Raw genomic sequence first — 115,343 nt, 5'->3', positions numbered from 1 at the left:
AATAAATTTTTCCAAGTCAAGAATACCTTCAAAATTAAAGACTCCTTCTTTTGTTTCGTGGGCATTCCAAGGTACATAAGTTTCAACAGTATTAAAACCCAATGCTTTCAAATTAAAAAGTGAATGTTCCCAATCACTAGGATGAACCCGAAAATAATGTATGGCACCTGATAATATTTTGAAAGGTTTACCGTCTAATAAAAAATCTTCTTTAATTTCAAATGTCATCTTTAATTCTCTCCTTTTAAGAAAACGCTAACAATTATTTTATATATTAAATAAATTAACATGTGAAAGCTACTATGTCAACGGTTTCATTTAATTAGTATATAAGTTAATATATAAAATATAAGTAATGAAGATTTACCTTTTAACATCATTTTTTAAATTTTAAGAAAGTAGGTTTTACACTATGCAAATGAAGTCCAATTCGATCGAAGTCAATTTTAATACGAACGGGTCAATAGAATCTTTAATATCCACTATCAATCCTAAAATTAACTGGGTTTTAGCAAACAACAGCACTTTTGGTCTCCCCTTTGTTAATGGCAGCCAATCAACAGAAACTTATCTTACTGGAAATACTATCTATACAGAGTCTGAAAAAAGTTTTAATTCTGAATCAAAGGAATGCTTTGTTAAATTTCATTTAAATGAAGATTTGCTTTCATTTACTAGCCAACTACCTTTACATGCCGGACCAAGATCAGGAATTGATTTTAGCTTTAATCTTTTAGATTCCCCAGATGACAAATGGACCAATCAATGTATGCCTCATGTTATCTATACTGCTGAAGACCAGAGCTTTTGCTATATTATTTTCTTTAACCCTGACGGGGGCTATTTAACTTGGGTAGTTGACGAGCCGTTTGCGGCATGGCGTATTAAATATAGTCCAAACGGACATAAAATGGTTGGCTTCCAGTTATTAAATGAAGCAGATGATATTGTTGGAAAGAATTTACCGTTAACAGAAAATCTTTCTGGGCATATTTTCTTTTCTGAAGACTTATCAACTGCTTATGACCGCCTTTGTGACATCTTAGAAACAACAATTATTAGTTTTGATCAGTCAGGCGCTCTAGTTGGCAACAAACTTCCTTTAATCATTCATGGTGCTTCTTATGCTGATGGTTTTCAAATAATTGACCCACAAAATAATAGACAGACAGTCTCATCATTAAAACAGTTGTCTTTATCAACAAAGGGCACCTATACTCTATTACCTATTACAAAGGGTCGATGCCATCAAACTAAAATTTTAGCACATGATTATTGGCAAGATTTGTTACATCGTTCGAGCGATTTTTATCGGAAAAATTTTCAAGATAAAACTGGTGCTTTTTATCGTGTTATTTGGCGAGATAGTCTTTCACCAGCTGGGGGCATAACCTACGAAGGGATTGATTTTGGTAATCCTCAAAAAATGATTTCTTGTAAAACAGGAGAGTTTGGGGGTTTCGCAGGTTGGTTAATGATTAAAGCTGCACTTTCCGACCCTAGTGATGAAGCTGCCCGATTAGCAGCCGAAAAATATATTGAGTCTTGGGCTTTAAATTTAGATCATCCAGATAAGCCGCTGCCAGGCACAATTGCTGCTTTTCCTCAAGAATTTGGCGGTCGGAAATTTGGTGCTTATCATGTTTATCATGATTTTAATTATCCGCAATATGAAATTTTTTTAATCGAACAGTTAGTTGATTATTATCATCTAACAAAAAAAGACACGATTCGTGACTATGCTATAAAAATCGGACGACATTTTGTAAAGGAACACATAAACGATCAAAGTGCTGTATGGTGTCAAAATAAGAGCACTAGCATTCCTAGAGATTATTCGACGGTTCACACTCCTGTAACTGGTTTACACAAATTAGCCACAATAGCTTTTGACACAGATCAAACATATTTTTTAAAAACAGCTGAAAAGTTGGCTGATCATATCTGCCAAAGAGGACTGACCTTTCCTACTGAAGGAGAACAATCTACAGAAGATGGATCAATGGCTTGCAGTGCTTTGTCTTTGTTATATGCTTATAAGCATATTCAACCAAAAAAAGAATATTTAAATACAGCCAAACTAATCTTGGATAAACACCGTGTTTTAGAACTTAACGGTGCAGATAGTCGTCTTTTTTATTCCAGTTTACGATTTTGGGAAACCATGTATGAAACAAGATCTTGGGGACCATCAATTAATGGCGGTCATGCTTGGAGTTTGTGGACAGCTGAAGCAAAATTACTTTACTCAGAAATTACTGATGATTACCAAGTCTTTAAGGAAGCTTACTGTGGATTTATGGCGACTTTAAGTAATATGGATGAAAATGGCGGGATTTTTTGTTGCTACACTCCAGACATGCTTCCTGGTAAACCACATTCTTATGATCTTTATTTAGAGAATCAAATTGAAAAAGGAAACTTTATTGATCTTTATGAAACAAGTACAAAATTTGCTCAAAGTCAACCGACTCACAGCTATTCTACTAGCGGAACATATACTTTAATAAAAGCAACTGAATACTGGAATCGCATGGCAGGTATAGATTTTACTGATTATACAGCTATCAATGGTCTGCTAGAAAACACTACTTTTACTCTTGCCATTGAAAATGAAGGAACTTTATTGATCAATGGTTTACCAGAAGAAGAATTATTCATTATCTTACCACCTGAAAATACTACATTAAAAATTAAAATGACGCCTGATCAGTTTCAAAAACTCACATTTTTAAATTGTGAAATAATAAAAATTGATGGTGGCTATTCAATTAATAAAATCCAAAAATCATTTTCAATCAAACCAAAGAAATAAAAAAAACACTTGGGACAGCACAGCAAGCGTCCCAAGTGTTTTTTTTATTCTATAACTTCAATTTTTTGATACCAGGAAGTAGCAGTTTCAGACAACACTTTATTTAAACTTTCAATATTATTACGTCCTTCTGTTTGCAACCACTCGCGGGCATTAGCTTCTCCTGATACAACAAAAGGTTTGACACCATCTTTCCAAGTTGCACGCCCACACAAAACACCATTAAAAGTTGAACCTGCTTCATGGGCAAAAAGAAGTGTTTTTTGGAACATATCAGTAGAAACACCGGCACTCAAAAAAATAAAGGGTAATCTTGTTGCCTCACTTTGATCACGGAAAAATGCAGCTGCTTCTGAAGCAGAATAAGCTATCCCTTCTTCAGCAAGACCTTCAACATAATGCATGTTTACTGGTACCTCTACTTTTAGTACATCTACTTTGTAACGTGGTTTATCAAACTCTTTCATCATCTCAATGACTTTGTGTGGTTTTACTTTAGCATATGCCAAAGAATTCGCGTCATTATCTATTGCATCATAAGACACTAACTCTAGATAAAATGGCAAATCTTCTGCCGCACATTCACTGCCCAGACGTTCAATAAACACATGCTTTTGATGATTAATTTCCTCATCTTCATCCACATCATAATAAAGCAGAAATTTAATTGCATTGGCCCCTTGCTCTTTCAAACGCAACACCGACCAATCAGCTAATAAGTCGGGCAAACGTCCCGGTGTACTTGCATCATAGCCAGTTTTCTCATAAGCCAATAATAATCCAGCTTCAGAATCTCGAGCATTCGCGGCCGGTAAACCATATTCTGGGTCAAGTAAGATTGACGAAGCATAAGGAGTCAATTCTTCTGACACTAATTTTTTAAACTCTTCAATTTGCTGATCTGTTGGTTCTTTCCCTAGGGCTTTTATCATTTTTTTCAAGGCACCTCGTTGATCAATTGCAAGAGCACTAATCACACCATCTTTGTTAGATAAGTGATCCATGGCTGCCTTTTTATTTTTCGTCAATTTTAGCATGAATTTTTCCTCCATTTTTCTACTGATAAGGGTGAATGGTGACACCTTTTACTACTCTGTTAACTGTGCCAGTCGGTGAAGGTGTATCTGGTGTATTTCCAACTTTAACTGAAGTTAATAAGGCAACTGTTTGAGCCACCATCACGAAAGCCAAAGCCGCGTAGCCATCTGGAAGCAATGCTAATTCTTCTGAAAAAGCAAATTGATCACCAGAGAAATTTCTTTTTCCTGGTTGTGCTATAGCGATGACCCCAGCCGCAATCCCATCTGCTCGAACTTCTTCTAACACATCCAGATCATAATCCCGCGTGTATGTTTGGTTGTTAACAAAACCGAACATAACTGTCTTATCGTTAATAAAAGATTTAGGACCATGACGAAAACCCATCGAAGAATCAAAGACTGTCGCCACCTTACCAGCGGTTAATTCTAAAATTTTCAACTGAGCTTCGCGACTCAAACCAGCTAAACTACCTGATCCTACATACACAATTCGATCAAAGTCAAGATCAACAATTTTTTGAATGTCTTTTTCGCGAGCAATCACTTCTTCACCTAATTTGCTAAGCGTTTCAACATAATGCTGTTTTGTTTCTAAGTCGGATTGATCAAAAACTAACAAGGTACTTAATGTCATACATGAAAAGCTACCTGTCATAGCAAAGCCATCATCATTTGATCGACTTGGCATTAATAAAAGAAAACTTTTCGCATCTGCTTGGCTAATTTTTGCTAACTGCCCATCAGCAGCACACGTGATCGACAAATGATGAATTGTATTCACTACCTGATTAGCAATCTCAACAGCCGCGATACTTTCTGGACTATTTCCGCTTCGGGCAAATGAAACAAGTAATGTCGGTTCATCACTAATCAAATACTCTTGAGGAGAAGCAACAATATCTGTTGTCCCAATTGCTTCAAAAATAAAATCTTGATGATTTCCGTGCTGACGTAAATATGGTGTGATGGTATCACCCACGTATTGTGAAGTACCAGCGCCTGTAAAAATCACTCTCGTTTTTTGACCTTTTGCTGCTTCTTTGACTTTTCCAATAAATTCTTGTAGTTCTTCTTGCGCATTTTTGTAAATATTTATTGTTTCTTCCCATAATTCTGGTTGTTGGCGAATTTCACGAGTTGTAATTTCTGCACCAAGATCTATTAATTTTGATTTTTCTAATTCATACATTTTTTATTTCTCCTAACTATTTCGAATATGTCGAATCTTGTAATGAAATTGATCCGCACGAGCAACACTCAATGTGTACTCAATTATTTCATTTTTTACATTGTAAGTTGAACGAGCCAGATGAAGTACAGGGGCACCTTCTGGAATCATTAGTAATTTTGCGTCTTCCAAAGAAGCAATACTTGCATAAAGTTCTTCATCTGCTAATCGAATGATTTGATCGAAATTTTCAGAAAAAACATCATAAAGTGGTTTGCTCCGAAGAAGTGATTCTTCCAATGATAGAAATTTTTTAGCAGGTAAATAAGTCTCTTCAACCATTAATGGTTCGTTATCAGCTAATCTCAACCTACTTAAGTGATAAACCTCTTCCAATAAAGAGAGGTTTAAGCGCTGAGAAACGAAATAATCTGCTGTGATTTTTTCAAACAATAAGATGCGGGTTTCTGGTTTTTTCCCCATCTGCTTCATTTGTTCAGTAAAACTATATGCTGTTGCCAAATCAGTATCATCGTTTTTGATATCAGAAACAAAGGTTCCTTTACCGTGACGTCGATAAATATAGCCACTACGCTCTAATTCTTCTAAAGCCAGACGGACAGTTGTTCGGCTAACATCATATTCATGAGTTAATTTTCGTTCAGATGGTAACTTGTCATGTGGAATCATGCCAGTGTTCATTCGTTCTTTTAATAAATCGGCCAATTGGTGATACAAAGCTTTGTTTTTTAAAGAAGTTGTCATAGAATTCTCCTACCTCGATAACTGGTTATAACCTTATACCAATAGTACGGTGGTTTTTTTTATTCTGTCAAGATAAAATGTTTTTCCTTTTTTTTAGAGATTAAAAAACCGATTGTTTCAGCAATATAGGAAAAATATTAATTTGGATCAATAAAAGACCTAGTATGATAATTTAAAACAAAGTATGAAAATCTAATACCAGTTAAGAAAATAAAATTAAAAAAAGAAAACTTTCAAATAGAAAGTTTTCTTTTCGTGCCTATTTAATGCCCTTTTTTCTTTTGTTGTTTTTTTAGTTGCTTTTGCTGAAATTTTGCTTCTGCCACATCAGCTTTATCTTGCTTTTGTCGCTTTTGCTTAGCTTTTTTTTTCAGCTGATGAACTTCTTGCAGTGCAAGTTGTGACTTGGTGGAAACAACTGGTTGACGTTTGGCACGATTAATCATTCGTTGTCGCCGTTTAGGATTAATTTTTCTCTCAACCAGGCCATTGTTTTCAGCTTTAACCGTTTGGCTACTGGCTAGAATTTTAGGCAACTGCTGATGAATAAAAATCATAATGTCCTGATCTTTTGGCTCTGGACCAAAAGTATGCTTGTAAACCAGCGATTCCTTTTGATCTTGAGCTTCCACTAAACCACACCAAAATGTGCCATCAAAATAAACAGTTAGTTTCATGATAGCCCCTCCTTTGTAAAAATTACAATGGACGACCTGGAGGGAAGGTTACTGACATTATTTTCATAATGCTCACGGACTACCAACCGTGACGTGTTTTTATGCTCTTTTAGCATAGAAGGATTTAGTTAATCTGTCAATTAATCTTTTAGCTCACAAAGCACCGTCGGATAATCTTTTACGTAATAGCGAAAATTTTTGCGACCTTTGCGAATAATTTCATGACCTTCTGCTTCTAACAATTTGATTTGCGCTGCAACACCACCAGGATATTTAGGATGAAGTTCCCCCTGTGCTTTTAATGTCCGCCAATAAGGTGTTTTATTTTCATTTCTTTGATGGCTTGCCCAAGCAACAATACTGATAAATATTCCCGCCGTAATTGGATCAGTAAAATCGGCCTCATTTTTTTTAGCCAAATAAGCGCGAATTTCACCAGTAGTAATGACTTTTCCTTCTGGAATTTTTTTCATGATTTCATCATAAGTTAACGGTGGTGCAAAATACATTTTTTCTCCGCCATATCTCTTGATTGACTTTTCGTCTGTCAAAATCTGAATTTTTGGCATCCCTTTTGACTCATGGAGCATCTTATTAAAATCTTTTTTATCTTCATTAGCCATTTCTCTCAGCTCCTTTTCTTTCATCATAGCCAAGATAAAGTAGTCAGGCAATGAGACACTTTATTTATTTTTTACATTTGCAAAGATTTGATAAGTATAAATCAAAATGAAGCTCAACAGTAAACTACCAACAATATCACTTAACCAATGAACACCTGAAAGTAAGTGACCAATCACTAAAATAATCATTACTAAACTAAAGATCAACGTCACTATTTTTCTTTTGAAATAAATAATCCCACAGGCTAAAACAGTCACACCAAATAAAATATGGCTTGACGGATAAGATGGTTCCATTAAACCCTCGAGTAAAATCGGTCGGTAATTAACCACTACTTTTTCAAAAAATAGATAACAGCATGACATTATGAAATAGATTATCCCTAAAACTAAAATATTTTGATCCACTAGCAACAATCGTTTGCGTTTTAGCCATTGAAATGCTCCCTTTATAACGAAATAAAGCGCCACTAAAATTGCAAATAGAAAAAAAGCATCTGACAATTTGTCCCACAATGGATGCACACCAAAGAAATGGTGCCCCCACTGATTAATAGCAGCAAATCCGACGAAACTATTTTGGGGGCCAATTTTTCGAACATCGATTACTTTTACGGCTATCGTGAAAATAACAAATAATAATAAAGGGATAACCAATTTAATTGATTTTTGTTTCATATTTTCTACCCACTTCCATCTTTTTTCGATACTCTTGAAAGATAGCAAGTCGATAAAAAAATCATAAGAATCTAGTGCTCACATCCAGGTGACGTATCGTGTCATCTGGGATAAATCAATAAAAAAACCTTAATAGCTAATAACATCAATAAAAAAGAAGCCGCATATGGTTGTCTCATAGCAATCATTAAAGTAGTAAAAATCAACAAGCAGCTAATTGAAAAAATAATTAAATATTTCTCGTTAAACTTTGAATTTCGACCCATTAAATAAAATGCAAAAAGATTGTATAGAAATATAAAAATTACGCTTACCACAATAATCCCTCTTTGGATAACAGGAGTTTCGGTTAAATTTAAAAGTGAAACATGAGCGACACGTGTTCCTAAATCATTACCGAAAAGAGGTAAGAAAAAGAAACCAACTACTAGTAAATCTAACAAGAAAAACAGTTGCTTTCGTGATTTACGCTTTTTTTCTTTCAAATCTTTTTGTGCAAGATTCAATAATTCCTTGTTTGATAACAAATCATCCAAAGAAATATTAAACAAAACAGATAATTCTTTTAAAGAATCAATACTGGGATACCCCCGTCCTGACTCCCATTTTGAAACAGCTGTTCTAGACACAAATATTTGCTGTGCCAGTTCTTCTTGGGTCCAGTCAGCTTCTAATCTAAGTTGCTTTATTTTTTGATTAAGCTCCATTTTATTCTCCTAAAAAAATATTCTTAAATCTATTTTTCCCAGTTTAATCATTCTGCTACATTGTACTTTTGACTGATAAGATCAAGCGAAATCTTTGTCTGATTATTTTTATTAATGGTAAACTTAACTAATCAATCAATTTTTAAACAATAGATAATCGTTTCTAACTAGAAATTTTTCAATATAAAAGAGGAGGAGATTGAATGAATTTTGATGTATTGTTTTTAGGAAGTGGACAAGGTGCTTGGAATGGCGCAATTCCCATGGCTAAGGCAGGATTGAAAGTTGGTGTAATCGAAGAAGGGTTATTTGGTGGCGTCTGTACAAATCGCGGTTGTAATGCAAAAATTACTTTGGATCGACCTGTTGAATTATTAAGACAAGTCGAGCAATTGCAAGGACGTGGTTTTAATGGCGTGCCACAATTAAATTGGTCTGATTTAATGGCTCATAAGCATGAAGTAATCGACTCGTTGGCACAAAGTAATCAAGACAAATTAGAAAATGCAGGCGTAAAAACAATTATTGGTCGAGGAACTTTCGTTGACAGTCATACTATTGAAGTAGCTGGTGAAAATTATACTGCCGATAAAATCGTGATTGTCACTGGTCAACTGCCTCACCGTTTGGCTATCCCTGGAAATGAATTATTTCACGACAGCACAGACTTTTTAGTTTTAGAAAATATGCCAAAAAAAGTAACGATTATTGGCGGTGGTTATATCGGTATGGAATTTGCAACTATGGCTAATGCTTTTGGCGCTGATGTGACAGTTATTTTACGGGGCGACAAAGTTTTACGAGAGTTCCACCAAGATTATGTCGACATTCTGGTGAAAGATTTAAAAAATCGTGGCGTGAAATTCCATACCAATGAAAACCTGAAAAAAGCTGAAAAAATCGATGAAAAAGTAGTATTAACAGGCGAAAATGGTTATACACATGAGTCTGACTATGTGATTGATGCAACTGGTCGCCGTCCGCAACAAAAAAATATGAATTTTGAAGGCATCGGCTTAGAATTTGACGAAATAAAAGGAATTTTTGTCAATGAATTTTTAGAAACAAATCTAACTGGTGTTTATGCAACCGGCGATGTGATTGCTAAAAGCCAGCCAAAAATTACGCCAGTAGCAGCTTATGAATCTCAGTATTTGGCTCATTTATTTACTGGTGATACAAATGAAGGAATTGTTTATCCGCCAATTGCGAAAACAGTTTTCACTTCACCAAGATTAGCCGAAGCAGGAATTTCCATCGCCGAAGCCCAAACCAAGCCAGATGAATACAAGATTACTGTCGTGGATTATGCTGCAAAGGATTGGTTCCATCAAGTAGGAAATGACGATATAAATTTAATTAGTTTTGTTCATAACAAAGCCGGTTATTTAGTTGGTGTGACGAATCTAGGAAATGATGCAGTCGAAACAGTTAATGGTTTATTAGATGTCATGAATGCCAAAATCAAAGCACCTCAGCAGGAAGAATTAATCTATCTTTTCCCAAGTATTGCCCACTCTTACATGAAATATATTTAATAAAGAAATGACGCTAAGCGAGATGATCTAGCTTAGCGTCATTTTTTGTCGATTTAATTATTTTTGATATTTTAATAATTGTTTGCGGGCCCTTTCGATTGCTTTGTAGCGCTTTGGCTGTTTCTTATAAAATTGTTGATGATAGTTTTCAGCTGGCCAAAATGTAGCTACTTCGCGAATTTCTGTCACAATTGGTTTGCGGTATTTCTTTGCAGCAATCAATTTGTCTTTAGAAGCATCCGCAAGCTTTCTTTGTTCCTGATTCGTTGGAAAAATCGCAGTGCGATATTGATTCCCACGGTCTTGAAACTGTCCTTGGTCATCTGTCGGATCAATGATTTGCCAATATATTTCCAATAATTCTTGGTAATTAATTAGGCGAGTATCGAAAATGATTTCTACCGCTTCTAAATAACCACTAGCACCAGTATGAACAAAATCATAACTAGGATTTTCTAGGGTCCCACCAATATAACCTGATAAAACAGAGATAATTCCTTGGCGTTCTTCAAAGGGTTCCACCATACACCAAAAACACCCACCAGCAAAAATCGCCCGCTCTTGATGTTCGACATCTGAAATTTGATGCTGTTCAAAATCAAACTGAACAACCTCACCATCAGTGATTCTTTGATAAAAATCAGCCACTTCCGGTGTCAAATTATTCCGACTTGCCAGTGGACGTAAACCAATTTCTAATTTTGCTAAGGCTGTCTGATCATTGCCTTCAGCAGCCACAGTATCTTTAAAAGCAGTTAGCAGTGATCGTTCAAAATCTCTTGTATGTGGATTCAAAATCAAATTATAGACGTCACTTAAAATTGTTGTTGTATCAAGTTTCATAGTCTTCCCTCCCATTAGAGAAAAATCATCTGAAATTTAACACATTTTCTGAGTTTAAGCGAACTTTTGAATTGGGGTCAAAATATATTTTTGTAGTGCTTGACTCACACCATTTTGATTATTATTTGCTGTAATTTGATTGGCTGATTTTTTCACAGTTTCCGGCGCATTATCCATAGCAACTCCCATTCCCGCTTGAGTCAACATAGGAATATCATTGAAATTATCACCAATCGCCATCGTATTTAGTAGATTTACCTGATAATAATTTGCTAACTCCAACAATGCCTTTTGTTTTGAAACCTTATGATTAGTTACTTCTAAATAATTATCTTTTGATAGGTAAAAGTCGCTTTCAGGAAAGTTTAAATTACTTAGGTATTCAAAGACTTCGTTGATTATTTCAGGTTTTTCAATTAATAAAAGCTTATGGATCGGAATATTTTTTTTCAGTAATAATAATTGAATATTACCTTCAATTGGTTGGTCACCTGAAATTTCAGCTTCAATTTCCACCCAAGAATCAATTTTATCTACATACCATGACTCACCAGAATATAAATTAATTGAAACTTGCGGAAAAATATTTTTTAAGATATCAACTAGAATACTAACTTCTGGCTGAACTAACTCATGACTAAATAAGGTTTCATTCTCTTTCATAATCAATGCTCCGTTATAACAAGCTATCGGTTGATCTTGAATTTCTAAAGCTTGAGCTAACGGCCACATTCCCTTTGGCGAACGAGCCGAAGCTAAAACAAAAGGAATATCTCTTTCTTTTAAAAGCTTTATTTTGCCTATTAATTGGTCGTCCAATTGATGCTGATCATCTAAAATTGTGCCATCAATATCACTTATAATAAATTTAATCGCCATCCCTATCATCCTCTCTTAAACAATTATTTTTATCTGTGAAGAAAACGGATTAGTTACAGAATGGTCTGTAACTAAATAATCAAATTCTGAAATATCTGCTGCAAAATAAGTCGCTGATTGTTGGAATTTTTTTGATTCCGCTACAAGAATTTTGGTCTTAGTTTGTTTTAAAATTAGTTTTTTTAAAATAGCATCTGATTCGTCTTGAAATGTCACTTTGCCATCTTCTAAGCCTGCAGCACCAATAAAAGCAACATCAAAAGTTATGTTCTTCAAAATTTCAGCTTCATTTAAAGCATAATAAAAGCGATTTTTTCGATAAAATTTCCCACCAATTAAATAAAAATCAATTTTTTCATTACTACTTAGCATGATGCTGTTGTCTAGTGAATGAGAATAAATCCGACAAGGTTGGTCAATTAATTGTGCCATCTTTAATACAATCGTTGAAACATCAAAAAAGTTAGTCTGCCCATCTTCAATAAATTCCAATGCTTTTTTGGCAATTTGACTTTTTTCTTTAGAGAATTTCTCCAAGCGCTGATTATAAGAAGCAATTTCTTGCTCCTCTTTGTTAGAGATAATACCTCCGTGGGTTCTTTGGACCAAACCACGATCAGCTAATAAACTAATATCACGCCGGGCGGTATCGCGAGAAATATCGAAAATTGACATAACCTCTTTGGTACTCAATTGTTCTTTTTCTTGTAATAATTTTTGAATTTCAACCAATCTTTGTTCTTGATACATGCCATCACCTCAGTAATACTATATCATCTTTTTAAGCAATTGTAAGTATTTTTATTTTTTTGTAAGCATTTAATGCGAAAAACTCATTACCTTAAGATAATGAGTTTTGCTTAAATTTTTCAATTCCTTGATAAAAACGATCTAATCCATCCGCTAAACGAATTTGGGGACAAGCATAATTCCAACGTAAAAATTGTCTGCCATTTCCACCAAAAATATCTCCTGCTGATAATATCAACCCGGTTTCTTTTCGCAAAAAATCAGCCAACATTTTACTGTCATTCGTGATTCTCGAACAGTCCAACCAAGCCAAATAAGTTGCTTCTGAGGAAATTATTTTTATCTCTGGTAACTTATCATGGATAAACTGGTTTAAACTTCGACGATTTCCTGTTAAATAGCGTTTTAGTTCTTCTAACCAGTCTCCTCCTTCATCAAATGCCGCCATCGCAGCTTGAATGGCGAAAGTATTCGGTTCTGCCACTTCATCGGTATTAATACCGCGATGCACTAATTGAAATAATTCTGGATTTTGCACATAAATCACTGACGTTTGTAAGCCAGCCAAATTAAAAGCTTTGGTAGGTGCCCAGCAAGTAATAGTTTGTTGAGCGATTTCTTTGGAAATGGCAGCCATTGGTGTATAAGAAAATTCTGGATGCGTCAGGTCACAATGAATTTCATCACTTAATATCAAAACATCATTTAAAAGACACAACTCACCAATCTTTGCCAACGTACTTTTGTCCCAAACTTTGCCAATTGGATTATGGGGATTACAAAAAATCAACATGGTTGTTTTCGGATCAACCAATTTTTTCTCTAAATCTAAATAATCAATCCCATAACGGCCATCTTGATAAGTCATTTCTGAAGCCAAAACCTGACGTTGATTGTTGAGAATCGAATTGAAAAAAATATTGTAAACTGGTGTGATAAGAACTATCTGGTCATCCACTTTTGTCATCTTACGAACGATTGAAGAAATTGCCGGCACAACACCTGTACAAAACATCATTGCATCCGTTGCTGGTTTAAATTGATGCTTTTTCCACCACCAATTTTGAATACTCTCAAAAAATTCTGGTGGAACAGTATTATACCCGAATGCCCCTTGTGAAATTCTTTTTTCCAAAGCTTTCGTCACAGCAGGTGCGGTTTCAAAATCCATATCTGCTACCCACATCGGCAACTCATTTTCAGCAATATCCCATTTATAAGAATTATTTTGGCGACGATCAATTAATTGATCAAAATCAACTGGCATGGGCGTGATCTTCTCTTGTGGTAATGTTGGTTGCTTCTGGAATAATTTTCGGATCATCGAAAATCAACTCCTCCACAGCCAAAGTAGAAATCTTTCCACTAATCGGATTTTTGATACTATCAACCGTGGTCGCAATCTCAGCATCGACGGTTGAATATTCAAAGGCCAAATCGGTATTAATCACACGACAGTTAATTAACTTAACATTTTCCATGTAACACATGCCTTGTTCACTCTCAATCACACAATTCACAAAAGTCACATTTTTAGAATTCCAACCTAAATATTCACCAATGATTGTCGAATCAGAAACCACAACATTTTCACAATTCCAAAAAGCATCTTTTGAAATAATTTTACTATGACGAATTTCAATATTTTTCCCGCCATCAAAAAGATAATTTCCTGTAATCGTTAATTGATTAGCGATAATTTTTTGACTATTTATACCAAAATAATCCCCGGCTGCAGATACTTTTTGTAAATAAATATCTTGGCAATTCCATAAAGTTTCTTGGGCATTTGGCAGATCGACATTGGTTAAGTGAATATCACTACTACGACGAAATGTTTTAGGCGCTTGAATCAAACTATCGGAAATCATCAAATGATGACTATACCAGATACCTGAACGAGCTGTGTCCAGTAAGGTGATATTTTCTGCTTGAATACCACGTGCGTACCATAGTGGATATTTCCATTTAAAAATATCATTTTCTAAAACTAATTGATTGCTTTCTTTTAGTGGTGATTCTCCATCAGCAAAAACGGAATCACTAATTTTTAAATTTTCAGCTTTAAATAAAGCTCGCTCACCGGTCAATAATGCTTGTTTGATTTCATTCATATTGTTACTCCTTTTCAGTCAACCAAAGAATTTCGGCTGAATCATTTGCTCTTAATAGTTTCCTTAGTGCTGTCGGATTGTCGATTTTCCCAATCCGGGTATAAGAATAATTGGTCGAAAAATTTTCGTAAAATACCACTAATGTTTGACTGCCATAAAGCATCACATCGCCAGCTTGAATTTGCTCTACTTGTTGTGCATTTGTAGTTAAAACATCTGGTAGATCAGCAAATTTTTCATTATCATTGTGATCGGTCATGGTTAATTTCAAGGGCAATAAGTTTTGGAACGCCGTTGCGGTGGGATTTTTTTCATACTGAATAGAAAATGATTGATCATTCACTTGTAAATAGTGTTGAGTTTGATAGCTACTCATTTCAGTCTCACTTTCTGCTATATGCTCGTTTTTGTTAAAAGAGTCTTCTATGTTGGTTGAAGGTCTAACTGTTTGATTGCTACAAGCGGATAACAAAAAGATAGTCAAAAATAAAAATACGATTTTTTGTTTCATAAAATCTCTCCCAGAGGTTGGTTAAAGTGTTTATCCTTGCGGGGTAAAATTTGCTGCACCATGTAAATGTCAGTTTAATCACTTTTTAGCTTATCTAGAAATTTCGGAATGCTTACTATAATTCATCGACCTCTTCTTAATAGTTTGAACTTTACAACTTCAAGTCAAGGTGAAGTCAATAGCTTTTTTTAAATAATTTAAATTTCTTTGATAATTTTTGCTGGTGTTCCTGCCACAATCACATTATCAGGCACATCTTTTGTAACCGTCGCATCAGCTGCCACAATTGCATTTTCTCCAATTGTCACGCCAGGTAAGACTGTCGCATTAGTGCCAATCCAAGCGTTTTTCTTAAGCTTAACTGCCTGCGGTAAAATACCCCTTCTTTTTTGGGGATCAATAATATGGTTCACTGAAATAATTCTTGCCATTGGTCCAATTAAGACGTCATCTTCAATTTCAATCCCGCCCAAATCGACAAATTGCACATTTTGATTAATAAAAACATTTTTCCCAAAAATAATATGTTTACCAAAATCTGTATAAAACGGCAGAGAAACGACCACAGAATCATCAATTTTTTGATCTGTGATATTTTCTAAATAAGTCAAAACTTCATTTGGTGTCCGATATTCTTGGTTTAATTCTGCAACTAAACGTTCGTTATTATCTTTTACCAGATGAATTTCTCGAAAAAGTGTCGAGCCTTTTAATATTTCTTTACCATTAATTTTTTGTTGTAAATTGTATGTATTCATCGCCATCACCTTTATCTATTTGATGGCTTAAGCATACTCGGATATAATTGACTTGACTAATACTTATATAGAATGAACTGATATGCTTTTTTATTATAGGAGGAATTAGATGGATTTAAGAGTTCTAAACTACTTTTTAACGGTTGCTCGTGAGAAAACTATCAGCCGTGCAGCAGAAGTTTTACATCTTTCACAACCAACATTATCGAAACAATTAAAAGATTTGGAAATTGAGTTAGGCGTGGAATTATTTAAACGGGGCAATCGCGAAATAACTTTGACTGAAGATGGTGTTTATTTGCAAAATCGCGGACAAGAGATTTTATCTCTGGTGGATGTCACTACTGCAAATTTACAAAAAAATAAAGTGATTGGCGGAGAAATAACAATTGGGGGTGGCGAAACACAAAGTTTTCAATTTATATCCGTTATTTTAAATGACCTATTAAAAAACTATCCAGATTTATCAATTCGTTTATATAGTGGTAATGCAGATGATGTAATGGAAAAGATCGACAAAGGCTTACTAGATTTCGGGCTAGTCATCGATCCTGTCAAAAAACAAAAATATGAGTATTTACGGTTACCAATGAAAGATCGCTGGGGTATTATTGTTAATCGGAATCATCCATTGGCAACATCTAATCAAATCACGCCAGAAGATTTACTCAATCAATCCTTGCTCATTTCAAATCAATCTTTGGTAGACAATCAACTAGCGGAATGGTTAGGCGGAAACCTCAGCAATTATCATATTGCCGGGACGTATAATCTATTATTTAACGCATCATTATTAGCAAAAGAAGGGAATTTAGTTATTTTATCAATTGATGGTATTATCAATACGCAACAATCCGATTTAATTTTCATACCATTTTCTCCCCCATTAACAGTGAGTATCAATCTGATTTGGAAGAAAAACCAAGTATTTTCTAACGCATCAACCCTATTTTTAAAAAATTTATTGCAAGAAAATAATTAAGCCATAACAAATTGCCAACAAATTTCTGCCTCTTCCTTTGCTCGTAAGCTTTGGATTTGGCAGAGATTTTTCGTTAACCGTCCCATTTTTATTCGCGGGACGCCCATTGTAGTACATTCATCTTCTAAACAAATCCCAATTTCTTTAGTCCAAGGAAAATAACTAATGTCACCAGCACAAGAATAATACTGCTCTGTGCAATTTGTCGTCAATTCTACTTTCGAAGAAAAGTAATAGGTTGCTAAATCATTCTTTTGGAAAAACAAGGGCTGTTGAAAATTACACTGCAATAACACATCAAAGAAGCAAGCACAAATATCTACTTCCGTCAAAGTATCCCCCATCTGCAAAAAAACCTGCATCTTTTGTAAATTCTTCCGTTGATTCACAATTACTCCTCCATCTTTACCATAATGCCAAATCAGTTTTTTTAGTTGGCGCCTGAAAAACTGAATCTATTAAAATTAATTCTTCAGCAGTTAATTTTTTAGTTGCAGCTGCAACATTTTCTCGTATGTGTTGTGGGCTTGCGGCTTTAGGAATAGCAATGGTGCTTCCATCTCTGATTGCCCACGCTAACATTATTTGCCCAACACTGATTTCTTGATCATCAGAAATTTTCAAAAGCACGACACGTTGCTCTTCAGTCAACTGTTGCCATTGACCTTTAATCATTGGTGAGTAGGCCATTGTAGTTATCTGGTTTTCCTGCAGATAAGGCAACAAATCAAACTCAACACCACGCTCAATAATATTATACTTAATCTGATTAGTGGCACAGTTTTTGCCTTGTGGTAATGCCAATAGTTCTTCCATGTCTACAGTATCAAAATTAGAAACACCCCAAGCACGAATTTTCCCAACCTTTTTTACCTCTTCCAAAGCAGCTACTGTTTCAGCTAAAGGTATATCACTTTTCCAGTGTAAAAGGTACAAATCTAGTTCATTTATTTTTAATCGTTGTAAACTTTTATCTAAACTTTCCAGTAGTTTTTTTCTGTTAGCATTTTTAGGTAAGACTTTTGATACAACAAACAAATCTTCCCGTTTCTTATTTTTGATGGCCTCACCAACTAGCTCTTCTGCTTTTCCATCGCCGTACATTTCAGCTGTATCAATCAACTGGATGCCTTGGGATAATCCTTGCTGAATACCTCAATTTCATTCTCCCGATTCATTGCATGGTCACCTATTTGCCAAGTTCCGATGCCGATAGGAAAAATTTCTTTACTTGCTAGGTTCACTTTCCCCATTTTTTTCACCTTCTATACTTTGATTATTTACACTTTACTCCTTGGAGTTCGGTTTAAGTCAAGAAAAAAAACTAGAACATTAAATTTCTAGTCTCTTTATTTAATCTTATTCATAATCACCTAATAAAGGTAATTCTGCTATTAAATAATTTGCATAGTTTCTTGCGGCGACTGCTAGTTCCGATTCAGAAATGCTTGAAGCTCCGGCCAATACAAATGGTTTAACAAATTTTGTACCAATTAAATTACTTGTTGCTTAAAATGGACGTAGTAAATCATGAACCTCATATTTAAAATTAACCTGACGAACATAATTTTTAGCTGGTGCACCAGGTGAAACAGCAATTAATAATTCTTTCCCTTTTAATGCATTTCCGCTACTACCATAAGCCCAACCGTATTCTAGAACTTCATCTTGCCATTGTTTCAACAAAGCTGGTGAAGAATACCAGTACATCGGGAATTGTAAAACAATCCGGTCCGCTTTCTCTAATCCAGCTTGCTCAACTGCCACATCGATTTTAAATTCTGGATAAAGCTGATACATATTTTTAACAGTCACTTCTGATAACTGTTCTGCCGCCTCTGCTAAACGACGATTGACTGTCGATGCATTTAAATCTGGATGAAATACTAGTACGAGTGTTTTCATTTTTATCAACCTTTCAATAGTTATTTTAATTTTTAATTCCCAGTTAACCAATCTGACACATTATCCTCCATACTATCCATATCATTTTCTGATAAACCAAGACCAGTGTGTACATTTGCTCTGCTAGCTAACAATTCAACTTCTTCAACTGCACTATCAATCCCACTGCTACCACTAGTGTAAAAAGGATAAACTTCTTTACCTGACAAATCATTATCTGTTAAAAATTTTTGAATTGGCAAAGAAATTGATCCATACCAAATTGGTGAGCCTAAATAAATAGTATTGTAATCTGCTAAAGATGTCTCTATATTAGCTAAGTCAGGTAACGCATCATTTTCTATTTGTTCAGAAACAATATCGGTTACATCAGAATATTCATCAGGATAAGGTTCAGCAGTCGCAATTTCAATCAAGGTGCCACCTGTTTTTTGCTGGATTTCATTGGCAACTTCTGCAGTTGTACCCGTCAATGAGTAATAAATAATTGCAACAGAATTGTCATTGGAAACTGTTGTAGATTCTCTTGTATCAACCGCATCTTCTCCCGTACCGCAAGCGCTAAGTAAAAATAAACCAAGTAATGCGAAAATGATTTTTTTCATGGTCCTTCCTCCTAAATATTTTAAGTTAGCTTTACATTAAAAGAAAAGATCTTCCATTACCAATACTTATTTAGAATCCCAGATATGCCAAAAAAGCATATCAACCGTACGACAAAAAAAGCCAGAGGATAAATTCCTCTGACTCAAAAGTTAAAAATTCTTATTTCACACCGTAAAATGCGATGCCTTCATCTTTCCAACCTTTATTTACAATACCATCTTTTTCAGAAACAGATGTTGTAAACAAGTGAGAACCTGCACCTTGGGCATTAGGGTTAAATGCACGGTACACTGCAACACCTTCAGCTTTATCAGCAGAATAGAATGCTACGCCTTCTTTATTCCAACCAGCATTTGCAACTGAATTGTATTCAGCTTCACTGGATGTGTAGAAGTGTTCACCTGAATTTTTGTTGTATAAACGATAGACAGGTGTACCAACTGCTTCATTGGCAGTTTTCCATGCAGTACCTTCATCAGTCCAACCAGCTTTTATGACTCCATCAAACTCAGATTTACTTACAGTGTATAAGTGTTCACCTGAATTTGGATTGTAAGCACGATATAATTTAACACCATTGTAAACGGCCTTTTCAATATTTACAGTAGTTGTTTTAGTTGCGATGACTGAACTTGTATCAGCTTTACCATCCGCACCTGCTGCATATACCTTAGTAGTAGCAGTATATTTACCAGGGTTTGCTTGTAAGGCTTTCACTAAAGCTTCGCCAGTTTTGCCAGCTGCAGCGCCATCTAAATCAACTTCGTAGAAATACTTATCAGCTTGTAAGTTAGCTGCTGGAGCGATTGCAGCATTTTGATCAACGCCGTTATCAGACCATTTTTCGTCAGTAGAGTTGATTAGTAATCTTGTTAACATGCCGTCGCCACCGTAAGCTTCAAACGGAATAACTTCATTAACACCAGCTGAGAATGGTCCAGTAAAGTTAGCAGCACCAACTTTTTCTCCAGAAACAGTTACTGTATCTTTGATATTTTTAGAAACGGAATTTTGAATACTTTCATCAACAGTTAAAGCAACTGTCTTAGTCGCTACTGGTGTAGATGTATTATCAGATGCATAAACATTAACAGTTGCAGTGTATTTACCTGGGTTTGCTTGTAAGGCTTGTACCAAGTCATCGCCAGTTTTACCAGCAAGTACGCCACTTAATGAAACATTATAAGTGAATTGGCCAGCAGTAAAGTTTGAAGCAGCAAGTAAGGCTGCATTTGTTCCAGCAGAACCATTATCTGACCATGCAGCATCATCAGAAGCTTTTAATAATCTTCTTGAAATCATGCCATCTCCACCAAAAGCTGAAAAGTCAAGATCTGAATTAATTCCAGCTGTATAAGGGCTGTCAGTTCCTTTACCATTTGTTACATCACTAACTGATAAAGTAGCTTCACTTTTAACTGTATTGTCTAAAGCTGATTGAATATCTGGTATACCAATTTTAAATTGAACTTTTTTAGTAGCAACTTGTGCATTGTTTTGATAAACAGTCACTGTTGCATTTAATTCAGTTGCAGTTGTTTCTTGTAATGCTGTTAATAATTCTTGATTTGTTGTTTTGTCTGCGAATTCAGGATCTGTTAGTTTTACTTGATAAGTATAACCATCTGCTTCCGTTAAGCCTTCCACAGGTAATAATGGAGAATTGCTGCCAGAACCATTATTAGACCAAGCTGCTCCATCTGAAGAGTTTAACAACAAACGAGTAAGCATGCCATCTCCGCCAAATGCAGCAAAGTTGATATCTGAAGATACACCCGCTAAGAAAGGACCGTCAGCTTCAGCTGCTGTAATATCACTTTTAGAAACATAAGCAGTTGTTTTAATATTGTCTTGAACTGCTTTTACAACATCGCTTGAAGTAACTGCTTTGCTAGCTGCAGTAGTAGAAGTCGTTGCGGCTTGAACTTTTGTTTGTCCAGCAACTGCTAATAATCCGCTAGTTCCTAAAACTGCTAATGAAACCAATGAAGCTGCGATTCTTTTTTGTTTGCTTTTTGATAAAGCTCTTGTTTGTTTTTTTAACAAACTTTGATTTTTGTTACTCATGGTAACTCCTCCATTTTTTTACGACCGACCACTCACATAAAATCAGTAATGTCAAAATTAAATCTAACAAATATTACATAAATACATTTATGCTTCGTAAATAAGTCATATTTTTATTTTCTATGAAGTTTACATCGCTTAGGGAAAAATTTTATTTGTCCAAATAATTTGATTTCCTATGTTTTTCATCGCTTCATGAAAAGGATACTACTATTTGTTATTCTTTTTGTAAAATTATATGTTTGCTTAAATTAAGTATTATTTACAGACTATTCTGAGTAAGTATTTATATAATTATCGATCAATAAGAATAAACTCAAAAAAAATATTATTTTTATTTCAAATGCCTGAATTTATCGAAATGAATCTTATATTGAAATTTTTTATGTCAAGCTATCTGAAATTTCAATAGTAAAAAAATTAAATTCCCCTCAATAGCTTGATACTTACGAAAAAAAAAACCAAGCTAAAAAATTAGCTTGGCTTAAAATATCACGCTTTAATTTGATTAATATCTTCAGTAATTATCCAATCGTCCATATTATTTTGACGGTCATACTTAAATGGTTCGATAGCTTCTAAATGATCAATTTCATATAGGGCTAAAAATTTCTTTCCTGCCCAGCGTTTATACTGCGCTTTTGAAAGATTCAATTCCTTTTCATGTTTATCAACAAATGCAGCCGATTCTTCAGGAGTCATCTTTTCAGTTTCTATGACATTTTTAATTACACCACGATGCGTCACCATTTGATTGCCGCCAGTTTCAACAAAATAGACAAGGTCATCGATTTTTGCTCGTCCACCCAATGGACTTTTTCGACCTGCGGCGCCACGAATAATCATGGTTTTTTCCTTATTCAACAATTTTTCTAATTCTTTTCCTTGCTTGTTTAGATAGACTAGGTGTTCAGCCCGTCCTTCTTTGTTCTGATACCATTCACTTACAGCCATTTTTTACCTCCAATTGAATCATTTTAATTTAATTTTATTTCATGCTAAGATAACGCCAAACTAAGAAAGTAGGGATTATCTTGAAAAAAATACGAATTATGTTTTGTGTACAAAACGTGGAAACCATCAGCCAATTTTGGCAAGAAAAACTAGGTGCTGAATTGATAGAAAATCAGCCATTGCCAAAGGGATTGTCTAATGCTATTTTAAAAATTTCTGGTGAAATTGAATTTGTGATTTTCCCCCGAGATTTCATTGCTGAGGTTTCGCCGGAGGTTTTAGATAGCACGCCTTCTTTGATGTTGTATCGAGAAGACTTTGAAGAATTGCATGAACGCTTGAACCCATCAGCAGAATTAATGACAGTTGATCAGACTGCTACCTTTAATTTTACCGACCCTGAAGGAAATTATTTCGTGATTGCTAAGGCTTAGTTTATTATAGCAAAAAAATAGACCTGACGGTGGGGTCCGTCAGGTCAGGAGTTAAAAATGAAAAAGTGTTAGGGTTGTTGTTGGTACTTATAATATAAGTCATAAATGTGAAGAAAGTTTGAATTTTTATGGTTAATTTAAAAAAAACTTTATTTGTAAGTTTCTTTCAACAAATTAAAAGCCGTCCATGCTTTAGGCCAACCTGCGTAAAAAGCTAAATGGGTAAACATTTCTACCAACTCTTCTTGAGTGACACCATTTTCTTTAGCAATTTTCAAATGAGCTTCTAGTTGTGGCAAACCTTGTGACATTAAACTAGCGACCGTGATCATACTTCTGTCATGAGCAGAAAGCTGACTTTCCCGCGCCCAGACTTCACCGAATAATACATCATCATTTAATGCCGCGAATTGTGGTGCTAGATCACCTAAGTTATCTCTACCTGCTGTTTGTTTTTTCATGATTATTCCTCCTAAAGTTGATCGTAATGAGTATCTTCAACTGGTTCTAGCCAAACTGCTTTTCCGGCAGTTATTGCCAAATGTTCAAACCAACTATCTTTTTTAGCACCATGCCAATGTTTTACGCCATCATGAGTTACAATAACATCTCCAGGTTTTAAACTTTGAGGCGCTTGACCATCTTCTTGATACCAACCTTCTCCACCAGTTACTAATAAAATTTGAAATCCACCTTCGTGAATATGCCAATTATTTCGACAACCTGGTTCAAAAGTTACATTACCGACACCCACATTCACATCGGGATCGGCAACCAAGGTATTTAAATAACTTTGTCCAATAAAATATTGTGCATAAGCGTCATTTTTTTCTCCAACTGGAAAAATGACGCCATTCTTTACTTCTTCGTTTTTCATATTATAAGCTTCCTTTCTTTAACTGTTTCTTATGACACGTATCACACTGATATTGCATCAGCCAATTATCGATGGCAGTTTGACTTTTTTCAACTTTCGACCCACGAACAGCTAATCCTGTTTTGATTATTGCAGTGGGACAAAGATTCTTTAAATCAACTAAAGAACTTCCTAATGCACTACCTTCATGGGTACAAAAAGGATAAATATTTTTTCCTGAAAAATCTTGCGAGGCTAAAAAGTGCTGCAAAATTTCTGGCATCGTGCCGCACCAGTTAGGATAACCGATAAAGAACTCATCATCATCAACATTTATTGATAAATCGATAAAATCCGTTGTTAATTCTTTTTTATGACAAACCTGTTCAACTAAGGCATCATAATTTTCAGGATAAGGTTGACTCGGTTTCAAAGAATATATTTCAGCATCAATTTTTGCGGCAATGTTTTCAGCTAAAATTGCAGTATTGCCTTTTTCTCGAACTACTTTTTGCCCATTAATAATCGTCTCGCCGCCATGGGAGAAATAAATAATGATTGCCATATTTACTGCCACCTCCTTACTACTTCTTCATCTTAAACCCATATTTGTTATTGGTCTAATACCTTCTTTTTTAGTTATCATAGCTAGAAGGCATGAAAAAACTTCCCGGCAAACTTTGCCAGGAAGTTTTTTACTTTAATTATCTGCTTTTCGTAAACGTTCAATAATCGGTTGTTTTGCGACAAAATAATAACTGATTAGAGGAATGAATATCCCTAAAATCACAAAAATTGGAAATACGATCAGGACTGGAACAATCGTAAATTGGTAACTAAAGAACCACAATACCTTTTCAATCGTCTGACTTAATAATGGTGCTGAAATCAAACATAATCCAAGTGAAACTAAAGCTGCACCGATAGTATAGTACAATCCTTCCCAAACCAACATTAGCTTTAATTGTTTTCCGGTCATTCCGACAGATTGTAAAACTGCAAATTCTCGCCTTCTTGCTAGAATCCCACTCAAAATAGCATTAATAAAATTAAGGATGCCTACTATTCCAATAATTAGACACAATACACCGCCTAATAAAGCAAACATATTCTTCATTGATTCAAATTCTTTAAGAAAAGTTTCTTTGCTTTCAAAATCTAACTGTGATTGTTCATTCTCAGTGAAATTTTGCAAATAATTGCTGATTTGTTGATTATCTCTTTTAGATGTATCAAAAGCAAAACTCATAATCCCATCAGAGTTTGAATCTGCTATGAAATTTTTGTCATCCAAAATAAATTGATTTCGACCATAAAATCGATAATCTAATGTATTAGGAATTGTCACCAGCGCTGCAACTTGATATTCAACATCACGATACTCTTTTGACCGTCTTTCCCACTTTCGTTCCTCAGGCTGATTGTCAAAAATTTCTCCAGTGTCAGGATCAAAGTATTCCCACTTATCGGTATAACGAATGGTAACTGTGCCTCCAACTTTAGCCCAATGACTGGCTTTTATAGGACTATCGTAATCATTTTTTTGATACACTGCTGCGATATATTTTTTTGTAGGATCTTTTATTTTTTGAAGATTACCCTTTACAGTAGTAAGTTGTCGCAAAATAAAATCTTCCATACCGTACATATACACATCATCAGCTAATAAGTCTCCTGATCTTTCACTACGATCGATGACAGTATCTAAGTCATGCTGATCGTAAAATAGTTGGTTATTTTTACGGAAGATATCTTCGCTAACAAATTGATGTATATCAGAAAGCACACCATCTTCAGAAGACTGACCGTAAATACGACCGCTATCTGTGATGCCTTTTTGTTGTTTAATTTCTTCGATAGCTTCTTCAGGAACAGTCATATCACTGGTCCAATAAGGTGTATTGACTTGAAAGTAACCAGCATCAGCTACGATATAATCGGTTGTCATTTTCCTCAAATATTTATCCATATCAAAGCCATTCACCAGAGTTGTTGTTAAATTTAGTAATACAACAGCCAAGGATAAAGAAATAACAGTGATAAGTGTCTTTAACCGATTTCTACCAAGATTGGCCCAGGCCATTTTTGCGATTGAAGCACCTTTAGTTGTTTTCCGAATTTTTTTATTTTTTCCGACGCCATCTGTGTAACGTATTGCTTCAACAGGGGAAACTTTAGCAGCTAACTTGCCCGGTCGCCGACAAGAAATAATGACCGTTCCAAAAGAAAAAATTGCCGAGAAAATAAAAATAAGAGGGCTAACAGAAATACTATCTATCGTTACATCATTTAAAATATTTAAAACTGCCGGGGTTAATTTAATTCCGATTAAATAACCAAGTATTAAACCAACTGGAATCCCAATACATGATAAAATAATCCCTTGTAATCGAATCAATCGTTTAATCTGACGTCCTGTCGTTCCAATTGTTTTTAGTAAGCCATAAAAACGAATATCATTAGTCACGGAAATCTGAAATACATTGTAAATAATCAAGTAGCTAGTGATCATAATCAATATTAACAATACGGCTATCGTAATAACAGCCATCGGATCCTGTTCAGAGATTGCTTTGGCGCCAGAATATCCCCAGTTTGTACCAGTAGCAATATAATTTGCTTTATTCTCATTTGTATTTTGAAAGTCTTGATCTTTTAAGACAGCTTTTATTTTATCACCAATACCTATACTATTCCGAAACATTACATCCATCGTCCACAGCGTAGTCAAACCATCATCGCCAATAGTTTGTAATTGATCAAAGATTTGACTAGCACGACTTTCAGGAATTAGGACATGGCTTGCGCTGCTTGCTTCGTCATATTTCCACCAACCAGACAAACTAAATGTTTGCGTTGTTTCCTTACCATCAACTAAAAATTTTAGTGTGAAACGCTCACCAATTTTTGGTTCTATTCCTAGTAATGATAATACTCTCGTATCTGTCGCAGCTTCATTCGTTCCTTCTTTAAGAAGTCGACCTTTTTCAGGAATACTAAAGGTCCATTTAGCATAATTTTGATCGCTATAACCGACCTCAACATGGGCTTTGTTAAAAGGGGCTTCTGTCGGTGAACCAACGAATTGACGCAGACCAAATTTTTTTATTTTTGAATCTTGTTGTAGCTGACCAATTTCATCTTTTGTAACATATTTGAAGCCTGCATGAGCATAACCACCAACTTGCCTGAAATTACTTTGTTGAAAAGCGTGATTGATGGAAGAGCCGATAGTGAACATCGTTGTAAACAAGATAGAAGTTAAAATAATCGCCAAGACAACGATCACATTGCGGCCTTTTTGACGGGTTAAACTGCGTAAACTAATTTTTCGAATAATTTTACGATTAGCAACTTTCATACTGGTCACCCCCCTATTGTTCCACTAACTGACCATCTTCGATCCGAAGAATCCGGTCAGCTAATTGGGCAATCTCTTCATTGTGGGTAATCATTACAATCGTTTGATTATACTTTTGATTGCTAACTTTCAACAAACCTAAAACATCTTGGCTAGTTTTTGAATCTAAATTTCCAGTAGGCTCATCAGCTAATAAAATGGCTGGTTGAGTAGACAAGGCCCTGGCAATTGCTACTCGTTGCTGTTGACCGCCTGATAAATGATTGGGTAAATTTTGTAATTTTGAAGTCAGACCTAACGTCTCAATAATACTATCAATATATTCAGCTTTAGGTGCATAGCCATCTAGTTGGCTTGGTAAAACAATATTTTCGTAAACGTTTAAAACCGGCACCAAATTATAATCTTGAAAAACAAAGCCAATCTTTCTCCGTCTAAAAATGATTAATGCTTCTTTTTTTAATTTAAAAATATCAACACCATCCACTTTGACACTCCCACTAGTTGGTTGATCCAATCCACCTAACATATGTAACAAAGTGGACTTCCCACTACCAGATGTACCAACGATTGCTACAAATTCTCCTTTAGTGATTGTCAGATTGACATCCTCCAACGCATGAACCATTGTATCGCCAGTCCCGTAAGTTTTTGTAAGTCCTCTTGTCCCTAAAATATTCATCTCTAAAACCCCCATAAAAAAAGTCTGTAAGTGCTTCTCTACACTTCAGACTTTAACAAATAAAACTTACCAGAATCTTTCTCCACTACAATAAAATCTAACAAGTTTGTAAGAATTACTTATTTCACTAAAAAAACTGAAAAAGTACTGCCTTCTTCAAGTTTTGAGTCAACTTTCAGATAAGCATTCTCGGCAGCTAAGATCTGCCTTGTTAGGTATAAACCAATCCCTACGCCTTCATTATCTGCCACCGAACTTGAACGATAAAAACGAGTAAATATTTGAGCCAATTCTTTTTCAGAAATTCCAATCCCAGTGTCTGTAATATCAATTCGGCAGAAAAATTCGTAGGCTGTCGTTTTTATCGTAATCTTCCCATCATCAGCTGTGTATTTGATGGCATTTTCAACAATATTCGCTAGCGCTTCAGTCGTCCACTTCTGATCGAAAATTGCTTCTTCCTGGGTATTTTCAAGAATGATTTGAATATTTTTTTGTTGCGCATTTTCGTTGAACTGTAATTGCACTTCTTTTAGCATTGGTAAAATTGCCGTCTTTTGCGGATGTAAAGCTAAAATTCCTGTTTCCAAACGAGACAATTTAATCAAAGTAGTAATTAAAAAGTTCAGTTTTTCAGTTTGCTGACTTATTTGTGTAAGATATTTTTGATTCTCGGTAGATAGGTCTGCTTGCTCTGCCAATAACTGCGAATACAATAATAAATTTGTCACAGGTGTCTTGGTCTGATGGGAAATATCAGAAATTAATCGCTTAATTTCCTCTTTTTCATGCGCCATTTGTTCCGTGGAACTGACCGAAGTAGCTAAATACTCTTTCATTTGACTTTCAATCGAAGACAATATGCTTTCATCATAATTAGCTTCATTAAATGTACCTTCTTTAGCTTTCACTAGCATTTGAGACAAGCGATTTAACATTTTTCTAAACCGCCATCGTTGCCAAAATAAAATTATGAGTAAGCAGATAATAATTACCATGCACCAAAACAATAGATTTAAAATCATTTATCCCACCGCCAACTATATCCAAGCCCATAAATTGTTTTTATTTCCTCCACCGCATCCAACTTGTCTCTGAGTCGCTTAATAGTCACCGACAAGGTATTGCCGTCAATAAATTCTTGCTCGTTGCCCCAAACTTGATCCAATAACTTTTCCCGCATAACGGTAATTCCACGATTTTCGATTAAAATCCGTAATAGTTTTTGCTCTGTTTTGCTTAGTTCAACAGACTGTTTATTTTTAGAAAAAATCATTTTATTAAAGTCAAAAACGAACTCATCCATCACAAATAATTCTTGTTTTTTCTCTTGCTTACGTCGCAATTGGGTGTTAACTCGCGCTCGCAAAACTGCCAGACTAAAAGGTTTGGTAATGTAGTCGTTGGCGCCATATTCTAAGCCTAAAACAATGTCCATTTCAGTATCATTAGCCGTCAACAATATCACGGGTATATTGAAACTATGTTTGATTTTTTTTAGAAATTCTAAGCCGTTACCATCAGGTAGATGAATATCTAGTAAAACTAAATCTATTCCTTGATTTATAAGAACAGTTTCAGCATCAGCTAAGTTGTTAGATTGAATTATTTGAATTTCCAAATTTTTTAAAGCAATTGATACACCTTCACTAAGCGCCCGATCATCTTCTACAATCAATATTTTGTCCATGTGATCTCAACTTTCATTTGATTCAATTATTATATCATGGAAATAATTTGATTATTTGACTGCTTTATATTTACCCAAAAAAGCCAAGAACCTATTTAAAGATCCTTGGTAATTAAAACTTAATTTGCTCTTTTCTTCCGATACCAAACAAATCCACCTAAAACAATCAACATTAATTTGGTTTTAATACCAGTTGCTTGGCTGGGTCACTGATGATGTTGACGTTCCAATTGTTGTCTATCTGTCCTTAGAATAGAACCACCTCGCACTGTTGCATTATATACAAAAAATTACTTCTTATGACTCTTCTGTATGTCTGCCTACATAATAAGGTTGCGTTCGACTATCTCTATTAACAATGCTTCTATTGAAAGTGTAACCAGCTAAAACTTTGCTTCGTACTGAGAACAATTCCCCAATTTCATCAGTGTAAGATTCTGTTTTAGCGAGTTCCATAACGGATCCATCTTGATATTTGACGATAAAAAAATTTTTTCACATTAGATTCTGGATTGATAATTTTCTCTGATTAAATCAATCGTATGATTTGAAGATTAGCTTTAAAAGTAAAAGGGACTGGCTTCTCAAAAACTTTGGTGTCATTTTCTGTCAGCGCATGAAAATAAACATAACCTTTAGTATTCTTTGTAGTAATAGTGTTATTTAAATTTACTTTACTATTAATGGTGCGAATCTACCAATGATCGACTTTAAGATAATGCAACCAGCAACAATAAAAAGTGCAGTTTTTGAATCATAGATAATGGGAATATTCCATTTGAACATTTGTACGACTGTAATTACCAACGGGATTACACCAAAAATGTAGCCCACAATTGTGAGAGGATGCATTGGAGCGTTACTTATAAACTTACCGATGGTCGGCATTATCATACACATTGCAAATCCGATTATGCCCAAAGTAATCACTGCTGTTCTTGGTCCGTTGATGAATAATATTTGTTTATTCGATAATCCCGCATAAACAATCAAACCGGTAATAATCCACTCCACTATCAATATTCCAATTCCCTTCATTATTTATCACTACTTAAATAGATTGCATTGAACTGTCTAATATGTTTTTCTAAAAAAATTAGGGCTTCATCATACTTTTCGGGCTGATTGTCGTATTTAGATAGCAATAAATAAAGAGGTGAATAAAACTGCACTGCCATAATCATTGGATCAACATCAAGATAAATTTCATCTTTTATTAAATTAGTAAATACACCTGATATATAATCTAAACCATTGTCTATTATCAATTCATGAAAAAATTTACCTGCTTCTGTTGTTCTATATTGCTCTATAGTTAGCATTCTACGTAATTGCGAACCATATTCTGTTTTGAGATAGAATTGGAACATTGTAATACTGATGCGGAATAATTCCTCTCTGAGATCATTTTCTTTTGAAAAGATATTGGTCATGCTCTCAGGAGGCATAAAAGTAGAAACTTCTTCTTGATAACGACGTTCGATATCTTTGAGAATTGAATCAAAAATGTCTTGCTTATTATTGTAATGTTTGTATATAGCGCTCTCTCGGATTCCGATTTCTTTTGATATGTCTCTAATGCCGACCCCATCATAGCCTTTTTCAGAAAATAACTTTAATGCAACTAATAGAATAACTTCCTTCGTATCCCGCGTTTTATTTTTTGGCATAATATCCTCCTCAAAAAATATAGTGATCGATCGTTCACCATTATTATAGTGAACAATCGATCACTTGTCAAAAAAAGAAATAAATTGACTTTCTCGAGTGATTTTTAAGTATTTAACCTTTTTGCTTATTAAGTCTATAATTTCTTAATTATCTGTAATAATCACATCAGAAGCTTTAATCTCTTCACCAAAAAATGGTTTTAAAGTTTCATCATATGCGGTTTCAAAAAAGCCATCTTTATCTAACTTAGTGATTTCTTTATTGGTCCATTTTAATAATGATTTATTACCTTTTTTGACTGCAGGATTAATTGTTGATACTTCCCCGATTTCTTTGATCCCTACTTCATAATCAGGATTATCTTTGACCCAAGCGTATAAATAAGTATTGTCATCTGCTAGTGCATCTGCTCGACCATCTGTTAATGCTTGGAATTGTTGACTTTTTGAGTCAAATTTTTCCAAGTTTACTTCTGGTTGTTCTTTTGTAAAATAAGTTTCGGCAGTGGTTCCTTTTGTGACGATTAAATCTTGGCCTTTTAATTGACTGGCTTTAGTAATAGCATCAGATTTTTTGGAAACAACACCAATCCCAACTTTCATGTATGGTTTAGCGAAATCAACTACTTTTTCCCGCTCTGGAGTTTTCGTGAAATTGGCCAAAACAATATCAACCTTATTTGATTTTAAAGCGTCGACTCGTTCTTCCGCGTTAACTGTGACAAATTCTACATCGTCTTCACTGCCGATTAAATCTTTTGCTAATTGTCTTGCCAGATAAACATCGTATCCTTGATGATTTCCTTCGTCATCTAAATAACCATACGGAGATAAGTCACCAAAAACGGCTACTCGTAATTTCCCACGCTTTTTAATAGCTGAAACAGAAGATTTATTCTCTGCTGCTTGGACTGGTTGATTGCTACTAATAATTAACGCTCCCAACGCAACTGTTGCTAAAACGGCACCTAAAAATTTCTTTTTCATATTTACATCCTACTTTCTTTTTTTATAATTTAGAGAAGTCGAGACTTCTTAAAAACGTAATCGCTCTTTCTGTTTGGGGATTTTCAAAAAATTCCTCAGTAGCGGCTTCTTCGACTATCTCCCCATCCGCCATAAAAATAATACGATCGCTAACTTGTTTAGCAAAAGCCATTTCATGGGTGACAATCAATAGCGTTTTGTCTGTTTCCGCAAGTTCCAAAATAACTTCTAACACTTCTCGGACATTTTCTGGATCCAACGACGCTGTTACTTCATCAAATAGCATCAAGCTAGGATTCATTACCAAACTACGGACAATTGCTACTCGTTGTTTTTGACCCCCAGAAAGTTGGCGGGGATAATCATTGGCCCGGTCTCTTAAACCTACACGATCTAGCCACTCCAAGGCTTCATTTTCAACCTCTGCTGCTTTTCTATTTTGAACTTTGACTGGGCCGACTTTGAGATTTTCTAAAACCGTTTTATTGGGGAATAAATCGTAGCTTTGAAAAACCATTCCGATTTCTGGTCGGACTTTCTGCCAATTTTTTTCTGTTAATAGTAATTGCTGATTTTTAAAAAATATTTCTCCTGAAGTAATGGTTTCTAGACCATTTAAACAGCGGAGTAAAGTACTTTTCCCACTGCCTGAGGGACCCAATATAGCCACTACTTCTCCTGGTTGGATAGTTAAATTAATTTCTGATAAAACTTCTTTATCGCCAAATTTTTTGACAATTTTATTTGCAGATAAAAGTGCTTCGGACATTAGCTGCTCCTTTCTAAATAACTGGCGAATTTACTTAAGGGATAGCATAAAATAAAATAAATACAAAAGATAATGCCATAAATCCACAGGCTTGCAGTAGGCACCTCAATCGTGTAGTTTTCAATAATTTGTTGACCTACTCGAATCATTTCCGTGACACCTATCATCATTAGTAAACTGGTGGTTTTTATCACTCGCGTGACTAAATTGATGGTGGCAGGAATAATAGTTTTTAATCCTTGCGGCAACAAAATCTCCTGATACAGTTGGATCCGATTAAAGCCAAGAGATTTCCCAATTTCAATTTGATTCTGACTGACATTTTCCAATGCACTACGAGTCAAATCACTCATTTCCGCCGATATCCATAAAACAAAAACCAAAATCGAGACGGTTTGATTTGATATTTGCCAATTAAACATTTCTGGCAATAAATAGTAGAAAAGAAATAATAAAACTAAAAGCGGTACAATTCGGAAAATTTCCAAATATAGTTTAAAGATAATTCGAATAAATGGATTGCGACTGGTTCGTATCATGCCAAAGACAATACCAATTGCTAGACCTAACACTAAAGAGATGGCCGAAATTTTTACAACTTCCCAAACACCACCTAACAATCTAGTAAAATTACTGCCTTGAAAAAGGAGTTCATACCCGGCGATTTTCATAGCCCACACTCCTCTCTAACAAATAAATAAGTAGTACAATCGGCAAAATAAGTACTGCATAACTTATGACTAGCATAAATAAAAATTCCCGAGTCATATAAAACATCCCAATTAAATCACGAGTCGTATTGGTCAAATCCATGATGGCAATCGCACTAAATACGGAAGTTTCTTTTAATAAGAAAATACAGTTAGCACCAATACTAGGTACTGCTAACGGCAATCCTTGCGGTAAAATAATTTCTTTCGTAAGTTGATACTGATTAAAGCCAATCGATTTTCCTGATTCAATTTGAATTTTCGGTACATACTCAAAACTACTACGGAAAGACTCCGCCATGTAGGCCGCACCTAAAAAAGTTAAACCGATAATGGCTGCCACATTTTTATCAATCGGTAAACCAATTTTTGGTAGTCCATAATATAGAAAGAAAATTTGAATTAGCAATGGTGTATTCCGGGATAATTCTGTATACATGATTGCTAATCGATTGATTAGGGGGACTTTAAAATAGCGAACCAAGGCAATCAAAAAACCGATAATAATAGATAGAACAATTCCCGCCAAACCCAACCCAAGCGTGATTTTCATAGCTGTCACATATTGGGGGATATTTTCTTTAATAATTGCAAAATCCATTTGTTCCTCCTTCCAATAAAAAAATCTCTTTGCCATCATTGACAAAGAGACGAATTTTCGCTAAACCACTCTTGTATAATATATACCTCGACCACTCCAAACGAAGTGCGGTCAGTTAACGGTGACTACCGTCTAAAAAGCGTCAACTATTTAGAAAACTCCGAGCTCATCTTCACTCAAAAAATCTCTATCCTCTTTCTCACCTGCCGAGGTCTCTGTTATGGGCTTTTTTAAGTTACTCTTCTCTTCAACATTTTTAATTATTTACTAATCATATTATAATCCTAAGAAAACTTTTGTCAAACTTAAAAATAACTCATCTATAAGTAAAATTAGCTTTTTTTTAGCTGTTTTATCGAATTATAAAAAACACCTATGTCTATCTATAAGATAAATCAATAGATAGAATTTCTTTTATTTCTGAAATGAATTCAATCGCTGCAGAACTTTTCTTACGTTGCGAATTAGTCACTGCAATCAATTGATGAGTTAAACTATCGCCAAAAGGTTTTAAAATAATTTCTTTTTTGATGAAACCTGCTACTATTCCTAAACCAGACGCATATGCATCAGACTCTGCTAAAAGATTCATCAACGTTCCACGATCATTTGTATATAGATTAATCTGATTCTTATTGATTTCTAGCGGATCTTCATCAAAATGACTAAATCCTTGTTCTTCTTGAATAAAACGCACTTGTGGAAACTCTTTTAAATCATTAGACTGAATGGTTTTCTTAGTACTCAATGGATGGTCCCGGCGTAAAAAAATCTGGGTTTTAAATTCACCAAGGACTTCGTAAGATAGCTTTTCTTGTTTAAAATATCTAGTTAAGGTTTGCTGGTTTTTCTGATCTAAGTAGATAATCCCTACCTCACTTTCAAAATCCCGTAAGCTTTCTAAAATTCTCTTAGTGGTCGTCTCGATTAATTGAAAACTTTGAATCTCTTGTTGAAACTTGTTGGTTACTTTCAAAAATGGTTGAGATAAAAAATCGTAATGCTGACTGGCCACAATAAAACTTTTCTGTTTCTCTCCTTGGTAATGATTTTCTAGCATTGAAACTTGCGCTAAAATACGATGGGCATAAACTAAAAAATCACTGCCTTCTTCAGTCAGCAATACCCCAGACTTAGAGCGAGTAAACAATGAAATCCCTAATTCACCTTCTAAATCTTTGACTGCACTGGATAAACTTGGTTGGGTCACAAATAAATCTTTGGCGGCTTGGCTAAAGCTACCAGCTTTAGCAATTTGAATCACGTATCGACAATGTTGTAAATTCATTTTATTTACTCCTATTCAAATACTTTTAAGGCTTCGATTAAATCAGCTATCAAATCATCACTATCTTCAATTCCTACTGATAAGCGCAATAAATCTGCAGTTAACCCGTAGGATTCTCGCAATTCTTGCGGAATGTCGGCGTGAGTTTGAGTGGTTGGATAAGTAATCAAGCTTTCTACACCGCCAAGACTTTCCGCGTAAGTAATTACTGCTAATTTTTGTAGAAATTGACTGATTTTATTCTCATCTGCCACTTTAAAACTGATCATCGCACCTTTATCAGGATAAATCAGCGCTTTTAAATGTTTGACTTTAGCTAGTGCTTGGGCAACTTTTTTTGCATTTTTTTCTTGTTCTTCAAAACGTAATTTAAAAGTTTTTAAACTGCGAATAAACAGCCAGGCATCGAAACTTGATAAAGTGGGGCCTGTCGTATTGGATAGCCAGGTCAATTTTTCTGCTAATTCACTAGATTTACTGATGATTACCCCCGCCAAAATATCATTGTGTCCAGTTAAAAATTTGGTTCCCGAGTGAAGAACGATATCAGCACCTAAATCCAATGGACGTTGCCCTAATGGTGTTAAAAATGTATTGTCCACAATCAATGGCGCATCATTTTCGTGAGCTAGAGCAGCAACTTTGGCAATCGATACTTCTTGCATTAATGGATTCGTCGGTGTTTCCAAAAAAACAGCCGTAATAGCCGGTGAAATTTGTTTTTCAAAACTTTCTAAATCATCAAAATAATGGAAAGAAGCAACTTTCCGCTCAGCCAGATCTTCAAAATAACGGTAGCTACCACCATATAGATCCCGGGAAACTAAAAATTGACTACCATTTGGAAATAAATTAAAAATTAATTGAATTGCCGCCATACCTGAGCTAGTGACAACTGCACCGGCACCGTTTTCTAATTCGGCTAGACCACTTTCTAAAATATCACGGGTAGGATTTTTCGTACGGGTATAATCAAATCCTGTACTTTCTCCAAGTTTTGGATGAGCAAAAGTAGTTGATAAATAGATGGGTGCACTAATAGCACCTGTTTGTTGATCTGATTTGTTGCCGATTTGGGCTAATTGAGTGGCTAATTTAAATTTTGTCATGATTGTCTACTCCTTTTTTTAGCTGATCTACCACGATTAATCTGTCGACAGCAATTTTGATATTTTTAGGTGAAGTAGCTAAATTAATTCGGATACAGCTTTTACAATCTTCAGAAAACCACTCTCCGTAATCAATCGCCAATTGTGCTTTATCTTGAATATAATATTTGACTTTTTCTGTAGGAATCCACTGACTTAAATCTAGCCACAAAAGATAGGTCCCTTGTAACTCACCCACAAAAATTTCAGGAATTTCAGTTTGCAAACGGTCTTTAACATAATGATAATTTTCTTCAATCACACCTAAAAATGCTTGCAGCCACTCGTCTCCAGTTTGATAAGCGGTTTTGGCTGCCAATTGTCCTAACGAACTGTTTTCCGTTTGTTTATTTCTACTGGACCACTCTGCGAAAATTTCTCGGTTATTTTTGCTGGGAATCCAGATGTGGGCATTTAATAAAGTCGCCATGTTAAAAGTTTTCGACGGTGCATTGCAAACAATTAACGATTCCAAGTTGCTAGCTGCCGTAATAGCCGAGGTAAACTGTTGATTGGATAAAATTAAATCTGAATGAATCTCATCAGCAATGACTAACACTTGATATTTCTCACAAATTGCCAAAACTTTTTCTAGTTCCTCTCTTTGCCAAACCCGTCCAACAGGATTATGAGGAGAACAGAGAATAAATAATTTTACTTTGTTGTCCCGAATTTTTGTTTCAAAATCAGCGAAATCAATTTGATAAATCCCATCATTTAAAATCAAGGGATTTGTTACCAAACTTCTTTTTTTGTCGCTAATCGCATGATAGAACGGATAATAGACTGGCGGCTGAACCAAAACAGCATCTCCCTCTTCAGTAAAGCAATCAATTAAATCGTATAGCGCTTGAACAACACCCGTTGAAAAATGTAACCACTCAGCTTGAAATTGTGTTCCCGCGTGACGTTTTTGCCAACCATCATAAGCTTTAAAATAATCTACTGGTACGGTTGAATAACCAAAAATACCATGGGCAATACGCTCACTTAAAACATTTTTTACCGTTTCCGGTACTGAAAATTCAGTGTCTGCTACCCATAAAGGTAATAAATCAGCATCTCCGTATCGTTCTTGTAAAGCATCAACCTTCAACGAATTGGTATTATTTCGTTCTGTATAATAAGTCTCAATAAATTCTGCTGTGTTCATTTTTACTGCCACCTTTCAAATTTTAAATAAAAAAAAACGCCCCTTTGTCATCATAGACAAAGGGACGAAATAATCCGTGTTACCACCCAAATTTGTATTATAAAAATACCTCAGCCGTTCCAAATGAAACGCGGTGAAATATCGGTCACAACCGTCTAACAAGCGTGAACTTGCTAAAAACTCAGAGCTCATCTTCACCGACTACTCACAATACCCTTTCTCACCAACCGGGCTCTCTTTGCTTGCCTTTCATCTGCTACTCTTCTCTTCAACGTTTATTATTTAATGAAATTATAATCTTATTCCCATCTTTGTCAAGAGAAATTATTGGAAGGATTCTTGCATTCTTTTGATAAATCCATCAACTACCGCCGAATTCACACGATGTTTTTTCCAAACAAAGACGCTATAGGTAGAGATTGGAGGATCCAATGGTATAAATTTTGTAGTTCCTGTACGATGATGTAATTCTACGCCACTAATCCCAAAAGCTGCACCAATATGATTTTCAACTAAAGAAAAAACATTAAAACTCAAATTAAAATTCCCGCGAATGTTCAGTTCATCAATCGTTGTCCCCGCCCAATCGGCTAATAATTTTTGCGGCTCCGGTCTTTGTGGCATAATTAAAGGCAGACCAATAATATCTTTAGGTTTTAAAACTTTATTTTGACTGATAAAGGCGGTCTGATCTACCCAAATACCCCAAACTTCTTTTCGCGGTAACGGCAAGCGGTGATATTTTTCTGTCGGTACTGGTTCAATTAAAATGGCGACATCTAACAAACCTGCATCTAATTTATCACTGATTTCATCACTGGTATTACTGAAAATATTAAAAGTGACTTGCGGATAATCAGATAAAAATTCCTCAAGTATCATTGCCAAAGTATCTGAATTATCGCCTTCGATACACCCAATACTAATATGTCCACTAAATAATTCTTGTCGTTGATGTAAAAATTCTTGTTCTGTTCGTTCAGTTAACTCAATGATTTCTTCTGCCCGCTGTTTCAAATAGCGACCTGCATCAGTTAATATTAAACGTTTATTTTCGCGGATAAATAAAGGCGTCGCTAATTCTTCTTCCATTTCTTTTAGCTGACGACTTAAAGTTGGTTGTGTAATATGTAAGGCTTGCGCCGCTTTGGTGATATTGCCATATTCGGCAATTGTCCAAAAATAACGATAACTTCTTAATTCCATTTTTTTCTCCCAAACAGTTTCTTTTTATTATAAAGAAAAAATCACTAGAAAGACAAGCTTTCTAGTGACTATTTGTTAAACTGTTTTTTTATTGCGACGATACAAACCATAGCCTGATGCAAAAATCAGAATAATACCAATTCCAGCATAGGCTGCGACTTCTTCGTTGGTTTTTGGCAAAATACTATATGGTTTTTGTTGATTATTTTTTGGAGTTGTATCTAATAAAAGCAGATCGTTTTTCTTCTCTTCTTCTGGTTGCAACATTTCCCGATAATTCGCTTCAGAAATCGAGATAATGCGACTGTTTGCAAACTCTTTATCGTACGCTTCTAAATCTAATTCAGGTGTTTTCAAATAATTAGCTAAAATAGTAGTTAAAGTTGGGCCAACTTCTTTTTCACCATTTAAAGTTGTAAAGTCGGAAGTCAACGAATCATTGATAGCCATTCTATATTCTTTATCGCCTTTTAATGCTTCGAATTTTTTACTATCTTGATTATACACTTCAATTGCTAACACACGATCCCCAACAATATTTTTTCCAGTTGTGTTATCTGGATTTGATGCCAATACGGTCGCCGTTTTATTTGTGTCATAATACATCCGAATCGAGTTAGAAATCTGTAGGAAATGATGATTAACACTTAGCTTTGGTTGTCCATAATCATCTAAAATAACTGATCCTGAAACATTTTTTTGCACATCTGCTGCTAGGGCTAACTCAAACATTTCTTGAACTTGTGCACCTCTTACTTTAATTTGTGAAATATTTATTTCTTCCGGTAAAACAGCTTTGATATTATTGGCAGTTACCTGACCTTTTTCAATGCTTGCTTGAATATTGTCACTACTAATCACCGCAAAATCAGAAACTCCGCCAGTAAAGCCGGTCTGCCCATAATTGAGCATCGCATCACCGATTAGATTTCCTAGATTAGTTTCTCTGGTGCTAATATTTTCTCTTATACCATTGAACAAATAAGGATTACTTTTTAAGATAATTTCATCTACCACTGGTGTCACACCAGCATCAATCACATCTTGCTTAGTAATAGCTTTAACATTCGGTGTGCGCCCATCTTCTGAATTTTGGACGGTAATTTTACCACTATTGACTAATTCAATCGCTGCATTGCGCCAATCTGAATCAAAATTATAACCAATTACTTCCCAGTTTTTTTCAATTTCGGTTTCAGGTGAAATAACTTTTTCATTTTTGATATATTCGGTTATTAATCCTCGCAAGGTTTCGGGATCAGTCGATACTAATGGGGCTTCAGTTACAATTCCCGCTGCTAGTAAGCCTTCATAGCGATAATTATTCATGGCAATCGAATAATTCGCTGCAGGATCGATCGCTTTTCCTGCTATTGTTGGATTAATAATTCGGCTACCTGTTCCTTTGGAAATATCAATTTTATAATCAATTCCTGAAAAAATGTCATAATTATAGACGCGAATATCTTTATTAAAACTGATGGTTAAGTCATCTTCTTCAGGCGTATTGTAATAAGCGGCTTGATTTTCCATGTATTTCAATAAATTTGCACCAGTAATATTCACGCTAACTAATGTATTAGGATATTTATAAATATCAAAAACATTGGAATAAGTCAAATCTCCTGCCGGCAAGGCACTATCACTTTTAAATAAAGCAGAAGCCGCCAATTGAGCGCCCGTCGCTTCTCTTTGTACATTATTAATCAAAGAAATCATGGCTGTTGGTTGTAGTTGTGCTTCAGGAATCCCCTTAACTGTTTGTGGCGGTAAGAAATCTCCTGTAGCTTTCCCAATCACAGCAGAGATATAAGCTTCTGTAGTCTCGTGATATTCTTTGGTTGCATCTTTTAATTTTTCGTCAGCAGGTTCTGTGGTTGTATCAACAATTTTTGCTTCACTATTTGAAACTTGCCAGTCATCTTGATTCTTTTCTACATTCAGATCAATTTGAATCATTTCTGTCCCAGTATCTTTCGGTCCTGCTACTGGCACTTCACCATTTGGTCCAGCAACTTTTAATGCATAAGAACTATGGTCATGGCCTAAGATATAAGCATCGATACCAGAAACATTTTTTATTACTTCATCTGCAGCCGCCGCCGGATCGGTATCTTGCCGACCAGCATGGATTGAAGCTACCACAATATCAGCACCTTGCTCTTCTAGTTCTTTAACTGATTTTTCAGCTTCGCTTTTTAAAGGTTTAAAATCTAAACTTTCAACTTTTGCGCCATCCCATTTCGGAATATGAGGCGTCACTAAACCTAAAATTCCCACTTTTAAATCTATTTGATTATCGCCATCAAAATCTATTTCTTTTATCGTTGTACCATTTACAAAGCGCGTGTTCGTCCCTTTTTGATAAATATTTCCTGCTAGAATAGGAAATTCTGCTTCTTTTTGAATTTTATTGATTAAACTTAAACCGAAATTAAACTCGTGATTTCCTAGAGTCATAGAATCATAACCGATATAATTCATGGCTTTAATCATCGGATTTGGTTCTGAAAATTTGTCTTTATTATAAATATCATCAGTCATAATCGTGCCTTGAGTCATATCACCATTATCGATTAATACCACACCATTTGTATTTTCTTTACGAATTTTATTTACTGTGCTACTTACTTGAGATAAGCCTACAGGTACTTCTTTATTGTCTTCGTAAGACCAATCCCATAATTGACCATGAACGTCTGACGTACCTAAAATCGTCAACTTTCCATTACTTACTGCCGCTTCAGCTACCTGAGCCCCTTGACCTTGGTAAATAATTCCACCTACAAATAATAATATCCCTGTTGTAAACGTCATTCCTAATTTAAAATTATTTTTCATTTTCTTCAAAAAAAATCCCCCTGACAATATTTTTTGTCTAAAATAAGAATACCAATTTCCTGCCTATTTTGAAAGGGTTTTCCAAATTATTATAACTTAAAATTTAGTTATTTTAATTTTTATATTTATGTCGACTAATCCATAATATATATACTAATTAAATAAATAAAAAGAGATTTATTCCAAAAAATATTGATCTAACTGTCTTTTTATAACTGAGTTGTGACAAGTATAAAATATCTTATTTCTACCAGAAAAAAATATTATATGTTTTTTATTGAGCGTTTGGAGACAAAAAAACACTTGAGAGCCAAGCTCTCAAGTGCACCAAAATTATTTAGCAAACTGGCTATTATATAGATCAGCATAGAAGCCGCCTTCAGCCATTAATTTTTCATGGTTCCCTTGTTCAATGATATCGCCATGATTCATAACTAAAATTTTATCCGCATTGCGAATTGTAGATAGTCGGTGAGCAATCACAAAAGAAGTTTTACCTTCCATTAATTTATCCATCGCTTTTTGAATGAGTTCTTCTGTTCGAGTATCAACTGAACTTGTTGCTTCATCCAAAATCAACATTGGTGCTTGCTTAATTAAAGCACGAGCAATTGTCATTAATTGCTTTTGTCCAACAGATAACTCAATGCTATCATCTAAAACAGTGTCGTATCCTTTTGGCAAAGTATTAATAAAATGATCAATCCCAACTGCTTTACATGCATCGATGACAGCTTCATCTGTCACGCCTTCTTGGTTGAAAATCAAATTTTCTTTTATTGTTCCTTCAAACAACCAAGTATCTTGTAAAACCATACAAAATTGGTCGTGGACTTCTTCACGTGTCATATCGCCAGTACTTTTTCCATCAATCAATATCTTTCCACGATTGACTTCATAGAACTTCATTAATAGATTTACAATTGTCGTTTTACCTGCACCTGTTGGACCAACAATCGCAATTTTTTCTCCAGCCTTAGCATCGACTGAAAAATCATGGATAATCGTTTGATCTTGATTGTAACCGAATGATACATGATCAAAATGAACATTGCCAATCGTATCTTGTAATTGAACTTTTTTATAAGATTCATCAGCCATTTCTTCTTCATCTAAGAATTCAAACACGCGACTTAAAGCTGCGCTAGCTGATTGTAAAGTAGAAAATACTTGGGCTAATTGTGCCAATGGATTGGTAAAAATTCGCACATAAATCATAAAGGCTACAACCACACCAAAAGTAATTGTACCATTTAGAGCTAAGACTGAACCAACTACACAGACCATTACATAACCAAAGTTTCCGATAAAGCTCATCATTGGTTGCATAATACCTGATAAAAACTGGGCCCGCCATACACTACTATATAAATCTTGGTTTAATTTGCCAAATTCCTCATTAACCTCATTTTTGGCATTATAAGTCGTAATGACACTGTGACCTGAATAAACTTCTTCTGCAAAACTTGAGACTGCACCAAGTTTTCGTTGTTGGCCACTGAAATGCTTTTGTGATTTTGATAAAATTAAAACCACTGCCGCAAATCCTAAAAAGACAGAAATAATTGCAGTCAAACTTAACATCCAGTCATTATGGAACATCATAATGATTGAACCGATTAATAAAGTGACTGAAGGTGCCAATGAGCCTAAACTTTGATTCAAACTTTGCCCCACTGTATCTAAGTCATTGGTTACCCGTGACAAAGTATCCCCTTGTTTATGAGAATCAAAATATTGTAAAGGTAAACGATCAATTTTTTCGGATACTTGCGTCCGTAATTTTTTAGAGAATTTTTGGGTAATCGTTGTCGTAATAAAACCTTGAACATAACTCATCACTGCGCCGATTCCATACAATGTTGCTAAGAAAATACAGATGCGAACGATTTTATCAGTATCAATATCTCCAGTTAACCCCGCAGTTATCGTGTTGGTAATTTCACTTAATTGATCAGGTCCTAAAATTGTCGTAATACTGCCGACTGTGGCAAAAATTACTGCAATAATAAAAGGAATTGTATACTGGCCGGCGTATTTTTTAATATTTGCCCAGTTTAAATGGCTATTATTTTTTTTATTCATGAGCCAATTCCTCCTTAGATAGTTGTGAATAAGCAATTTCTTGATAGACTTGATTTTTCGCTAATAAATCTTTGTGAGTACCAGAGCCAACAACGTGACCTTCTTCTAAAACAATAATCAAATCGGCATCCATAATCGTACTGATTCTTTGTGCCACAATTAATTTTGTAGTCTCGGGCAATTCTTCTTTTAAAATACTCCGAAGTTTTTGGTCAGTTTGGTAATCCAAAGCAGAAAATGAATCATCGAAAATTAAAATCTCTGGCTCACGGGCAATTACTCGGGCAATCGCCAACCGTTGTTTTTGTCCACCTGAAAAATTGGTTCCGCCTTGGGCTACATTTGCATCTAAGCCCTCAGGTTCTTCATCAACAAAAGATTTCGCTTGAGCAATTTCTAACGCACGATTGATTTTTTCATCATCTAATGGATAAGCTTTACTGGTTCCCATTTCCATATTTGACCGAATCGTTCCAGAAAACAGCACTGGTTTTTGTGGAATGTAACCGATAATATCGTTTAATTCATCCTGCGGATATTCTTTTACATCGTGATTATCGATTTTTAAACTACCTTTTGAAATTTCAAACAATCGTGGAATTAATTTCAAAATCGTACTTTTACCACTACCAGTTGAACCGATAAAAGCAACTGTTTGACCAGCTATGGCGCTAAAATTCACATCATGTAAAACTGGATTTTTGGCATCTGGGTACGCAAAAGTGACATTACGAAAATCAATCTTGCCTTTTACATCAGTTGTTTCAACTTCTTTATCAGTAAATTGAATCGATGGTTGTAAGTCTAACACTTCATTAATCCGCTGGGCAGAAACTAAAGCTCTTGGTAAAATGAAGAAAATCATCGTCATCAAAATAAAGCCCATCACTACTTGCATAGCATAAGAAGTAAAGACCACCATGTTAGAAAACACAGTCAATTTATCCATACCTACGGCATCTTGAATTAAGAAAGTCCCAATCCAATAAACACCTAAGGTCAATCCACTAGATACCAGCGTCATGACCGGACTAAACATAGACATCATCCGACCGGCAAATAAGTTCACTGCCGTCAATTCATTATTGGCACCTTCAAACTTTGCATCTTGATATTTTTCGGCATTGTAAGCCCGAACTACCCGAATACCAATTAAGTTTTCTCGGGTAATACCGTTTAAATTATCGGTAATACTTTGCACCATCGCAAATTTAGGACGAACAAAGACCATAATCAATGTCAACATTACCAATAGGAAGAAAACGGCCACTCCAGTAACTGCTGTCCATTGCCAATTTTGCCCAGCAATTTTAGTAATTGCCCAAACTGCTGTAACTGGACCTTTGATAACGACTTGCAAACCCATCGCAATCAGCATTTGAATTTGCGTTAAGTCATTCGTAGTTCTCGTGACTAAACTAGGGACAGAAAAATGTTGAATCTCGCTAGTTGAATAGTCGGTGACTTGTTGGAAAACTTCTCCCCGAATGCGCATCGTTAAACCCGCTGCAATCCGTGCCGCAAAATAACCAACAATAATTGATGCCGCGAAACTTGCTAATGACAATCCAATCATTTTAAATCCTGGTGTCAAAATATCGCCAGTCTTAGTCCCCGGCTCCTGTAGTAAGCGGGTAATATCTGACATGTAATCGGGAATTTTTAATTCTAATCCAACTTGCAGCAAAATAAATAAAAAGCTGATGATGACTAACAGCCGTTCCATTTTGCTTGTTTTATTAAATAATCTGAACATACGCAATCTCCTTAAATCTTTAGTTATTTTCTAAATTCTTTTTGATTCTTCTAGTGATTTTTAAATAAGTTTGAACTTCTTCTTCAGTCAAACCATTTTTCAATCGTCCCTCAACCGTTTGGACTAAATCATCAATTTGGTTCATATTTTTTTCAGCTTTTTTAGTTAAGACAATCTGATTTAAGCGCTTATCTTCTATGGAAGGAATTCTTTTCACAAAACCATTCTTTTCCATTCGATCAATTAAACGACTGGCAGTTGGTTTTCTAATAGATAATTCTTCTTCGATATCTTTCTGATAGATCGCACGATGATCATTTTTTTTAATAAATCCCAGTGCCCAAGCTTGCGGACCCTTTAGTTTATCTACATTCCGCGCCGCAGCTTCCTGATCAATCACTCGACTCAATAGAATCATTAACTCCCGTAATTCAAAGCCAACTTCACTATGTTTGCCTATCATATGTCACCTCCAAAAATATTAGTTACCCCGCTAACTATATTAAGGAAAATTTCATGAAAGTCAAGAAAAAGTATTCAACTTCTTTATTTTTTTAGGCATAAAGAAATCCATACTAGTTATACTTATAAGCATAAAAAAACTACCACTTTTTCCTTAGAAAAAATGATAGCTTTCAAATACCTTGAAAGAAATTTCTTGCTTAAACATTTCGCGATGGGCATTTTTAGCTGCTTCTAACGATATGCCAAAATCTTCAGTGGCAATTTGCATTTGAGTCTCTATTGATGAGAATTCCTCTAGTTGAGAGTCTGGATTGTTAAAAGGATTATATTGGATGGAATTGCTTTTTTGATAAAAATTTTTCAGCCAAATAGTTGCTTCTTGATTGGTCATAACTGTCATTCCTTTAATGATTTTCATCATAATAACATGGCTGACAAATAAGCAAAATTAGTTTGCTTAAGAGTTTTGTTCTATTAATAGAAAATAAATCTTCTGTTACAAAACCCAGACCTGTATACTATTGATAAATATCTCGGAGGTAGATTATGGAAAAATTTAAATTAGCTCGTTGGAAAAAAAATGAAGGTGAATTTTTCTTTCATCAATCAGATGATATAGTTTTATACCAAAACATGAGTAATAATTTTCCTAAAAATCTAGCCGACTGTGAAAAAATGGTGGATTTTTTTGCAGAGAGTAACGATCAAAAAGAATATGTCAGAAGTATTCACATAAATCAGTAAATTGCTGGGTGTATCGGTGCTTTTTTTGATTCTGATATTTATCTAAATAATGCTGAAATTGCTTATTGGCTTGGAAAAGATTATCGTAATCAAGGCATTATGTCTAAAGTTATTATTGATTTTATTGATGAATTATTTTTAAAAACTACTGTTCATCGCATTTACGCTCGTCCCTTTGCTTATAACCAAGCTTCTTCAAAAGTTCTAGAAAATGCGGGAAAGTATCTTCAAAGACGGAAAATATTTTGACAACTTCCTTTATTCAAAAATTCGCTAAAAAAATAGACAGGGCACTATGCCTGTCTATCTTTCAACATTTCATACTTCAATAAATTTTTGATAATCACTGTGCAACAAACAATGGTCACCATTTTTTGCAGACGTTTCTCTGAAAATTCTAAGCTGTATTTAAAATCTTTATTTCGGACTTCAACTTTCATGGCTGCACCTCTTTTTTAGATAATTATACCATATTTTAGTGGGCCATCATTTCTTGCGCAATTGTGATACCAGACATTTTTTCTGGATAATAAGTCGGCCAGTGATCCATTTCAGCTAATAATGCTTCTTGACTATCAGCGCCAAAATAAATATGAAAGTGACCAGAATCACTTGAAGTAATACTATGATCACTAAATTGTACATAACGATAAGGTGAATTTTTATCGACTGCTTCAAATAAATAACGAACGCCACGATTACCAGCTTCATAATCTAATATTTGGTAACCTTTAGTTTGATATTTACTTTCTTCAGATGTACCATCTGCTTTAGTAAATTTCATAGTATCTTTAGTGATTTCAATTTTTTCAACATCGGTTTGATAGCCGGTAGTATAGTATTCTTTATACTCTTCAGCCGTTTTATCTTGTTTTAATTTGGCTTTGTAATCAAATATTTGATCTAACGTACCATCTTCTAAGTAAGGATAAACAGACTGCCATTTTCCTGACCAATTACTCAGTGGACGATTTTCTACATCTTCATCAGCAAAATAGCCATTATAAACAGATTTTTCAACTTGCTTTTCTGGTGCTTTAGAAGTGGTTTCTTGATTAATTGTTTTTGCTAAATTGTCTAGATTTTCGGTCATGATGGAAACATAGTCTTCACCAGCTTCAGTTTGTTCCTTTGTCAAACCTTCCAACGGATTCAAGATCAATAATTCTAGCCCAGTTTCATCGGCTAAAGTACGGGCGACATTATCTGAGGCATTTTTTTCAAAATAAATATATTTCAAATCGTTATCTTCTACGTAACTTTTTAGCTCGGCTAAACGACTTGTTGTTGGTTCTTGAGTCGATGAAATACCTGAAATAGAAACTTGGTTTAACCCATAGTCTAATGCTAAATAACTAAAAGCAGTATGTTGAGTGACAAAGTTTTTTTGCGTAGCAGTGGATAATTTTTCCGTATAAGCTTGATCTAAATCGGTAAGCTTGGCTAAATATTTTTCTGCGTTTTCATTAAATTGATTGGCTTGTTCAGGATACGCCTCACTTAATTGATCTCGAATAATTGCGACTTGTTTGGCTGCATATTTTGGTGAAAGCCAAACGTGAGGATCCAATTCGTGGCTATGACCGGCTTCGCTATGATCATGATCGTGACCCTCTTCTTCACTGCCAGGTAATAAAACCATATCTTTTGTGGCTTTAATGATTTTAACATCGCCTTCTTTTAAAGTTGTTTCAACATCCGGCACCCAAGTTTCCATATTTTCATTATTGTAAACAAAGACATCGGATTCTTGTAATTGCGCCATCTTTTTAGCTGAAGGCTCGTAATCATGAGCATCCGTGCCTGCAGGTACCAATAATTCTACTTCGCCAACATCTCCCACAATATTTTTAGTGAAATCATACATCGGATAAAAAGAAGTCATAACCTGCAACTTTTCAGTTTCCGTTTGATTACTGCCACAAGCAGTTAATAATATCCCCGTCAATAAAATAATTCCTGACAAAACTAATTTTTTCATTCTTATTCCCCATTACGCTTTATTTGAACAAAATGTAATGTTTACGATTTGTTCCCGAGGAGTTTACTGAAAAAACTTTTACTTGTCAATCTATTTTCGCAAATATCTTTAAAAATATTTGCATATATGAATGAACATTCATTTTAAGTCGCTCTAGAAATAATTTTTTGTTGCTCCAATTGGATTTTTAAACGATCTAATGAAACATCTTGAAATTGATTTTCTTTCATTCGTTTTCGATAATGACTAGCGGTTTCGCCGGTACTTTTTTTAAAGGCCCGAGAAAAAACTACTAAACTATTAAATCCTACCGCTTCTGAAATTGTCTCAATCGAATCTTCTCCAAAGGATAATAAAAAAGCGGCTTGATTTATCCTGACACCTGTCAAATAATCTTTAATCGTCGTAGTTAAGTGATTACTAAAAACTCTAGATAAATGGCTGCGATTGACTGACAACGCCTCGGCAATTTCAGTCACCGTAATATCTTTTTGATAATTTTTTTGGATGTACTCCATTGCTTCTATAGTCAATGGCGAGTAAATTTTTTCCTCAGCGAAATAGATATGCCCTTGGTCCTGTAATAGTTCTGCTAAAAATTGATTGGTAATCGCATTTAACTGTAATTCACTTGATAAATCATTTTGTTGAAAACTGAGACAATTTAAAATGTATTGAACAAATTGTTGCATTTTACTGGTCTTCATCGTATAAGCATTCTTTTTTAGTAATGTTTCTTGAATAATTTTTTCCGCACTTTCCCCACTAAAAGCTATCCACGCATATAACCAAGGATTTTTACCATCGGCGCGATAAAAAGTTAATTCATTTGGACGAACCAAAAATAAATCGCCTTTTTCCAGTTGAAATTGCTGATCTTTGACTTGATAGATACCCTTTCCTTCCAAAACAACATGTAAAACGAAATTTTCGCGGATTGCTGGACCAAAAGAATGGAAAGGCATCGTTTGAGAAACACCACAAAAATCAAAGACCAAATCCCCGTTTATTTGCTTTTTATCTTTTCGTAAAAATATTGCTCGTTCCATATCGTCACCTCAATTTCAGCTTAGCAAAATTTTTGACTTTTGCAACAAAAAGTTAAATGATAGTCACACAAGTATCTACAATAGAAAACGATTTCTTGTTAGTTTATAATTAATCCGAAATGACTTTTGGGAGGAAAATAAAGCATGCAGATAAAAGAAACAGATTTTGGGCAAGATTACCATTTAATTACAATTGAAAACAAAAATGGGGTGGAATTATCCGTTTCTGATTTAGGGGCACGAATTGTTTCATTAAAAGCCTTAAATCGAGAATTGGTTTGGGGATTTGATTCGGCGCAAGAATATTTAGACAACGATTTGACTATCGGGGCGACAATTGGTCGGACAGCCGGAAGAATTGCCAATGGCCGTTTTAATATTGCCGAAAAAACTTATCAAGTCAGCCAAAACAGTGGTCCTCATAACTTGCACGGTGGAATGCCAGGATTTGAAAGTGCTAAATGGGAGTATACTGTTTTAAATGGTGAGAATGAAGCATCGGTTTTATTTCGTTTAACTAGCCCAGATGGTACTCACGGTTTTCCGGGAAATTTAGAAGTGGAAGTTCGTCATACTTTGACTAGGGACAATCTTTGGCGAGTAACAACTCGTGGTGTGACAGATGAAGCGACTCTGTTTAATCCTACCAACCACGTTTACTTTAATTTATCTGGTGATTTAAGTGAGACTATCGATCAACACAGTCTCTATTTAAATAGCAATAGTTTCGCACCGATCATTAACAGCGGGATTACTGACGGAACAAAAGCCGACGTAAGAGGGACTCCGTTTGATTTTCAACAAGAAAAGAAAATCATCGACTTCTTTAACAGCCGTCAACCACAATCGGAAATCGTTGATGGCATTGATCATCCCTTCTTTTTCAAGCAAACGGGTTTACGTTTTATGCAAGCAAAATTAACTAGTCCAGATGAAAAGTTGGCCATCGAATTATTTACCGATCGTCCAACAGTTGTTCTATTTAGCGGTAATTTTGGTAAGGACTACTATTTAATGAGAGGAAAAAAAGTTGGCCGCCATCAAGGCTTGACTTTTGAAACCCAATTTGCTCCTGGAGCTGAACGTTTTTCAAGCTTTGGAAACATTGTTCTACCGCCAGATTTTCCTAAAGAAACCATTACTGAATACAAAATAAACTTTAAGGAGTAAGCATATGAAAATCAACACAGAATTAACAACTAAATTTAATGAAATATTTGGCGCAAAAAAAACTAATCAATATTTTTCTCCGGGTCGGATTAATTTAATCGGGGAACATACTGACTACAACGGTGGACATGTCTTCCCTGCGTCCATCACGATTGGTACGACTGGAGTAGCAGCTAAAAGAACCGATGATCAAGTCAAAGTTTATTCGCTAAACTTTCCTGACGCTGGCGTCATTTCTTTTTCAATCGATAATTTGAGCTTTGATAAAATAGATAGTTGGGCAAATTATGTTAAAGGCGTCGTATTGAAATTAATAGAGGCTGGTCACAAGATTGATACTGGCTTTGAATTATTAGTTTCTGGCACGATTCCAAACGGTGCTGGACTTTCTTCAAGTGCCTCATTGGAATTATTAGCAGCGGTAGCTTTAGAGGATTTATTTCACTTAGATACTACCCGTTTGGAATTAGTAAAATTAGGACAAAAAGTTGAAAATGAATTTATCGGTGTAAACTCTGGAATCATGGATCAATTTGCGATTGGTTTTGGTGAAATTGATGAAGCGATTCTGTTAGACACCAATACTTTAGCCTATGAAATGGTGCCAGTAAAATTAGATGATTATGCAATTGTTATTATGAATACTAATAAACGGCGGGAATTAGCAGATTCAAAATATAATGAACGCCGCAGTGAATGTGAAGAAGCCCTACGCCGCTTACAAACAAAATTAGACATTCAGGCTCTAGGTGATTTTGACGAAACAACTTTTGAAGCTAACACGGATTTAATTGGTGATGAAACATTAATTAAACGAGCGCGCCACGCAGTAACAGAAAATCAAAGAACTTTAATCGCCAAAGATGAATTGGTTCAAGGTAATTTGAGTGCTTTTGGAAAATTATTGAACGCCTCACATCAATCTTTGAAAGAAGATTATGAAGTTACTGGCATTGAACTAGATACGCTAGCAGAAACAGCCCAAAAACAAGATGGTGTCTTAGGAGCTCGAATGACTGGTGCTGGTTTTGGCGGATGCGCCATCGCGCTCGTAAAAGAAAGTGAAATTTCAACTTTCGAAAAAAATGTCGGGTCAAAATATCTGGATGTTGTTGGTTATGAGGCAGATTTTTATGTTGCGCATATCGGCAATGGAACTACCAAAATCAATCAGCTAGCTTTATAAACTTTTTTGAACCAATCGCAAGGCTTGCGGTTGGTTCTTTTTGATTGCTTGTGCTAGTCTTAATTTGAAACTTGTTGGTAAATAATGGAGGGATAAAAATGAAGATTTTAATTATTTATAATCAAAGCTCCGGCAAAGACACCGGCAAACATTTAGCGGAAGATCTAAAAACAAGCTTAGAAAAAAATAACTCAGAAAACACCATCGACCTAGCAGAAACCGGGCCGAAAATTGATCCTAAAACTTTAACGAATAAAGCTGTATCTGAAAACTTCGATATAATTGTTATGACGGGCGGCGATGGAACCTTGCGACATATTGTCCAAGCCTTTGACCAATATATGGACAAATTTCAATTTGCGATTCTACCGGGAGGAACGGTAAATAATTTTGCGACTGCTTTAGATATTCCAAAAGATCCTGAAGAAGTGGCAAAAATCATTTTAGCTGGCCATCAAAAGAAAGTCGATTATGCCTTAGTCAATCAAAAAGAAGTCTTGCTTTCTAGTTTGACTGTGGGAATTTTAGCAGACACTGCAGCAAACATTTCCCAACAGGAAAAGCAAAAATATGGTAAATGGCCTTTTGTCAGAAATTTTGTCAAAATGTTAGCGAAAAAGAAAAAATATTTATTGAATTTTTCTACTGCAAAAAAAGAGTGGCAAGAAAGTTGCCAACTTCTAGCCATTACTATGTCGAATTCGGTTGGCGGATTTCCTGATTTTGACCGAGAAGCTACAGCTGATGATGGTTTGATGCATATTACAATTTTACCTCGCATGCATTTTTTGATGTATTTAATGAATCTCCATAATGTTTTGCGGGGACAGATTGGTAAAATTCCAACTGTTCAATATTTCCATGAATCAGAACTAAAAATTCATGGGAAAAGTGATATCAAAGTTCGGATAGATGGTGATGATGCCGGTACTTTACCGATTGAAATTGACGTCCAAAAACATAAATTAACCATTCTAGTTCCTTAAACTCGAGCATGTCTCGAGTTTTTTTTGTTACACTTATTTTGAAATCGCTTTATTTTTTATGAGAGTTTAATTATTCTTCCTCCTTCACACTTTATTCAATTTTTCTTCACCTCCAAAGTGTTGAGGTCACAAAGTTCTTTTATTATAATTCGATAATAATATACGATAAAAAAATCTTATTTTCTCAGAATTAAATTGTCGTTTTAGTGTAATCAACTAGTAAATTTTGGTAAAATAAAGAGTACTGAAATTTTTAGCTGATTTGAAAGGAAGTCTTTAGTGAAAAAGAAATATTTATATGAAGTGGATTTCATGCGAAATTTCTTCATTAGTGGGGTTTTGTTAAATCATATTACCGGTATTGTAAAAGGTTTATTTGATTCTGGGACGATTATGTATACAGTTTTAGGCAGCTTACATGCCTCTTTACATTTTACTCGGATGGGTTTTATGTTTATGACTGGTTTGGTTTTATTTTTAGCCTACCGCAATAAGGATCTTCAAGTTTTTTCTTTTTGGAGAAAACGTTATGTGTCTGTTGGGATTCCTTACATTTTTTGGAATATGGTTTATAGCCTATTCGCTTTACCGACTGAAACCTTACAAAAAGTAATTGGTGATTTCTGGGGTCACTTGATTCATGGCGATCAGGCCTATCTTTACTACGTGCTAGTCACCATGCAACTGTATTTAATTTTCCCTTTCCTATTATTATTTTTAAAGAGATTCAGAAAACATTCCAAATTAATCTTTGCAATCAGCTATCTTTTACAATTAGCCATGACTTTCTTCATTAAATATAAAATTCGCGATTTTGATATGAGCAACTGGCCATATCTCCTTTCCCATTGGGGTATCTTTGTCGGAACGTACCAATTGTATTTCATCGCTGGCGGTATCGCATCATTAAACTATGACCGCTTCACTGCTTTTGTTGAACGCCATAAACGAAAGATTAATTGGCTGGCTTTATTATCTATCCCAGTCATTTGCGCTTATTATTTATGGAATTATCAAGTTCTTGGCTTATCCGAGTCCAATGCAAAATCAGTCCATCAGCCATTATTTGTCATTTACGCAACAATTATCGTGCTGTTTGCCTTAAACTTAGGACGCCGTTGGGCTGCTTACCGTGAAAAATATCCAGAAAAGTTATTCAGCCGTTACATTTCATTAGCTGCTCAATTATCATTTGGTATTTATTTGACACAATATATTGGCATGACACTGATGCGGACTTTCTTAATTCCCGTCTTACGTGACCATAAAGTTTTTGCTCTACCAGCAATCCCCTTCTTATTTATTTTCGTATTTGGACTATCTTTTATTATTTCCTACTTATTATATAAATCGCCATTGTCCAGTTTAATCGGACGAAAGCATCAAAAAAAATTAACTGGAGGTCGTAGGTAATGACGATCCTAACAACCACTTTAAATAAAATTTTACATGAATCAGTGGACCAAAATTTCATCAAAGATTTAGCTGCTGATCAATGGTACACCAAAGAAGAAGTAACAGCTGAAGTCGAACGAATCGCTGAAGTCTTCAAAAAAAATGGCCTCAAACCAGATGATGCCTTGATTATTGCTGTGCCGAATTCTTATCGTTTTGTCTTATTTTATTTAGCTGCTTTAACTAGTGGCATCACCATTACTTCAGTCAATCCAGAAATTCCCGCCCGTGAATTAGAGCGCATCTTGGCAAAACGTCCTTATCGCGGCGTACTTTTAGAAGAATTTCGGGAAGACTTACTGACTGATCAAGAAATTGTCGACAGCTTCAAATTAACCCAAAATCAAGATTTGTTTGGCAATCAATTATTAATCACTGAAGAAAACTACGCCAATGGACGGACCTTATTGACTGAATCCAGTGTTGCAATCCAAATGTTCACCTCAGGAACTACTGGAGAACCTAAAACGGTCGGTATTTCCCATGAACAATTATTTGCGGCAACCAGAAATATTCGTGAGTCTCATCAATTAACAGATGAAGATATTACTTATGTTTGTCTGCCCTTATTTCATATTAACGCACAAGTGATTTCCTTATTATCAACTATTTTAAGTGACGGAAAAATTGTTATTGGTAAGAAATTCAGTGCCCGTTCATTCTGGTCAATCATTACTGATGAAAAAATTACTTGGGTTTCAGTTGCACCAGCAATTTTAACTATTTTGTTAAAACGTCAGCAGCCTGACACAAAAATATCACATAACCTACGCTTTATTCGATCAGCATCAGCACCCTTAGCTCCATCAATAGCTGAAAGTTTCGAAAAAACTTTTAATGTACCAGTTATTGAATCTTATGGTATGACAGAAGCTGCCAGCCAAATCTGTATCAACCCACTACCTCCTGAAAAACATATTTTTGGTTCAGTTGGCAAACCATATGGCTTAGAATTAAAAATTGTCGATGAAGAAGATCAATTATTAGCACCAGAAATAGTTGGTGACATTGTCATTCGGGGAGCGAACGTAATCGATTATTATGTCGACCGACCAGACAATACTGATTTTAAAGATGGCTGGTTTTATACCGGTGATGTCGGATATCTAAATGATGAAGGTTATTTATTTATTGTCGGACGTAAAAAAGAGGTTATTAATCGCGGTGGTGAAAAAATTAGTCCTTATGAAGTTGAAGATGTCTTATTACAATTATCAGAGATTGATAATGCTGCCGTGGTAGGCGTTCCCGATCCGATTATTGGACAAAAAGTAGCTGCCTTTATTGTATTAAAACCTGATATAACTGAAAGTCAGCAACTACTAAAAAAAATTCAACAGCATTGTGAAAATCAACTTTCAGCCTTTAAACGACCAGAATTTTATTACTTCGTGAAGGAATTACCAGCAGGCCCTACCGGAAAAATCCAACGAAAAAAACTAATCGAACAATTTACTTAGAGGAGATTTGAGATGAAGAACAACGTATTTAAAAAAATCGCTGCTATAATTGTCGGTGTTTTATGGATTGCAGGAGTTTGGACAGGTTATCAGCATTTATATGGAGCTGATAATAATTCTGATAATTCCTCAGGTTCGGCAGGAACCATTACGATTGGTTATCAACGGGGTGACATCTTTAACCTGGCTCAAATCGAAGGCGGTTTAAAAGAACGTTTAAATGAAGCAGGCTATAAAGTAAAATGGAAACAATTTACAGATGGTTCTGCCTTAATGGAAGCTTTAGTCGCTGGTAGTATTGATTATGGACGGACAGGCAATACCCCACCAGTCGTTTCACAAAGCACCGGCTCAGATGTTGTTTACGTGACCGCCAGCAGCTCAAAATATGAAGGTAGCGCGATCTTAACGCCTGATGGTAGCACCATTGCCGCTTTAACTGACTTAGCTGGAAAAAAAGTTGCAGTTTCGAAAGGATCGAGTGCTCACTATTTCTTGATTAAAGCTTTGGAAAGTGTTGACTTAGCCCCAGAAGACGTAAACATTCAATATTTAGATCCATCTGAAGGACGAATTGCTTTAGAAAATAATCAAGTCGATGCTTGGGTAGTTTGGGATCCTTATACTGCAGCGGCGCAAGAAGAAATGAATGCGCAGATTTTAACCACTGCTGAAGGTTTCTCTACTGACCGTGATTTTATTTTATCGTCTAAACAATTTGCCTCTGAAAATACAGATATCAATCAAATCGTGGTGGAAGAAATGGCTAATTCACTAGATTGGGTCAACAATCATAAAACCGAAATTGCCGAACAGTTAGCTGAAACATTAAAATTAGATGCTTCTGTTGCTGAGTTAATGGTGAATCGTCGAACCTATGGCATGGATGAAATTTCTGATGAGATTATGAGTGAGCAACAAGATATTGCCGATACTTTTTATCAATACGGTTTCATTGACAATCAAATTACAGTCACTGATGCCTGGTTGAAAACATCGGATTAAGGAGGATTGAGATGAAAAGAAATAGCGTAGCTTCGCAATTATTACCCTGGCTGATTCCATTAATTATTATTATTCTATGGCAAATCGCATCCAGCTTGAATTGGATTTCATCGAATGTTCTCCCCGCTCCTTTAGCAGTAGTCTCAGCCGGAGTCGAATTATTTGAGTCTGGCGAATTAATGACTAATTTAACCATCAGTTTGTATCGAGCGACCGTTGGTTTTGTGATTGGTGGCGGAATTGGTTTTATTCTAGGGTTATTGACTGGGTTATCAAAAACTTGCCGCTTACTTTTAGATTCAACGATTCAAATGATTCGAAATATCCCTCATTTGGCTTTGATTCCATTAGTTATCGCTTGGTTTGGGATTGATGAAGTCTCAAAAATCTTTTTGGTAGCAATTGGTGTAATGTTCCCTGTTTATGTAAATACTTTGCATGGTATTATCGGTGTCGATAGTGACTTGATTGAAATGGGAAAAATTTACCAACTTTCAAAATGGCAATTGTATACCAATATTATTTTTCCTTCCGCCTTACCTTCTATTTTAGTTGGGATTCGATACGCTTTAGGCGTGATGTGGACAACGTTGATTGTGGCCGAAACAATTGCATCTGATTCTGGGATTGGTTATATGGCGATGAATGCCCGCGAATTTATGCAGATGGACGTGATTGTTTTAAGTATTTTACTTTATGCAATTTTAGGAAAAATATCTGACTTGATTGCCAAATATTTTGAGGACATTACGCTTGCTTGGCGTGATCTATAAGAGGTGAAAAAATGAGCGAAGAAGTATTGAAAATCTCCCACGTCTCAAAAAAGTTTGGTGAAACTGACGTGTTAGCTGATATCAATTTTACTATTAATAAAGGAGAATTTATTTCAGTAATTGGAAAAAGCGGCTCTGGAAAAAGTACCATTTTGCGCATTGTTGCTGGCTTAGAAGAAGCCACCGAAGGAACGATGTTGTTAAACGGATCAGAACTACATGGCATCAGCCCAAAAATTCGCATGATGTTTCAAGATGGCCGCTTGCTTCCATGGAAAAATGTCAGAGATAATTTATTGTTAGGACTTGGTAAGAATCGCAAAGCAGACGCTGATGAGCTGTTAGCTCAAGTTGGTTTAGCAGATTATGGCGAACGCTACCCAAATCAACTTTCTGGTGGACAAAAACAACGGGTCGCATTGGCGCGGGCTTTGTTACATAAGCCAACATTATTGTTACTTGATGAACCCCTTGGTGCCTTGGATGCTTTTACGCGTCAAGATATGCAAGATTTGATTTCTCAAATTTGCCACTTACATCAAATCACTGCCTTATTTGTCACTCATGATATTGAAGAAGCGATTTACATGGCAGACCGCGCCATTATTTTAGGTGATGGTGTCATTACTGAGAATATGGCTGTTGATTTGGCTTATCCGCGAGATAAAACCGATGAAAAGTTGCAAGAACATGTAAAACACTTGATGCAACTATTTTACGGGAATAAAGTATCATCTTAAAACGGGATTTTTTTATCTCGTTTTTTATTTACACAAATTTCACAGCAAAAAAATATTCTCTTAACACCTTTTCGTTATGCTATAAGTGTCTTAAGGACAATCCAATTTAGAAGGTGATGGCATGATCTACGGAAAATTTGTAAATGAATGCAGTGAAATTATCGAAGGAATAATTCTTTATGATTTACCTGAAAAAGATTTGATTATTGCACAAGATAAAAAAGGTTATCTGCATATCGTAAAATCTGCATTGTTTGTTTGCTGTCCTAATCGTCAAAAAGCTGATCCTGATGAGATAGTTTCTAACAGTTATCAATAACAAACTGGTCTGTCTTGAAGACAGGCTTTTTTTGTGCTTTTTTTTGGGAAAGTGTTTATAATTTAAAAAAAGAACGGAGTGAGAAAATGGATTATCCCTTTATTCAAGGTCAAACGCCTGAAATCTCTCGAAATGGCTGGATAAAAATCATAATAGTGAATATTATTTCTGTATTTCTCCTTGCCAGTGGTATCATTCATGGTATTTTAACGAGTATTTTGAATTGGATTCCTGGTTTTAGTCATGGTGGGCAAAACATGTTGTATCAGCCTCCTTTAGCAAATGTTTTTGCTGGGATTTTAACTGGTGTAATTTTTTTGTCGATTAATATTTGGGGATTTTCTTCAACAGTGGGCCCTCGATGGAAGGAATTATTTAAGCCTCTAAAGAAAAATGATTTTTGGCAAATTTTGAAGTACTTTATTTTGAGTATGGTGGTGGGAATAGTCACTGGTCTAATCGCCAATCGTTTATTCGGACATGAAGTGAATCCGGCTAATCGCATTCAGGCAAGTCATCCTGGGGCTTGGCTAGTCTTTTTAGAAGGACGAGTGGAAAATTTATTTCAGCTTTTAGGAGAGGAATTTATTGCAATCGCCCCTTTTCTAGCCTTGTTACAATTAGGTCGTTTAAAAAAATGGTCTTCGAAATTTAGTTTTTGGTTGGCGTTAATTGTTTCTTCGATTTTATTTGCTACTTACCACTTGTCTACTTACGGCTACAATTTGGGATACGCGTTAATGGGCTTAACTTTCACCCGAATGGTCTTAACCCTACCCTACGTCAAAACTAAAAACTTATGGGTTAGTTTTGCAGTTCATTATTTATACGATTTATTTAGTTTCTTACTTAGCTTTTTAGTTGTCGTATCATAAGAAATCTTAAGATACCTTGCGTTATTTTGAAAAACTGGTAATATGAATTTACACGAAAAATATTTTTATGCGACAAACTTAACTTATTTTGATGAAGTTTAATCAAACTGGCGCAACTTTAGGGTTGCAAGGATGTATTAGAGGTTTGGGAATATATCGTTTAAATGAGAAATAGTTATTTTTTAGTAATAGTAACACCCTCAACTTTAAATTATGAATATTGATTAGTTAGATAGCCCTCTTGCATGTTGCAAGAGGGCTATCGTTCATTTTACCGTAATTCTGCAATAATTTTTATTCCAGAGCTGGTACCAATCCGTTCTGCGCCTGCTTCAATCATATTTAACGCAGTTGCTAAATCGCGAATGCCTCCGGCTGCTTTCACTTTTACCTTCTCACCAACGACTTCCTTCATTAATTTCACATCTTGATAAGTCGCACCTGCCGTGCCAAATCCAGTTGATGTTTTAACAAAATCTGGTTGAATTTCTTTTGCAATCTGACAGACTTGGATCTTTTCTTCATCAGTTAGATAGCACGTTTCCAGAATAACTTTGCTTAAAATATTGCCATCTCTAGCTACTGAAACAATGGCATTCATTTCTTTACGAATATGAGCCAAATCGCCATCTTTTAATTTTCCAATATTTATGACATAGTCAATTTCATCAGCGCCGTTTTTTATGGCATCTTCCACTTCAAAAATTTTAGTTTCAATCGTCGTCTGACCTAAGGGAAAACCAATCGCAGCACCTACGTGGACTGAACTGTCTTTTAAAAATTCGTGGCATAATGCAACTGGAGCAGAATTAATCGCCACCATTTTAAATTGGTATTCTTTTGCTTCATGACATAATTTTTTAAATTCTTCCTCTTGTGCATCGGCTCTCAATAAGGTGTGGTCAATCATATTTGCTAAGTCTTTGGCTGTGATCATTAAGATTCCTCCATTTCTTTTACTTTTTATGGTAACACAAGAAACCAACTCAAAATCGAGTTGGCTCAGTTCATTTAAAAAAACAAGCGGGAGATTCGTTCATCTCGTTTAAAGGCTTTTCTTTGAGGATTGCCTTCAGATCTCCAAATATTTAAGTGATTCATATCATAAATACATGACCATACTGTATCTTTTCCTGATTTACGATCATACTGACAAATAAAACCAAAATCGCCTGCTAATAATTTTTGAGCCTTTTCTATCGTCAGTTTTTGATAGTACTTTGTTAAATATTGAGACAAGGTTTGATAACGTTCCTCCGCGAACCAGTCATCGTCAAGTTGTACCCGATTATTTTTCATTTCAGACAAATGAAATGCATTAGTTGCCGCAAAAAAGCCCACTGTATCTTTTTTTTTGATTGCTACTTCTTCACAGGTAAATTCGACTAACGCAGCTTGTCCTTGTTGATCAGCTAAAACTAGTGTGCCATTTGAACAACGGGGAATATCATCAATCAGTTTAATGCCTTCGTCAATCGTCTGACATCTTTCTAAGATCAATCTTACTAGCATACCAAGATTGATTCCAGGTTGAATTTTTTTAGGAAAAACAGCCGTCAAGGCAACCGCTAATCCTTTTTGATTCATGCCATCCTCCATTTCAACAAATGCCGTCGTATTTCCGGTAAATGAATAATAGGATTACTCCGTAAATTGATAAATGCAATTCATATAAAGTTTTTCAATTGAAGTTAAGAAATCACTATTGCGTCCTAAAATAAAATGCTGTTCATTTTTCACCACAAAACTAGAACAATGATTCGGGTTGACCATAGCATACATCGGAAAAAGGACTTGATAGAGTTGGCTTGCTTTAATTTCTTGACCATCCGCAATTCCTTGAATTTCCGCAATAATTTCTGGACAGTATTTCTGATAAAACGGTAAACTTTCAGCAGTAAATTTTTTCATCTCCGTTGTAATCTGATAAGGGATATGATCCAATAAGTTTTTCCCATTGACTTTGACTAAACTGCCCCATTTTTTACCAATTTGATAATGATTCCCTTTAAATCGTCCATGATACATATTTTTGCTCCTCAAATTTATTCGGAGTCGACTTCCTAACTAAAGAGTAAGCCAATAAAAATTTTAATGCAATTGAATAATATGAGAATCGTTTTCAATTTTTATTGGACCTTATTTCTTACACCCATTCCTCGAATTAAAAATTTGGAGGATTCACTTGTTGAACGCCTATCAAAAAAATGATAATTCGGCTGTTGCCAACGCTCGACCGCTGCAAAATAAATCGGTAATCCAGCTGCATTAAAAAAGCTTTTACCATTTTGCAGTTGAAAATGCAGATGTGGTTCTGAAGAATTACCCGTATTTCCACACAAAGCAATTAGCTGTTTGCGTTCTACCTTTTCGCCGACTGTCACCAAGATACTCTGTGGTTTTAAATGAGCCACACACGAATATTCATTTTCCGCATGTTGGATGACAATATAATTGCCGCGAATATCTTTTATTATTGGATCAGTTTGTCCTTCTCCTAAAATTCTACTATCACGGCAATCATTTTTTACAGCCACTACCATACCATCGGCAGGCGCTAAAATTTCTTGGTCATAACAAAAATAGTTGTGTTTGTTTTTAAAATTACCAGAATGGCTGTTGCCTTTTTGATCCATCATTACAAAATCATAGGCGTATCTTTGTGAATTAACAGCCCACGAATGAGAGAATTCTTTCGTTACACCACCATTTAATACTACCCACGAATTTTTGAAAGGTAGTGAATATTTCACTTTAGGAATAAAATTATCTTTGTCAGGCATTGGTTTATTCTTATATTCACAAATAAAAATTCCTACTATTTGTCGTAAACTTTGCACCACAATCGGAAGCGCAAATATTAATTCGATTAATCCAAAAAGCCAAAATAACCATAAAAGTTTCCATAGATACCCTTCAGAAAAAAGGCTCGGTAAGCCTAGAAGACCGAGCCACTTCAATTTCCAACTCATCTGAACGATCTTTCTCATCAATGTCCTCCTGATTACTCTGCTTCGTCAGTAATAAACCAAGTGCTCAATGCAAAAACCGCAACAGCAATCGCCACTTTAAAAATATTTTTTTTCATATTATAAAGTCCTTTCACTAAAACTTATCTATCTTTCATTATACCAACTAATTTCCCGAAAAGAATTATTTCGATTTTAAACTCAAAAAAAAAACAGCAATCATTGATCGCTGTTTTCATCTACTAAATTTTTACTGGAGTCGCAGTTTTTTTCAATACTTCATTTAATTCTTCAACATTTTGTTTACCCACAGTTTGCAGCCATTCAATTGCAGCATCCGCACCATCTTTTATGAAGATTGGCACACCATCTGCCCAGGTTGCTCGTCCACAAAGAACACCATTAAAGGTTGAACCTGCTTCTTTGGCAAATACCAAAGTATCTCTAAATAATTGCGCTGAAACACCAGCACTTAAAAAGATAAATGGTAAATGAGTCGCTTCAGCTTGCTCTTTAAATAATTGACTAGCTTCAGCTTTTGAATACGCCACTTCACCTGTCGCAAAGCCTTCGACATAATTCATATTAACTGGTACTTCGACTTTTAGAACATCAACACCATATTTTTCTGCCGAAAATTCTTTCATCATTTCATTAACTTTACGTGGTTTTGCTTTTGCATATTCCAAACTAGCTGGATCTAACCCTTTTGCATCATAAGAAACCAACTCCAAAAAGAAAGGTAACTCTTCAGCACGACATTCTGAACCTAAACGTTCAATAAATGCCATTTTATGATCATTAATTTCTGGTTGCTCATCTACATCATAATAAAGTAAGAACTTGCAAGCGTCAGCACCTGCATCTTTTAAACGGCGAACGGACCAATCGTCTAAAATATCTGGTAATCGGCCAGGAACAGTTGCATCGTAACCAGTTTTTTCGTATGCTAATAACAAGCCACTTTCTGGGTCTTTTTGCTTGGCGGCAGGAATCCCATATTCCGGATCTAGTAAAATTGAAGATGTGTAGGGTGTTAACTGGCTGGACACTAGTTTTTTAAATTCTACAATGTCTTCAGTGGTGGCTTCTCTTATTTTTCCAATCATTTTCTTCATTGCGCCTCGTTGGTCGATTGCTAAGGCAGCGATGATCCCATCTTGATTCAAAGTCTTCTTCAGACGTTCTTCTTTACTCAATGACATCTCTCCTCCAATTTCATACATTACTTTTACATCTTCACCATTTTTTTCAGTCATTTTCTCAAAAGGAATTGCTAGGTCTTCCAGCTGATAAAGTCCTGTGATCAAAGCTTCCGTATTGACTTCATTTGTTGCTAAATAGCGTAAAGCTGCGTGCCATTCAAATCCAGGAAACGGTGCTGAGTAGGACATCCATGAACCTTTAATCATTAATTCTCTTCGTAAAATGATTTCGAAATCCTCTGGCTCAAAAGTAACTGGCTTGGTACAAGTACCTACATAAACAACTTTTCCTTCATTTCCAGCATATTTAATCGCTTGGACTTGCGTTAAATGATTGCCGGCTGTTTCAAAAACAACTTCTGCTAACGGATGGTCTTTAAAATATTCTGCCAAGTCCGTGGTGAGTGAATTAATCAACGTATCTGCGCCAATCTCTTTGGCTTTCTCCAATTTGTGATCATTGATATCAATCACAATGATTTCTCCTACTCCTCGTGCCCGCAAGGCTAAGACAGTCATCAAACCAATCGTTCCTGCACCCAAAACCATCACTCTGGCACCAGCATTATTTTTAACCAGTTCAATTCCGTGAATCGCAACAGTTAATGGTTCGATTGTTGCAGCAATTTTCAAGCTCAAATTATCTGGTAAAACCAAACAATTTTTTGCTGGAACTGCTACATATTCTGCCATCGCTCCGGCTTGTCTAGAGCCGATAAAACTATAAAATTTACACAATTGCGGATGTCCTGATTGACAATCTTCACATTTCCCACATGGAACTAAGGGGGCGACTGCCACACGATCACCTTTTTTTAAATTTTTAACTTCTGAACCAAGTTCTTCTATCACACCAGAAAATTCATGACCTAAAACTTGAGGAAACTGATGAACACCACCATCAAAATAACGTGGCAAATCTGAACCACAAATTCCGACATAGGCTACTTTAATTAAAACTTCCTGTGCTTTTGGTTTTGGTGTCGCCATCTCAGTTAATTCAAATTTGGCAACATCTACCACAGTTAGTGCTTTCAAATAATCACCTCTTAAAATTCTTCTACGTATAATGTGCCTCTTTTATATTTGATGTAGCTATAGGCAAAACATACCACATAGATCACTAAAATTACGAAAAATCCAATACCCATTTCTACAGTAACGCCTTTTGTTAATAAATAAGTCAAAGGTGAACCAGCCTGATCTAATGAAGAAATTTTTTCTCCTGGATTTGTTAAACCAACTGATTGACCTAATTGTTGTTGCAAAGTTGCCATTTGATTAGCTATCCAAATCGTCATAGTCATAATTGCAGTCCCTGAGAATAACGTCCGGAAAACATTTCCTTTATGAACACCCACCGCAATGGCTACGAAGAAACCGATTGTCGCTAAATCACCAAAAGGTAAAATTTGATTACCGGGTAATAAAACTGCGATTAATAATGATAATGGCACAAATAACATTGAGCTTGCTACTACAGCTGAATCACCTAGCATCAACGCACAATCCAAACCAATTCTAAAGTCAGCACCAGAAAAATGTTTTTCTAATAATTTACGAGCTGCTTCTGATATAGGAATTAAACCTTCCATAATCAATTTCACGACCATCGGCATCAAGACCATCACCCCAGCCATTTGAACGGCTAAAGTTAAGGAATCACCAATCGGATATTGTGCCAATATTCCGATAATAAAACCTAAAACAGCTCCGATAATAGTTGGTTGACCAAAAACGCCAAGTTTTTCTTCAATTTTCTCTGGTGTTAAAGTTATTTTGTTTAAACCAGGTATTTTTTCGATTAAATCATCGATTGGAACTGCCAAAACACCCATATAAGCCGAAGATCCATGAGGCATTGCGATGCCTTCTAAACCAAAATACTCATCTGTCACTGGTGTAAAGATATCTCCCAATTTAAAAGCAATCGCCGCGTGAATCACAATACCCACAATCGCCCAAACAAAACTGCCGGTTGCTACTTGCATAATTGCACCAGTAAAAGCAAAATGCCAAATGTTCCAAATATCTACGTTAACCACTTTCGTCATTTTTGTTACCAGCATAATAATATTCACTATAATTGCGACTGGAATAGCAATTAAGCCAACATCTGATGCCCAAGCCATCGGTGTTGTGCCTGGCCAGCCTAAATCAATCACATTCAAACCTAGATTATAGTTTTCCGCCATCGCTTTAGCTGCATCACCTAGATTTGTCGTCATTAAACTAATCACCAAGTTGATACCGACGAAACCAATCCCGACAGTTAATCCAGAACGTAATGACTTACCGATTCCTTCTCGTAATAGCAGACCGATGATGAAAATAATCATCGGCAGCATTACTGTAGGACCTAAATCAACAATGTACTTTATTACTCCCACAAAAAACACCCCTCTTTCTGTCTAGCTATCTTGTAAAATATCTAAAATTTGTTGCGCTGTTTTTTCTTGACCAATCCCGGAAATGAAAGCTACGCCATGAACCACTGGCACACCATAATCTTTTCGCACTTTAGCAGTTGTGACAATTAAATCGGCATTGTCTTTTTCCGAATCTAATTCGGTAATGCGTGTTTGTTTTACGTCGGCGTCAATGTTGTTTTCTGCTAGTAAATCTTTAATTTTATTTGCTGCGACTGTTGAAGTTGCGATTGCGCCGCCACATGCGACAATAACTCTTTTTTTCATAATAAATTTCTCCTTTTTTATAAATACTCTTCAACGCTTGCTTTGAATGCGTCGAGATTTTCCGCGTTTAAGATTTCTGATACCAATACACCATCTTGAATTTTTTCAATTAAGTTTTGTAATTGTTGTAAATGTGTCTCACCTTCACCTAGCACTAACATGAATACTACTTTCGGGTGAACGAAATCATCCTCATCGCCGCCCATTTCGTTAAATTCAAGTTCATTTTGGTTAACGATACAAACAATCGTATCTTTTTTTACATAAGTGCCATCCGTATGAGGAATTGCTACCGCCGGTGTTGTCGGCAAACCAGTCGCAAAGTTTTCTTCTCGCTCATTTAAAGCGGCTTCGAATTCTGGACCAACATATCCTTGATCGACTAAGTAATTACTCACCTCTTTGAATAATTCTTTGCGATCTTTAAAATTCGTTTGAAACAAAAATTCTTTTTCAAACATCTATCCTGCCTCCTTTGTTTCAACAATTTCTAAGTCTTCTTTTTTAAAATCTTGCTCCACTTTCTTATCTTTAAACTTAGTGGTAATTACAATATCTAAATCAGCTAATTCTGCTGTTTTATATAAGGCTGACTTGCCAAATTTCGTTGCATCTGCCAAGAGAATCACCGAACGGCTATGAGCAACCATCATTTTTGAAATTTCAATTTCCCCCATATGATAGTTGGTAACGCCTGATTTTAAATCAATACCAGCGCAACCGAAGAAACCAATATCTACAAAAATTTCTTTAGCATTGTTTAAACCAAAGCTTCCAAATAATGAATCCTCATTTTTACGAACGTTTCCACCTAAAATAATCAAATCAATCTCTGGTGAATGAATCAGTAAATTCACGATTGGAATACTATTAGTCACGACTGTTAAATTTTTAAAATTGACTAATTTCTCAGCTAAGGAATAAGTGCTCGTGCCATAATCTAAAAAAATGGTATCTCCTGGTTCAATATATTTCAACGCTCGTTGGGCGATTATCTCTTTTTCTTCTTCGTTTTCTGAACGTCGACGATCATAATCCGTTTCAATGTTTGCTTCATCTAAAATAGCACCACCGTATGTTTTCTTTAGCAAGCCTTCTTCTTCAAGCTCGGTCATATCTTTACGGATTGTCTCTCGGGATACCTTTAACTGTTTACTAACATCTAAAATACGAATTGACTTTTTCTCTCTCAAAAGATCTAGTATTTTTTGCTTACGATCATTCATCGTTTTCCCTCCTCTTGTAATCGTTACCATAATAATAGCATGTATTTTGCAAATTGCAAGTTAAATTTGGCAAAAGCCAATTATTTTTTTGCTATTTGCAAATTATCATTGCTTTTATGCCAAAAAAATGCAAAAATAATCTTATAAATATATTAGGAGTGAGTAAGATGATTCATATTGTTTGTCCAAACCCTGCAGTTGATCGCACACTACTATTTGAAAAAATTCAAAAAAGTCTACCTAATCGACCTAAAGAAATTCGTGAATTTCCTGGTGGAAAAGGCTTTAATGTCGCTTATGCTCTTCAATACAAGCAACCTGAGGAAATGATAATTCACACAATGTTGGGAGGAAATTATGGTCAACAAGTTGCCGACTTAGCAAAAGATTTAGGCTATCAATTGAAAATTACCAAAATAGCAACCAATACGAGAATTTGCAATATCCTAATTGATCAGAGCCAACAGGATATTTTCCCCTTATATGAAAGAGGATTTGAATTAGATGAAGAAACCTTGAATGATTTTACTTGCCAATTAGTAGAAACTGTCAATGATGGAGATTATTTAGTTTTTTCAGGCTCGCTGATGCAAGGGATGCCAGCTGATTATACTTTTAGAGTAAAAAATCTTTTACAACTTCAAGGCAAACAAGTCAACCTATGTGTTGATACTAGTGGTCCAGCTTTATTGAACACTTATCAAGAAAGTTCGCCTTACTTAGTTAAAATCAACGATGAGGAAATTTTAGATATTTTCCCAAATGAAAAATTAGAAACTACGAACGATTATCTGAAATTACTGCAAAACAAAGTTGATCCTAAAATTCCCTATTTTATTATCACGCTAGGAAAAGATGGTGTGATTGCTCGAGCAAAAGGAACATTCTACTTTGCAAGTGCAAAAAAAGTGATAGCAAATAATCCAATTGCCTCTGGTGATTTCTTTTTAGGACGCTTAATGGCTGGTTTATCCCAGCATCAAACTTTTTCTAAAACCTTACAAGATGCAGTTACTTTTTCAACCACCAATGTTTTGAATTGGTATCCTGAAGTTTTTTCAGAACAATTACTCGAAGTTGCTCAAACAATTACAATAAAAGAATTATAAAAATAACCTTCTCATCATTTGAGAAGGTTTTTATTAACTTAAATTTATTGAAATCTAACTTATAATCATTATTAATGCGTATCGTTTTTAATTATTTTGATTATTATGTACACTGGAATTACAAGTTGAATTGATTTATTCAGAAAAGAGGTGTATCAGATGATTTATCAGACTGTTACTTGGAAGGTTTTTGATGATCCTCAGCAAAGCATGATCCATGATGAAATTATCCATTTTATTGATGTTGACAGCCAACAAGCCGCTGAAATGAATATCATCACGAAAAGCTCAGATTATAATGAGGTTTTAGAACATATTTTTTCTGATGAGAAAGCCAGTGATAATATCAAATTTTTTAACTCTGAAGGTGAATATTTCGCCGCACGATTATAAGAAAATCACCTAAAAAAGAAGCTTACTCGATTGATAGAGTAAGCTTCTTTTTTACTTAAGCTAATTGTTGAATAATCTCATTTGCAATTTCTTGCGGGCATCGATGGGAAGTTTCAACTGTTATTTTAGCAAGCTTTTCATATAAGTTTTTTCTACTATAAAATAATTCCTTGATTTCGCTATCAGCTTTATTTGTCGCATTAGGGCGGATATTTTCTTCGTCGTTTCGAATGCGATCGATTAAAACATCTGGGTTGGTTTTTAAATAAATGACCTTTTTATCTGCCAAAACATCTTGATTTTCTTCCTGCAAAATGACTCCACCACCGGTAGCAATCACCGATGATTGGTTAATGGCTTCTTTTAATAAATTCGTTTCATGCTTACGAAATGCCGCTTCACCATGATTCTTAAAAAATTCACTAATTGAACCAATTCTTTCAACTAAAACATCGTCCATATCAACCCGTTGGCAGTCCAATATTTTTGCTACCTCTTGGCTAATTGTTGTTTTCCCTGCTCCCATAAAACCAATTAAAATGATTGCTTCCATTGAACTTCCCCTTTTCTCTTATAAATATGATTGGAAATCACTTAATAAAATCTTGTGAATCTCTCCTTTGCCAATTTCCGGCACAATTACAATCTGGATATTTTTTCCGCGAACTTTTTTATCATGCAGGATTGCTTGGTAAATCTTTTTTGACTGCCAAGGTGTAAAGCTAGCTGGTAACTGATATTTTTTTACCATCTGGCTTATTTCTTCAGCTAAACCAGCTTGACTCAATCCCTTTTCTTCTGCTGCTTTAGTCATTTGAACCATGCCAATCGCAACTGCTTCTCCGTGAGTAATATTTTCATAATGCTGGCTCGCTTCCAACCCATGTCCAATCGTATGACCAAAATTTAGTAGTAGTCGCTCGCTTTCATCAAATTCATCTGCTTCTACTAACTTTTTCTTCACTAATAGGGCCTTCTCAATGATACTAACGCTATTTGGTAATACCTCGTTAAGTCCACTTAATGATCGCAATTGTTGCCATAAGTTTTTATCTTGAATTAAAGCGCATTTGATTACTTCAGCCATTCCTTCAGCTAATCGATTTTGCGGTAGTGTTTTTAGTGTTGTTGGATCAATCAAGACACCATCCGGCTGTGCAAAAGTGCCAATAATATTCTTAGCCTTTTGACTATTCACACCAGTTTTTCCACCAATACTAGAATCTACTTGCGCCAGTAAAGAAGTCGGAACTTGAATAAAGTGCAATCCTCGCATATAGGTTGATGCAACAAAACCGGTTAAATCCCCAATTACGCCGCCACCTAATCCAATCAGTGCATCACTACGACTAAAATCATTTTCAGTTAAAAAGTCGTAAAGCTGATTGGCAGTTTCCAGTGACTTACTTTTTTCTCCAGCGGGAATAATGTAGTGAACCACTTCAAAGCCATGTTTTTTCAAATCAGCTAACACCGCTGCACCGTAAATCGGAAATACGTTACTGTCACTAATCAAGGCAATCTTTCTGGCAGACCATTTTTCAGCTACCCAAGCACCGAGTTTTTTTAAAGCATCTTCTTCCAGTAAAATATCATAACTCTTGCTGCCTAGTTCAATTTTTAGCAAGGCTACTTGCCTCCTCTGAAAGTCCATTCACTTTTTTCATTGCTTCTGCTAAAATATCGACTTCTTTCATCATTTGCATGTAATTTTTTTCATTTAATGACTGATCTCCATCTGACCAGGCATTGACTGGGTCAGGGTGAATCTCTACGATCATACCATCAGCACCACTAGCAACACCGGCACGAGCCATTGGTGCTACCAAATCCCAGACACCTGTTCCATGACTAGGATCAACGATCACTGGGAAATGGCTTAATTTTTTAATGATTGGCACCGCACTTAAGTCTAAAGTATTGCGGGTTGCTTTTTCATATGTCCGAATACCACGTTCAATAAATAAGATATTGAAATTATTTTGCACCGCAATGTATTCAGCCGCATTCAACCATTCCTCAATTGTTCCCGAAATACCGCGCTTTAAGCCAATCGGTTTTCCTGTTTTACCGACAGCCTCTAACAAACGGAAATTTTGCATGTTTCGGGCACCAATCTGAATAATGTCTGCGTATTTTGCTACTACATCAATGTGACCCTCATCCATTACTTCCGTGATTACTTTCAAATCATGGGCATCAGCGGCTTTTCGCATCATTTTCAAGCCATCTTCTCCCAGACCTTGGAAAGCGTAAGGTGAAGTTCTCGGCTTGTAGGCCCCACCACGTAAAATTTTAGCGCCGCCAGCTTTTGCCATGCGAGCTGCTTCCATAATCTGTTCTTCCCCTTCGACTGAACAAGGTCCTGCCATCGTGACAAAATCTCCAGCGCCGATTTTCACCCCATCAACATCTACGACAGTATCTTGTGGATGAAATTCTCGGGAAGTCAGCTTGTAACTGTTGGTAATCGGTACGACCCGCTCTACAGAATCATACCGCTGGAAAGAAACATTTTGCAAAATCTCCGGGTCACCCAATAAACCTAAGACAATTCGATCTCTTCCGTGATTGATTTGTACGTCTAAACCTTTTTCTTTAATTGTGGTAATAATTGGCTGTAACTGACTTTCAGTTACTTCTTGCTTCATAATTAAAATCATATATCCTAAACCCCTTTATTTTTGAATTTCCGCTTCTAACAATGGTCGAATCACATCTAATGGCATTTTTTCACCCGTCCATAATTCAAATGCTGCAGCTCCTTGATGTAGCAACATTCCCAAACCATTAATTGCTACCGCGCCCTTTTCCGCAGCTGCTTTTAATAATTTTGTTTCCGCTGGATGATAAATGACATCGAAAACAGGTAAATCAGCTCTTAATAAATCAACATCTCCAATTGGCATCTGATCAGGCTGCGGATCCATGCCAACATTGGTACCATTAATTAATAAATCACTCTCTGCTAAAGCATCAGCGACTACTTTCGGGTCCGCTAAATCGCCGAGTTTTATTTTACAGCCAGTTTCTTGTTCAATTTCTTTCAGCTTAGGAGCGATTGTTTGATAAAATTCATCTTTAATATTTAATACGTCAATTGCACTAGCTCCCTCAATTGCTGCTTGCGTAATAATTGCAGTTGCTGCACCACCAGCTCCTAAAACTGTAATTTTTTTATTCTTTACACTTAAATCATGCTCTGCCAAACTAGCTAAACAACCAGTCCCGTCTGTCGTGTGACCAACTAATTTGCCATCTTGATTGACAATCGTATTAATTGCTCCAATCAAACGAGCAGCTTGACTCAATTCATCGACATGTTCAATCGCTGCCATCTTATGGGGCATCGAAAGATTAATTCCTAAAAGTTCTAAATCGCGAATCGCTTGGATACTACGGCCCAACGTCTCAGGCTGAATATCAAAACTTAAGTAGACAGCGTCAATTCCTAATTCTCGAAATGCTGTCGTATGCATCGTTGGCGAAAAGCTGTGCCTTGCTGGCAGTGCATATAAACCTGCCAATCTTGTTTTTCCCGAAATTTGTTTTTCCATACGTACCTCCTTCAAATAATAAAAGCAAAAAAGACTCATTGTAGATAAAAACCTACAATGAGTCTTCCACCAGAAAAAATGGTATTGAAAAAGCCACTATAGATTTTTCATCTACGTGGCGAACGTCATCTCAAAATCCTTCAGCCATCATAGACGCAAACTTGTTTGCCGTTTGCATCCATCATGTATGAATACAAACCTACCTAAAATAGCTAAAGTAATAATTATTCAGTTGTGGGGTCATATTTTTTATCATATCGATCGCTCCAAACTGTTTTTTTAAGATTGGCTTAATTCTAGACGGGTGTTCTATAATTGTCAAGCATTTTTTTAAAATAAATTCAATTAAATTTATTTATTTGGATATTCAAGGATTATTTCAGCTGCTTTTTTTGCGCCATTAAAGGATTTTTTCAGTAATTTTTGTTTTAGTATCTCCGCTTTTTTCTGATAGGTACTGTCTGTTAAAACTAGTTCCAGAATTTTCTCTAGCTTTTCTTGTGTTATATCATGTTTACTTAATTGATAACCATTGCCGTATTTTTGCGAAATTTTCAGATTGTAGCGTTGTTCCATTTGCAATCCAAGACCAATAAACGGTTTGCCTGACAAACAGGCTGTCTGAATCGTTCCTTCACCACCATGAATGGAAGACAAATCAATCAAGGAATTGACTTTTTCAGTCGGCAACCAGTCAAAAATATAAACATTTTCAGCAAACTTTTTATTTTTATACTCTGGCAAATAATACGCCACCGGACAAATAAATGTATACGGCAATTGGGTTAAAATTTTTAACAGCTTTAAAATCAATGGTCGATTGGCAGAACTTCCCATCGCAAAATAAATCAAAGTTTGACTATTTCGTCGCAACTCTAGAATTTTTTCTGGTATTTCAGCTGACAATTTCCCATAAACAAAACCAACAAATTGATAATTAGCTGGTAGTTTTGTGACACCTGTTAGTTCGGGATAACTAGTAACCAAGTTTAAATCTGCTTCTAATAAATCAAGCGTACGATGAAAAACCTTTTGCTGATATTGTTTTTCAATTTGTCGAAAAGCTTTCGGGACATAACGAAATTTCAATATAGCTCGACTAATTAATATACCGATAAAAGACTCATTAAATATCTGCCCACTAGTAATTTGCGGTTCAGAATAAGCAAACGGCTTTACATAAATCAAAGGAACCTGACATATTCTTGCTGATAAGAACAGCGTCATCGATGTCCCGATAACGACTTTATCAATCTGATTATTTTTGATAAAATCAATCTCTGCTGCGACTCTCTTTTCAACCAATTCTTGTGAAAAAGGTATTTTTAGCGATTTCCCTTGGTCAAATTTCATCATATTTCCTGCCAATTTTTCACTTGTTAGCGGTTTTAAATAACTAACTTCAAATCCCGCCTCTTCAATTAAATAAGCAAATTTTTTACTGTACGCCACAAAAAAACAAGTCGCATTTAATTGTCGTAGCTCTTTGGCTACCTCAACCATTCGAGTAGTTTCAGCTAAATTAATTGTCTCAGGTACAAATAAAACTTTCTCCTGTAAATCCTTAATAATCTCTGACAGGTAAAATCATCCCTCTCCAAGGTTTAAAATAAACATCAACTATTATTAATAACAATCATAACTTTTTTTGAACAATCCTACATTCATTTAATAAAAAAACCATGGAATAACATTTATCCCATGGTTTAAAACTTTATTTAGGTGCCAAACTTTTAGTTTCGGTTAATATATAATCGCCGGTTCCAGTATAACCAGTCATACTGTATAAAGTATCTAAATCATTGAAATGCCACCATTCAGAGGCAAGTGGTGTTAAACCATTGTCAGTCATATATTTTTGAAGAGTGACGGTATATTGGTTCACACTCGGTGAATAGCTGGCACTTTGCCAAGCAGTTTTTGATAACACATCAACTGGTCCTGTAAAGAGGGCCGATTGATTACTTAATTCATGCATTGGTGTTTGCATTGCATATTCAGAATAACCCGTGACTTGTTTAATCTGATATTTTCCAACCGTTTTTTCAGCCGTTTCAGTTACTTGACCAATACTGACATCCATCGCGTAACCGACCTGGTGATTGGATATAGAAGTGACAATAAACCAATCAATACTCCATGGCGCTGTAGTAATTCCCGCTTTTACAGTCGGATTTTGCGCTGCTAATGCTTGAACCTTATTGGCCGCATTGACTTGTACACTCAATGGACGAAAAGCTTCATATAAAATAATTGTATTATTTTCGCTTAAAGCTTGCTGCTGAGCCGCCATGATTTTTTTCGTCATCGGATATAACACGGGCATAATGTATTGTTCTTGTTCTAAGCGGTCATTATAATCTTTACTATTGTATAAAGAAACACCGGTAATATCAGGAATATCTACATTAGATGTTCGGAAGATCGAACCGCTGACATTTGTATCGTTATAGACAATTGATGGAATCAAATCTGGTAAATTCACTAAGGCATATTGACTTTGAACCCACCCAGTTTGCGTATCGGTTTTAATTTGCAACCAGCCATTGTTTTCAGCTAAAACGGTAAATCCAGTCCCCGGCGCTAAAGTTTCTAAGGTGGTACTTTCAGCAGTCACATCACTTTTGACATTTAACGAGATTGACGCATAGCCTGAAGCACCATCTAAGGGTAATTCAAACTCTCCTTGATAGACTTCTCCTTTTATCTTTTCTTGAGAAGTACTGGTTTCAGTTTTTTTCTGGCTTGTCTCTGTTGTCTTTTTACTAGAATGACTAGTTTCACTAGAATTATTTTGATTGGATTGACAGCCGCCGACTAGAAATAATAGCGCTACTGCTAAAAATGCCAACTGTTTATGTTTCAATTTTATATACCATCCTTTTATTTTCTATTCCATAGTATAACAAATTATTCTGTTCTCGGCTGATTAAATCCTATTCAGTTAAATTCCTTTACATTGAAAACGGTTTTCTTCATAATAAAATTAAGAAATGATGAGGAGGATGAACATGAAAAAGAAGTTTAGTTTACTGCTGGTTTTCTTAAGTAGCGTAGGATTATTTGCAGCTACTACTGAAGCTTCAGCCGCTGATATGCTGAGAGTATACAATCCAAATTCAGGGGAACATTTCTACACTGCTGTGACTAATGAACGGGATCACTTAATTCGTACAGGTTGGATGAATGAAGGAATCGGTTGGAATGCACCAAGTTCTGGAGATAACGTTTACCGACTTTATAATGCCAATGCCGGAGACCACCACTATACTTTAGATGCTGGCGAACGAGATTATTTAATTAGTGTGGGTTGGGAATATGAAGGAATCGGCTGGTTCTCCGACAAAAATCAAGGTGAACCACTTTATCGATTGTATAATCCTAATGCACAATCTGGTGCCCATCATTACACTCGCTCAGGCTATGAAAGAGACAGTTTGGTTAATCAAGGTTGGGTTGCTGAGGGAATTGGTTGGTATGGCATTGACTCTAATAATAGTAGCCAATCGCAAGATATTAATAGTCGCTTCCTAACATTAATCAATGATTATCGAACATCTCAAGGGGCAAATACTCTAACTAACGACAGTTTATTAAATCAAGCAGCTGATATTCGTTCAAAAGAAATCACTAACTCCTTCAGTCATACACGACCAGATGGTCAGAGTTTTTCTTCAGTTTTAACAGATGTCAATTTTGACAATTATAGTGTTGCTGGTGAGAATTTAGTTCTATTCACAGCCGGTGGTTCTTCACAAGAAATCGCACAACGAGCTTTTGACTTATGGAAAAATAGTCCTGGGCATAATCGTAATATGTTAGATCCTGACTATACGATGATTGGCAGCTCGTTTAGAATTGTTGGCAATGAAGTCTATGGAGCCAATTTATTTGCCGGATAAATAAAATAAAACTCCAATAAATATAGTTTTTTTTTAATGAATTACTAACTTAAACAAAAAAAGAAAGCCTTTCCAATATTTTTATTTACTTATATTTCTTTTTTCTTCATAATATAATTGTAAATTGAAAAAATGAGGAACAGAAATGAAGAGAAAATTTGGTTTAGCTTTGGTTGTTTTGGGTGCATTTGGTTTATTTACTGCTAGTTCAGAAGCTTCCGCGGATACAGACATGTTGCGGGTTTACAATCCAAATTCTGGAGAACACTTTTACACAGGTGTGCCAAATGAAAGGGATGGTTTAGTTAGAGCTGGTTGGGATAATGAAGGTCTCGGCTGGCGCGCACCAAGTTCAGGAGACAGAGTATATCGTTTATACAATCGCAATGAAGGCGACCACCATTACACCCTAGATGTTGGAGAACGTGATTGGTTGATTGGTTTAGGTTGGGAAGACGAAGGCACGGGTTGGTTCTCTGATAGAAATAAAGGCGAACCATTATTACGCCTGTACAATCCAAATGCTAAAACTGGTTCACACCACTATACACATTCGACTGGCGAAAGAGATAGTTTAGTCGCAGCTGGTTGGCGTTATGAGGGAGTCGGCTGGTACGGTGTTGAACAAGATACAGCTACTTCTCAAAGCATCGAAGCACAATTTTTAACTTTATTAAATGATTATCGAGCACAACAAAATTTAGGCACACTCACTTCTTCCACTCTTTTAAAAGAAGCGGCTAGAATTCGGACAGTAGAATTGTTAGATGTTTATGGGGAAGAACGTCCCGATGGTCGTGACAGTGAATCAGCACTTGCCGAAGTTGGTTATACTGGTTATACCGCATACGGTTACAATATAATCGGCATTGATAAAACGACTCTTACGAACACTCAACAAGTCGCACAGGCAACATTTGATGAATTAATAGCAGATCCAGTGACTCGAGAAGTAATCGTTTATCCCGTCTTCAATGAAGTAGGGATTTCATTTAAAATGAATGATAATCAACCTTATACATTTATCTTTTTTGCAACAAAATAAATGATCTACCTCCAATTAATTTTGGAGGCTTTTTTGTTACTTATTAATTAATTATCTCGACCCCTTTCCAAAAAATATGTTTTTGCTCTCAATACGAATAATAATTTCGAAACTAGAAACAATATAAGAATAAAGTTGGAATTTATACCATTATTTATTTGAGATTACTGAATAAGCTTTTACTTTATGACAAAATAGTGCCGGATATAATGCCAACATACTGGGCAATTATAATCAGATTAGCAATGATTTCCAAGTAAACAGTTTAACTGTTTATGGAACAAATTTATATGCTAAAAGTTTCTATTAACATTTGTCGAAACTGTTATTAATAATAAATAGTTGTTAATTAATTTGTAGTTTTTTTTATTTTTTTGCTGAATTCTTTTATCTTCTGCGTATTTTGTTTTTGAAAGAGGAAAAAAGAAAGGAAGATTGAGATGCGAGAATACAAAACTTCAGAAGCTCAACGTCGCGCCAGTAAAAAATACCAAGAAAAAGCCAACAAAGATCCTGAAAAAAGGGTCCGCCGCACCTACTTGGCCTCTCGACGTACGGCAAAGTCTTTTATTCGAACCAAAGCCACCCGAGAAGACCTCACTGAATTAGAAAAAATGATCGCCGAACGGTATGAATTGTTAAACAAGATAGACATTGCTGCCGAAAAAATGTAGTTACTCCTGCACCACTACCATAAAAAACATTCTCTCCCAAAAACCAATTGCCTTGCTTAAAAAAACATGGTAAAATTATTTCGTTATGGGAGTGGATGGGTTCTGGTGTGCCCTCTGGTCTTCAAAACCAGTATGAGGAGTTAGGAGCTTCTTGGGTAGGTTCGATTCCTACACATTCCCGCCAAATAGAATATGATGTCCGCTAAACATTGATGTAGAGCCTTTTCTACTGATGCTTGGCGGATTTTTTGTTTTTGATACCGCTTTTGACTACGGTTTGTAAAAAGTTACTCACTATTAATGGCGGAGTACAGCTCGTGGCTTCATTCGAAATAAAGCCACTCTTGAAGGCCTCGAAGAACTCAAATCTCTAGTCATTGAACGTGAGCGTATTTTAATGGATGAAAAAAGACCACTAGATTAGTAGTGGTCTTGTATTTACTATCTAACTATTAAAAGATTACAGTGTGCATGATTAAGAACATAAGAAGTTACTGAGCCAACTAGGATTCTCTCAAAACTATTTTTTCCAGTCGCACCAATAACTATGAGATCAATATTTTTGTCTTTTGCGTATTTTGTAATGGTATGTTTAGGGTATCCTGTCATAGAAACAAAATTTGACTCCTTATATCTTTTAATTACCTTTTCAACATTACTTTTAATCAATTTTTCTTCTTCATTTAAATCTTCAAAAACCAAATCAGCTCCATATGGGTTTTGAATAGTTTGATTAACATCTCTAACATAAATAACGGTCAATTTCGCTGAATTTCTTTCAGCAATTCTTAGTCCTTCTTCTAATGCATCCTCAGATTCTTTTGATCCATCAACTGGGACTAAAATATTTTTATATTGTTTAATCATTTAATTCACCTCTTTAATAATATTTTTTATCTCGCTAAGATAACAGATAAAAAAAACTGATTGATTATTATTTAGTCACTATTTGATTACTAGTAAATCAGCTTTGGTCTTGTTTACCACATGTTTTATTAATGAATCAAAACTCCTGCGACTATACATTGCTTCATCTTGCCCTAGAATTATTAAATCTATATTATTTTCTTCAGAATATGTTACAACATCACTTTTGATAGAAGAAGTTACATACGATATTATCAGATTTGTTGAAACTACTCTTTTAAGTTCAGAAACAAAATTATCTGTTCTTTCAGCATCTTTATTCTCAATATCCTTGATTGTATTTTCTTCTCGAGCTACTTCTTCTCCTCCAATATCTCCCGCCAAAACGTAAGTCTGTTCCTCTTCTAATTCGTAAATTTCTTTTTGATTTGTATTAAAAATTAAAACGTGCAGTTCGGAGGAATCTTTTTTTGCTAAACGTTCTCCTTCTTTTAAGGCCTTTTGAGGTGATCCAGTGTTTTCCATTAAAACCAAAATCTTCTTTTTCATAAAAATTACCTCTTTTCAATGTTTAGTTTAGTGCAAAATCACAGTATTGTAAATTATTTCACTTTAATTATGTAACTGTAAGACATGAACATAAAATCGAACGAACACGAGTCGTCTGCTCAGCTAAAAGTCGGTATAGAATTCGATTTTAAAATATCACAATAAACTTCAAACATAATAGCTATACTTTTTTAAAACCTTTAGAAAAGAGAATCTATTTAACTCAACGGAGCAAATTACTTGGCTTTATTCCGAATAAAACGAATATTGAAGACCTCTAAGAACTCAAATTTTTAAATCGTTGAATATGCGCGTGTAATAATGGATGAAAAAAGACCACTTCATTAGTGGTCTTTTAATTAATATCCTGGGTAATTATTTACAAATGTTGCTAAAGCTGCTGCGATAAATAAAAAGTATAGTACTATAAAAATAATTGCAACAATAAATTGTACCAAGCCTGCTCGGCTCCATGTTTTTTGAACTGCTAAAAATGTTTCCACATCTTTATAATCACCTTTTTGCCAAGCCCACTCATTGCCTTTAAATCCACAAATAAAGATCCATACAAGGTTAAATAGTGGGATTAGGCATAATAATGGCAAATAAGTTTTGTTACCAATCCCCCACATAATATTGTACATGAATGCTCCCCAGTTCCATCCCTTTACTTCTTGTGGTACTACTTTGTTTGACAATTCGTCCATTGAAAACTCCTCTTATATTTAATTAGAACTTTCTAATCATACCAAAATGAGGAATAAATGTGAAAAAAAAGACCTTAGTATTAACTAAAGTCTTACGATTATATCCAGTCATACTTCTTCTTGGAATACTGGCACATAATTCTCAGGTTTATTTGTGCTTTCATCCTCCGTTAACAAATCATCCATCAAATCAGGAATAACCGAACCTGCATCGTTATATAACATAAATTCGTTTGACTTAACTAACTCATTAAATTCCTTTGTTGAAATTCTTTCCCCAGTGACTATATTTTTATAGTACAAAGGTTTTTTTGTTTTGTGTTTCAATAATTGTTTATCTACATATGTTGTAAAATATCCATGTGATAGTTTAGATTTTACTATATTCCCACAATTGGGACACTTAATGGGCATCTCTTCTTTTTTGTGTTGCTCAAGATTTCTGACTTCATCATAGTAAAAAAGGGTATTACATTTAGAACATTTTAATTTATCATCAAGCATAGCTTATAATCTCCTTCTTTTTAATTGATAGTCATAGACTATCAGAATTAATTCTAAAATAAAAATCATAACCCCTAATTTATTATGTACCTGTAGTACTCGACTTTAAATATACTTAATAATTTTCAAATACAATAATAGGTATGTTCCATAAAATCTATAACAGATTTTTGAGACATACCTAAATTTTTTTATTCTTTTTAAATACTCTTTGTACATTCTCTTCTATTATTGAAGCAGAGCTTTAAATGCAACTCCTTCGTCAATCCAGCCAAGTTTGAGTAATCCTCTTCTCTCAATAGTATTTAGAGTAAAATGATGGGTTCCAGTGGTTGAATTGGGATTGTACAGACGATACACCGGCAATCCATTACTTCCAGCACCACTATACTCAATTTGATCATTTTTCCAACCTTGAGATACCAAATATTCCACTTCTTCATTACTGACGGTGTAATGATGGTCGTCAGCCGCAGTATTATAAAGTCTTTTTATACTAGGAACATTTCCTGAATGCTCAACCGGGGCATAATAAGCAACCCCTTCTGATACCCATCCAAGTTTTAAAATTAAAGAACACTCTCGATCACTTGGTGTAAAAAGATGTTCCCCTGTATTCAAATTGTACATTCGATAAATTGGCTTTGTTCCCAATGTAGCCTCAGCATCACTCACATTTATTGTCACTGCAAATATAACACCTATAACAAAAATTAACCCTAATATAAACTTCTCCATATATCGCACTCCTTTATGTTTTCTCATTATAGCTTAAAAAACACCATTTGCAAGTGAATTTATATATATTTTTGACTAAATATATCAACAGAGGTTATTTATAAGTTAATATCAAGATTGATTTTTTTCAAGATGAATTCCAAATCTGTAATCTAATTTTATTAATATCCCAGAGCTTGTTTGATTTCTTCGATACCTTCTATCACTGCATCGTGGAAGTCTTTATCTGCATTCATTTCACAATTCTGCGCCGTTACAATAAAAGTCGCAGACTTTTCCAACGTTTCTATAGATTATTTGCTTGATAGATCAAGCGAAAAAACAAATTCCTCTTCATTTATATCTGGTGCGGATTTGAATGATGTTCTTGATGGTGTGATGAGCTGGAATGGAGAAAAGTTAACAGAAGCTGATAAGGAAGCAGTGAGAAAATTTTTAGCTGGCAGAAAAAGCAAATGAGGTTGTTACTATGGATGATATTGTGGAGTTATTAGAAAAAAACGTGATTGTAATGTCTTTTACAAAATAAGACTCTTTGGCTTTTATGTTCCAAAATTAAAAACAATGTTTGTAAATGACAGTATCAGTCTTATTGAGCAAAAAAGGAATTTTGCACGAAAACAAACATGCTGTTGATCACACCGCCTTTTATGAATTGTACAAAAAAACTATTTTTCGCATACGCATAAAGATGGAAAATGATGCAGATTCATTTATGATCAATTATTTAATAAATTAAAGTGGAAGACAATATAATTATTCTCTACTTGTTGAAGAATTCAATTTGGGGCTCGGCTGGGAGCATGACTTGTATAAAAAAGCCCACGCTGCAACGTGGACTAAAAAATATCCATCTCATTTTGAAATAGCTTCTAACAATATTATTAGGAAATTGGAGATTAAATAAAAGAAAGGGAAGATAATAGTGATTTCAAAAATCTTGTTTTATGGATAATCTTAGCTTTAATCACTGTTGCTTTGGGTTTTTGTTGGTAGCGAACTTGGTAGTGACAGCAGACAAAATAATGACTCCCAAAATCAGGAAGATATTATTGAGGATGAAGAAGATTATGATGACATTGACGAGGAAGATTTCTATGAAGAGGAAAGTTCAGATGATGATATTACATTTGAGAATTTTTATGAAAAATATTATAATAGTGAATCGTCGTAAACTTTCTCCTTAAGTGAATATGTAACCTTCAAAAGTAGTGAGAAAATCACAGTAAACTCTGTAGTCGAGAATGCACCTATAGGACTGAATAATGATTATTCTGAAGGCGTAATCCCTGTACGAGTAACAGCAACTGTTGAAAATACTAGTTCTTCCCCTATCAGTTTCAATGCGCAATAATTCGATTTATACGTTGGGAATAAATCCTTAGCTGAATTTGATTCAAGTAGTTACTCTAACAATATTCCCAATATTATTGCTGCAGGTATGAATGCTACTATCGTTATGAATTTTGGCGCTACTAATTCAGGTCCTTATAATGTAACCTTCCGAGATGTAACATTCATTTTACAAAATATAAACTCAGAGAGGAGGAACCTAGCATGCTACCTAATACCGGAGAAAAAATCATGAGCGCTTTGCCATGGATTGGCGGCGCAATTATAGTTATAGCCGTATTAATTTATCTATACAAAAGCAACAAAAAATAATACAAAGAGAAGGTGATCCTTTTGCTAGGATTCGATATTTTAGATATCGCATACTTCCTACCTTTTGCAGTCGGTGGGATTTTATGTGTAGTCGCCATAATTATATTTGTTAGAAACATGAGGAAAAAGAAATAAAAGGGGTTTTTAAGTCTAGTTTCTTGCAAAGAATTGTTTGGATTAGACTTTTAAATAAAAAATATTTTTTAGGGGATGTAAAAATGAAAAAGATTTTCTATTTATTATTTTCACTGTGTCTACTCTTAAGTGGCAATGTTTCAGTTTTTGCTGAAGTATATACTTCTATAGAGCAACCTACTGAAAATGTAAAGAATCAAGATGTATGGAATCGCGATGTAGGGGATGGTGTTGATACATTTGAATTTAAGGATGGTCATTGGACACCTTTGACTAGTACTTCTGAGCGAAGAGTAACTGCCAAGAAAAAATACAATACTGAAATATTCGAACCTAATAAAGCTCAACAAATTGAATATATAAAAAATGCTCAAGAAAATGAAGATTTCTATAAAGATCTAGCTGAAGATCAAGTTGATTACATTGCTGTTCCAGATAATGATGTCAATAAAAGTGTAAAAGTAAGAGTGCCAAAAATTGAAGTAGACTCAGTTAAAGCTAACTCAGCTTTCTATATCGATAATTCAGTTCCTGAAATGCTTGATGTACTAGCCGTGAATAAAGATACTGAGGACAAATCTAGTAAAAGCTCGTCAGACAGTTCATCAAATAGCGAAGAGTCAACCTCTTCAACTTCCGAAGCTCCACTTATAGAATTATCTTCTAAAGATCAAACATTTAATGTCGAACTAGGAAAAGTTCTGTCAAATGAGCAATTATTAAATTCAGTTACCTTCAATGGTAACAAAGCTGATTTAAAAATTAAAATAACTAAATCTTATTTCGTCTATGTGACTCCTGATGCTGAAGTATATCACTACGATCTTAATGCTCTTCTTGGTAAGACAACTGTGGACAGAATTTCAGTAATGACTGAAAATCAAGCAGTACTTAACGGATTAAGAGCTTCTACTGAAAATAGCGATAAAAATATTGGAGCTATTAATATTTCATTGCCAGGTAAATACCGTGTAGAGTTTAGTTATCAAGATAAAGTATTTGCATCTAGTGATGTAACCATTTTAGGAGATAAAATAGCTTCAACTGAAACTGGTAATACTGTTCCGAGTGCTACTAGTAGCTTAAGTAAGCCATCGTACACTTCAAAAACTTTACCACAAACAGGTAGTGAATCAAGCTCTTACTTTATTCTCGGTATACCAATCACAATTGGTTCAATAGCATTGTTCTATTTTATTAACAAAAAAAAGACAGCATAATTTCCAAACATTATTAAAAAACACACCCCTCGCCCCTACCAAGTTTGAGTGGATGTGATAACATAAATGTTTCAATTATTATATCTTATCTATGCTTGCCTATGCAATGATGAGGAGAATGATTATGACACAATTCCAGCAATATACAAAAAAGAACGGCGAGAAAGCTTGGTCCTTTAAAGCTTACTTAGGAATTAATGAATCAACTGGAAAAGAATGCCGCACTACTAGGCGAGGATTTGCCACTAAGAAAGACGCAATCGCAGCTTACAAGAAATTAGAAATAAATTTTAATCCTGACACAATTAAAACTAAGCACGAACTGACTTATCAAGCAGTGACTAATCTATTGCTTGTTAACTACGAGCGAACTGTTAAAGAAAGCACTTATGTAAAAACCAAACAGATTTATGAGAAAGTAATTCTTCCCTCCTTTGTAAAATTAAAAATCAACAAAATTAAACCTACTGCAGTTCAAAGATTCGGGAATACTGTCGCTGATAAATATGCTTTGTATCGACAGATCATTAGCAATGCATCTCGAATCTCTGATTATGCAATTCGTTTGGATTATGCAAAAGAAAATCCCTTTAACAAAATCATTATTCCTAAGATAAGAAAATCAGTCGATGATAGTGAACGGCTAAATTTCTTTACTAAGGCAGAACTAGAATAATTCCTATCTATTGCAGAGAAAGAATCTTTTAAAAAGTAGGTCTTTTTTCGTACCTTAGCTTTCTCCGGATTGCGTAAAGGTGAAGCTTTGGGTTTATATTGGGAAGATATTGATTTTGACAATCAGATGATTAAGGTCACCAAAACTTTGAACCTGTGGAAAAACAGACGATTATATATTGAACATCCTAAAACTAGAAATTCTTGGCGGGAAATTCTAACAGATGATAAAAAAATCTCTATCTTAAAAGAATGGAGAAAAATTCAAAGAGAAGATCTCTTGAAGATTGGTAATAATACTATGCATGCAAAACAGCTAGTATTCTTTTAAAAAGAAAATGAATTCGTACAGCATTCACAACCAAGAAAATGGCTTAATTCAATTATCGATCGATACCAATTGAAGAGGATTACCATCCATGGATTTAGACATACGAACGCGACTCTTCTTGAATCAGGCGCAACTATTAAGGATGTGCAATTAAGGTTAGGTCACGCTTCCGTCCAAATCACTATAGATTTATACATCCATGTGACCGAAGAACGAAAACGAGAAACAGTCCAAAAACTAGCAAAATACGTCGACTTTTAATAACAATACGACGTTATTTATTACACTTTTTTTTGACTACGGTTTTGACCACGGACGCGCCTATAATCATTGATAATTATTTAAATACGCTAGATGAAGAATCCTATTTCAACAGTGTTTTCCATGCTATTCCAAACTAATTAAAATAACATTTTAAACCTACACATTCCCGCCAAATAGAATATGATGTCCGCTAAGCATTGATGTAGAGCCTTTTCTACTGACGCTTAGCGGATTTTTTTTGAAGGTCTTTTGAACACCCTTTGATTATTTCAATTTATTAATTTCTTTTAACTCGTAACTTACCCAAAAAAATATCTACCCAATTGATATAAGTTTGAGATAGGAAAGGCAGCGGATGTTTTTAATACGCTATCCATTAGAACGGTCATTCTAAATTTTTATCTAAAAAATAAAAAGTTGCCGTAACGTTACGGTAATTTTTTCCATTGTTCTTGTAAGCGTTATCTGATAAATTTTTTATAACGATCTAGATACTCGAAACTTTTAATTTTGATTGATTAAGAAATTAATAATTAAAAAAAGGATTGGTGATGTTATGAAAAAAGGAATGTTTTTTTGCCTCGCTGTTTGTAGTTTATTCTTTATTAACGGCTCAAATGCCCAAGCTACCGAAGATTTCTCACTGGATAATCGCGAAGAAATCATTAATGATTTTGAAGAAGAATTGTCAGAAGCAGAAGAAAATATTATTCAAGGTACCACATTATCTGAACAAGAAGCCCCTTCTATTGTAGCAAATTTGATGTTTCGAGTTATTTTTGAATCAGATATTCCAATTATGAATTTATTTGATGATTTAAAAATTAAAGAGAATCCCGAAATAGACAGTGTTGACTGGTATGTAAAAAATTGGTATGAAAAGTTAGAAAATACTAGCGATCGAACAATCACTACAACAGAAACATATCGAAAAGAAAATGGCGAAGAAGTAAGCAATCCAATAACGCTCCGAGGTCGTTATATTGATAACGGTTCTGATAAAACTGTTATCTTACATCATGGTTATCGTGCATTAAAATATGAGTTGATAAAACAAGCCAAATTCTTTTCAGAAGAAGGATTTAATGTCCTATTAATTAGCAGTCGCGCAGTAAACGGAAGCGATGGTAAATATATTACTTTTGGATACTACGAAAAAGATGATTTAAATATGTGGATTAATGATGAAGTCAATCGAACCAATAGCGATCAAAAAATCGTATTAATGGGCGTTTCGATGGGAGCATCCACCACGGTACTGTCACAAAATGTTCCACATCCTAATGTTGTTGCATATATTGAAGATTGTGGGTATGCTGATTTGCATGAGGAAATGCTACAAGCTTTTTCTTGGTTTTCAGAATTATTACCTATAATAAAAAATGTTGATTTTAAACAATTAGTAAATCAAATCAGTCAAAGAACTGAGTCTAGATTAGGTTTTAGTATCGATCAAATTTCTCCAATAGAAAGTGCTAAAAATACAGATGTTCCAAAATTATTCATTCATGGTGGTGCGGATGATTTTATACCTATTAGCCACATGGAAGACATGTATAATGCCAGTCCTGGATACAAAGAAAAACTAGTAGTTGATGGCGCTATCCATGGCAAATCATTTGATACGAATCCAGAAATATACACTGAAGGTTTACGACATTTTTTAAACAACGTCTTTCAATGATTTAGATTGTTGATTAAAATAAGTTATCTTCCCTTATTGTTATCCGTTTATATCATGGTTTCTCTTTTAAACTTAGTTTAATTGTTTATTGTAAAAAAACACTCGATGAACCTAATTCTACAAACTGAAACGCTCAAGCAATTAGCTTGGGCGTTTTAATATATTTCTTCTGTAAGACCTGAACCTTTATCTCCCAATTAAAAAATTTAGTTTTAACTAGAATTCCACATTACAGACAAACATAATTATACTCTCAAAAAATACGCTTAGAACTGTTTTATTAAGACGTCTAAATGCTTTTTTTCGTCAAAATTATTAATATAATGTTTTTAAAAATATATTAAATAACAAAATTAAAATAACTAACATCCTATTAAATATCTATTTATATTCTTTCGAATCTATACAAAAACCATATAATAGTGATATTTACATATTAAAATAACTGATATTATTTTTAAATTTTTTTAAAACAAAACGTCTTATTACTTCAAAAAATTATTTTCATATTATAGAATAATTGACGAGGTGGAAATATGAAAAATTACGTTGGATTACTCACAAATGTCGAAATACGAGATTCTCTAGCAAGATTCACTTTAGAAACAGAATCCGGGACAATTAAGTGTGTCATCGGTAATTTTTTTGTCAGCATGAAATTTTTAATGTTGCATAATAACAAATATTTGATTTCTGTAAAAGGGTCTTTCGATCCTTCCGATGATGAAAACCATTTAATCGTCAAAGATTTTAAAATTATTAGCGAAGATGAATTTGTTAGAGAACTAGATATTCGTATGCAATAAAAAGCCCAATTGTGGGCTTTTTATTGTACTCATTTATGACTGATGATTTTTTACATTTATTCGACAGACTGACAATTCCTGTTACTAGCACCACTAATCTCAAATCGTTCATTTTACTAGCTTTTTGATGTCCAATGATTCCTTTTTTCATTTTATCGAGCATAATTAAAACCTCTAAACAGGACGCAGTGAGCGCATCCTATTTTAGAGGCTTAAAAATTCGAGGACTTCTTTTTTTAATCTCTTATTGTAAAGAACGAACCGCATACCAAGCAGTTCCTTCATCTCTCCAACCTAAGCGAACCAAATTATTTTTTTCGCCAGCATTGGTTGTGTAAACATGACTATCCTGACTACCGGTTGCATTTGGATTGTATACACGATATACAGGAACGCTTCCGCCAGAATTCCATGACACACCTTCACTCTTCCAACCAACTGTTACTAACCAATCTCGTTCTGAAGCACTTAATGTATAGAAATGACGACCATTGTTTGGATTGTACAAACGGTAAACGGTATCGCCAGTCGTTGGTGCAGCCCAGCCAACACCTTCATAGTTCCAGCCAACATTTTGTAAATTCGTTGCTTCACCTAAATCTTGTGTGTAATGATGGTTGCCTTCGTAACCATTGTATAATCTGAAAACATATCTTTCATTTGCTTGTTGCCCATCTATATTTGGACGCTCTTTCGGTGTATCTGTCAAAACTCTCTTAGCAAAATCAGGTCGATACCAAGCAATTTGTCCAACTTTCACTGTTTGACCTGGTCCCGGCGAATGAATATATTGACCATTGTCAATATAGATGGCAACATTAGTAGAATTTCCTTTGTTCCCCCAGAACAATAAATCTCCTGGTTGTAAGGCGTTCATACTAACATCTCTACTAACTCTTTCTTGGGATGTAGTCGGAGCTGGAACATTCAAGTTAACCGCATTTTTAAAAACATATTGTACAAGGCCAGACGCGTCAAATGCATTTGGTCCAACAGCTCCCCAGCCAAAAGGTTTACCCACTTGTGCTTGAGCCATATTAACTACTTTTTGTTGATCGGTCGCTGCTGCTCGAGTGGTAGCAGAAAAAAATTGAGCGGTTGAATCTGAAGCAAAATCAGGTATTGCCATGATTGCTTCGAACTGTTCCAAAGTATATCCAGCTGTTAAAGCTTCCTGTTTCTCTTGTTCATAATTGCTTTGATTTTCTGTAATTTGTGGTTGTTGCTCGCTTGTAACTTCACTTGCATATGATTGAACTGCTCCCACTTGTAATCCAACTAAACAAAGCCCGACTAATAAACCACTTTTCATTCCTAATCGCATAAAAATCTTCCTCTCTCCTATCTTATTTGATGTTTTAGTCACATCAATGAAATAATTGTAATCTAAATGTCATATTTCGTCTAGTCTTTTCTGAGATAAAAAGCTAATTCTGGAAATTTCTAATTTAAAATTATAAAAAAGTCTATTTTTATTCACAATTAAATAAAATATACATATAATTTGAATTTTTGCATTTTTCGAAGGTAAGTAATATTAGTAACAAAAGAAATAGTTCTGTCTTATAAAAACTAGACTGATAAAGTTTTGTCAATTATTTAGAAATTTAGCTTCTTCTTTAGGAGAATACAGTTACGTTTTTGTTTATTAGATCTAAAGCTATTTTTTCAATCCGATTGACCTATTCAAATGGAATCAATTGAATAATTGACTTATTGAGCTAATTTCTGTTCATCCAAAAATATATAAATTGAATACAAAAAAAAGACAGCTTCAATTAAGAAGCTGTCCGAACCTACAGTTTGTTTTTGTAACGAAACAACAGGAGGCTTATGTTATAATATGATATCTTTTAAAAAAAATCCAGTAAAACACTCAGCAAATTACAATAACGAAAAAAAATTATTAACGATCCCTTAGAATTTTTTTTTATTCTGAAATGATCTCTATTTTTTAGTAATTATTCATTGAAGAATTACTAATTATTTCCTATGTACAAAAGATAAATTCTAAAAATTATAGCGTCAGCAAAAAATGTATTTATCTGTAAGGAAACTTATCACCAACAAACAATACTTCTATTATAAAAAAACGTTTATGTTTATTTATAATCTAATTTACAGAATAGTTATTTCTTTTTCCAAAAAAACTATATTGTTTTTTATTAAAAAATCAGCCTTTTATTCAAAGGCTGATTTAGCTATATTATTCTTCAGTGCTATTATCTGTTGGATATAAATTAATAGTCGTCTGATCATTATTCTCAGAAAATATACTGGTGGATTTTGCGCCAAGCTGTTTTTCCTTGTCTTCATTTTGTTGATCTAGATTCTTGTAATTATAGGATTTAGGATCAACTGCTGTAAATCCTTCTGGTGTATAAAATCGTAACAAGTTTTCTTCATTTAACTTATCAGAAAGTTCTAGTTCTTTTTTGACATTTTGTTGCTCATTTTGGATCTCAGTTTCAATACCTGCAGCTTGTGAATCGATCAATTCGCCAGTATTGGTATCATAAGTTTTCCCACCTAGCTCAGTATATTGAGGCGTTACAAAATCCCCATTTCTAAAAGCAACAACTTGATCATGATTTTCAGAAAGCAAATCGCTCCCAAATTGAACATAATTTTTTGTATCAACACCAACTAAATGCAATAAAGTTGGCAACACATCAATTTCTCCACCATATTGGTGTTGAACACCTCCACCTGTATAGCCAGGTATATGAAACATCAAAGGCACTCTTTGCAACATTGCATTATCATAACTATCCCAGCTTGCTTTATCTTTACCCAAAGTTTCAGCTAAATCAGGGTTGTTCGTATCCGAAATGCCGTAATGATCACCATAAATCATGAAAATTGATTTTTGATAAATTCCGGAAGCTTTTAAATACGTAAAAAATTGTTCTAAACTTTGATCAAGATAATGAGCCGTTCGTACATAATTATCGACTACCTCATCGCCAGTATTTAATGATGGAAAATCAAAATTACTATTATCGGTTAAATACGGTGTATGATTAGTGACTGTTAAAAATTTCGTATAAAAAGGTTGTTGTAAATGCTCAAGATGAGACACACTTTCCCGCAACAAGTCTTTATCTAAAATACCATAACCTAATGTTTCATCATCCGAACTAAAATAAGATTTATCAAAGAAGTTTTGGTAACCTAGATTTTTATAAACATCTTCCCGATTCCAAAAACTGCCAACATTCCCATGAAAAACTGCACTAGAATAACCTTCCGTTTGATTCAGAATGGCTGGTGCCGCTTGGAAAGTATTGTCAGAACCTAACTGAGTAAATAATGAACCTTGTGGTAAGCCATAGGTACTAGTTTCCAACATGTTTTCTGCGTCACTAGTTTTCCCTTGTCCAACTTGATTGAAAAAATTATCAAAAGACAACGTTTGTTGATCATCATTATAGAGACTATTTAAAAACGGTGTAACTTCCTGTCCATCAACCTTCATATTAATCAAAAACTGTTGGAAACTTTCTAAATGCAATACGATGATATTGCGGTTTTTAGCAATCCCAAATTTACTTTCATCTGGAGCAGCATAATGACTTTTCGTATAATTCAATACATCATTGATATCACCAGAAGATGCGTTAGCTCTCACTTCATTGGCTTTTGCTGTGTTAAAACCATCAACGGCTGTAAAAGTATCTAAACCTAAATATTTCACCAGATAATTTCGATCAAAAGTTCGTTGTAAAAGCTGAGGTCGATTGGCTTCGCTAACTGATAAATTAACTGTAAAAAACAATACTGAAAAGATACTTACTGCAACTGCGGCTGTTTTTTTGACTGGTTTTGATGTGATATCTACTTTTTTAACAAATAAATAAATAATTCCTGCTAATAATAGAAAAATATCTAACCAATAGAAAATATCGTGAATGCGCATCAAAGCTAAAGAACTACCCGATATTCCCTCAGAAACTTTCGAAAACCCTAAAATTGACTTAATTGTCACAAAATCAGTAAATTCACGATAATAAATAATATTGATGTACAACACCAAGGTATTCAATAAATCTGCTAGCCACAATACAATTAAAGCTGGTTTCAATTTTTTTATATATAAAAAACTACTAAATAGTAACAACATCGTGGCGATTGGATTGATCCATAAGATTGCCGTCTGAATCCAACCTTCGACACCTAAAGAAAAGTCAATATAATAAGCCAAAATTGTTTTAGCCCAAAAATAAATGCCGGCAATTAATAAAATATTCCAACGATTCTTTAAGCCTTGTTTGATTCGATTCACGTAAAACCACTTCTTTCTGCGATAGTATTCGAATGCCAAAATAACTATACCAGAAGTCATAAAAAAATCACTAATTTGGATCAACGAACACTAATTTTTAACTAAAATTCCTTAAATCTTTGCATATAAATTTTTCCATAACTTTTACCACTACAAAATCAAGCTTTTGCCTCTATACCAATACCAATTTTTTTAGAAAAAATTCATACTTTCGTCATAGAATTTACGATGAAATTTTAAAATAACAAAAAAATCTCGGGAAAAACCCGAGATTCTTCGATTTATTTTATTAAAATAACTACTGTTTTTTACTACGACACATCTTTAACAAATTTACATTCAACTTGATCGTAACACATAACCTTCCCCACGAGCCGTTTGTAATAATGAGCTGTCGAAACCAGCATACTCCATCTTGTCCCTGATTTTTCTGATTAAAGTAGACATTTGGCATTTTGCTGAATTGTCTAAATGTTCTTTGTTCCAAATTTGATGTGCCAATTCTTCTTGTGAGAGAACTTTATTTTCAGCTCGAACTAATTCTTGTAGCAATTTTTGCTCTCGTTTAGTCAATGATAATCGTTGGAGAATTTCTTGACCACTTGGAAAATCATTTTTTTTACTTTCTCCTAAATGAAGCATCTCTCGGACCTCCTCTAATGGAGCATTTGGTGAAAGGTAAGCAGTCACAGCAGATTTTTTTTGTTCCGCTTGATGATTTTTTTCACTTAGTTGAACAATTAAACTCGCTTTGTTTTGCAATTTTTCTACCACGGCAAAATTTTCACCATTGGTAATGGATTCGCTCAGCAAAACAATCTGAAATTTTTGTAAAAAACATTCTGGCAAACGTTCTTGCAGAATAGACTTTAATAAGCTTGTGCTAGATAGCACTTCATGTCCCAACTGACGGATTTTTTCTTCTAATTCTTGTTCAGCGAAGACACACTTGGTTAATAATAAAATTCGGCACATATCGGCCACCTACTTTCGTTTTTTTTTTTAAAGGGCAGTTAAAATTACCCTCAAGTAATAAATACGCATTATTTTCCGTAAAGCGCGATTTTTTTTGATAATTACCCAAAATTAATTAATCAATTTATTGCAACTTTTCCCAATACATGATGATGACTGCCGGTATAACTGAAATTAAGATTGAAATTCGATAAATAGGATTATTTGATTAGCTGAAGCCCTCTCCTTCTTTTTATCAACCAGATTGAATGACCCACTTCAAATTTGGCTTGATTCATTGTGAAGAAACGCTCTCATGAATTTAGGTTATACCATCCGTAAATAATTTACCTTGTAAAAATACTCTCTTTCAAAATTATGACTAAAGTTTCTATTATCCACATCAACTAGCACATTCAGAGCAAGTTTAAGTGGAATATTTTCACCAGTTGTAAATTTTTATTTGATAGATGCAGTTACAAACAGATGAACTGAATTGACAAAAAAACTGAACTTGCTACACTGATTAACTGACAATTTCAATCAAAGGACAAAAAAACAAGCTATTATTCCACAATATAATTCTAGGGCAAAACTAACAAATCCTTAATAAAAGCAAACCAAAAAATGTATGCGTTATCATTTGTAATTTATTAAAACACCTGTAATTAGTAAAAAACAGGGCTTTAATAAGAATATTTTCAAAAAATAAAATAAATATTTAAAATTTCGGAATATTAAAATTTATTTCCAAAATTTAAAATGGAAATCTGACAAATAAATATTTTACCACTAAAAATATTTATTCAGAGCTAACTTTTACTTGATCATTTCTCAAAAAAAAGATTAAGGGCAAATTTCTCCCTTAACCTTTTAACAGAATGAGTGAAACAATTATTTTAATTAAAATCAGTCATATCTAATTCAAATTTTTGTAAGATTATCGTTAATCCCTCTACTTCCTCTAATTCTAGTTTTTCTGCTCGTGATTTTATACCGAGAGTTATTGTATCAATGTCTAACAGCTTTCGTAAATCAACTATGGTATGCCAATCTTGACGTTCTTTTTTCCGAATCAGTAAGACAAAAGCTGCAAATAAAGGAAAAGCAATTTCATTTATCAATGTAATTATATTTTTAGGAGAAATCGTTTCATCTTCTACCAGCTCCAATAAGTCATAAGGACTTTCCAGAAAATTTGCTATTTCTTTTGTCGCTATACCTTTTCTTATTTTTTCTTGTAATTGATTGTATTTCACAGCGGACATCGGTGGATTAACCGATAACGTATTAGTTTCGGTTGGTAGTGTGATGAATAAATTTCCTAAAGCTGTTTCATTTTGCAAGCCAGTAATGAAAGCAACGAGTTTTTCAAACACAAAGAAATAATATTCGTTATTTATCTCTTCCAAAAAAAGACGGCTATTTAACAGAAAACTACTTTTATTCCCCCACAGATAGGCTATTTCAAATGAACTTAACAAAAATGAAGATTGATTCCCGACAAATTTTTTGGCTAAAGATTGGAAAAAGACCAACTCAAACAAATTGTTGACGTCAATTTGATAGTCGTAATCCAGTTGGTGACTAGCTCTTTGAAATAGTAACAAAAGTTGCTCTTTGGGAAACTTATTTAAGAAATCAGCTTCTATGTTAAATCTTGTCAGGTAGTTTTCTACAAAATCAATTCCTTGATAGGTCTGATCATCAACTGGTTGCGCCAGCAAATAATCTAAAGATAGTCCATTGACTTGATGTGCTGTAAAATCTAGTTGGTACTGTTTAAAAAAATCAGCAAAACTCATGAGTGATTCTCTGATTGCCAAGACACCATAGTCTTCAAGATTCTCCATTATGTGCTTGTATAACTTTTCAGTGTCGGCGATTTTTCGCTGTAGTTCATTTTTACCTGATTCAAATTGTTGTTTTAAACTGTTTGACAATTCACCTTTACTTAAAACAAAATTTAAGGACATTTGAATATTTTGAATCTCCTCAATCGGTAAGACCGTCGAGCCACTTAATCGTTTCATGATTAATTCTTTTAATAAATCCTGATGTTCTTGGTCTTGGCGAACTAATTCATTTCCCATGACTCACCCTCCACTTCTAAAAAAGAATGGTCTTCAAAATAACCTTTTACACGATCCATATTTCCTTCATAAAAGGCTGCGACTTTACCAATGCCCTCAATTAATTCATCATCTGAGATAGACTGATTTTCGTTGCCTCTCAGATAATAAAAAATCTCCATTACGTCAGCTAATTTCTCTAAAAAATCACGCTTACCCCAGACTTCTTCTCTTAAAATTTCTTCAGCCAAATAAATCACATTGTCTAAGCCAAAATCAATCAGATGGTTTTCTAAAAAAAGTTGATTTCTTTCTACCAATAAGTTCTCTACCTCGGCTGCCTGAAGTGCAAAACCCTTTTTTACCGTTAATTGATTTAATTCGTCTTCAACTTTTTTAATAGTTACTGGCAAAACCTGATTAAATAACGTGATATCAAAATTTCCCATCTATGATTCCCCCGTTCTACAGACTAAATATCATAAAACAAGAATTTATACAATCTTGAAATTTATACAAAAATATGTTATTATGACACCATAGGGAAGAGGATTTTATATTGTTCTTTACCTTTTCTTAATTATTGAAATAAAAACCGACCATCTATTAATAACAGATGGTCGGTTCTTTTTAGCTTTCAATAATACCGTGAAGAAAAAGGTCAACAATCGTCTGGCTTGATAAACCTTCATCGATAGCCTGTTCTTTTTGCGTGATATAGGGAGATAGGACAAAGAAGAAATGTCTCGCCGCCAGCTCTGGTGAAATTTGACTACGCATCTCGTGACCATACCTTTGAAACAAGTCTTCAAAAGGTTGGCGATAATTTTCTTTCCATAATGAGAAAATCTGGTAACGGGTAACTGGTGTGATATATTTCGCCAAATCCTGTAGCATCCGATTTAAATCGAAATAATGGGTAGTCATCAAATATTCCGCCATCGCTTCTAAGGATTGTTGAAAATCTAAATGTTGCTGGAGAATTCCTCTTAAATCTTCTCCTACTTCAGTCAATAATTTTTCAATTACTGCTACATACAAGGTTTCCTTGTCTTTGAAATAATGGTACAAATTCGGTTGAGTTATTCCAGCAGCTTTGGCAATTTGCCGGGTTGAGGTTGCATAATAGCCCTGCTCCATAAAAAGTTCGTTGCCTACCGCCAAAATTTTTTGTTCTGTATCTTTATTATATTTTTGAACCATCGTTTCCACTCACTTTTTCTCGGTTAAAACACCGTCTTTCATCACAAATACTTTATCACATTTTTCAATCAAACGGGTATCATGAGTAACCATTAAAGTTGCTTTATTTTTTTCTTTGGTTTCTTGTGCCAAGATATCTACGACTTCAAAGGCTTTTTCCGAATCTAAACTAGCAGTGGGTTCATCTGCTAAAATAATTGAAGGATCATTGTACAATGCTCGAACAATCGCTACACGTTGACGTTCTCCACCGGAAAGCTCTTCTGGATACTTATTTTCCAGCGAAGCAATCCCTAGTTGTTCAAACATTTTTTCACCAACCGAAATTTGACTAGCTTTATTAACTTTATCGACTAAAACTAATTGTTTTTTGACAGTTAAAAAAGGAACCAAATTTGAGGCTTGTAAAATAAAACCGATTTCTTTAAAACGTAATTTCGCTCGTTCCTTTTCTTTCGTATCGCTGAAGGCTGCGTCATTAATTAAGACTTCACCCTTTGAAGGTGTTTGTAGGCCACCTGCTAGAGTTAAAAACGTACTTTTACCAGAGCCAGAAGGTCCGATAATACCTACAAATTCGCCTTTTTCTACTTGAAAATTAGTTTCTTTTAAGGCTTCAATTTCTTGATCCCCATCTTGAAATTTTTTCTCAACATTTTTAAATGTAATAGCTGCCATATTTTTTCGTCTCCTTTACCCGATCGCTTTTAGCGGATCAATTTTAACAATCGTTCGGACCGAGAAAAAGGCCCCCAGGATTGCTACTAATAACATCATCAAACTAATGCCGCCATAAAAGAGCCAATTTCCTTGAAATGGTACGGCTGTTGGTAATACTAATGATGTACCGACTGTACCTAATAATCCTAGCGCCACACCGACAAAAGCTAAGATAAAGGTTTGCGCCACCACCGAACGAGCAATAAATCCACTGGAAATTCCTTGCGCTTTTAAAACTCCGAAAATATTAATTTTTTGCATGGTTAAAACATAAATAAAAATCCCAATCACGATTGCCGCAATCACAATCAGAAAACCGATCATAAAGCCGAAAGTCAATACTTGTGCACTGTATCCTGGTAGATCATTGATAAAAGAACTCATTTTAACTTTTTCCAAATCATCCGGTAAATTTTTAACTTCTCCACGAGTCACAATCGCATTGACTCGCGGATTGTCACTAACGCCACTTGTTTCGAAACGAATCTCTTGATAAGCGGGAATCGTCGTATAAACCACAGGTGCTACATTAAATTTTGCATTGTCGGTAAATCCAACAATTTTTAACTTCTTATCATTTCCTGAAAGCTTAATCGTGTCCCCTAGTTTGACATTGTATTCCTCTTTCAAACTAATATCAGCAACAGCTTGATTGTCGCCAGAGAAAGCTTTTCCGCTAACAATATTCGGCATCAGGAATTGATCCTTATTGATTCCAAAAAAACTAACATCAATTTTGTCTGCATTACTTCCCACCACACTTACAACCCCTGCGGTTTGCGTCAAAATTGCTGTTTTACCCGCTTCGACTTTTTCCGCCTCTTCTTGTGGAATCATCGACATTGCCAAAGTTCCATTGGCATCCTTTGCCAAAACAATTTCATCCGCCTGCCATTTATCTGCAGCGGTTCGATTATCTTGAGCTAACCCATAAGCCAATCCTGTTAGGAAAAAAACAAGATAAGCGATTAAAAACATCACACCGATTACTAAACCATACCGTAACTTGGCATGTCTGATTTCATTAATTGCTAAAAACATAAATATCCCCTCTTTAATCAAAAATTTATCACTCGATAAATTTAATATAACACTACCTTAAAAAAATCAATAAAGAATTGCTCATTACTAACAATCGCATTTTTCTGATGGAAAAAATTTGTGATTGTATCATAAATAAATTTCCGATAAAATTAAAAAAATAGAAGGGAGTTTTTTCATGCAAGTATACTTAGTAGAGAGTACCTGGGGTTCCAGTCGCTTAAACGTAAAAATAAATGAGGCGTTAAAAGAAATAGACACCCAGGGATTTGAAATTGTCGATATTAAATATCAACACAGTTTTTGGGGTTATTCGGCAATGATTCAATATAAATAATCAGCTTTTAATACTACATAACGTGTGTAGTATTTTTTTGTATCTTTTTAAGCTATTTTAGTTTATTATAAAAATATACTTAAATTAACTTAATAGAGATGGTGAATTTTATGAACCAGCAAAAAAGATTACAACTCATCATGGATCAATTGGTAAAAGAAAAGTCATTGAGTTTACAAGACATTATTTCGCTGACTGGTGCTTCTCGTGATACCACCCGCCGAGACATGATTAAGCTTGCTGATAATCAATTAGTTACCAGAAATTACGGCGGAATTAGCCTAAAGGATTCCTTCAACAAAATCGATAGCTTTTTAAATCGCACCAACAATTTGACTCAAATAAAAAAAGAGATTGCCAAAAAAGCTGTAACATTCATCACTCAAAATCAAACTCTTTTCTTTGATGTCTCCACAACCGTTTCTTTAATGCCTCAGTTTCTACCTACAAAAAAAGAGTTGTACACTCTTACAAACGGGCTAGATATTTCCGATCAATTACTACGCAATACTCTCTATCAAACGACAATGCTAGGAGGAAAGCTTAATCGTGAAACACGGGCTGTTACTGGCGGGCTACCTCTTTTAGAACTATCGAAATATACAATTGAGGTCGCCTTTCTTAGTTGTGCCGGAATCGACGAAAAAGGCATTTATTATGCCCATGATGAAGACATTGCGATGAAAACCTTGATTCGCCAGCAAGCTAAAACAATCGTACTTCTTTGTGACCATACCAAAATTGGTTTGACCCATAACTTTTTAGTCTATCCTTTTAAAGAAATTGATTTTCTAGTGACCGATCAAAAAATCTCTAGAGAATTAGCAGAAAAAATTGGCAAAAATAAAATTATCTATACGAAGGAGTCGGAAAATGTTTAAAACTATCTTATTCGATGTTGATGGTACCTTGATTGATACTGCTTATGTTATGACCCATTCCCTGCAAAAAACCTTACTGGAAGAAATGCAACTGTCAGTAGAAATTGATGATTTAAACTATGTTTTAGGAATTCCTGGAAGAGCTGCTTTGGAAGAATTTACCGCTGATGAAGCAGAATTGGAAAAGCTGTTAAAAGCATGGAATAAAAATGTCTTATTGTACGCTGAACACGTGTCTGTTTATCCTGAGATTGAAGAAATTTTAAAAAAATTAAAAGCTGCAGGAATTAAAATGGGGGTTGTTACCTCTAAAACCAGTAACGAAATGAAAACTGAATTTGATATTTTTAATCTGAATCACTATTTTGATGTTTTTATCACGGCATCTGATACTGAAAATCACAAACCTCATCCTGAACCGATCCAAAAAGCGATTGATTTGTTGTCCGTCGAAAAAGGTGAAACGATTTATATTGGTGATTCGTTATATGATATGAAAAGTGCCAAAGCTTGTGGGATAAAATTTGCTGTTGCTAATTGGGGGGCATTGGATTTAGCGATGTTCACAGAAGCAGATTACTTTTTAAAAAAACCATCCGATTTATTAAATTTAATATAGATAAAAGATCACAAAAAGTCAGCTAAACAATTGACTTTTTGTGGTCTTTTAATAGATGGTCATCGTTCCGTCAGGACAACGCAAATCTAATTGTTGTTTGCCTGAGTTAAAATCGTTCAAATCCTGTTCAGTATCAAGAAACTCAGCAGAAGTCTTTAATTTTAAATCAGTTGGCTTGGTTTTAAAAGACAAATCGATCTCGCCATTTTTGGTCTCGATGCTGGCATTTTCGTGTGCACTAATTTTATTTAAATAAATATCACCAGTGGAACTTTCAATCTTGGACTTAGCTAAATTGACTCGATTCAAAGAAATATCACCTGATTGAGTAGTCACTTGATAATTTTTATAATTATTCACAGGTATTTCGACAGTTAGCTGACTATTATTTTTAAAACTGAAACCACCGAATAAGCCATTTTTTGATGTTCCTTGTTGAATTTTCAAGGTGCCATCGACTAATTTCGCTTTTGCCCCGTCACCGTGATTTAAGTTTTCGGCTGAAACTTTGATTTGTTGGCTATTTGTTTCGACTAAATTTACATCCCACTCTTCCGTATCAATTGAGATCATTTCAACCTCAGATAAATTAAAAATATCATTTTCTTGTGAAGATGACACTTGATTCCAAACGAAAAAGCCGGCTACAATCATTAAAATCCCACTGATTATTAACATCTTTTTATTCATTGTCTTCCTCCTATAAAATATCTTGGTTATTGATTTGTCGAAATGACAAATAAGCAATCAATAATCCTACACAAGCTAGTATCACTGGTACCACCAGCATTTGCCCTAAATTCACCGTAGAACTACCATCAGACACTGTCGCATTCACTAATAATCCAATAATGACACCCCACGTAATTGTGGTAGAAGTGGATTTTTTCTTCATGCCAAAATATAAAGGAATCAGACTCAAACAAGCAGTCATTAATGAAACTAACGCCAGACTTGGAATTGTTTCTACGATATCCTGGCTGGTCATAGCTTTTGGAAATAATTCTAAAGTTGGATTTAACAATAAAGTCAGACAACTGATCACCAACGTCGCAAATAAAATACTGAGAAAGCAAAAGCCAACAATTAAATATAATTTACTTTGCATTACCTTCAGACGATTAACCGGATGAGTAAATAGAACTTGAATGGTCTTATTTTTGTATTCATCCACTACTAAACGAGACAATAAAACCGCTGAGAAAATCACAAATACTACTCTAATGATAATATTTACAAAAGACATATAAGTTGTAAAATCAGTGAACATTAACTCCGACTGACTTTTTGAAACAATCGCCATAAAAGCCGTAACTGCAAAAATCACAATTGTGCTGATCACGGTTGTTTTAATATATTTTGCCAAATGATTTTTCTGCCATTCTAGTTTCATTATTTTTATCATTTTTTATTTCCCCTTACCAATCATATTTAAGAAGTATTCTTCCAGAGATTCTTGATTTTGTTCTATTTTCAAAATACGGATATCTGCTTTAACTAACATTTGAGTGACTAGTGATTGATCGACTTGCTGGTCATAGATTTGGATCCTGCTATGTGTTTGTTGCATATCTTGAATACCTAACTTTGTTTGTAGGATTTCTAATGCTTTTTCTGGTTGATCGACTTCTACCATCAAATGAGAGGTATTTTGTGCCCGTATATCTGACATTCTGACTTCTTTTAATAGCTGACCTTGATCAATCACACCAATCGTATCAGCAATCCATTCAATCTCAGATACAATATGACTAGAGATTAAAATAGTCATCCCCTTTTCTTGCTTTAAATACAATAACAATTCACGAATCTCCTTGATACCAATCGGATCTAGACCGTTAATTGGCTCATCTAAGATCAATATTTTCGGTTCAGTTAAAATTGCACGGGCGATTCCAAGACGTTGGCGCATTCCTAATGAAAATTCTGTGACTAACTTATTTCTTACTTGTTCTAAGCCAACAATTTTTAAAACTTCTGAAATCTTGGCGGAAGAAGTTTTACCCATGTATTCTGCGTGAAGAGATAGATTTTCCTCAGCCGTTAATTGCTGGTAAAAAACCGGTGTCTCGATAATATTGCCAATATTTTTGAGATACTGATAAGAGTTTTTCTGAATCAATTCATTTTCTACCCGAATTTCTCCTGTGGTAGGTTTAATTAAATTCAAAATCATTTTCATGATGGTGGTTTTACCCGCGCCATTTGGTCCTAAGAAACCGTAAATTTCTCCTTCTTTAATAGTCATATTGACTCCAGAAACTACTTGTGTAGCTTTAAAATTTTTACTCACTTGATTAATTTGAATCATGCCTGTCATTTTTTCTCCTCCTCTTGCTTGAACCTAGCATAGCTAAGAAGTATTAGAGAAAATAGCTTACTTCATAAACGGTCAGTCAACTTGCCTGAACAGCAAAAAACCAGCAAAGTTTTTCAACTTTACTGGCTGATTTTCTGAGCAACTTCTTTCATCAAACGGCGTGATACAAGGCATTCATCCCCATTTGGAAATAACACCGTTTTATTGCTGCGGTCAAAAGATACGACATTAGCTAAATTAATAATAAAAGCCCGGTGGCAACGCATTAAACGCTGATCCATGGCCTCAATCTCTGCTAATTCTCCATAAAATTCAAGCATTTTTTTTGCCGTCACTAGCCGTAATTTATGAGACGTCCCTGTCGTTTCAAAATAATAAATATCTGAATAAGGTACTTGTAGATTACTGTATTTGTTTTTAAGAATAAAAGCATCATCACTGACACTTTTTTCGATCCTTTCCTCAGCAAGTAGTAAACATTCTCGAATCTCATTTCTAATGTCTACAGCGGATTGGTCCTTTTCAATAAAATCTAAAGCTGAAACCTTATAAGAAAAAGTCAGCGGTGCCATTTCAGAATGAGTTGTTATGAAAACAATCGTTCCAAAAGGATCCTTCTTGCGGATAGCTTGGGCGACTTCTAAGCCGGTTTCTTTATGGTCTTCAATCTCCATATCTAAAAAATAAAGATTATGGCGACTGGCTAAGGCAATTTTTTCTAGTATGATTTCTGGCTTTGCAGTGACAATCAGATGCTGATAGACAATTCTTTCTTGTTGGCACAGTTCTTTAATGGTTCGTTGTAGGTTTTGTTGCTGAATTAAATCATCTTCTAAAATAAATATATTCACTTTTTGTCCCCCATAATTTTTAACACTTGTGAAAACTTCATCGTTTCACTGCTAGTTTCTAGCCAAACATAAGGAGTTTCATCCAGTAACATTTTTACAGTGTATAAACCAATCCCGCGATTCATTCCTTTAGAAGAGTAACCTTTGTCGGCAATTTTTTTAATATTCACCATCTCAGGACTACTATTTTCGATCACAATTATTTGTGTGTCATCCTCTTCAAAAATTGCTAACTTCAACCAAGGATTTTCAGTTAACTCTGCGGCTTCAATCCCGTTGTCCAATAAAATTGATAGTATTCGAATCAAAGACAATAAATCCATATTAAATTCGGTAATTGGTGCAACTACTTCAACTTGCACCTCAATATTTTGCTGTTTGGCCATCAATAGTTTGGCTGAAAGTAAGCTTTTAATTTCTGGAACTAGAATATTACTCAATCGAGCAATCATAAAGTGATTATTTTGGAAATTTTGCTTAGTTGGCGCAATCACAGTCTGATAAGTCTGCGTAATTTTTTGTATATTTTCTTCTCTGATACCGTCATCCAAACTACTTAAAATATTGATATAATCATGCTTGAAATGATTCATTTCTTCATATAATGCTTCGATGTGTTTAGTGTATTCTTGCAATTGGCTCAATTGTACTTCTTTTAAGGCGTTAATTTCTTGTTTTCTTTGCCGTTGATAAAAGGTATTTAACAAAAGCAGTGAAAAAATCACCACCATAAATAAACTCATAATAATTAAGTTGTTCCACCAAGTACCTGCTTGATTCTGATTTTCCACCGTCAAAATTGTGTATAGTAAGCCAGTTACCGAAGCTAAAATTAAAGTCAAAATTCCCATCGCAAAATTACTCACTTGCCGCAAAGACTTAATGGCATAATCTGGCAGCCAATGATTCAAAGCCGCCAATATCAAATAATTTAAAATTGCAGGGGTAACTGCAACTGATAAATACAAGAAGTCTCGCGGTAAAAAATCCAAAGTCGAAAATAAATACTCAAAAGGTTGGGCAACGATATAACCTAAAAAAGAATTCATCAGTAAAGCATATAATGCGTAAAAAACAATAATAAACTGAAACTTCCCTTCTTTTTTTAAGCCAATCAAAATAAACAGCACAAAAAAAAGCAAGGCGCTCCAAACACCGAATCTATTACTAAAAATCAAACCTAAACCAATCATCATTAAAGGATAAATAATGAATTCTCCAATGGTAAATGAATAAGCCGAAACTTTTTTAAAAATCAAAAAGAAACTTACAATCTGAATACAGACAATCAAGCTATAAATTTTCCCAACCTCCCCTCGCTACTTTCAATTAAGTATAGCAGATAAAAACAATCCCTTCATTTTTCTGCATTTTTTTACAGTTAATACAAGATAGTTTTAAGGTGCTACGCTATACTGAAGATAATTATTTTAAAGGAGTCTTTATGAAAAATTTGCCAAATATTTTAACTATCAGCAGAATAATATTAACCATTCCATTATTCGGACTGCCTTTTTTTAGTGTCACTTGGCTGATACTTTATTATCTTTGTGGTCTGACAGATATGGTAGATGGCTGGCTGGCTCGAAGGTTTGACTTCATTTCTGAAAAAGGGGCTATATTAGATAGCTTAGCCGATTTCATTTTTGTCTGTTCTTTACTGCTGATGGTTATCGTTCAAGCTTTGTTTCCAATAAATTTTCTACTATTTTTATTGCCAACTTTTTTTGTTAAAATTTTATCACTTCTTATTGGGTTTTATAAGTTTAAAACTTTGGCATTATTACATACTTATCTAAACAAACTAATGGGTCTAACAATTTTTATACTATTTCCTTTTTCTCTAAAATATGCGACAATTTTCTATAGTTTAGCTCTTTTAAGCGTAGTTCCAGCAATCGAAGAGTTATTTATTCTGATTAAATCAAAAAAACTTGATTTAAATAGCAAATCTATCTTTCAAAAGGAGAATAAAATATGACTTTAACTTGGCGTTTAGCTGAAAAAAATGATGAAGCAGCCTTAATCAATTTATGGCGGGACTCCGTCAGAGCCACCCATGATTTTTTATCAGAAACAGATCAAACAACCATCGAAAAAAATTTACCTCACTATTTCGAACATGTTCAATTAAAAGTTTGGCAGGAAGAAAATCAGTTGATTGGTTTTTCTGGAACTGCCGAACATAGTTTAGAAATGCTATTTCTATCACCAGAATACTTTGGACGAGGATATGGTAACCAAATTTTGCAACAACTAATGGAAGATGATGGTATCACCAAAATTGATGTCAACGAAGACAATCCGCGGGCGTTACGTTTTTATCAAAAAAATGGTTTTAAGGTAGCTAGTCGTTCGCCACTTGATGATGATGGACGACCTTATCCGATTTTACATCTTGAAAAAGCATGAATGAAGTAACAGCTTCATTCATGCTTTCCTTTTTTGGAGATCCCAATGCAGCTACTACTAAAAAAGCTACCCAACATTTTTGTTGAGTAGCTTAATTTTATTCGATTCCTTTTGCTCGTTCGCGTTTGGCAATCATTGGTAAAATCATCCCTAAAGCGATTAAAACAAATGGCGTAATAATATTTGAAGCTAATTGGAACATCCAAGAACCTGGGTTTGCAGCGTATTCGATTTTTGGAATCATTCCTAAAATACAAGCAAGTGCTGTAAATAAGAAACACCAAAGACCAACGACAAAGGCAATTTTCGGATTCTTAATGAATTTGTATTCAGAGTTGAATTTTTTCGCTTGTTTAACCAACATCATGTAGGCGAAGAATACCCAAACGTAACGCATCGGCATCACAACTGAGTTTAAGTTAGTCAACCATTTAACCAATTCACTCATGTTTTCAATACCAAAGATTGGCAAGATGATGATAATAATTACTAAGACACCCGTTAGCAAATATCCATTGACTAGAGTACCTTTGGCATTCCGTTTTCTTAACCAACGAGGAACAAATTCTGGATCTGCATCATTTAATAAAATTTTCAATGGTGCATCGATTGAAAAGGCTAATGCAGCAGATTGTCCAGCTGCATTTGCTAAACCATAAATAATCATAAATAAGTTACCGACACCAAAGTAATTTCCTAAGATTTGGAAAGCGCTATATGCCCCGTTTGCCATCAAATCATCGGGAATATTGTTGCTGTCAAACAACATAGCCATTGCTACTGAGCCTAGAATAGCACTGATTGCAATCATTAATGCCATAAAAATCATGGCTTTCGGGAAATTTCTAGCGGGACGATCAATTGCATTTACATAAGGTGAAATCTTTTCAGCCCCACCAACCGCAAATACCAGCATCGAAATCGTTGCGAAATAACCTAAGTTAAAATCTGGTATATAGGTGCTGGCGCTAGTCAAATCTGGCGTAGCTGCTTCAAAACCAGGAGTAATGAATGGTACAGCTACTGCTAAAATGATAAATAGAATTGACATCACCAACATCGCTGTACCGGCCAAACTTCCGATAAATTTCAAGGTATTCAAACCTTTTGTTGATAGAAATAGGAAAATTAAAAATATAACTAAAGAAATAATTGCTACGGTCTGGACGCTCATATTCGTCGCCACATTGCCGTTGCCTCTAAATACCCAACCTAACGCGATTAACACTGATTGCGGTTTTTGCGCTAAATAAGTGATGTGCACTACCCAATAAGTCCAAGCCGCATAATAAGCTAACCTTTTCTTACCAGTCGTTTCTTTTACCCACGAGCTTACCCCGCCGGAACTGTCTTTGAATGTAGAACCCAATTGTCCGACAATCAACGCATAAGGAATAAAGTAAAGTACCATGATTAAAATCCATGATGTGACTACCGAAGTACCTTGTTGCGCGTAGTTGTTTACGACATTACCAAAGCCCCATACCATACTAAAGGCAATCATTGATACCGTAAACCACTTGATCCGTTTGTTCTCCTCCATTGTCCATACTCCAATCTAATGTTTGTATTTTCACATGAATCTCTTGAAACCGCTTACTACACTGGCACCTCCCTCTTCTCATCATAATTCTAGTATAATTCTTTTTGATACCGTTTTCTGAAACTTATAGATTTTTCATCAAATATTTCTTTAAAATTCATAAAAAAATCAGAGGAATTTTGCCGTTTTTCCATTATCACTGTTTCTAATGGCCAAAACGCTAGTTATCTTTTGTATGATTTGACCACAGAAATTTTGAGCTTCGCCTGCTGTTTAGTTCAAAATTTTGCTACAATCAAAGTAAATAGTACACAACTACAAATTTTAATTTAAAAATTGGGAGTTTTTATCATGGCATTTATTCCTATCGACATAAAAAACTGGGATCGCAAAGAAATTTTTGACTATTATTTCCAACAGCAAACTACTTTCAGTTTGACCAAAGAAATTGACGTAACTCCCTTATATCGCTATCTAAAAAAACACGAATTTTCTTTTTATGCTGGTTTTCTTTTTTTAATCATTAAGATTACCAATCAAAAAGAGAATTTTAGAATGGCATTGAACCCTGAGGGAGAACTGGGTTATTACGAAACGGTAAATCCCATGTATACTTTATTTAATAAAAAAACGACAAAGTTTTCATGCTTGCTAACTGAGTACACTGGAGACTTTAAAGAGTTCCATCGGCAATACCAAGCTGACGTAGCAAAATATGGCAGCAGTAAAAAACTTTTCCCACAATCAGAACTACCTGAGAATGTCATTAATCTTTCGATGATTCCTTGGACCAGCTTTTCTAGTTTTAATTTAAATATCGGTAACAATCCTGATTATCTGTTGCCGATTGTTACAGCAGGACAGTTCATTTTTTCTGCTGATAAAGTTTATTTGCCGATTGCTTTACAAGTCCATCATGCAGTTTGTGACGGCTATCATGCCGCAGAATTTTTAAATATTTTTACTGAAATGGCAAGCAGACCGAAGGAATATTTATAAGTAGTAGCACAGTATAAGAAAAGTTATTCAATAAGAAACCCCATCAACCGCGAAATTGATGGGGTATTTTTGTAAAGCTTTTAATTAGAGGTTTTCTTTGAAAAAATCAACGGTCTTTTGCCAAGCGTCCAGCGTCTCTTCCATGACTGTGACATTGTTTTTTTTTTTTATAACGATTATTAGGCTGAAACGGCAGTGTTAACATATGTCCGCTATTGGGATAAAGCGCTAATTCAAATTTATATGGAAACTGATTTAAATTTAAACGATTTTGAATCATCAGACTCGCCGAATATGCCGGCCAAATTTCATCTTTTATAGCGGAAATTAACAAGATATTACCTTTAATTTTTTCTACTGGAATTTCTGCCTCCATCTTTTTAGTGTTGTCTGGATACTCTTTCCCCTTAATTTTTGCAAGAATTGCACTACCAAATTTATAAGGGACATACTGAATTGGCATTTTTTGAAAAGTCCAGCTAGATTTTTTGGCTGGTAAATGTTGCTTAATTCCTTCGTAAACTACATTTGTTGGAGAATTTGCTACGACACATTTAATTTTTGCGAAATAGCTAGCTGCCAAAAGTGCAAACTCTGCCCCTTTTGATCGACCGTAAATCCCGATTCGATCTTTATTCACTTCCTCTTGCAACGCTAAAAAATCAAGCCCTTCTTCAATTATTTCTAGCGGTATTTCAGCTAAATTAACGGCTAGATCATCTAGACCAAAATAACTAATAGCCAGTGTTGCAAAACCATGACTAGCTAGTAATTGTGCGATAGCTTGAGCTTTTTCAATACCGCCCTCACTACCACTTACAACAATAATTGCAGGTAAATTAGTTGCCTCTTTAGGATAAAAATATCTTCCTTTACAAGCAGAAAAAGCGACTTGCTTAAATGCTATTTTTTCATTCATAAAATATCGTTCAATCACACATGAATCAATTGGAATTTTGTCTAAATAAACTTCTAGTTTGATTGAAAAAGCTGCATTCAATGAAATATTATCTAAATTAGTTTCTTTCTTTTGCTTAGTGATTTTCTTTGCTGACAAAAAAGACAGACATCCCATAGGGGAAACACCTTGATAGCTTCCAGAAATAGCTGGAGCTGTATTTAAATCTAAATTACCCTTTTCATCACTCAAATATTTATTTTCAGCAATCCACTTAGTTTCAGTCGAATAGTTTAAAGGTGCATTAATACAATAATAAGGACCCTTTGTTTCTGTCCGAATCATCATTTCTGTACAGGATGGCAAATCTTTCAGCTTCAAATTTATTATTGCATCAGCCGCTGAACTAGTTTCAGTTATCAAAAAATGCTTATTTTCCATTTACTTTACCTTCATTGATCCAAGGAAGTTCGGTCCAGACTTTTTCAACGCTCTTCATAAAATCAATAATTACTTGTAATTGTTCCTCACTGTATTGCTTAACAACATCGTTTAGTTTTTCCTCTAGGTAATGCTGTTGCGCTTGATGGGTAGCGTATATTTCTTCACCTTTGGGAGTCAAAGATAAGCGAACGGCTTTATTATTTTTCTCCGTTGTCTTACGTTGCAGAAATCCTTTTGTCTCCAATTTTTTTGTCAATTGAGAGGCGGCACTGCGAGAAATCTCTCTTAAAAGTGCTAAACTGTTCACATTGATTTCCGGTTGCTTACCAATCAAGACAATGGTGTGGATTTCTGCCAAATTCAAATCTGAAATAACATGTTGTGTTTTCTCTAATTCTTTATACTCTGTCATCAAATGATTAAATTGCTGTAATAATTCTATATTCATTTCTTCTCCTTATTGTTAAGTCGCTTTACAATAAGTTATCATAATTATTTTTAATGTCAATCTCTGATTTTATTAATCTACTCTATTTCATCAAAAAAACTGAGGAAAATCTCCTCAGTTTGGTTACTCCACAATATCTGTTGAGGCGGCTAGTTCTCTTTGTGCTTCAAAGGCTGCGATTCTTTTTTCCAAAACTTTAATCGTATCATTTAATGCTTGGGAACCTAACATTAATCGTAAAGGCGCTGGTGTGACTTCGACACTTTCAATCATTCGACGGACCATTTTTGTCGGATCACCCACTGCCAAACCATTATTTTTATCTAACATCGACAAAAAGGCATGAGCAGGATTGCCGTTGTATTCTGTCATTAAATTAGCCACCTGGGCACTACCATAACGAAATTCTGTTCGAGCACCACCTGGTTCCACAATAGTCATTCCAACATTAAAAGGCGCCATTTCTTGGGCAACAGATTCTACAAAACCTTCAATCCCCCATTTTGCAGCATGATACATTGAATTGCCAGCAAAAGCGACCTGTCCGCCATAACTTGAGATTTGGATGATGCGTCCAAATCCTTGTTTACGCAAATAGGGTAACACTGCTCGAATCAAATAAATTGAACCAACTAAATCAGTATTTAAAATTTTATCTACTTCATCATCCGTCAACTCTTCAGCAGCACCAAACAGTCCATAGCCTGCATTACTAACAACCACATCAATTTTACCTAATTTATCAAAAACTTTTTGAACTAAAGCTTGGACTGCTTTCGTATCAGTCATATCTAAAAACTTACGAAAAAAAGTATCTGGATAGTTATTCATCAATTCCTTCACATTTCTATCATTTCGAACGGTTCCGACAACCGTATCGCCTTTTTCCAATAATTGTTTGGTCATTTCCAAACCAAAACCGCTGCTTACACCTGTGATTAACCATGTTTTACTCATTATTATTCCTCCAATTAAGATGCCACACATTGACTAGGATCAAAGCAAGGCAATTTTTCTTCTATTTTTTCAACAAATTCTTGATGATGATCAATTCGTTCCGATAAAAAATTTAATGTGGTAGTTAGTTCGTCAATTTTATCCACTAATAACTTTTTCTGTTGTTGCAATATTTCTTTACGCTCAATTTCTTTATCTTCATGTTTCCGATATAAGGCAATATAATTTAAAATACTATCAATCGATAATCCTGCTTGCCGTAAATCTTTCGTAAATAAAATCCACTGCAAATGATTTTGGTTAAAATCACGAATCCCTCCACTAGTTCGCGTAATCGGTGGAATCAACCCGATTTTTTCATAATACCTTAACGTATCAGCGGTTAAAGCTGTTTTTTGACTGACTTCTTTTATATTCATTTTGACTCCTTCCTTGGATAAAAAGATCATATTCATTAGCTATTCTGATTGACTACTCTTAGTATTTTACCTGTTTTATTTGATCAAACAATTTCGAATACTAATCTCATGGATAAGTATAACTAATGCAAAAAAAGAAGCCTTTAAAAGACTTCTTCATTCGTAATGATTAATTTTTTCAATATTGCAGCGAATTCTTCGATAAAATAATTGGTTCGCTCTTTTTTCCAAAAGGCACAATAATTCCGCACTACAGCTTGATGGTTTTTTTCTAAGGGAATACGTCTAATGGAGATTTCGGTTGGAGTCAAGGTACCCACGCTTTCGATTGGTAAAAATCCTTGATTCCCTGCCACCATTAAACGGCCTTCAGCTAAATTCTCGGCAAATAAAAATTTGCCACTAAAGCCTAATGTATCTCGGTAAAAATTTTCTTCATGGCTTTGCTGCTCTTTTGAAGTAATTAAAATACAGGGCAATTGCGCTAATTCATTTATTTCAATTTTGTCTTGCTGACTCAAGGGATTTCTAGCAGAGATTTCCACAAAGGTTTTGGGCTGAATTAATTCAAAATTCACGTACTCTTCCGAAAAGGCTCGGCGTTGATCACTTAAAACAATATCTACCGTATTTTGTCGTAGCTCTTGATATAATTCTTCATGGGTTCCATTAATTATATTGATGGCGATCTCTGGATAAATTTCGTTGAAGTCGGCGATTGCTTGATGTAATTCTTGACCTCCATAGACTCTTAAATAGCCCACCCGCAATTGGGTTTCGGGATCTTCACCAATCATTTTAGTTTCTTTAACCACTCGATCGATTTGTGCCAATAATTGTTGACTTTCTTGATAAAAATATTGACCTGCTGGTGTCAAAGAAAATTTGCGGTGTTGCCGAACGAACAAATCTACTCCCAACTCTTCTTCTAATGCTCGAATCTGTTGAGAGATAGCAGACTGGGAAATAAATTCTTCAGCAGCTGCTTCAGTAAAACTATTTTGATTGACAACTGAAACAAAATACCGCATTTGTTTAAACAACATGACCTCACCTCTTTTGTTTCATTATAGCAAAATCAATTAATAAAAAGAGGGTTTAGCAAAATCAGTATCTGGTTCACTGACGCCGAAGCTAGTTTTTCGATATTTATTTGGGTCAGATACAATATCCAAAATTAATTGAGTAACTGCTTCACGAGAAACTTGAGCACCAATAAATGGTTCACCTTTTTGGGTAATCATATAATTCAAATTACCGACTTCATTATATAACCAAGTCAGACGAAGTAAACTATAATCCAAACCAGATTTTTCAAAAATTTGAGCTGATTTTTTGTGGCGATTGGTTCCTGTTTGACCGACCATTCGGGCATTCCATTTGCCAAAAGGGCCAGCTACTTCATCATAAATTCCTAAGATAGTCGCACCAATTAAGAATGGTTGTCCAGCTTGTTCAGCAGCTTTGACAATTACCTCCGTCGCTTCAGGGGAATTCATATCATTTAAATAAATGAAATCTGCGCCCTTCATAGCTTCAACTAATTTTGCTTCTTCATTAAAATCACCATCTACAATCTTTACACGATTTTCGTCAGGATTCTTTAATCGATTTGTTGCATTTCGGGCGTATAATACTAATTCAGCATCGCTTTCTTGAATCAATCTGGTAGTCAACATTCTGGCAATTTGACCTGCCGCTCCTAAAATGATTATTTTCATCATATTTCCTCCAATTTCTTAATTAAAATTAGCATATCACCTGGAGTAAACTCCAAGTCAATCATCTTTTTTTTAATTCAAAAAAAGTGCCTGCTGGCCCATTTGCTGATAAATACTGGCTAAATCTTGATAACTGATTGCACGATTTTTTCACCATATGGGTCATTAAGATAGACTGTTTGACTGCTTTCATCAAATCCAGTCACCACTATCGCATGAATCAGTGGCGTGACCGTCAACTCGGCCTCGGCTGTCGGCCATGGTAGAAAGTCTGATGCCGTTGGTACCTGTAAATCAACCGTTGCCAGCATCCAAACTGGATTGCCTTGTGCAACCTGATTCAAAACTTTATCAAAAGACAAATCACCATTACTAGTAATAATTTTTTCGTCAGTCACAACTTTTTTTGCCAATTCTTCAATCGGCTCTACAAAAACACCCATGGCTTGTCGACCTTCCTTAATATTACCTACAAATCCTAAATGAGGATTGCCATACTGATTACTACCAGTTCTAAAAGATTGATAAGTCAATTGATCGGCCAATTGATTTTTATTGACGCCGTAACCATAATAATTTAACAGCATTGACAAAGCAGTAACTTCGCAACCATTTTGTAACCTTTCGCCTTCAAATTGATTTTCCAGTGGTACATCTAATAAAACCTGTTGAGAATTGATTGGATTTTTGATAGTTGTTTGTTGACTCTTTGTCGTATTGGAATAAACTTGTTGAAAATTTCCGCTTAAAGCTACCAATATCAATGGTAAACTTAGTAAAATTATTTTTTTTATACTACTCAGCTCTTCTCGATTTTTTTTGAGTTTACACCTTCGAGCTAACTTTAAGTCAAGTAAAAATAAAAAAAATGTTATAATTTGAAAAAGAGGTGGTTGGATGAAAGATTTATATCAAAATTTTGCCCAGGATTATGACGAATTTGGCGAAATTAGTGCGTATTTAGGAGCAGAAGAGCTGTTCTTTGAAAAATTATTTACTGAAAATCAAGTGGAGACTGTTTTAGATTGTGCTTGTGGAACAGGTCAGCATCTTTATATGTTGAATAAGCTAGGTTTTCAAATGATGGGTTCAGACTATTCACCAGCTATGTTGGCAGTAGCCAGTAAAAATTTAACCGAGCGTAAAACAAAAATCCCATTGCGCCAAGCCGATTTTCGTTTTTTAGAGGATGCTTTTAATGAAACTTTTGACAGTATTATTTGCTTAACCACTTCCCTGCCTCATCTTCACAGCGATGAAGATTTACTTACAGCCTTAAAATCTATGTATCAACGATTAAATCCAAATGGTTTATTGGTTTTAACCCAAGGAATGACCGATTTCACCTTAGCTTTGCCACCAGTTGAAGTCGTCGTTAATCGACCTGATTTTTCTCGAATATTTATAAAAAGTCATGATGAAAATTTCCAAAAAATTCAAGTATTAGATTTATATCACAGTCCTGAAAGATTA

Annotated in this window: 121 protein-coding genes, 1 tRNA gene, 5 pseudogenes and 1 other annotated feature (2 of these 128 running past the window's edge); of the genes and pseudogenes, 37 read left to right on the top strand and 90 right to left on the bottom strand. The window is 34.8% G+C overall.

Annotation, left to right across the window (positions count from 1 at the left end; genetic code table 11):
* Positions 1–228 carry the start of a glycoside hydrolase family 35 protein gene (locus ID741_RS19155; RefSeq protein ID WP_438721231.1) on the bottom strand. Its footprint begins 1,551 nt before the window's first position, so the window shows 228 of its 1,779 coding nt (coding positions 1–228); its start codon is at positions 226–228; the stop codon falls past the left edge of the window.
* A 184-nt stretch (positions 229–412) separates the two neighbouring features.
* On the opposite strand from ID741_RS19155, the gene ID741_RS19150 reads away from it, so the two are divergent.
* Complete coding sequence (locus ID741_RS19150; RefSeq protein ID WP_438721230.1) at positions 413–2,815, top strand: hypothetical protein; 2,403 nt, start codon at positions 413–415, stop codon at positions 2,813–2,815.
* 44 nt (positions 2,816–2,859) lie between these two features.
* Here ID741_RS19150 and lacD (ID741_RS19145) read toward each other — a convergent pair whose 3' ends face one another.
* From lacD (ID741_RS19145) to ID741_RS19115, 7 genes are all read right to left on the bottom strand, one after another.
* The gene (gene lacD, locus ID741_RS19145) at positions 2,860–3,852 is read right to left on the bottom strand and encodes a tagatose-bisphosphate aldolase (RefSeq protein ID WP_438721229.1); all 993 of its coding nucleotides are present in this window, start codon (positions 3,850–3,852) and stop codon (positions 2,860–2,862) included.
* A 19-nt stretch (positions 3,853–3,871) separates the two neighbouring features.
* On the bottom strand, positions 3,872–5,044 hold the full coding sequence (locus tag ID741_RS19140; protein ID WP_438721228.1) for an SIS domain-containing protein: 1,173 nt from the start codon (positions 5,042–5,044) through the stop codon (positions 3,872–3,874).
* A gap of 12 nt (positions 5,045–5,056) precedes the next feature.
* Positions 5,057–5,788, bottom strand: a complete 732-nt coding sequence (locus ID741_RS19135; protein WP_438721227.1) for a GntR family transcriptional regulator — start codon at positions 5,786–5,788, stop codon at positions 5,057–5,059.
* 263 nt (positions 5,789–6,051) lie between these two features.
* Positions 6,052–6,465, bottom strand: coding sequence for a YjdF family protein (locus tag ID741_RS19130; RefSeq protein ID WP_438721226.1), 414 nt, complete (start codon positions 6,463–6,465; stop codon positions 6,052–6,054).
* Positions 6,466–6,605: 140 nt separating this feature from the next.
* The gene (locus ID741_RS19125) at positions 6,606–7,088 is read right to left on the bottom strand and encodes an MGMT family protein (protein ID WP_438721225.1); all 483 of its coding nucleotides are present in this window, start codon (positions 7,086–7,088) and stop codon (positions 6,606–6,608) included.
* A gap of 60 nt (positions 7,089–7,148) precedes the next feature.
* A complete protein-coding gene (locus ID741_RS19120) occupies positions 7,149–7,766 on the bottom strand; it encodes a phosphatase PAP2 family protein (RefSeq protein ID WP_438721224.1) in 618 nt (205 codons plus the stop codon).
* Positions 7,767–7,867: 101 nt separating this feature from the next.
* Positions 7,868–8,473: a helix-turn-helix domain-containing protein gene (locus tag ID741_RS19115; protein ID WP_438721223.1), complete on the bottom strand. Its 606-nt coding sequence runs from the start codon at positions 8,471–8,473 to the stop codon at positions 7,868–7,870.
* Between the two features lie 203 nt (positions 8,474–8,676).
* On the opposite strand from ID741_RS19115, the gene ID741_RS19110 reads away from it, so the two are divergent.
* Positions 8,677–10,011 (top strand): dihydrolipoyl dehydrogenase family protein, encoded by a 1,335-nt coding sequence (locus tag ID741_RS19110; RefSeq protein WP_438721222.1) that lies wholly within the window; start codon positions 8,677–8,679, stop codon positions 10,009–10,011.
* A gap of 57 nt (positions 10,012–10,068) precedes the next feature.
* On the opposite strand, the gene msrA is transcribed toward ID741_RS19110, so the two are convergent.
* The 7 genes from msrA to ID741_RS19075 all read right to left on the bottom strand — a co-directional run bounded on the left by msrA (position 10,069) and on the right by ID741_RS19075 (position 15,866).
* A complete protein-coding gene (msrA, locus tag ID741_RS19105; RefSeq protein ID WP_438721221.1) occupies positions 10,069–10,854 on the bottom strand; it encodes a peptide-methionine (S)-S-oxide reductase MsrA in 786 nt (261 codons plus the stop codon).
* Positions 10,855–10,908: 54 nt separating this feature from the next.
* Positions 10,909–11,742, bottom strand: coding sequence for an HAD family hydrolase (locus ID741_RS19100; protein ID WP_438721220.1), 834 nt, complete (start codon positions 11,740–11,742; stop codon positions 10,909–10,911).
* A 6-nt stretch (positions 11,743–11,748) separates the two neighbouring features.
* Positions 11,749–12,483, bottom strand: coding sequence for a DeoR/GlpR family DNA-binding transcription regulator (locus ID741_RS19095; protein ID WP_438721219.1), 735 nt, complete (start codon positions 12,481–12,483; stop codon positions 11,749–11,751).
* A 91-nt stretch (positions 12,484–12,574) separates the two neighbouring features.
* Positions 12,575–13,750 carry a MalY/PatB family protein gene (locus ID741_RS19090; RefSeq protein ID WP_438721248.1) on the bottom strand — a complete coding sequence of 392 codons (1,176 nt, stop codon included), beginning with the start codon at positions 13,748–13,750 and terminating at the stop codon, positions 12,575–12,577.
* The gene (locus tag ID741_RS19085) at positions 13,740–14,597 is read right to left on the bottom strand and encodes a DUF3737 family protein (RefSeq protein ID WP_438721218.1); all 858 of its coding nucleotides are present in this window, start codon (positions 14,595–14,597) and stop codon (positions 13,740–13,742) included. The genes ID741_RS19090 and ID741_RS19085 overlap by 11 nt, the downstream gene beginning before the upstream one ends.
* Positions 14,598–14,601: 4 nt before the next feature.
* On the bottom strand, positions 14,602–15,108 hold the full coding sequence (locus tag ID741_RS19080) for a cyclophilin-like fold protein (protein WP_438721217.1): 507 nt from the start codon (positions 15,106–15,108) through the stop codon (positions 14,602–14,604).
* A gap of 197 nt (positions 15,109–15,305) precedes the next feature.
* Positions 15,306–15,866 carry a DapH/DapD/GlmU-related protein gene (locus ID741_RS19075; protein WP_438721216.1) on the bottom strand — a complete coding sequence of 187 codons (561 nt, stop codon included), beginning with the start codon at positions 15,864–15,866 and terminating at the stop codon, positions 15,306–15,308.
* A 109-nt stretch (positions 15,867–15,975) separates the two neighbouring features.
* Between ID741_RS19075 and ID741_RS19070 the strand changes: the two genes are divergently transcribed.
* A complete protein-coding gene (locus ID741_RS19070; RefSeq protein WP_218326005.1) occupies positions 15,976–16,848 on the top strand; it encodes a LysR family transcriptional regulator in 873 nt (290 codons plus the stop codon).
* Here ID741_RS19070 and ID741_RS19065 read toward each other — a convergent pair.
* From ID741_RS19065 to ID741_RS19035, 7 genes are all read right to left on the bottom strand, one after another.
* On the bottom strand, positions 16,845–17,237 hold the full coding sequence (locus ID741_RS19065) for a hypothetical protein (RefSeq protein ID WP_438721215.1): 393 nt from the start codon (positions 17,235–17,237) through the stop codon (positions 16,845–16,847). The genes ID741_RS19070 and ID741_RS19065 overlap by 4 nt on opposite strands.
* A gap of 16 nt (positions 17,238–17,253) precedes the next feature.
* Complete coding sequence (locus ID741_RS19060; protein ID WP_438721214.1) at positions 17,254–17,970, bottom strand: aldo/keto reductase; 717 nt, start codon at positions 17,968–17,970, stop codon at positions 17,254–17,256.
* The gene (locus tag ID741_RS19055; RefSeq protein ID WP_438721213.1) at positions 17,967–18,101 is read right to left on the bottom strand and encodes a hypothetical protein; all 135 of its coding nucleotides are present in this window, start codon (positions 18,099–18,101) and stop codon (positions 17,967–17,969) included. Before ID741_RS19055 ends, ID741_RS19060 begins: the two co-directional genes overlap by 4 nt.
* Before the next feature lie 256 nt (positions 18,102–18,357).
* Positions 18,358–18,753 (bottom strand): NAD(P)H-dependent oxidoreductase, encoded by a 396-nt coding sequence (locus ID741_RS19050; RefSeq protein WP_438721212.1) that lies wholly within the window; start codon positions 18,751–18,753, stop codon positions 18,358–18,360.
* Between the two features lie 32 nt (positions 18,754–18,785).
* Positions 18,786–19,358: a flavodoxin gene (locus ID741_RS19045; protein WP_438721211.1), complete on the bottom strand. Its 573-nt coding sequence runs from the start codon at positions 19,356–19,358 to the stop codon at positions 18,786–18,788.
* A gap of 160 nt (positions 19,359–19,518) precedes the next feature.
* Positions 19,519–21,426: an SSURE domain-containing protein gene (locus tag ID741_RS19040; RefSeq protein WP_438721210.1), complete on the bottom strand. Its 1,908-nt coding sequence runs from the start codon at positions 21,424–21,426 to the stop codon at positions 19,519–19,521.
* A 492-nt stretch (positions 21,427–21,918) separates the two neighbouring features.
* Positions 21,919–22,380, bottom strand: a complete 462-nt coding sequence (locus tag ID741_RS19035) for a hypothetical protein (protein ID WP_218326010.1) — start codon at positions 22,378–22,380, stop codon at positions 21,919–21,921.
* Between the two features lie 80 nt (positions 22,381–22,460).
* On the opposite strand from ID741_RS19035, the gene ID741_RS19030 reads away from it, so the two are divergent.
* Positions 22,461–22,814 carry a glyoxalase gene (locus ID741_RS19030; protein WP_438721209.1) on the top strand — a complete coding sequence of 118 codons (354 nt, stop codon included), beginning with the start codon at positions 22,461–22,463 and terminating at the stop codon, positions 22,812–22,814.
* A gap of 149 nt (positions 22,815–22,963) precedes the next feature.
* Here ID741_RS19030 and ID741_RS19025 read toward each other — a convergent pair whose 3' ends face one another.
* The 23 genes and pseudogenes from ID741_RS19025 to ID741_RS18915 form a co-directional block, all read right to left on the bottom strand.
* Positions 22,964–23,275, bottom strand: a complete 312-nt coding sequence (locus tag ID741_RS19025; RefSeq protein ID WP_218326011.1) for a carboxymuconolactone decarboxylase family protein — start codon at positions 23,273–23,275, stop codon at positions 22,964–22,966.
* Between the two features lie 11 nt (positions 23,276–23,286).
* Positions 23,287–23,691, bottom strand: a complete 405-nt coding sequence (locus ID741_RS19020; RefSeq protein WP_218326012.1) for a cupin domain-containing protein — start codon at positions 23,689–23,691, stop codon at positions 23,287–23,289.
* 1 nt (position 23,692) lies between these two features.
* Positions 23,693–24,235 (bottom strand): flavodoxin, encoded by a 543-nt coding sequence (locus ID741_RS19015; protein WP_218326013.1) that lies wholly within the window; start codon positions 24,233–24,235, stop codon positions 23,693–23,695.
* A gap of 135 nt (positions 24,236–24,370) precedes the next feature.
* Positions 24,371–27,031, bottom strand: a complete 2,661-nt coding sequence (locus tag ID741_RS19010) for an ABC transporter permease (protein WP_438721208.1) — start codon at positions 27,029–27,031, stop codon at positions 24,371–24,373.
* A 13-nt stretch (positions 27,032–27,044) separates the two neighbouring features.
* Entirely contained in the window at positions 27,045–27,713 is a 669-nt protein-coding gene (locus ID741_RS19005; RefSeq protein ID WP_438721207.1) for an ABC transporter ATP-binding protein, read from the bottom strand.
* A gap of 119 nt (positions 27,714–27,832) precedes the next feature.
* Positions 27,833–28,738, bottom strand: coding sequence for a sensor histidine kinase (locus ID741_RS19000; protein WP_438721206.1), 906 nt, complete (start codon positions 28,736–28,738; stop codon positions 27,833–27,835).
* Entirely contained in the window at positions 28,735–29,403 is a 669-nt protein-coding gene (locus ID741_RS18995; RefSeq protein WP_218326017.1) for a response regulator transcription factor, read from the bottom strand. Before ID741_RS18995 ends, ID741_RS19000 begins: the two co-directional genes overlap by 4 nt.
* A 669-nt stretch (positions 29,404–30,072) precedes the next feature.
* Positions 30,073–30,441, bottom strand: a complete 369-nt coding sequence (locus tag ID741_RS18990) for a hypothetical protein (protein ID WP_246601462.1) — start codon at positions 30,439–30,441, stop codon at positions 30,073–30,075.
* Positions 30,441–31,073 (bottom strand): TetR/AcrR family transcriptional regulator, encoded by a 633-nt coding sequence (locus tag ID741_RS18985; protein WP_218326018.1) that lies wholly within the window; start codon positions 31,071–31,073, stop codon positions 30,441–30,443. Before ID741_RS18985 ends, ID741_RS18990 begins: the two co-directional genes overlap by 1 nt.
* A gap of 144 nt (positions 31,074–31,217) precedes the next feature.
* Positions 31,218–32,060 carry a transporter substrate-binding domain-containing protein gene (locus ID741_RS18980; protein ID WP_218326019.1) on the bottom strand — a complete coding sequence of 281 codons (843 nt, stop codon included), beginning with the start codon at positions 32,058–32,060 and terminating at the stop codon, positions 31,218–31,220.
* A gap of 22 nt (positions 32,061–32,082) precedes the next feature.
* Positions 32,083–32,829, bottom strand: a complete 747-nt coding sequence (locus tag ID741_RS18975) for an amino acid ABC transporter ATP-binding protein (RefSeq protein WP_438721205.1) — start codon at positions 32,827–32,829, stop codon at positions 32,083–32,085.
* Positions 32,829–33,500 carry an amino acid ABC transporter permease gene (locus tag ID741_RS18970; protein ID WP_438721204.1) on the bottom strand — a complete coding sequence of 224 codons (672 nt, stop codon included), beginning with the start codon at positions 33,498–33,500 and terminating at the stop codon, positions 32,829–32,831. Before ID741_RS18970 ends, ID741_RS18975 begins: the two co-directional genes overlap by 1 nt.
* Positions 33,481–34,140, bottom strand: coding sequence for an amino acid ABC transporter permease (locus tag ID741_RS18965; protein ID WP_218326022.1), 660 nt, complete (start codon positions 34,138–34,140; stop codon positions 33,481–33,483). Before ID741_RS18965 ends, ID741_RS18970 begins: the two co-directional genes overlap by 20 nt.
* Positions 34,141–34,519: 379 nt before the next feature.
* Positions 34,520–35,428, bottom strand: a complete 909-nt coding sequence (locus ID741_RS18960) for a LysR family transcriptional regulator (RefSeq protein ID WP_438721203.1) — start codon at positions 35,426–35,428, stop codon at positions 34,520–34,522.
* Between the two features lie 11 nt (positions 35,429–35,439).
* On the bottom strand, positions 35,440–36,537 hold the full coding sequence (locus ID741_RS18955; protein ID WP_438721202.1) for an aminotransferase class I/II-fold pyridoxal phosphate-dependent enzyme: 1,098 nt from the start codon (positions 36,535–36,537) through the stop codon (positions 35,440–35,442).
* Positions 36,524–37,729, bottom strand: a complete 1,206-nt coding sequence (locus ID741_RS18950) for a MalY/PatB family protein (RefSeq protein WP_438721201.1) — start codon at positions 37,727–37,729, stop codon at positions 36,524–36,526. The genes ID741_RS18955 and ID741_RS18950 overlap by 14 nt, the downstream gene beginning before the upstream one ends.
* Positions 37,730–37,786: 57 nt before the next feature.
* Positions 37,787–38,010: a binding site (T-box leader), on the bottom strand.
* Between the two features lie 43 nt (positions 38,011–38,053).
* Positions 38,054–38,935 (bottom strand): LysR family transcriptional regulator, encoded by an 882-nt coding sequence (locus tag ID741_RS18945; protein WP_218326026.1) that lies wholly within the window; start codon positions 38,933–38,935, stop codon positions 38,054–38,056.
* A 75-nt stretch (positions 38,936–39,010) separates the two neighbouring features.
* Positions 39,011–39,898: pseudogene (locus ID741_RS18940) on the bottom strand (5'-nucleotidase C-terminal domain-containing protein); the annotation flags it as partial.
* A 63-nt stretch (positions 39,899–39,961) separates the two neighbouring features.
* A pseudogene (locus ID741_RS18935) lies at positions 39,962–41,659 on the bottom strand (bifunctional metallophosphatase/5'-nucleotidase); the annotation flags it as partial.
* A 450-nt stretch (positions 41,660–42,109) separates the two neighbouring features.
* Positions 42,110–43,861 (bottom strand): ABC transporter ATP-binding protein, encoded by a 1,752-nt coding sequence (locus ID741_RS18930; RefSeq protein WP_438721199.1) that lies wholly within the window; start codon positions 43,859–43,861, stop codon positions 42,110–42,112.
* The gene (locus tag ID741_RS18925; protein WP_218326028.1) at positions 43,854–45,617 is read right to left on the bottom strand and encodes an ABC transporter ATP-binding protein; all 1,764 of its coding nucleotides are present in this window, start codon (positions 45,615–45,617) and stop codon (positions 43,854–43,856) included. Before ID741_RS18925 ends, ID741_RS18930 begins: the two co-directional genes overlap by 8 nt.
* Before the next feature lie 19 nt (positions 45,618–45,636).
* Positions 45,637–46,080, bottom strand: a complete 444-nt coding sequence (locus ID741_RS18920; RefSeq protein ID WP_218326029.1) for a MarR family winged helix-turn-helix transcriptional regulator — start codon at positions 46,078–46,080, stop codon at positions 45,637–45,639.
* Between the two features lie 153 nt (positions 46,081–46,233).
* Positions 46,234–46,473, bottom strand: a complete 240-nt coding sequence (locus ID741_RS18915; protein ID WP_438721198.1) for a hypothetical protein — start codon at positions 46,471–46,473, stop codon at positions 46,234–46,236.
* A 155-nt stretch (positions 46,474–46,628) separates the two neighbouring features.
* Here ID741_RS18915 and ID741_RS18910 point away from each other — a divergent pair, with 155 nt between their 5' ends.
* Together ID741_RS18910 and ID741_RS18905 are read left to right on the top strand one after the other, a co-directional pair.
* Positions 46,629–46,826: a hypothetical protein gene (locus ID741_RS18910; RefSeq protein WP_438721197.1), complete on the top strand. Its 198-nt coding sequence runs from the start codon at positions 46,629–46,631 to the stop codon at positions 46,824–46,826.
* A complete protein-coding gene (locus ID741_RS18905) occupies positions 46,827–47,075 on the top strand; it encodes a GNAT family N-acetyltransferase (RefSeq protein WP_218326184.1) in 249 nt (82 codons plus the stop codon).
* Between the two features lie 44 nt (positions 47,076–47,119).
* Here the strand turns inward: ID741_RS18905 and ID741_RS18900 are convergent, their stop codons facing one another.
* The 3 genes from ID741_RS18900 to ID741_RS18890 all read right to left on the bottom strand — a co-directional run bounded on the left by ID741_RS18900 (position 47,120) and on the right by ID741_RS18890 (position 49,856).
* Positions 47,120–47,266, bottom strand: coding sequence for a hypothetical protein (locus tag ID741_RS18900; RefSeq protein ID WP_218326031.1), 147 nt, complete (start codon positions 47,264–47,266; stop codon positions 47,120–47,122).
* Positions 47,267–47,301: 35 nt separating this feature from the next.
* Positions 47,302–48,807, bottom strand: coding sequence for a zinc ABC transporter substrate-binding protein AdcA (locus tag ID741_RS18895; protein ID WP_218326032.1), 1,506 nt, complete (start codon positions 48,805–48,807; stop codon positions 47,302–47,304).
* A 143-nt stretch (positions 48,808–48,950) separates the two neighbouring features.
* Positions 48,951–49,856 (bottom strand): AraC family transcriptional regulator, encoded by a 906-nt coding sequence (locus ID741_RS18890; protein ID WP_218326033.1) that lies wholly within the window; start codon positions 49,854–49,856, stop codon positions 48,951–48,953.
* 144 nt (positions 49,857–50,000) lie between these two features.
* Here ID741_RS18890 and ID741_RS18885 point away from each other — a divergent pair, with 144 nt between their 5' ends.
* The 10 genes from ID741_RS18885 to ID741_RS18840 all read left to right on the top strand — a co-directional run bounded on the left by ID741_RS18885 (position 50,001) and on the right by ID741_RS18840 (position 59,825).
* Positions 50,001–51,026 (top strand): aldose epimerase family protein, encoded by a 1,026-nt coding sequence (locus ID741_RS18885; RefSeq protein ID WP_438721196.1) that lies wholly within the window; start codon positions 50,001–50,003, stop codon positions 51,024–51,026.
* 4 nt (positions 51,027–51,030) lie between these two features.
* Positions 51,031–52,212 (top strand): galactokinase, encoded by a 1,182-nt coding sequence (locus ID741_RS18880; protein ID WP_438721195.1) that lies wholly within the window; start codon positions 51,031–51,033, stop codon positions 52,210–52,212.
* Between the two features lie 98 nt (positions 52,213–52,310).
* Positions 52,311–53,198, top strand: a complete 888-nt coding sequence (locus ID741_RS18875) for a diacylglycerol/lipid kinase family protein (protein ID WP_438721194.1) — start codon at positions 52,311–52,313, stop codon at positions 53,196–53,198.
* 279 nt (positions 53,199–53,477) lie between these two features.
* Entirely contained in the window at positions 53,478–54,611 is a 1,134-nt protein-coding gene (locus ID741_RS18870; RefSeq protein WP_438721193.1) for an acyltransferase family protein, read from the top strand.
* Positions 54,611–56,113: an AMP-binding protein gene (locus ID741_RS18865; RefSeq protein WP_438721192.1), complete on the top strand. Its 1,503-nt coding sequence runs from the start codon at positions 54,611–54,613 to the stop codon at positions 56,111–56,113. The genes ID741_RS18870 and ID741_RS18865 overlap by 1 nt, the downstream gene beginning before the upstream one ends.
* Before the next feature lie 12 nt (positions 56,114–56,125).
* The gene (locus ID741_RS18860) at positions 56,126–57,118 is read left to right on the top strand and encodes an aliphatic sulfonate ABC transporter substrate-binding protein (protein ID WP_438721191.1); all 993 of its coding nucleotides are present in this window, start codon (positions 56,126–56,128) and stop codon (positions 57,116–57,118) included.
* A gap of 11 nt (positions 57,119–57,129) precedes the next feature.
* Positions 57,130–57,891 (top strand): ABC transporter permease subunit, encoded by a 762-nt coding sequence (locus ID741_RS18855; RefSeq protein ID WP_438721190.1) that lies wholly within the window; start codon positions 57,130–57,132, stop codon positions 57,889–57,891.
* Positions 57,892–57,902: 11 nt separating this feature from the next.
* Positions 57,903–58,631 (top strand): ABC transporter ATP-binding protein, encoded by a 729-nt coding sequence (locus ID741_RS18850; protein ID WP_218326041.1) that lies wholly within the window; start codon positions 57,903–57,905, stop codon positions 58,629–58,631.
* A gap of 121 nt (positions 58,632–58,752) precedes the next feature.
* Positions 58,753–58,950: a hypothetical protein gene (locus tag ID741_RS18845; protein ID WP_218326042.1), complete on the top strand. Its 198-nt coding sequence runs from the start codon at positions 58,753–58,755 to the stop codon at positions 58,948–58,950.
* A gap of 86 nt (positions 58,951–59,036) precedes the next feature.
* Positions 59,037–59,825: a lysostaphin resistance A-like protein gene (locus ID741_RS18840; protein ID WP_438721189.1), complete on the top strand. Its 789-nt coding sequence runs from the start codon at positions 59,037–59,039 to the stop codon at positions 59,823–59,825.
* 271 nt (positions 59,826–60,096) lie between these two features.
* Here ID741_RS18840 and deoC read toward each other — a convergent pair whose 3' ends face one another.
* The 10 genes and pseudogenes from deoC to ID741_RS18790 form a co-directional block, all read right to left on the bottom strand.
* Complete coding sequence (gene deoC, locus ID741_RS18835) at positions 60,097–60,762, bottom strand: deoxyribose-phosphate aldolase (protein WP_218326044.1); 666 nt, start codon at positions 60,760–60,762, stop codon at positions 60,097–60,099.
* 74 nt (positions 60,763–60,836) lie between these two features.
* Positions 60,837–61,448 (bottom strand): annotated as a pseudogene (locus tag ID741_RS18830) (C45 family autoproteolytic acyltransferase/hydolase); the annotation flags it as partial.
* Positions 61,449–61,466: 18 nt separating this feature from the next.
* Positions 61,467–61,853: a hypothetical protein gene (locus tag ID741_RS18825; protein WP_438721188.1), complete on the bottom strand. Its 387-nt coding sequence runs from the start codon at positions 61,851–61,853 to the stop codon at positions 61,467–61,469.
* Between the two features lie 101 nt (positions 61,854–61,954).
* Complete coding sequence (locus ID741_RS18820; protein WP_438721187.1) at positions 61,955–62,815, bottom strand: M23 family metallopeptidase; 861 nt, start codon at positions 62,813–62,815, stop codon at positions 61,955–61,957.
* 221 nt (positions 62,816–63,036) lie between these two features.
* Positions 63,037–63,999, bottom strand: a complete 963-nt coding sequence (lacD, locus tag ID741_RS18815; RefSeq protein WP_218326185.1) for a tagatose-bisphosphate aldolase — start codon at positions 63,997–63,999, stop codon at positions 63,037–63,039.
* Between the two features lie 27 nt (positions 64,000–64,026).
* Positions 64,027–64,989 (bottom strand): annotated as a pseudogene (locus ID741_RS18810) (galactitol-1-phosphate 5-dehydrogenase); the annotation flags it as partial.
* 59 nt (positions 64,990–65,048) lie between these two features.
* Entirely contained in the window at positions 65,049–66,389 is a 1,341-nt protein-coding gene (locus tag ID741_RS18805) for a PTS galactitol transporter subunit IIC (RefSeq protein ID WP_438721186.1), read from the bottom strand.
* A 21-nt stretch (positions 66,390–66,410) separates the two neighbouring features.
* Positions 66,411–66,695, bottom strand: a complete 285-nt coding sequence (gene gatB, locus ID741_RS18800) for a PTS galactitol transporter subunit IIB (RefSeq protein ID WP_218326048.1) — start codon at positions 66,693–66,695, stop codon at positions 66,411–66,413.
* Positions 66,696–66,712: 17 nt separating this feature from the next.
* On the bottom strand, positions 66,713–67,156 hold the full coding sequence (locus tag ID741_RS18795) for a PTS sugar transporter subunit IIA (protein WP_218326049.1): 444 nt from the start codon (positions 67,154–67,156) through the stop codon (positions 66,713–66,715).
* Positions 67,157–67,921: a DeoR/GlpR family DNA-binding transcription regulator gene (locus ID741_RS18790; RefSeq protein WP_218326050.1), complete on the bottom strand. Its 765-nt coding sequence runs from the start codon at positions 67,919–67,921 to the stop codon at positions 67,157–67,159.
* A gap of 167 nt (positions 67,922–68,088) precedes the next feature.
* On the opposite strand from ID741_RS18790, the gene ID741_RS18785 reads away from it, so the two are divergent.
* Positions 68,089–69,030: a 1-phosphofructokinase family hexose kinase gene (locus ID741_RS18785; RefSeq protein ID WP_438721185.1), complete on the top strand. Its 942-nt coding sequence runs from the start codon at positions 68,089–68,091 to the stop codon at positions 69,028–69,030.
* Positions 69,031–69,189: 159 nt separating this feature from the next.
* Complete coding sequence (locus tag ID741_RS18780) at positions 69,190–69,423, top strand: hypothetical protein (RefSeq protein WP_438721184.1); 234 nt, start codon at positions 69,190–69,192, stop codon at positions 69,421–69,423.
* A 55-nt stretch (positions 69,424–69,478) separates the two neighbouring features.
* Here ID741_RS18780 and ID741_RS18775 read toward each other — a convergent pair whose 3' ends face one another.
* From ID741_RS18775 to ID741_RS18750, 6 genes are all read right to left on the bottom strand, one after another.
* Complete coding sequence (locus ID741_RS18775) at positions 69,479–69,976, bottom strand: shikimate kinase (RefSeq protein ID WP_218326053.1); 498 nt, start codon at positions 69,974–69,976, stop codon at positions 69,479–69,481.
* 18 nt (positions 69,977–69,994) lie between these two features.
* A complete protein-coding gene (gene aroB, locus ID741_RS18770) occupies positions 69,995–71,050 on the bottom strand; it encodes a 3-dehydroquinate synthase (protein ID WP_438721183.1) in 1,056 nt (351 codons plus the stop codon).
* Positions 71,037–72,086 (bottom strand): 3-deoxy-7-phosphoheptulonate synthase, encoded by a 1,050-nt coding sequence (gene aroF, locus ID741_RS18765; RefSeq protein WP_438721182.1) that lies wholly within the window; start codon positions 72,084–72,086, stop codon positions 71,037–71,039. The genes aroB and aroF overlap by 14 nt, the downstream gene beginning before the upstream one ends.
* A 15-nt stretch (positions 72,087–72,101) precedes the next feature.
* Positions 72,102–72,980, bottom strand: coding sequence for a shikimate dehydrogenase (gene aroE, locus ID741_RS18760; RefSeq protein WP_438721181.1), 879 nt, complete (start codon positions 72,978–72,980; stop codon positions 72,102–72,104).
* A 351-nt stretch (positions 72,981–73,331) separates the two neighbouring features.
* A complete protein-coding gene (locus ID741_RS18755; protein ID WP_438721180.1) occupies positions 73,332–74,483 on the bottom strand; it encodes a nucleotide disphospho-sugar-binding domain-containing protein in 1,152 nt (383 codons plus the stop codon).
* Between the two features lie 211 nt (positions 74,484–74,694).
* On the bottom strand, positions 74,695–75,846 hold the full coding sequence (locus ID741_RS18750; RefSeq protein ID WP_438721179.1) for an SH3 domain-containing protein: 1,152 nt from the start codon (positions 75,844–75,846) through the stop codon (positions 74,695–74,697).
* Positions 75,847–75,991: 145 nt separating this feature from the next.
* On the opposite strand from ID741_RS18750, the gene ID741_RS18745 reads away from it, so the two are divergent.
* The 4 genes from ID741_RS18745 (at position 75,992) to ID741_RS18730 (ending at position 78,785) form a co-directional block, all read left to right on the top strand.
* Positions 75,992–76,882 (top strand): CAP domain-containing protein, encoded by an 891-nt coding sequence (locus ID741_RS18745; protein WP_438721178.1) that lies wholly within the window; start codon positions 75,992–75,994, stop codon positions 76,880–76,882.
* Positions 76,883–77,027: 145 nt separating this feature from the next.
* On the top strand, positions 77,028–77,927 hold the full coding sequence (locus tag ID741_RS18740) for a CAP domain-containing protein (protein WP_438721177.1): 900 nt from the start codon (positions 77,028–77,030) through the stop codon (positions 77,925–77,927).
* Between the two features lie 440 nt (positions 77,928–78,367).
* Positions 78,368–78,601: a hypothetical protein gene (locus ID741_RS18735; RefSeq protein ID WP_438721176.1), complete on the top strand. Its 234-nt coding sequence runs from the start codon at positions 78,368–78,370 to the stop codon at positions 78,599–78,601.
* 87 nt (positions 78,602–78,688) lie between these two features.
* Positions 78,689–78,785 (top strand) — tRNA-Sec (locus tag ID741_RS18730).
* Positions 78,786–79,042: 257 nt separating this feature from the next.
* On the opposite strand, the gene ID741_RS18725 is transcribed toward ID741_RS18730, so the two are convergent.
* The 5 genes from ID741_RS18725 to ID741_RS18705 all read right to left on the bottom strand — a co-directional run bounded on the left by ID741_RS18725 (position 79,043) and on the right by ID741_RS18705 (position 81,966).
* Positions 79,043–79,468 (bottom strand): universal stress protein, encoded by a 426-nt coding sequence (locus ID741_RS18725; protein WP_218326129.1) that lies wholly within the window; start codon positions 79,466–79,468, stop codon positions 79,043–79,045.
* Between the two features lie 78 nt (positions 79,469–79,546).
* On the bottom strand, positions 79,547–80,017 hold the full coding sequence (locus tag ID741_RS18720; RefSeq protein WP_218326131.1) for a universal stress protein: 471 nt from the start codon (positions 80,015–80,017) through the stop codon (positions 79,547–79,549).
* Positions 80,018–80,376: 359 nt separating this feature from the next.
* Entirely contained in the window at positions 80,377–80,724 is a 348-nt protein-coding gene (locus ID741_RS18715; protein ID WP_218326132.1) for a ribonuclease G, read from the bottom strand.
* 108 nt (positions 80,725–80,832) lie between these two features.
* Positions 80,833–81,228, bottom strand: a complete 396-nt coding sequence (locus ID741_RS18710) for a hypothetical protein (RefSeq protein WP_218326133.1) — start codon at positions 81,226–81,228, stop codon at positions 80,833–80,835.
* A gap of 228 nt (positions 81,229–81,456) precedes the next feature.
* A complete protein-coding gene (locus ID741_RS18705; protein ID WP_218326134.1) occupies positions 81,457–81,966 on the bottom strand; it encodes a hypothetical protein in 510 nt (169 codons plus the stop codon).
* A gap of 180 nt (positions 81,967–82,146) precedes the next feature.
* On the opposite strand from ID741_RS18705, the gene ID741_RS18700 reads away from it, so the two are divergent.
* The 8 genes and pseudogenes from ID741_RS18700 to ID741_RS18665 all read left to right on the top strand — a co-directional run bounded on the left by ID741_RS18700 (position 82,147) and on the right by ID741_RS18665 (position 88,746).
* A complete protein-coding gene (locus tag ID741_RS18700; protein ID WP_218326135.1) occupies positions 82,147–82,425 on the top strand; it encodes a hypothetical protein in 279 nt (92 codons plus the stop codon).
* Between the two features lie 1,098 nt (positions 82,426–83,523).
* Positions 83,524–83,631 (top strand): LPXTG cell wall anchor domain-containing protein, encoded by a 108-nt coding sequence (locus ID741_RS18695; protein ID WP_218326136.1) that lies wholly within the window; start codon positions 83,524–83,526, stop codon positions 83,629–83,631.
* Between the two features lie 218 nt (positions 83,632–83,849).
* The gene (locus tag ID741_RS18690; RefSeq protein ID WP_218326137.1) at positions 83,850–84,986 is read left to right on the top strand and encodes an LPXTG cell wall anchor domain-containing protein; all 1,137 of its coding nucleotides are present in this window, start codon (positions 83,850–83,852) and stop codon (positions 84,984–84,986) included.
* 124 nt (positions 84,987–85,110) lie between these two features.
* Complete coding sequence (locus ID741_RS18685; RefSeq protein ID WP_438721175.1) at positions 85,111–85,662, top strand: Arm DNA-binding domain-containing protein; 552 nt, start codon at positions 85,111–85,113, stop codon at positions 85,660–85,662.
* 87 nt (positions 85,663–85,749) lie between these two features.
* A complete protein-coding gene (locus ID741_RS18680; protein WP_425514608.1) occupies positions 85,750–85,992 on the top strand; it encodes a hypothetical protein in 243 nt (80 codons plus the stop codon).
* Between the two features lie 30 nt (positions 85,993–86,022).
* Positions 86,023–86,253: pseudogene (locus ID741_RS18675) on the top strand (tyrosine-type recombinase/integrase); the annotation flags it as partial.
* A 559-nt stretch (positions 86,254–86,812) separates the two neighbouring features.
* Positions 86,813–87,940: an alpha/beta hydrolase gene (locus tag ID741_RS18670; RefSeq protein ID WP_218327167.1), complete on the top strand. Its 1,128-nt coding sequence runs from the start codon at positions 86,813–86,815 to the stop codon at positions 87,938–87,940.
* A gap of 536 nt (positions 87,941–88,476) precedes the next feature.
* Positions 88,477–88,746: a hypothetical protein gene (locus tag ID741_RS18665; RefSeq protein WP_438721174.1), complete on the top strand. Its 270-nt coding sequence runs from the start codon at positions 88,477–88,479 to the stop codon at positions 88,744–88,746.
* A gap of 244 nt (positions 88,747–88,990) precedes the next feature.
* Here the strand turns inward: ID741_RS18665 and ID741_RS18660 are convergent, their stop codons facing one another.
* The 8 genes from ID741_RS18660 to ID741_RS18625 form a co-directional block, all read right to left on the bottom strand.
* A complete protein-coding gene (locus tag ID741_RS18660) occupies positions 88,991–90,070 on the bottom strand; it encodes an NlpC/P60 family protein (protein ID WP_438721173.1) in 1,080 nt (359 codons plus the stop codon).
* A gap of 882 nt (positions 90,071–90,952) precedes the next feature.
* The gene (locus tag ID741_RS18655; RefSeq protein ID WP_438721172.1) at positions 90,953–93,031 is read right to left on the bottom strand and encodes an LTA synthase family protein; all 2,079 of its coding nucleotides are present in this window, start codon (positions 93,029–93,031) and stop codon (positions 90,953–90,955) included.
* A 339-nt stretch (positions 93,032–93,370) separates the two neighbouring features.
* Entirely contained in the window at positions 93,371–94,006 is a 636-nt protein-coding gene (locus ID741_RS18650; RefSeq protein WP_438721171.1) for a winged helix-turn-helix domain-containing protein, read from the bottom strand.
* An 878-nt stretch (positions 94,007–94,884) separates the two neighbouring features.
* A complete protein-coding gene (locus ID741_RS18645) occupies positions 94,885–96,078 on the bottom strand; it encodes a DUF6179 domain-containing protein (RefSeq protein WP_438721170.1) in 1,194 nt (397 codons plus the stop codon).
* Positions 96,063–96,506 (bottom strand): DUF6323 family protein, encoded by a 444-nt coding sequence (locus ID741_RS18640; protein ID WP_438721169.1) that lies wholly within the window; start codon positions 96,504–96,506, stop codon positions 96,063–96,065. The genes ID741_RS18645 and ID741_RS18640 overlap by 16 nt, the downstream gene beginning before the upstream one ends.
* 181 nt (positions 96,507–96,687) lie before the next feature.
* Positions 96,688–97,260: a TetR/AcrR family transcriptional regulator gene (locus tag ID741_RS18635; RefSeq protein ID WP_438721168.1), complete on the bottom strand. Its 573-nt coding sequence runs from the start codon at positions 97,258–97,260 to the stop codon at positions 96,688–96,690.
* 9 nt (positions 97,261–97,269) lie between these two features.
* Positions 97,270–97,938, bottom strand: a complete 669-nt coding sequence (locus ID741_RS18630; protein WP_438721167.1) for an ABC transporter ATP-binding protein — start codon at positions 97,936–97,938, stop codon at positions 97,270–97,272.
* A gap of 15 nt (positions 97,939–97,953) precedes the next feature.
* Entirely contained in the window at positions 97,954–99,021 is a 1,068-nt protein-coding gene (locus ID741_RS18625) for an ABC transporter permease (protein WP_438721166.1), read from the bottom strand.
* A gap of 178 nt (positions 99,022–99,199) precedes the next feature.
* Here ID741_RS18625 and ID741_RS18620 point away from each other — a divergent pair, with 178 nt between their 5' ends.
* From ID741_RS18620 to ID741_RS18610, 3 genes are all read left to right on the top strand, one after another.
* Positions 99,200–99,358: a hypothetical protein gene (locus tag ID741_RS18620; protein ID WP_218327177.1), complete on the top strand. Its 159-nt coding sequence runs from the start codon at positions 99,200–99,202 to the stop codon at positions 99,356–99,358.
* A 110-nt stretch (positions 99,359–99,468) separates the two neighbouring features.
* Positions 99,469–100,239, top strand: coding sequence for a DeoR/GlpR family DNA-binding transcription regulator (locus ID741_RS18615; RefSeq protein WP_438721165.1), 771 nt, complete (start codon positions 99,469–99,471; stop codon positions 100,237–100,239).
* Positions 100,232–100,858: an HAD family hydrolase gene (locus tag ID741_RS18610; protein ID WP_438721164.1), complete on the top strand. Its 627-nt coding sequence runs from the start codon at positions 100,232–100,234 to the stop codon at positions 100,856–100,858. The genes ID741_RS18615 and ID741_RS18610 overlap by 8 nt, the downstream gene beginning before the upstream one ends.
* A gap of 48 nt (positions 100,859–100,906) precedes the next feature.
* Here ID741_RS18610 and ID741_RS18605 read toward each other — a convergent pair whose 3' ends face one another.
* The 5 genes from ID741_RS18605 to ID741_RS18585 all read right to left on the bottom strand — a co-directional run bounded on the left by ID741_RS18605 (position 100,907) and on the right by ID741_RS18585 (position 105,288).
* Positions 100,907–101,548, bottom strand: a complete 642-nt coding sequence (locus ID741_RS18605; protein WP_438721163.1) for a DUF4097 family beta strand repeat-containing protein — start codon at positions 101,546–101,548, stop codon at positions 100,907–100,909.
* Between the two features lie 10 nt (positions 101,549–101,558).
* Positions 101,559–102,263: an ABC transporter permease gene (locus ID741_RS18600; RefSeq protein WP_438721161.1), complete on the bottom strand. Its 705-nt coding sequence runs from the start codon at positions 102,261–102,263 to the stop codon at positions 101,559–101,561.
* A 3-nt stretch (positions 102,264–102,266) separates the two neighbouring features.
* Positions 102,267–103,178, bottom strand: coding sequence for an ABC transporter ATP-binding protein (locus tag ID741_RS18595; protein WP_438721160.1), 912 nt, complete (start codon positions 103,176–103,178; stop codon positions 102,267–102,269).
* A 119-nt stretch (positions 103,179–103,297) separates the two neighbouring features.
* Positions 103,298–104,029 (bottom strand): LytTR family transcriptional regulator DNA-binding domain-containing protein, encoded by a 732-nt coding sequence (locus ID741_RS18590; RefSeq protein ID WP_218327183.1) that lies wholly within the window; start codon positions 104,027–104,029, stop codon positions 103,298–103,300.
* The gene (locus ID741_RS18585) at positions 104,026–105,288 is read right to left on the bottom strand and encodes a sensor histidine kinase (protein WP_438721159.1); all 1,263 of its coding nucleotides are present in this window, start codon (positions 105,286–105,288) and stop codon (positions 104,026–104,028) included. Before ID741_RS18585 ends, ID741_RS18590 begins: the two co-directional genes overlap by 4 nt.
* 185 nt (positions 105,289–105,473) lie before the next feature.
* On the opposite strand from ID741_RS18585, the gene ID741_RS18580 reads away from it, so the two are divergent.
* A complete protein-coding gene (locus ID741_RS18580) occupies positions 105,474–106,010 on the top strand; it encodes a CDP-alcohol phosphatidyltransferase family protein (RefSeq protein WP_438721158.1) in 537 nt (178 codons plus the stop codon).
* Positions 106,007–106,441, top strand: coding sequence for a GNAT family N-acetyltransferase (locus tag ID741_RS18575; RefSeq protein ID WP_438721157.1), 435 nt, complete (start codon positions 106,007–106,009; stop codon positions 106,439–106,441). Before ID741_RS18580 ends, ID741_RS18575 begins: the two co-directional genes overlap by 4 nt.
* A 97-nt stretch (positions 106,442–106,538) precedes the next feature.
* Here ID741_RS18575 and ID741_RS18570 read toward each other — a convergent pair whose 3' ends face one another.
* Positions 106,539–107,984 carry an amino acid permease gene (locus ID741_RS18570; protein WP_218327187.1) on the bottom strand — a complete coding sequence of 482 codons (1,446 nt, stop codon included), beginning with the start codon at positions 107,982–107,984 and terminating at the stop codon, positions 106,539–106,541.
* A gap of 351 nt (positions 107,985–108,335) precedes the next feature.
* Between ID741_RS18570 and catA the strand changes: the two genes are divergently transcribed.
* Positions 108,336–108,983 (top strand): type A chloramphenicol O-acetyltransferase, encoded by a 648-nt coding sequence (gene catA / locus ID741_RS18565; protein ID WP_438721156.1) that lies wholly within the window; start codon positions 108,336–108,338, stop codon positions 108,981–108,983.
* A gap of 106 nt (positions 108,984–109,089) precedes the next feature.
* Here the strand turns inward: catA and ID741_RS18560 are convergent, their stop codons facing one another.
* From ID741_RS18560 to ID741_RS18530, 7 genes are all read right to left on the bottom strand, one after another.
* Positions 109,090–110,322, bottom strand: coding sequence for an acyl-CoA thioester hydrolase/BAAT C-terminal domain-containing protein (locus ID741_RS18560; RefSeq protein ID WP_438721155.1), 1,233 nt, complete (start codon positions 110,320–110,322; stop codon positions 109,090–109,092).
* Entirely contained in the window at positions 110,312–110,773 is a 462-nt protein-coding gene (locus ID741_RS18555; protein WP_438721154.1) for a MarR family winged helix-turn-helix transcriptional regulator, read from the bottom strand. Before ID741_RS18555 ends, ID741_RS18560 begins: the two co-directional genes overlap by 11 nt.
* A gap of 123 nt (positions 110,774–110,896) precedes the next feature.
* Positions 110,897–111,730: an SDR family oxidoreductase gene (locus ID741_RS18550; protein ID WP_438721153.1), complete on the bottom strand. Its 834-nt coding sequence runs from the start codon at positions 111,728–111,730 to the stop codon at positions 110,897–110,899.
* A 14-nt stretch (positions 111,731–111,744) separates the two neighbouring features.
* Positions 111,745–112,149 (bottom strand): MerR family transcriptional regulator, encoded by a 405-nt coding sequence (locus tag ID741_RS18545; protein WP_438721152.1) that lies wholly within the window; start codon positions 112,147–112,149, stop codon positions 111,745–111,747.
* Positions 112,150–112,292: 143 nt separating this feature from the next.
* Entirely contained in the window at positions 112,293–113,195 is a 903-nt protein-coding gene (locus ID741_RS18540) for a LysR family transcriptional regulator (protein ID WP_438721150.1), read from the bottom strand.
* A gap of 36 nt (positions 113,196–113,231) precedes the next feature.
* Positions 113,232–113,870, bottom strand: a complete 639-nt coding sequence (locus tag ID741_RS18535; RefSeq protein WP_438721149.1) for an NAD(P)H-binding protein — start codon at positions 113,868–113,870, stop codon at positions 113,232–113,234.
* Positions 113,871–113,989: 119 nt separating this feature from the next.
* A complete protein-coding gene (locus tag ID741_RS18530; protein ID WP_218327195.1) occupies positions 113,990–114,634 on the bottom strand; it encodes a C39 family peptidase in 645 nt (214 codons plus the stop codon).
* Between the two features lie 133 nt (positions 114,635–114,767).
* On the opposite strand from ID741_RS18530, the gene ID741_RS18525 reads away from it, so the two are divergent.
* Positions 114,768–115,343, top strand: partial view of a class I SAM-dependent methyltransferase gene (locus ID741_RS18525; RefSeq protein ID WP_438721148.1) — the 5' portion only. The gene runs 168 nt beyond the window's last position; 576 of the gene's 744 nt are visible here — the first part of the coding sequence; the start codon lies at positions 114,768–114,770; its stop codon lies off the right edge, out of view.

It is taken from the genome of Enterococcus sp. AZ103 (assembly GCF_051714685.1).
Lineage (GTDB): Bacteria > Bacillota > Bacilli > Lactobacillales > Enterococcaceae > Enterococcus_A > Enterococcus_A alishanensis.
The sequence above is the reverse complement of the archived record's forward strand: the minus strand, read 5'-3'. Positions and strand labels throughout refer to the sequence as shown.

Bases quoted from the DNA above. Each gene is read 5' to 3' on its own strand.
- msrA (WP_438721221.1), bottom strand. From the start codon at position 10,854: ATGAAACTTGATACAACAACAATTTTAAGTGACGTCTATAATTTGATT.
- deoC (WP_218326044.1), bottom strand. From the start codon at position 60,762: ATGATCACAGCCAAAGACTTAGCAAATATGATTGACCACACCTTATTG.
- ID741_RS18670 (WP_218327167.1), top strand. From the start codon at position 86,813: ATGAAAAAAGGAATGTTTTTTTGCCTCGCTGTTTGTAGTTTATTCTTT.
- ID741_RS18735 (WP_438721176.1), top strand. From the start codon at position 78,368: ATGCGAGAATACAAAACTTCAGAAGCTCAACGTCGCGCCAGTAAAAAA.
- ID741_RS19115 (WP_438721223.1), bottom strand. From the start codon at position 8,473: ATGGAGCTTAATCAAAAAATAAAGCAACTTAGATTAGAAGCTGACTGG.
- ID741_RS18865 (WP_438721192.1), top strand. From the start codon at position 54,611: ATGACGATCCTAACAACCACTTTAAATAAAATTTTACATGAATCAGTG.
- ID741_RS18850 (WP_218326041.1), top strand. From the start codon at position 57,903: ATGAGCGAAGAAGTATTGAAAATCTCCCACGTCTCAAAAAAGTTTGGT.
- ID741_RS18705 (WP_218326134.1), bottom strand. From the start codon at position 81,966: ATGGAGAAGTTTATATTAGGGTTAATTTTTGTTATAGGTGTTATATTT.
- ID741_RS18785 (WP_438721185.1), top strand. From the start codon at position 68,089: ATGATTCATATTGTTTGTCCAAACCCTGCAGTTGATCGCACACTACTA.
- ID741_RS18740 (WP_438721177.1), top strand. From the start codon at position 77,028: ATGAAGAGAAAATTTGGTTTAGCTTTGGTTGTTTTGGGTGCATTTGGT.
- ID741_RS18625 (WP_438721166.1), bottom strand. From the start codon at position 99,021: ATGTTTTTAGCAATTAATGAAATCAGACATGCCAAGTTACGGTATGGT.
- aroE (WP_438721181.1), bottom strand. From the start codon at position 72,980: ATGGAAAAACAAATTTCGGGAAAAACAAGATTGGCAGGTTTATATGCA.
- ID741_RS19085 (WP_438721218.1), bottom strand. From the start codon at position 14,597: ATGAATGAAATCAAACAAGCATTATTGACCGGTGAGCGAGCTTTATTT.
- ID741_RS18755 (WP_438721180.1), bottom strand. From the start codon at position 74,483: ATGGTTGAGGTAGCCAAAGAGCTACGACAATTAAATGCGACTTGTTTT.
- ID741_RS18715 (WP_218326132.1), bottom strand. From the start codon at position 80,724: ATGGACGAATTGTCAAACAAAGTAGTACCACAAGAAGTAAAGGGATGG.
- ID741_RS19000 (WP_438721206.1), bottom strand. From the start codon at position 28,738: ATGATTTTAAATCTATTGTTTTGGTGCATGGTAATTATTATCTGCTTA.
- ID741_RS18960 (WP_438721203.1), bottom strand. From the start codon at position 35,428: ATGAATTTACAACATTGTCGATACGTGATTCAAATTGCTAAAGCTGGT.
- ID741_RS18640 (WP_438721169.1), bottom strand. From the start codon at position 96,506: ATGGGAAATTTTGATATCACGTTATTTAATCAGGTTTTGCCAGTAACT.
- ID741_RS19080 (WP_438721217.1), bottom strand. From the start codon at position 15,108: ATGAAACAAAAAATCGTATTTTTATTTTTGACTATCTTTTTGTTATCC.
- ID741_RS19140 (WP_438721228.1), bottom strand. From the start codon at position 5,044: ATGTATGAATTAGAAAAATCAAAATTAATAGATCTTGGTGCAGAAATT.
- ID741_RS18925 (WP_218326028.1), bottom strand. From the start codon at position 45,617: ATGTTCAGATTATTTAATAAAACAAGCAAAATGGAACGGCTGTTAGTC.
- ID741_RS18820 (WP_438721187.1), bottom strand. From the start codon at position 62,815: ATGAGAAAGATCGTTCAGATGAGTTGGAAATTGAAGTGGCTCGGTCTT.
- ID741_RS19120 (WP_438721224.1), bottom strand. From the start codon at position 7,766: ATGAAACAAAAATCAATTAAATTGGTTATCCCTTTATTATTATTTGTT.
- ID741_RS18860 (WP_438721191.1), top strand. From the start codon at position 56,126: ATGAAGAACAACGTATTTAAAAAAATCGCTGCTATAATTGTCGGTGTT.
- ID741_RS18550 (WP_438721153.1), bottom strand. From the start codon at position 111,730: ATGAGTAAAACATGGTTAATCACAGGTGTAAGCAGCGGTTTTGGTTTG.
- ID741_RS18610 (WP_438721164.1), top strand. From the start codon at position 100,232: ATGTTTAAAACTATCTTATTCGATGTTGATGGTACCTTGATTGATACT.
- catA (WP_438721156.1), top strand. From the start codon at position 108,336: ATGGCATTTATTCCTATCGACATAAAAAACTGGGATCGCAAAGAAATT.
- ID741_RS18695 (WP_218326136.1), top strand. From the start codon at position 83,524: ATGCTACCTAATACCGGAGAAAAAATCATGAGCGCTTTGCCATGGATT.
- ID741_RS18895 (WP_218326032.1), bottom strand. From the start codon at position 48,807: ATGAAAAAATTAGTTTTGTCAGGAATTATTTTATTGACGGGGATATTA.
- ID741_RS18920 (WP_218326029.1), bottom strand. From the start codon at position 46,080: ATGATAGGCAAACATAGTGAAGTTGGCTTTGAATTACGGGAGTTAATG.
- ID741_RS19135 (WP_438721227.1), bottom strand. From the start codon at position 5,788: ATGACAACTTCTTTAAAAAACAAAGCTTTGTATCACCAATTGGCCGAT.
- ID741_RS18685 (WP_438721175.1), top strand. From the start codon at position 85,111: ATGACACAATTCCAGCAATATACAAAAAAGAACGGCGAGAAAGCTTGG.
- ID741_RS18995 (WP_218326017.1), bottom strand. From the start codon at position 29,403: ATGGACAAAATATTGATTGTAGAAGATGATCGGGCGCTTAGTGAAGGT.
- ID741_RS19100 (WP_438721220.1), bottom strand. From the start codon at position 11,742: ATGATAGGGATGGCGATTAAATTTATTATAAGTGATATTGATGGCACA.
- ID741_RS18775 (WP_218326053.1), bottom strand. From the start codon at position 69,976: ATGGAAGCAATCATTTTAATTGGTTTTATGGGAGCAGGGAAAACAACA.
- lacD (WP_438721229.1), bottom strand. From the start codon at position 3,852: ATGCTAAAATTGACGAAAAATAAAAAGGCAGCCATGGATCACTTATCT.
- ID741_RS19125 (WP_438721225.1), bottom strand. From the start codon at position 7,088: ATGGCTAATGAAGATAAAAAAGATTTTAATAAGATGCTCCATGAGTCA.
- ID741_RS18910 (WP_438721197.1), top strand. From the start codon at position 46,629: ATGGAAAAATTTAAATTAGCTCGTTGGAAAAAAAATGAAGGTGAATTT.
- ID741_RS18635 (WP_438721168.1), bottom strand. From the start codon at position 97,260: ATGGTTCAAAAATATAATAAAGATACAGAACAAAAAATTTTGGCGGTA.
- gatB (WP_218326048.1), bottom strand. From the start codon at position 66,695: ATGAAAAAAAGAGTTATTGTCGCATGTGGCGGCGCAATCGCAACTTCA.
- ID741_RS18630 (WP_438721167.1), bottom strand. From the start codon at position 97,938: ATGGCAGCTATTACATTTAAAAATGTTGAGAAAAAATTTCAAGATGGG.
- ID741_RS19075 (WP_438721216.1), bottom strand. From the start codon at position 15,866: ATGAATACATACAATTTACAACAAAAAATTAATGGTAAAGAAATATTA.
- ID741_RS18595 (WP_438721160.1), bottom strand. From the start codon at position 103,178: ATGACAGGCATGATTCAAATTAATCAAGTGAGTAAAAATTTTAAAGCT.
- ID741_RS18745 (WP_438721178.1), top strand. From the start codon at position 75,992: ATGAAAAAGAAGTTTAGTTTACTGCTGGTTTTCTTAAGTAGCGTAGGA.
- ID741_RS19035 (WP_218326010.1), bottom strand. From the start codon at position 22,380: ATGGCTGTAAGTGAATGGTATCAGAACAAAGAAGGACGGGCTGAACAC.
- ID741_RS18880 (WP_438721195.1), top strand. From the start codon at position 51,031: ATGAAAATCAACACAGAATTAACAACTAAATTTAATGAAATATTTGGC.
- ID741_RS19090 (WP_438721248.1), bottom strand. From the start codon at position 13,750: ATGCCAGTTGATTTTGATCAATTAATTGATCGTCGCCAAAATAATTCT.
- ID741_RS18555 (WP_438721154.1), bottom strand. From the start codon at position 110,773: ATGAATATAGAATTATTACAGCAATTTAATCATTTGATGACAGAGTAT.
- ID741_RS18725 (WP_218326129.1), bottom strand. From the start codon at position 79,468: ATGATTAAACAATATAAAAATATTTTAGTCCCAGTTGATGGATCAAAA.
- ID741_RS18885 (WP_438721196.1), top strand. From the start codon at position 50,001: ATGCAGATAAAAGAAACAGATTTTGGGCAAGATTACCATTTAATTACA.
- lacD (WP_218326185.1), bottom strand. From the start codon at position 63,999: ATGTCATTGAGTAAAGAAGAACGTCTGAAGAAGACTTTGAATCAAGAT.
- ID741_RS18580 (WP_438721158.1), top strand. From the start codon at position 105,474: ATGAAAAATTTGCCAAATATTTTAACTATCAGCAGAATAATATTAACC.
- ID741_RS19110 (WP_438721222.1), top strand. From the start codon at position 8,677: ATGAATTTTGATGTATTGTTTTTAGGAAGTGGACAAGGTGCTTGGAAT.
- ID741_RS18955 (WP_438721202.1), bottom strand. From the start codon at position 36,537: ATGACAAAATTTAAATTAGCCACTCAATTAGCCCAAATCGGCAACAAA.
- ID741_RS19040 (WP_438721210.1), bottom strand. From the start codon at position 21,426: ATGAGTAACAAAAATCAAAGTTTGTTAAAAAAACAAACAAGAGCTTTA.
- ID741_RS19150 (WP_438721230.1), top strand. From the start codon at position 413: ATGCAAATGAAGTCCAATTCGATCGAAGTCAATTTTAATACGAACGGG.
- ID741_RS18710 (WP_218326133.1), bottom strand. From the start codon at position 81,228: ATGCTTGATGATAAATTAAAATGTTCTAAATGTAATACCCTTTTTTAC.
- ID741_RS18540 (WP_438721150.1), bottom strand. From the start codon at position 113,195: ATGTTGTTTAAACAAATGCGGTATTTTGTTTCAGTTGTCAATCAAAAT.
- ID741_RS18985 (WP_218326018.1), bottom strand. From the start codon at position 31,073: ATGCCAAAAAATAAAACGCGGGATACGAAGGAAGTTATTCTATTAGTT.
- ID741_RS18990 (WP_246601462.1), bottom strand. From the start codon at position 30,441: ATGAAGGGAATTGGAATATTGATAGTGGAGTGGATTATTACCGGTTTG.
- ID741_RS19010 (WP_438721208.1), bottom strand. From the start codon at position 27,031: ATGAAAGTTGCTAATCGTAAAATTATTCGAAAAATTAGTTTACGCAGT.
- ID741_RS19020 (WP_218326012.1), bottom strand. From the start codon at position 23,691: ATGAAAAACGAAGAAGTAAAGAATGGCGTCATTTTTCCAGTTGGAGAA.
- aroF (WP_438721182.1), bottom strand. From the start codon at position 72,086: ATGATTTTAATTATGAAGCAAGAAGTAACTGAAAGTCAGTTACAGCCA.
- ID741_RS19005 (WP_438721207.1), bottom strand. From the start codon at position 27,713: ATGAATATTTTAGGGACAAGAGGACTTACAAAAACTTACGGGACTGGC.
- ID741_RS18840 (WP_438721189.1), top strand. From the start codon at position 59,037: ATGGATTATCCCTTTATTCAAGGTCAAACGCCTGAAATCTCTCGAAAT.
- ID741_RS19045 (WP_438721211.1), bottom strand. From the start codon at position 19,358: ATGAAAAAAATCATTTTCGCATTACTTGGTTTATTTTTACTTAGCGCT.
- ID741_RS18605 (WP_438721163.1), bottom strand. From the start codon at position 101,548: ATGAATAAAAAGATGTTAATAATCAGTGGGATTTTAATGATTGTAGCC.
- ID741_RS18570 (WP_218327187.1), bottom strand. From the start codon at position 107,984: ATGGAGGAGAACAAACGGATCAAGTGGTTTACGGTATCAATGATTGCC.
- ID741_RS18855 (WP_438721190.1), top strand. From the start codon at position 57,130: ATGAAAAGAAATAGCGTAGCTTCGCAATTATTACCCTGGCTGATTCCA.
- ID741_RS18970 (WP_438721204.1), bottom strand. From the start codon at position 33,500: ATGAAAATCGCCGGGTATGAACTCCTTTTTCAAGGCAGTAATTTTACT.
- ID741_RS18975 (WP_438721205.1), bottom strand. From the start codon at position 32,829: ATGTCCGAAGCACTTTTATCTGCAAATAAAATTGTCAAAAAATTTGGC.
- ID741_RS18650 (WP_438721171.1), bottom strand. From the start codon at position 94,006: ATGTGCCGAATTTTATTATTAACCAAGTGTGTCTTCGCTGAACAAGAA.
- ID741_RS18665 (WP_438721174.1), top strand. From the start codon at position 88,477: ATGAAAAATTACGTTGGATTACTCACAAATGTCGAAATACGAGATTCT.
- ID741_RS19055 (WP_438721213.1), bottom strand. From the start codon at position 18,101: ATGGGGAAAGTGAACCTAGCAAGTAAAGAAATTTTTCCTATCGGCATC.
- ID741_RS18645 (WP_438721170.1), bottom strand. From the start codon at position 96,078: ATGGGAAATGAATTAGTTCGCCAAGACCAAGAACATCAGGATTTATTA.
- ID741_RS18720 (WP_218326131.1), bottom strand. From the start codon at position 80,017: ATGAAAAAGAAGATTTTGGTTTTAATGGAAAACACTGGATCACCTCAA.
- ID741_RS18790 (WP_218326050.1), bottom strand. From the start codon at position 67,921: ATGAATGATCGTAAGCAAAAAATACTAGATCTTTTGAGAGAGAAAAAG.
- ID741_RS18945 (WP_218326026.1), bottom strand. From the start codon at position 38,935: ATGGAATTAAGAAGTTATCGTTATTTTTGGACAATTGCCGAATATGGC.
- ID741_RS19070 (WP_218326005.1), top strand. From the start codon at position 15,976: ATGGATTTAAGAGTTCTAAACTACTTTTTAACGGTTGCTCGTGAGAAA.
- ID741_RS18915 (WP_438721198.1), bottom strand. From the start codon at position 46,473: ATGACCAATCAAGAAGCAACTATTTGGCTGAAAAATTTTTATCAAAAA.
- ID741_RS18825 (WP_438721188.1), bottom strand. From the start codon at position 61,853: ATGTATCATGGACGATTTAAAGGGAATCATTATCAAATTGGTAAAAAA.
- ID741_RS19015 (WP_218326013.1), bottom strand. From the start codon at position 24,235: ATGGCAATCATTATTTATTTCTCCCATGGCGGCGAGACGATTATTAAT.
- ID741_RS18600 (WP_438721161.1), bottom strand. From the start codon at position 102,263: ATGATAAAAATAATGAAACTAGAATGGCAGAAAAATCATTTGGCAAAA.
- ID741_RS18980 (WP_218326019.1), bottom strand. From the start codon at position 32,060: ATGAAAAAGAAATTTTTAGGTGCCGTTTTAGCAACAGTTGCGTTGGGA.
- ID741_RS18560 (WP_438721155.1), bottom strand. From the start codon at position 110,322: ATGGAAAATAAGCATTTTTTGATAACTGAAACTAGTTCAGCGGCTGAT.
- ID741_RS19095 (WP_438721219.1), bottom strand. From the start codon at position 12,483: ATGTATCAAGAACAAAGATTGGTTGAAATTCAAAAATTATTACAAGAA.
- ID741_RS19050 (WP_438721212.1), bottom strand. From the start codon at position 18,753: ATGAAAACACTCGTACTAGTATTTCATCCAGATTTAAATGCATCGACA.
- ID741_RS18875 (WP_438721194.1), top strand. From the start codon at position 52,311: ATGAAGATTTTAATTATTTATAATCAAAGCTCCGGCAAAGACACCGGC.
- ID741_RS18780 (WP_438721184.1), top strand. From the start codon at position 69,190: ATGATTTATCAGACTGTTACTTGGAAGGTTTTTGATGATCCTCAGCAA.
- ID741_RS18620 (WP_218327177.1), top strand. From the start codon at position 99,200: ATGCAAGTATACTTAGTAGAGAGTACCTGGGGTTCCAGTCGCTTAAAC.
- ID741_RS18965 (WP_218326022.1), bottom strand. From the start codon at position 34,140: ATGGATTTTGCAATTATTAAAGAAAATATCCCCCAATATGTGACAGCT.
- ID741_RS18535 (WP_438721149.1), bottom strand. From the start codon at position 113,870: ATGAAAATAATCATTTTAGGAGCGGCAGGTCAAATTGCCAGAATGTTG.
- ID741_RS18930 (WP_438721199.1), bottom strand. From the start codon at position 43,861: ATGAATAAAAAAAATAATAGCCATTTAAACTGGGCAAATATTAAAAAA.
- ID741_RS18660 (WP_438721173.1), bottom strand. From the start codon at position 90,070: ATGCGATTAGGAATGAAAAGTGGTTTATTAGTCGGGCTTTGTTTAGTT.
- ID741_RS18795 (WP_218326049.1), bottom strand. From the start codon at position 67,156: ATGTTTGAAAAAGAATTTTTGTTTCAAACGAATTTTAAAGATCGCAAA.
- ID741_RS18615 (WP_438721165.1), top strand. From the start codon at position 99,469: ATGAACCAGCAAAAAAGATTACAACTCATCATGGATCAATTGGTAAAA.
- ID741_RS18845 (WP_218326042.1), top strand. From the start codon at position 58,753: ATGATCTACGGAAAATTTGTAAATGAATGCAGTGAAATTATCGAAGGA.
- ID741_RS18545 (WP_438721152.1), bottom strand. From the start codon at position 112,149: ATGAATATAAAAGAAGTCAGTCAAAAAACAGCTTTAACCGCTGATACG.
- ID741_RS19130 (WP_438721226.1), bottom strand. From the start codon at position 6,465: ATGAAACTAACTGTTTATTTTGATGGCACATTTTGGTGTGGTTTAGTG.
- ID741_RS18950 (WP_438721201.1), bottom strand. From the start codon at position 37,729: ATGAACACAGCAGAATTTATTGAGACTTATTATACAGAACGAAATAAT.
- ID741_RS19025 (WP_218326011.1), bottom strand. From the start codon at position 23,275: ATGAAAAAACAAACAGCAGGTAGAGATAACTTAGGTGATCTAGCACCA.
- ID741_RS18690 (WP_218326137.1), top strand. From the start codon at position 83,850: ATGAAAAAGATTTTCTATTTATTATTTTCACTGTGTCTACTCTTAAGT.
- ID741_RS18575 (WP_438721157.1), top strand. From the start codon at position 106,007: ATGACTTTAACTTGGCGTTTAGCTGAAAAAAATGATGAAGCAGCCTTA.
- ID741_RS18890 (WP_218326033.1), bottom strand. From the start codon at position 49,856: ATGGAACGAGCAATATTTTTACGAAAAGATAAAAAGCAAATAAACGGG.
- ID741_RS18900 (WP_218326031.1), bottom strand. From the start codon at position 47,266: ATGAAAGTTGAAGTCCGAAATAAAGATTTTAAATACAGCTTAGAATTT.